This window comes from Streptomyces sp. NBC_00887, assembly GCF_045207585.1.
Genome location: NZ_CP108788.1, coordinates 1147420 through 1262762 on the forward strand (window position 1 = coordinate 1147420; position 115343 = coordinate 1262762).

Consider the following 115343-nt stretch of genomic DNA (forward strand, 5'->3'; position numbering starts at 1 on the left):
ACGAAGCGAAGGGGTCCTCGGGGGCACGCTCCGGTTCGAACACGAGGCTGAGGGTGTGCGGGAATCGGGCCAGGAGGCGTGCCATCGGCTCGACGGGCCGTACCGGGTCGGTGAGGGTGGCTTCGACCCAGGACTCCTCGTGCCGTTCCAGGGCGGCGTCGTCGAGGAGGGTGTCGAGCCGTCCCCGGAGCCGTGCGAGCGGGTGCGGGGCCGGGCATTCGATGCGTTCGGCGGAGATCTCTCCGCCGGCGCCGAGGTCGATCAGCCACATCGTCTTGCGGTGGGTTGCCTCGGAGAAGGAGTACGCGAGCGGGGAACCGGAGTAGCGGACGCGTTCGGTGACGGTCTGGCAGCCGTGCAGGTGCCCGAGGGCCGCGTAGTCGGCACCGGCGAAGACTCCCGCGGGGACGGCGGCGACACCGCCGACCGTGATGTCGCGTTCGCTGTCGCTGGGTTCGCCGCCCGACACGAACGCGTGAGCGAGGACCACGGAGCGGGTGGCGGCGGGCCGGTCGGCGAGATCGGCACGGACCCGGTCCATTGCGGCGGTCAGGACCGCTTCGTGTCCGGCCTTCGTGGCACCCAGGGTGTCCTTGACGAGCGCGGGTTCCAGATAGGGCAGACCGTAGAACGCCACGTCTCCGTGTGCGTCCTGCAGCACTACGGGGGTCGCGCAGTCCGCCGGATCGGTGCGCAGGTGGATGCCGGCCCGCGCGATCAGCCCCGCACCGACGCCGAGCCGGTGGGCGGAGTCGTGATTGCCGGAGATCATGACGGTCGGCACGCCGGCGGCGGCGAGCCGGTGCAGTGCGTCGTCGAACAGCCTGACGGCCGCCAGCGGCGGCACGGCCCTGTCGTAGACATCGCCCGCCACGAGGACCGCGTCGACCTCGTGCTCGCGTACGGTCCGCACGAGGTGGTCGAGGTAGTCGGCCTGGGCTTCGAGCATGGGGACACGGTGGAACGACCGCCCCAGGTGCCAGTCCGAGGTGTGCAGAATCCTCACGACATCACTCCGACGGCTCCGACCTGCATCTTCCGCTTCCTCCGCCCCGGAGCCGCACCGGCTCCGCACCCCCGCCCGCCGCGGATTTCCGCAGTCGGCCCGACACCACGCTAATGCCGCGGGGCCTCTGATCCCTCATCCGGCCCGTACGTCCCCGTACGCCTCGCCACCCAGTTCGAGCGTCGCCGAGCCGGCCGTCGCATCGGCGAGCCAGACCCTGAAGTCCTCGATGTCTGCGTCCGGGATGCCGATCTCGATCGTCACCGCCTCCGCGTACCGCACATCGTGCACGGAGCGGCCGGTGGCGCGCAGATCGTTCTCGAGCTTGCCGGCCCTCTGGTGGTCGACGGTGACCGTGGCCAGTCGGAAGCGCTGCCGGGTGATCGTGCCCAGCGTGTCGAGCGCTTCCCCGACAGCGCCCCCGTACGCCCGGATCAGCCCGCCGGCGCCGAGCTTGACGCCGCCGTAGTAGCGGGTGACGACGGCGACGGCGTACCGCACCTCCCGGCGCATCATCATCTGGAGCATGGGGACGCCCGCGGTGCCGCCCGGCTCCCCGTCGTCACTCGCCTTCTGTACGGAGGCGTCGGCGCCGATCACGTAGGCGAAGCAGTTGTGGCTGGCGGTGGGGTGCTCCTTACGGATGCGTGCGACGAATTCCTGCGCCTCCTGCTCGGTGGCTGCGGGGGCGAGCGCGCAGAGGAAGCGCGATCGGTTGACCTCGGTCTCGTGCACACCCGCGCGAGCGACTGTCCGGTACTGCTCCTGCATCCGGCCACCCTATGCGCCGTCCGGCGACCGCCCCTCCCCCGGCCGTACGGGAATGGTCCGGGGGGACCGTCCGTTGTCCCGGGCATGTACGCAGACGATGAGACGGTCCGCAGGATTCTTCAGGACTCTGGCGACACCTGGGCGGTGGTCGGTCTGTCCGACAACCGCTCCCGGGCGGCCTACGGGGTGGCCGAGGTCCTTCAGCGCTTCGGCAAGCGTGTTGTCCCGGTGCACCCCAAGGCGGCGACGGTCCACGGCGAGCAGGGGTACGCCGCGCTGGCGGACATTCCGTTCCCGGTCGACGTGGTGGACGTCTTCGTCAACAGCGATCTGGCGGGCACGGTCGCCGACGAAGCGGTCGCGGCAGGCGCGAAGGCGGTCTGGTTCCAGCTCGGGGTGATCGACGAGGCGGCGTACGGGCGCACTCGCGCGGCCGGTGTCGACATGGTGATGGACCGCTGCCCCGCCATCGAAATCCCGACACTCGCCCGCCGCTCCTGACAGGACGGTGTCGCACCCGTTCCGCAACGGGAACAATGTCTGCCGTGACAGAGCAGCTGATCAGCAATGACCGGGCGGTGGCCCAGCTGTCCCGGCTCGGGGTGGAGCGGGGCGGTGTCCTGCTGGTCCACACCTCGATGCGTGCGGTGGGGGGTGACGCCGTCGACATGGTCGACGCCCTTCGGCAGGCGCTCGGACCGGAAGGGACGCTGGTCGTCCCCTCGTTCACCTCGGAGAACTCCGACACCTCACCCCCGTACCTGGACCGGGTACGGGGGCTGAGCGAGGCGGCGCGCGCGGCCGTGCGCGCGTCGATGCCCCCGTTCGACAGGGCCGCGTCGCCCGCGACCGGCATGGGCACGCTGGCCGAGACGGTCCGTCTGGCACCGGGCGCCGAGCGCAGCGCCCACCCCCAGACGTCGTTCGCCGCGATCGGCCCGGCGGCCGGGAGCCTGCTCGCCCGGCACCGTCCGACCTGCCATCTGGGCGAGGACTCCCCCCTCGCCCGTCTGTACGAATCCGACGCCCGGATTCTGCTCCTGGGCACGGGCTTCGACACGTGCACGGCCTTTCATCTGGCCGAGTACCTGCTCCCCGACCCGCCGCGCCGCCTCTACCGCTGCGTGGTGGCGCCCGAGGGCCGCCGTCAGTGGTGGGAGTACGAGGACGTCGCGCTGGACGACAGCGACTTCGCCGCGCTGGGGCGCGACTTCGAGCGGGCGGACACCGGCGGGGCCGTACGGCGGGGGCGCGTGGGCTCGGCACAGAGCCGGCTGATCCGGCTGACCTCGGCGGTGGACTTCGCCGTCGGCTGGTTCAAGGACAACCGCGCCCGAAGCTGAGGCGGGCAGGTCCGCGCCCTCCCGCTACTGGCTTCAGATCCCCAGGCCCTCGACCAGCACCGCACCCGGCAGTGCCGCCAGTGCCTTGCCCGGGACGATCAGCTTGCCGCGGCGCCGGCCGCTGCCGATGAGCACCCACTCCTCGTCGACCACCGCGGGGTCGAGCAGCAGCGGCCAGGTGGCGGGCAGGCCGATCGGGGTGATCCCGCCGTACTCCATGCCGGACTCGCCGACCGCCACGTCCATCGGGGCGAAGGACGCCTTGCGTGCGCCGAGGTGCTTGCGTACGGCGCCGTTCACATCGACGCGTGTGCGCGAGAGGACCAGGCATGCGGCCAGGGTGACCTCGCCGCCACGCTTGCCCGCGACGACGACGCAGTTGGCCGACCGGTCGAGCAGCTCCGGGCCGTAGTGCTCGACGAAGACGTCGGTGTCGGCGATCGCCGGATCCGTGTCGACGTGGACGATGCGGTCGGCGGGGACGCCGCCCCAGCCCCTGGCCACCGCATCGGCGACGGGCGGGGGAAGCAGACCGAGACGGTCTGTGGCGGGAGAAGCGTCCTCGAGGTTGCCCAGTGGTGCGCGCATGCGCGTCACGCCAACAGCCCTCCGGCCGAGGTCAGTTGCCGTCACGGCGTACCGGCGGGATCGAGACGGCCATGGTCAGTTCGGCCGGCTCGGTGCCGTCGTTGCGGTAGCTGTGCGGCACGTGTGCCTCGAAGGTCGCGGAGGTGCCGGCCGGCACGGAGTGCTCGCCGCCGTCGACGATCAGGGTCAGTTCGCCCGAGGTGACGTGGAGAAGTTCCACCGTGCCCTCGGGATGCGGGTCGGAGGCACTGCCGTCGCCGGGCATCAGGTGCCAGGCCCAGAGCTCCATCGGCCCCCTGGCTTCCGTGCCGACGAGCAGCGTGGTCCAGCTGCCCGCCTCCGTGGACCACATCCGCACGGCCTGGCTCTCGGGAACCAGGCGCACCTGGGACCCCTGCTCGTAGTCGAGGAGGGTCGTGATACTCACGCCGAGAGCGTCGGCGAGTTTGACGGTGGTGCCGACGCTCGGGTTCGTACGTGCCTGCTCGATCTGGATGATCATGCCGCGACTGACCCCGGCACGGGCGGCGAGTGCGTCGAGGGTGAAGCCGCGCTCGCCCCGCCAGCGCTTGAGGTTGCGTGCGAGCGACTGGGTGAGCTGATCGAGGTCAGACACGTTCCGTCCAATATTTTGGATGACTGGGTCGAAAATACTGCACTACGGTGTGGTGTACCCACCCGATCACCGCACTGTACTGCGAGGCACGCGATGACAGCACTGTTCGCCCTGGCCACGAGCCTCCTGTGGGGGCTGGCCGACTTCGGCGGCGGGCTGCTGACCCGGCGGACCCCCGCACTCACCGTGGTGGTGGTCTCGCAGTGCATCGCCGCTGCGGTGCTCGGCATCGTCGTGACGGCGACGGGTGCCTGGAGCGAGCTGGACGGACGTCTCTGGTTCGCGGTCGCGGCCGGCGCCGTCGGACCCGTGGCGATGCTGAGCTTCTACAAGGCGCTGGCCCTCGGCCCGATGGGCGTGGTCTCCCCCCTCGGCGCGCTGGGTGTCGCCGTTCCGGTCGGGATCGGACTGATCGTCGGCGAACAGCCGGGACTGCCGCAGTTCGCCGGTGTCGCCGTGGCCGTCGTCGGCGTCGTCCTGGCAGGCGGCCCTCAGTTGCGTGGGGCCCCGGTGCAGCGCCAGGCCGTTGTGCTGACCCTGCTGGCGGCATTCGGTTTCGGAGCGGTGATGGCGCTGATCGCCGAGGCGTCCACCACGGTCACCGGACTGTTCCTGGCGCTCTTCGTCCAGCGCGTCACCAACATCGCCGTCGGCGGCACGGCCCTGTACGTATCGGTGCGCCGCGGGGGCCGTGCCCTGCCCGAGGAGGGCGGTCGGGCCGTCGTCCTCGCCGCGCTGCCCGCGCTGGCGTTCGTCGGCCTCGCCGATGTCGCCGCGAACGGCACCTACTCGATCGCGGCCCGGTACGGCCCGGTCACCGTGGCCGCGGTCCTCGCGTCGCTGTACCCGGTGGTGACGGCGCTGGGCGCACGCGTCGTGCTGGGCGAACGGCTGCGCGCGGTCCAGGCCGCGGGCGCGGGCCTCGCCCTGCTCGGGACCCTCCTGCTGGCCACGGGGTAGGCACTCAGCCGCGGGGCGTGTCCTCGAGATGCGCCACGGCCAGCAACTGCTCGGGCGTGACGCCTTCCGGGATCGGCACAGGTGCGGGTGTCCGCAGCGGCGGCTGCCAGCCGTTCTCGGGGTCCCAGCTCCGTACCACCCGGGCGGGCGCTCCCGCCACCACGGCGTGGTCGGGCACCTCGCCCCGTACGACGGCTCCGGCGGCGACCACCACGTTGCGCCCGAGCCTGGCCCCCGGCAGGACCACCGCTCCGGTTCCGATCCAGCAGCCGGGACCGATCACCACGGGCTCCATGCGGGGCCACTGCTTCCCGACGGGCTCGTGGGGGTCGTCGTAGCTGTGGTTGGTGGAGGTGATGTAGACGTACGGACCGCAGTACGTGTTCGAGCCGATCGTCACCGTCGTGTCGGCGATGACATGGCTGCCGCGGCCCAGCACCACACCGTCGCCCAGGGTCAGGATCGGCTCGGACCCCAGGTCCAGGTCGGGCATCATCCCGGCCGTGAGCGTCACCTGCTCGCCGATGATGCAGTGGTCTCCGAGCTCGATCCACGGCTCGCCGAACACGGTGCCCTGTGGAAAGGCGAGACGGGTCCCGGCGCCCATGCGGCCGAACCGCAGGCGCCCCGGGTGCTGCGCGGTGACCGCGCCGGACTCCTGCACCCAGGCCCAGCCCCGGTGGACGGCACGGGACAGGACGCGGCGCCGCCAGAGGGCCACGGACGAGAACGTGTTTCTGTTCTTCGGCACCCGCTCACGGTAGTCGGCCGTGACGGGACCGGCCCTCGCGCCAGGCTGTGATGTTCGCCCCACCCCGGCCCGGCGGGACGAAGAGGACGTCGCTTACGGTTTCACAGGTGGGAGGACGCGTCCTCACCGCACCCGCAACCGAGGAGCACACGATGACAGAGCAGGCGTTGGTCACCGGCATCGGCGGCAAGGAGCCGGACATCGACCCGGACGCCTTCGTGGCGCCGACCTCCGTCGTCATCGGCGAGGTCTCCTTGGCCCCGGGCTCCAGCGTCTGGTACCAGGCCGTGCTGCGTGCCGACTGCGGCCCGATCTCTCTCGGGCCCGACAGCAACATCCAGGACAACTGCAGCGTCCACACCGATCCCGGCTTCCCGCTCACGGTCGGCGCCCGGGTCTCCGTCGGCCACAACGCGGTCCTGCACGGCTGCGTGATCGAGGACGACGTCCTGATCGGCATGGGCGCCACGGTGCTCAACGGGGCGCACATCGGCGCCGGGTCACTGATCGCCGCGCAGGCCCTCGTACCGCAGGGGATGCGGGTGCCGCCGGGTTCGCTCGTCGCCGGTGTGCCCGCCAAGGTCAAGCGGGAACTGACCGCCGAGGAGCTCGCGAACATCCGCTTCAACGCCGTCGGCTACGTGGAACTGGCGAAGGCGCACCGTAAGGCCCACCAGGCCTGATGCAGGCAGCCGGGCTCGCGGCCGAAGCCCCGCGGGGGGTCCGGGCCGCGGGCGCCGGGGTCAGTCGACGGCAGGTACCGGGTCCGGCTCCGCCGCCGCCGGGGAGCCGGCCGCCGACTGCTGTCCGGCCTTCTTCGCCCGGTTCTTCAGCACCAGCATCGACGTCAGGCCGATCAGTACGGCAGCCACCAGGCCGAGCCACGAGAAGCGCTTGAGCCAAGCCTCGGCGACGACACCCACCGAGTAGATGACGGCCGTGGTGCCACCGGCCCAGACGATGCCGCCGAGCACGTTGGCGATCAGGAACTTCCAGTACGGCATGTGCAGAACGCCGGCGAGCGGTCCGGCGAAGATCCGCAGCAGTGCGACGAAGCGGCCGAAGAAAACCGCCCACACACCCCACTTCTCGAACGACCGCTCCGCCAGTGCGATCTGGGGCTCACCGAAGTGCTTGGGGAATCTGCCGCCGAGCCAAGCGAGCAGAGGACGGCCTCCCCTGCGGCCGATGGCATAGCCGATCGAGTCACCGATGATCGCTCCGGCCGACGCGCAGGCGCCGAGCACCACGGGGTCGATGTCACCGTGCTGGGAGGCGAGGAGCGCCGAACTGACGAGGATGATCTCGCCCGGCAGCGGAATTCCCAGGCTCTCGAGCCCGATGACGACCCCCACCAGGAGGTAAATACTGACCGCGGGTACGGTCTCGAGCCACTCCTGGACGTGCAACGCCGGTCCCTCCGTAAGAAATCCTGCCGCTGTGCACTCCTCCGGCGCACGGCGGGCAGCCTACCTGGCCCGGACGGCGCGAAGGGCCGCCGCTCCCCTGAGCGGGGTGCGGCGGCCCGGTGCGGACGGATCGGTCAGCGGTTCGGACGCAGGGTCCAGACCACGGTCATCTCGCTCGTCACGGCGCCGTCGGCCCGCCGAATCTCGACGGTGATGGGGAATTCAGGCCGCTTGCCCTCGTCGAGTTCGGCGATGACGTCCGCCACCGGGCGGCCGAGCGTCGCGGTCGCCGTGACGGCTCCCATGGCCACCTTCTTGAAGGACATCTCCGAGGTGACGGGGAGCGGCACGGCCCGGCCCATCTGGTCGCCGAAGGCGGCCACGACGATCGCGCCGCTCGCGGACTCGGCCAGGGTGAACATCGCTCCGGCGTGCGGTCCGCCGAGGTGGTTGTGGTACTCGGCCTGGTCCGGCAGCGAGAGGACAGCCCGCTCCGCGCTCGTTTCGAGGTACTGCAGGTTGAGGGTCCTGACCATCGGAACGGTCGCGGACAGCATCTCGCCGACTGTCATCTCTTCAGTGCTCATGAACGGGATGTTACTCGCGGGTACAAGGCTTTGGCCATCTCCTCACAGGGGCGGCCGTAGCAGTGGGCGCCGCACCCCTCTATGGTTACTGGCCATGTGGCCAGGACAGCAGCCGCCCGGGGGCGAGCAAAACCCGCAGGACCAGAATCAGAACCCGTACCAGCAGCCGGGGTACCAGCAGCCGAATCCCTACCAGCAGCCGGGATACCAGCAGCAGGGTTATCCGCAGCAGGGCCAGCCCGGGCAGCAGCCGGGCTACCCGCAGCCGAACCCGTACCAGCAGCCGACGATGCCGCAGTACGCGGTGCCGGGGCCGCCCGGAGGTCCGCAGCCGGACGACAAGAAGAAGACGGCGATCGTCGCGATCGTCGCCGCCACCGCGGTCGTCGTGGCGGCTGTCGTCACCGGCGTCGTCGTCATGGGCAAGGACGACGACAAGGGCGGCAAGACCGTCGCCGACGACAAGAAGTCGTCGCCGTCGGCGAAGCCGTCCGACGCCACCTCCTCGCCCGCGGCCAACCCGCGGGGCGGTGAGGACGCCGCGCCGACGATCCCCGGCTGGAAGGTCGTCACGAACCCCAAGTGGGGCACGCAGTTCGACGTACCCGGCGACTGGGAGGTCTCGGGCGCCGGCGTGTTCTCCGGCTTCGAGAACGTCAAGAAGCCCGAGGGCCCGCCCGCCGTCGGCTTCTCCGCGCCGGCCCACTACAAGAGCAAGTGGTGCGTCGACGACGCCGACAAGGACGGCACCAAGGAGGACACCGGTCTGGCCGGCGTCGGCACCAAGGGAGGTCAGGGCGCCAAGAGCACCGACGAGGCCGCCACCAACGAGGCCGCCAACTGGGTGTGGGCCGCCTACGCCCAGGAGGACCCCAAGGAGAAGGTCAAGATCGGCAAGCCCAAGCCGTACACGACCAAGTCCGGCCTCTCCGGCAGCGTGGTGACCGCCACCGCGACGGGGCTGGCCAACAAGGACAAGTGCGACACCGACGGCAAGTCGATCGCCTTCACCTTCAAGAACGCCAAGGCCGAGTACTCGTCCTGGATCCTCTACGCCAACGCGGGCGTGGACGACGAACTCCCGGACGCCACCATCCAGAAGATCCTCAGCACGGTCCGGCTCGCGGAGAGCACGTCCTGACGCTCCGCACCCTCGGAACGGCCGGCCCATTTGGCAGCGAGGGGCTGCGGCGGGGATAGTCCCCTGGTGACTTCCGCCGCCGCATCTCCGCCCCCCTCGCTCCGCTCCGAGCGGACGGGCCGCAACTTCGGTCTGCTGACAGCCGCCGCGATCATCACGGGCCTGGGTACCCACGGCGCGCTGATCGCGGCGGCGTTCGCGGTTCTGGAGTCGGGCGGCGACGCCGGCGACGTCGGCCTGGTCGCCGCCGCGCGTACCGCGCCGCTGGTGCTCTTCCTGCTGATCGGCGGTGCGATCGCCGACCGGCTGCCGCGCCACCGGGTGATGGTCGCTGCGAACTCGCTCAACTGCGTCTCCCAGGCGGTGTTCGCCTGGCTGGTCCTGACCGGCGACGCCCAGCTGTGGCACATGATGCTCCTGACCGCGCTGTGCGGCACCGGGCAGGCCTTCTTCAGTCCCGCTGCCGAGGGCATGCTGATGTCCGGCGTCAGCGGCGAGCAGGCGAGCCGCGCCTTCGCCCTCTTCCGGATGTCCATGCACGGTGCGGCCATCGGCGGCGCGGCGCTCGGCGGCGCGATGATCGCCGCCATGGACCCCGGCTGGGTGCTGGCCGCCGACGCGGCGGCGTTCGCCGTGGCCGGTGCGCTGCGGGCCTTCCTCGACGTGAGCCACATTCCGAAGCGCGCTCCGGGCGGTGGACTGCTCGCCGATCTGCGTGACGGCTGGCGGGAGGTCGCGAGCCGCCCCTGGCTCTGGGCCATCGTGCTGCAGTTCTCCGTGGTCGTGGCCGTCATCGGCGCCGCCGAGGCGGTGTACGGACCCCTGGTGGCCCGGGACGAGCTCGGCGGTGCGCGCCCATGGGGGTTCGCGCTCGCCGCGTTCGGAGTCGGCACGCTGGGCGGGGCGCTGCTGATGATGCGCTGGAAGCCCCGACGTCTGCTGCTCGCCGGGACGCTCTGCGTGTTCCCGCTGGCGTTGCCCTCGGCGAGCCTCGCCGTGCCGCTGCCGGTGGCCGGTCTCTGCGGGGTGATGTTCGTGACCGGGGTCGCCATCGAGGTGTTCGGCGTCTCCTGGATGACGGCGCTCCATCAGGAGATCCCGGAGGAGAAGCTGTCCCGGGTCTCGGCGTACGACTGGTTCGGCTCCGTCGCGATGGTGCCGCTGGCCACGGCGGCGGCCGGTCCGGTGGAGACACTGGTGGGCCGCAGCGAGGCCCTGTGGGGCTGCGCCGCGCTGATCGTGGTGGTGACGGCGGCGGTGCTGCTCGTCCCGGACGTACGGAACCTGACCCGGCGCAGCACGGTGAAGGCGGCCGGAGGCCCGGCGCCGGTGCCGCCCGCGCAGGAGCGCCGGGTGTCAGCCGATACCGAAGGCTCCGTCGGGGGGCTCGGGTGAGGCGACCGCGTCGGCGTCCCGTACGGGCTCGGCGCCACCTACGAGCCGTGTGAGCGCCGTCCCGTGGGCGACCCGGGCGGGGAACGCGTCCGCGGCGCACACCCTCGTCAGCGGTGCGATGTCGAGGGGGCTTCGCGAGGCGACGAGCACGACGTTGCCGAAGCGACGGCCGCGCAGTACGGCCGGCTCCGCGATCAGCGCGAGCTCGTCGAAGACCTCGGCGAAGTTGGCGAGCTGCGGGCGCAGGAAGCCGAAGGGCGCGCTGTCCGCCAGGTTGGCCGCGTAGATCCCTCCGGCCCGCAGGACCCGCCCGGCGGCCCGTGCGTACTCGACGGACGTGAGGTGCGCCGGTACCCGTGCGCCGCCGAAGACGTCGGCGATCAGCAGGTCGGCGGAATCCTCCGGTGCCTCTTCCAGCCAGCCCCGGGCGTCGGTGCCGTGCACGGTGATCCCGGCCGCTTCGGGCAGCGGCAGATGCTCATGGACCAGCTCGATCAGTCCCCGGTCGGCCTCGGCCACGTCCTGCCGGGAGCCGGGGCGGGTCGCCGCGACGTAGCGGGGCAGCGTGAGCGCGCCGCCGCCGAGGTGCACCGCGTCCAAGGGCGCGCCGGGCTCTGCCGCGAGGTCCACGACATGGGCGAGCCGCTGCACGTACTCGAATTCGAGGTACTCCGGATCGTCGAGGTCGACGTACGACTGCGGGGCTCCGTCGACCGTGAGCAGCCACGCCCGGTCCCGGTCCACGTCGGGCAGCAGCCGGGCGGTGCCGAAGTCGGCGGCGCGGATGACGGGTATCGGCTCGTTCACGCCCTCATTGTTCCCTGTTTCCCGGGCGGGCCGGACTGCCCGGGAATACCGGATGTTCCCGGGTGTACCGGACTGCCCGGGTGTACCGGACTGCCCGGGTGTACCGGACTGCCCGGGTGCGCCTGACTGCCCGGGTCCGCAGGACATGCGGAACCCGCCCCCCGTGGAATGCGGGAGGCGGGTTCCCCGGCCTCAGAGCAGGCCGGTGACCGTACCGGCGCCGACGGTCCTGCCGCCCTCGCGGATCGCGAAGCCGAGACCGGACTCCAGCGGGATGTCACGGCCGAGCTCGATGGTCATGGTGACCGTGTCGCCGGGCCGGGCCACGGCCGTTTCGCCGAGGTCGACGTCGCCGACCACGTCCGCCGTACGGATGTAGAACTGCGGCCGGTAGCCGGTGGTGACCGCGGTGGTGCGGCCGCCTTCCCGGGCCGACAGGACGTACACCTGCGCGGTGAAGCGCCGGCTCGGACTGACACTTCCGGGAGCCGCCACCACATGGCCGCGGCGGACCCGGTCGCGCTCCACTCCGCGCAGCAGCAACGCGACGTTGTCCCCGGCCTCCGCGGACTCCATCGGCTTGCCGAAGGTCTCCAGGCCGGTCACGACCGTCTCGATGTCCGCACCGAGCACCGCCACCCGGTCCCCCACGCGCACCGTGCCGCGCTCCACGGCACCGGTGACGACGGTGCCGCGGCCCGTGATGGTGAGCACGTTCTCCACGGACAGCAGGAACGGCGCGTCGATGTAGCGCACGGGCATCGGCACGTACGTGTCGATCGCGTCGAGCAGCCCTTCGATGGACGCCGTCCACCGCGGGTCCCCCTCCAGGGCCTTGAGCCCCGACACCCGTACGACGGGCACCGTGTCGCCGCCGTAGCCGTGCGCGGAGAGCAGCTCACGGACCTCCAGCTCGACGAGGTCGGTCAGCTCGGGGTCACCCACGTCGGCCTTGTTGAGGGCGACGACGATGTGGTCGACGCCGACCTGACGGGCCAGCAGGACGTGCTCCGCGGTCTGGGGCATGATCCCGTCGAGCGCGGAGACGACGAGGATCGCCCCGTCGAGCTGCGCCGCTCCGGTGACCATGTTCTTGATGTAGTCGGCGTGGCCGGGCATGTCGACGTGCGCGTAGTGCCGGGTGTCGGTCTCGTACTCGACGTGCGAGATGTTGATGGTGATGCCGCGCTGCGCCTCCTCGGGCGCCCGGTCGATCCGGTCGAACGGCACGAAGGTGCCGGTCCCCCGGTCGCTCAGCACCTTGGTGATGGCGGCGGTCAGTGTGGTCTTGCCGTGGTCGACGTGGCCCATGGTGCCGATGTTCAGGTGCGGCTTGGTGCGCACGTATGCCGTCTTGGGCATGGCTCATTCCTTGGAATTCGAGGCTGAGAAGAGAAGACCCCAGGGCCCCGCCGACCCTCCCCTTACGGGGTCCGCCGGACTGTCGGGGGAGGGTCAGCTTCGGGCGCCGCCGATGGGCGCTGCGGCAGCGAGGAACGCTGCTTCGACTGCTGCTGCGGTTGCGACCGCGGTGCTCACGGCAGCCTTCGGCGAGTCCGCGACTGCGGACTGCGCTGCGAGGAAGGCGTACCGGAACATGTCCCTGATCATGGCGGAGCGGCGCGGGGGCGTCGAATGGTTTTCGGGCGGGCGGACGGGCCTGCCGCACACACGAGTTCAGCCGGCCGTGGTCGTCACACGTTCCGGAGCGCCTCGCGGACGGACAGCGGCGACAACCTGTCCCGGGCACCCTCGACGAAGTCGCGCACGGCATCCGGGTCGGTCTTCGCGTACTCGCGCAGACACCAGCCGATCGCCTTGCGGATGAAGAAGTCCGGGTGGTCGGCCCGCGCCAGGCAGTAGCCGAACAGCCTTCCTGTGTCGGTCAGTTCCTTGTACCGCAGTTGGTGCAGCAGGGCCGTGCGGGCGACCCACATGTCGTCGCCCTCGATCCACCGGTCCATCGCCGTCGCGAGCACCGGATCGGCGGTCACGAGCGGGCCTGCGACATGGGCGGCGAGCAGGTCGACGGTGTCCCACCAGGCCCTGGTGGAGACGAGGTGGCGCAGGACCGGGAGGAACCCGGAGGAGCAGCGCGCCACATGGCGGCGCAGGTAGTCGACGGCGAAGTACTGGTACTCACGCTCCGGCAACTCCCAGCAGCGCAGGGCGATCGCCGTACAGTCCGCCTCGTCCGGCCGCCTCGTACCGGCCAGCAGGGTCCGCGAAAGGGCCCGCCGCTGCGGGGTGGCGATGCCGAGGAACGGGGCGATGTCCTTCATGTACGCGGCTGCCGAGACCGCTCGTTCCGGGTCGGCGGCCCGGGGGTAGACAGCCGTGAGCCGCTCGAACAGGGTGTCGGCGAGCTCGCTGTCCGGCACGGTGGGAGCGGCGTGCGCTGCGGGCCTCATGGGCTGCACATTACGGCGATCACGCGTCTGTTCCGGTTCATCCCCCCGAACCACCAGGAACACTCCGGACGATGATCCAGTACTCGTCGTCCGCCTCCGAGACCGCGAACGGACGACTTCCGTCCGCCGACAGACCCAGGAACTCGGGCGAGCCCGTCTCCGCCGCGATGCGGTACGGAAGGGCTACGCGCCGGCACGGGTACCGACCCCTCGACAACCGTCAATCCGCACGCCAGCAAGATGTTTCGCCCATCCCGAGCCTCACCGCTGTGCATCGACCATCGTCGGCCACGCCCGCTCCCTCCCGGCAACCCCACGGGCACGGGCACCTGGGCAAACCGGGCGGAGGCTGAGGACACCTGCCGCCTGAACAGATGCCCCGCACAGTCAGCCGGTGTATCGCGTCCGGACACATTACGGCGATCACACACCCGTCTCGGTTAGTCTCCCCAAATGTTCGACCCCGTCCCCGCCGCCCGGCCCGCCGGCGGTCTCGCAGTGCGTTGTACGAGGGTGCTGCTCTCACCCTGGTCCCGGTTCTCCCTGCTCGTGGCCGTACTGCTGGCTGCCGCCACCTCGATGCTGCTGTTCGAACCACAGCGGCTGCTCGCCTCCGGCTGGCCACCCCAGCTGACCGGTTCGGCCGCGGCCATGCTGTTCGGCGCCGCGTACGGCGTGTGCACCGTGGCGTTCGTACCGCGTCCGCTTCTCAACCTCGCCGCCGGTGCGCTCTTCGGCGCACAGACAGGCCTGGCGGCGGCTCTGGCGGGTACCGTGCTCGGCGCGGGTGTCTCCTTCATGCTCGGTCGGGTACTGGGACAGGACGCCCTCCGGACGCTCCTGCGCGGACGGTGGATGAAGGCCGCGGACGGACTGCTGAGCCGGCACGGTTTCCGCTCCATGCTGGCGCTGCGGCTCTTCCCCGGAGTGCCGTTCGCCGCCGCCAACTACTGTGCGGCGACCTCCCGGATGGGGTACCCGCCGTTCCTGCTGGCCACCGGGATCGGTTCGATCCCCAATACGGCGGCGTACGTCATCGCGGGCAGCGAGGCATCCTCGCCGACCTCGCCCGCCTTCCTGGCGGCCATGGGCTTCATCGTGCTGTCGGGGGCGGGTGCGGCCCTGCTCGCCTGGCGCAAGCGTCACCGGCTGGGCGGTTCCTGAGCGGTGCACGGGCGGCGTAGCGGGGGCAGCCGGGAGTCCGTTCACGTACAGGCGATACGCTGCGCGCGACCGAAAGACGATCTCCGGGGCGCAACACCATGCCCTCTTTTTCCCTTTTGACCGCTTCCGCACGCTGTCGACGGCTTGAGTCTCCGTCGGACGTTGCATGATCACCTCCGGGATGGCCAAAGCCCCATGAGCTGGTTCGAATCATTCGTCCTGGGCCTCGTTCAGGGACTGACCGAGTTCCTGCCGATCTCCTCCAGCGCACACCTGCGGCTGACCGCCGCGTTCGCCGGCTGGCACGACCCGGGTGCGGCGTTCACCGCCATCACGCAGATCGGCACCGAGGCTGCGGTCCTCATCTACTTCCGCAAGGACATCGCCCGGATCGTCTCGGCCTGGTTCCGGTCACTGACCAACTCCTCGATGCGAGGCGACCACGACGCCCAGATGGGCTGGCTGGTGATCATCGGTTCGATTCCCATCGGCGTGCTGGGCGTGACCTTCAAGGACCAGATCGAGGGCCCCTTCCGCGACCTCCGTCTGATCGCGACGACGCTGATCGTCATGGGCATCGTCCTCGGCATCGCGGACCGCCTCGCGGCCCGTGACGAGACCGGCGGCAAGCACCGGGCGATCAAGGAGCGCAAGTCGCTGAAGGAACTGGGCGTCAGGGACGGCCTGATCTTCGGTTTCTGCCAGGCAATGGCCCTGATCCCGGGCGTCTCCCGCTCGGGTGCCACGATCAGCGGTGGGCTGCTCATGGGCTACACCCGTGAGGCAGCGGCCCGCTACTCCTTCCTTCTCGCCATTCCTGCGGTGCTGGCCTCGGGCGCGTTCGAGCTCAAGGACGCGGGCGAGGGACATGTCTCCTGGGGGCCGACGATCTTCGCGACGATCATCGCGTTCGTGGTCGGCTACGCGGTCATCGCATGGTTCATGAAGTTCATCACGACCAAGAGCTTCATGCCGTTCGTCATCTACCGCGTGCTTCTGGGCATCCTCCTGTTCATCCTGATCGGCGCGGGTGTCCTGAGCCCCCACGCCGGTGAATCCGCGGGCTGAGACCGGCCCTGCGGAAGAAGTCGGCAAGACCCGTCAGGGCTGCTCCTGGCGGGGGAAGTCCCTGCCTTTGATCTTCACCATGCGCCCGTCGGGGTGGTGCCAGACGATGCCCTCGTAGGGGCGGGCGTGCAGCCAGGTGCGTAGGCCGTCGTAGTCACGGGGTGCAGTAGCGAAGTCCTGCCGGATGGACAGAACGGACCATCCGTGGGGTACGAGGACGTGGTCGGCGTAGTTCTCCGGGTTCCCGTTGACCTTCGGGCCCAGGAGCTCGTAGGTGCCCGGCTTCTCGATCTCGCGGCTCCCGACGGCTTCGGCGTGGATCTTCGCGAAGCTGGACTGCGCGACAGGTTCCCAACCGACGGTCCTGCCCGTCTCATCGTCGGTTGAAATCAGGACGTAGCCCGGTGGCGGCGTCCTCCCACGCTTCACCTCGCGGCGCGCCCACCACTCTCCGGACTGATCGAGCATGACGCACGTGCCGTCGTACTTCCGGGTCGCCTCCCCCTCACCGGCTATCACCCATGCGCAGCCCGGAGTCACCTCGGGCAGCACAAGAGCGGGGCGGGCGTCGAAGTCGCGGACGAACAGGGTCGGGATCTTCCTCATGCGCTCCTCCTGTGTCGATGACCACGACAGTCTCCGGCGCGCTCCCCGGAGGCCGCCAGTCGTTTTGGCACTCCCACCGCGCCCCGCACCGGCCGCGCAGGACCCCATCTCCGACGGCTCGGTCAGGCTCACACAGAAGTGCTCCGGCTCTTCGTGTCCTTCCATCGAGCCGAAGGAAGCCCCGGACCATCGGGCCTGGGGCTTCACTGTGCGGTGCGGCATCAGGCCGGGCACTTGCCGCCTGCGGCCTGGTACTCGGTGGTACCGGCCGGGAGTCCTGCTTCTGCCGATCCGGCTGCCCCGACGACGTAGCGCCCGTTGGCGAGGCGCCGGTCGTACTCGTCCCCGCCGGTCGTGCATTCGATGCCGACGACGTACACGGCCTCTTCGGTGAGTTCGGCCTTCACGGCGTCGAAGACGGCAGGGAGCCGGTCGTCGCTGTCGACTTGGACGAGGACGTTCCTGACGGCGCCCACCTCTTCCCGTTCGGTGATCTTGTAGGCGACCGCGGCGGCGTTGCTCCCGCCTCGGACCCCGTCGCCGCCCGTGTTGCTTCCACCGTTCTCGCTGCTGACGTCGTCGGCGCAACCGCTCAGAGCGACGGTGGCGGCGAGGGTGATGAGGACGGTACCGACTGTGGCTCTCATCCGATTCATCATCCGTACCCTCTGCCGATACGTCTCCCTATTTCAGATTGTTGACAGCTTTTCGTATGCATAGGTCACTATCTGCCCTGACAGGCCGCCTTCTTGTTCATCACGCCGAGGCAGTGCCGATCACGGTGGCCGCTCACGGCCCGCCGAGTGATGACCAGTTGCAGCCCGTGCCAGGGGTTCGGCGCGCTTCGGCCGGTGTCGTCCCGTCGGCCACGGCAGGAGTCGGCGACACCACGACGCCCAGGTCAGCGGAGACCGGTAACCCGTCGCCGCCGTAGAACCTCGACCGCCCGTACAATCTGCACATGCCCACCCCGCCCTCCGAGCCGACGCCTGTCCGCTCACTCACCGAGCTGAACGCGGAGATCCGCGCGCTCGTCGACGGCGGCCTGGTGTCCCCGGAGTCCCGCCGGGAGTACGAACGGCTGCTGGTCGAGTGGGGGGCCTCGGTGCAGGGCGGCGTCGAGGCGGCCTGACCGTCGGTGCGGGCGTCAGGAGCTTCGCTCCGGCGGCTGGTGCAGCCCGAAGGGGGCACCCTGGTCGTCGTGGCAGAGCTGGAAGCGGCCGAACCGGGCGACCGACCCTTCGTCGCTTCCCAGGTCGATGTCGTCGACCTGCCCGCCGAGTTCGCGGACGCGTGCCACCGCGGACGCCATGTCGTCGACGGCGAAGAACAGGTACGGGCTCGCGCCCGCGTCCCCGCCGTGCAGCCCGCCGGGGACATTGGGCGTACCGATCGCGAACCCGCCGCCGTCGGCGGGGCCGGGCTCGAAGGTCCAGCCGAACAGCCCGCCGTAGAACGTCCGCGCCTGCCCGGGGTCGCCCGCACCCAGTTCGAAGAAGGAGACCTCACCGGCCATTACGGGTACCTGCCGTCCGCTCGGAGACTTTCCGTCCACGCTACGGCCGGCCGCGGCCCGTGGCATTCCGCCGTGCCGCCCCGCCGCCGGGAAACCGCGTTGCCATCTGTTCTCCCCCTCCATACGGTGCGGCGCGTGCTGCCTGAAGTGAATACGGACGAGGAGTGGGACGCGGTCGTACCGGACGAGGCCGTGATGCGTCCCGGCGCGGAGGATCTCTGTGCACGGCTCGGGCTCGCCGGAGCCCCCCTCACCCGCTTCCCGGAAGGCTCCCAGCCGGTGTACGCGGTCGGGGACGAACAAGTGCTCAAACTGTTCCCGGGGGCGGCTGCCGAGGACGGCATCGCCGAAGGACGGGTGCTGACCCATGTGCAACGGCGGCTCCCCGTCCCCACGCCCGAGGTGCGCAGCTTCGGAGCGTACGAGAACGGCCGGCAGTAGCAGTACGTCCTGATGTCCCGGCTGCCCGGTGAAGGCCTCGCCGGCGCCTGGGACCGCATGCCGCGGGCGGACCACGAGCGGATCGTGAGCGAGGCCGGCGAGACGCTCGCCGGCCTGCACGCACTCGACACCGAGCCGCTCGCGGACGTGCTCGGCCCCGGCGACTGGAGTGCGTTCGTGGCCGGGCAGCGTGCGGACGCGGTCGTGCGGCAGCAGAAGCGAGGGCTGGGGGAAGCCTGGTCGGAACAGATCCCCGGCTTCCTGGACCGGATGCGACCTCCGCCCGCCCCTCGACCCGCCCTTCTGCACACGGAGTTCATGCGCGAGCACCTGCTCGTGGACGCGGGCGGCCGCAGGCTCACCGGGCTGTTCGATTTCGAGCCTGCCATGATCGGCGACCCTGCCTACGACTTCGTGGCCGTCGGACTCTTCGTGACGCGCGGGGACCCGCAGTTGATGGGACGGGTGCTGAAGGCGTACGGCCGGACCTTCGAACCGTCGGAACTCCTGGCGTACACGCTGCTGCACGTGCACAGCGACCTCCCCTGGTACCTCCGGGAACTGCCGGCTCCCGCAGACGGCACGCTGGACTCGCTCGCGGACATGTGGTTCGGCGCGCTGTGAAGTGAGCCGCGTCCGTCAGCCGCCCGGTACACCTCCGCACCCGACCCGCACGTGGAGCTCCGGGATCGTCGCCCGCCTGGCACGGTCCGGCCACGTCTGGGGCCGGACCCTTGGCCTGCCGCTCCCACAGGCGGAGACTTGCGCGATGACACAGCGCGTGGCTCTCGCGACGGTGATGGACCGGCTCTCCATCGATGCATTGATCACTGACTACGCGGTCGCGGTGGACGACGGCACCTGGGACGACTACATCGCGTTGTTCACCGAGGACGGGCGCGCCGACTACCGCGGTGCCGGAGGGATCGAGGGCACGGCAGCCGAGGTCGCACAATGGCTCGCCCGGACCCTGCGTGCCTCCCCCGTCCGCCAGCACCTGATCGTCAACCGGCGGCTCGATCTCCAGGATCTTGGCGGCTACTCCGGTGACCGGGCACGGGTGCGGGCGGACTATCTGAACCCGATGGGCCCGGAAGCCGAACCCGGGAAACACGGGACGGCACCCGCCTTCGTCTCCGGCGGCAGGTTCGCCTTCGATCTGCTGCGTACGGAGCCGGGCTGGCGCATCCGTACCGTCGAGGCGCATGAGATGTGGCGGTGCGCGCCCGGCTCCCCCACCGGCTGACCCCCCGTCCGGCACCGGCGTCACCGGCTGGTCCCAGGGCCCGGCGGCGCCGTGTCGGACGGCACGCCCACTGTGCGCTGCCGATCTTCTGCCCCACACTGGGATCACGTGGGCGGACCGGCAGGGAGGACACGGTATGCCGTTGCGGGGCGGGCGGGTTCCGGCTGGCCGGGTTGCGGACGGCCCGGCCACCGGGTTCCTGCCTGGCGTGCACCTGCTGCGCTCACCCGGGTGGCGCGCCGCCGCCGCCCTGCTCGCGGGCGCACTGCCCGCCCTGGCGTTTCCCGAACCTTCGGCCTGGTGGTTCGCCTACGTCGCACTGGTGCCGTGGCTGCTCCTGATCCGGTCGGCGGACACCGGGCGGCGGGCGGCCTTCGACGGATGGCTCGGCGGCATGGGTTTCATGCTCGCCGTCCATCACTGGCTGGTTCCGAGCCTGCACGTGTTCATCGTGGTGCTCGCGGCGCTGCTCGGCCTGTTGTGGGCCCCCTGGGGCCTGCTGGTGGCCGGACTGCTCCGCGGATCACCATCCGTACCGCGCTCGGTCGCGGCTGTCGCCGTGGTGCCCTCCGGCTGGCTGATGATCGAACTCGTCCGCTCCTGGGAGGGGCTCGGCGGCCCCTGGGGGCTGCTGGGCGCCAGCCAGTGGGAGTTCGCGCCCGCCCTGCGGACCGCGTCGGTGGGCGGTGTGTGGCTGGTCAGCCTGCTCGTCCTGGCGGTGAACACGGCGGTCGCTCTGCTGATCGCCGTACCTGGGGCCCGCACTGCCGCGGCCGCGTCCCTGGTGGCGTGGACGTTGTTCGTCGGCGCGCTGTGGGTATGGGCACCTCGGCCGGAGAGCACGGGAACGGCCCGGATCGCCGTCGTGCAGCCGGGTGTTGTCGACGGCCCCGGCAGCATCGAGCGCCGGTTCGCGCGCAGTGAGGCGCTGACCCGTGGTCTCGCCGGCCGGGATGTCGACCTGGTGGTGTGGGGCGAGAGCAGTGTGGGTGTCGATCTTTCGCGCAGCCCCGGGACGGCGGCTCGGATCGCGGCGCTCTCGCGGCTGGTCGGGGCCGACGTGCTGGTGAACATGGATGCCAGGCGGACGGACGACACGGACCGCGCCGGGATCTTCAAGTCGGCGGTGCTGGTGGGTCCGGACGGGCCGACCGGGGACCGCTACGACAAGATGCGGCTGGTGCCGTTCGGTGAGTACGTCCCGGCCCGTGCGGTGCTGGGCTGGGCGACCTCGGTGGGCAAGGCCGCGGGTGAGGACCGCATGCGCGGCAGCCGCCCGGTGGTGATGCGCCTGCCGGGCGAGGACGGGCTGCGGCTCGGGCCGCTGGTGTGCTTCGAGTCCGCGTTTCCCGACATGAGCAGACGGCTCGCCAAGGACGGCGCCCAGGTGTTGATCGCCCAGTCGTCCACTTCGACGTTCCAGCACAGCTGGGCCCCGGAGCAGCATGCGTCGCTCGGGGCGCTGCGGGCGGCCGAGAGCGGGCGCCCGATGGTGCACGCCACCCTCACGGGCGTCAGCGCCGTGTACGGGCCGCAGGGCGAACGGGTGGGAACGTGGATCGGTACGGACGCGAGTGAGGCCGCCGTGTTCGACGTACCGCGCGCCCGGGGCACGACGCTCTATGCGCGCCTCGGTGCGTGGCCGGTGTACGGGGCACTGGCCGTGCTGACCGCCTTCTTCGCCGTGGCGGGGGTGCGATCCCTCAGGACGCCTGCTCCAGCGCGTCCCGGACCACGCGCTCGCACAGACGGTGGGTCTCCAGGGCGTCCTGGGCGCTGAGCACCTTTCCGGCCCTGATTCCGTCCAGGAAGGACAGCACGCTCTGCTCGATGCCGCGCTGGCGTGCGACGGGTACCCAGTCACCGCGCCGCCGGACGGTGGGCTGGCCCTTGTGGTCGACGACGTCGGCGAGGTTGAGGACCTGGCGCTTGGTGTCCTGGCCGGAGACCTCGAGGATCTCCTCGGTCGATCCGTTGAGCCGGTTCATCATGCCGATGGCGGTGAAGCCGTCTCCCGACAGCTGAAGAACCACATGGTGCATGAGGCCGTCGATGATGCGCGCCCGCACGACGGTACCGGTGACCGGACCGGGCACCAGGAAGCGCAGCGTGTCGACGACGTGGATGAAGTCGTCGAGCACCATGCTGCGCGGGTCCTCGGGCAACCCGACCCGGTTCTTCTGCAGCAGGATCAGCTCGCGCGGGTGCTCGACGCACTGCGCGTAGGACGGGGCGAGGCGGCGGTTGAACCCGACGGCGAGGCTCACGCCCCGCTCCTCGGCCAGGGCCACCAGCCGCTCGGAGTCGGCGAGTTCATGGGCGAGTGGCTTGTCGACGTAGGTGGGCACACCCGCTTCGAGCAGCCTGCCGGTGATCTCCGGGTGCACGGGGGTCGGTGCGTGCACGAAGGCGGCGTCCAGTCCCTGGGCCAGGAGCGAGTCGAGGTCTGCGTGGAGCTGCCGGGCGGGGATCCGATGGGTCTCCCCGACGGCCGCCAGGGTGGCCGGTGTACGGGTCTGCAGATGCAGCTCGACCCCGGGCAGGGCAGTCAGAACCGGCAGATACGCCTTCTGCGCGATGTCGCCGAGCCCGATGCAGCCGACCTTCACCAGTGTCTCCCTGTCGTCCGCGCACGCCCGTGTCACGGCCGCGTCATATGTCCGTCCTTGGTTCCGGCAGCATACGTGCGCCGGGGCGGCCGCCAGTCGGCGATCCCGTCGAAGGTCCGCAGGACGAGTCCCGGGCCGAGGCGGGAGGCGGTGGACATCAGCCCGTTCCGGAGTGCGGCGGCCGGCCCGCTGGACAGCTGCATCAGCCGGGAGACCTGTGCGGACTTGCGGACGATCGCCGTCGTACGGGGCAGTCTGACCGCGCTGTAGGCGGCTGTCCCCTCCGCCAGGTCGGCGTCCGGGGTGAGGTGGTGGGCGAGCACGATGGCGTCCTCGATGGCCTGGTTGCCGCCCTGGCCCAGCGTGGGTGCCATGGCGTGCGCGGCGTCACCCACGAGCACCGTTCGCCCCCGGTGGAAGGAGGGCAGCGGGTCGGTCAGGTGGTACACGTCGTGCCGCAGAACCCCCTCGGGCGTGACGGCGTCGATGATCCCGGGAACCGGGGCGTGCCAGTCGCCGAACCTGCGCAGGAGTTCCGCCTTCTCGTCGTCGGGTGCGACCGCCCCGGCCGGGGCACTGGCCGCCGCGTAGGCGTAGATCCGGCCGTCCTTCAGCGGATGGCTGCCCCACAGGGCGCCCCGGCCCCAGGTCTCCTGCGAGCCGATCGGGCTGCCGGGCGCGGGGGCGATGACACGCCAGGTGGTGAACCCGCTGTAGGTGGGACCCGGGTGATGCGGGAAGAGCGTGGAGCGTACGGACGAGCCGATGCCGTCGGCCCCGACCACGAGGTCGGCCTCGATGTCCCCGGAGGGTGTCCTCACGACGGCCCGGCGGCCGCCCGCGCTGCCGGCGCCGACGAGCTGGGCCGGTGTGCCGGTGTGCAGGGCGGTGTCGGGGATCCCGGCGCGGAGCAGGTCGATCAGGACGGAGCGGTGCAGCAGGACCAGAGGGCCGCCGAACCTCTCCGCCGCGGCCGCGCTGTTCATTCGGGCGAGCCAGCGGCCGGACGGATTGCGCATCCCGCCGTCGCCCTGCCAGGCGGCGAGGGACCTGATCGTGTCGCCGAGGCCGATGACGTCCAGGGCGCGCTGCGCGTTGGGAGAGAGGCTGATGCCGGCGCCGACCGGCTCCACCGAGGGCGCACGCTCCAGGACGGTGACGTGCCAGCCGCACCGGTGCAGCGCCGTGGCGGCGGTGAGTCCGCCGATTCCGCTGCCGATGATCACCGCATGGGGTGTCGTCATGACTGAGCCCTCCTCGGAACTACACCTGTAGTGCGAGATCCACCGTACTACAGCCGTAGTGGCGACGGTAGATTGACCCCATGCCCACAAGCACCACGGGGACACCCGGCACCTCCCGCGCGCGCGTGATCGCCGACACCGCGCTCACCCTTCTCGCGGAGCGCGGAATGCGGGGTCTCACCCATCGCGCGGTGGACGAGCGGGCCGGACTCCCCCAGGGGTCGACGTCGAACCACGCACGCACCCGACAGGCGCTGCTGGAAGCCGCCGTTCGCCGGCTCGCGGAACGCGAGGCACAGGTGCTCGCTCCCGGAGAACTTCCGGCGGACGGCGCCCCAGGCTCCGCTGCCGCCGCACTGGCCCGCGCGCTGCACCGCTGTCTGACCGGCCATCCGGAACTTCTGGTCTGCCGTTACGAACTCGCCCTGGAGGCCACCAGGCGCCCCGAACTGCGGGCGTTCTACGATGCCGCGGGCCGGCAGTTCCGCGAGCCCCTGGTCGCCCTGATGACCGCAGCCGGATCCGCCGAACCGGAGCGCCACGCGCTGTCCCTCGTGGCCTGGGCGGAAGGGATGATGTTCGCCTGCGCCGCGGGCTCGTACCACCGATCCGTTCCGACCGAGGACGAACTGCGTACCGGGTGCGCCGAACTGTTGCGCGGGATGCTCGGCGTCCAGGCCGCCCAGAACCTCTAACCGCTGGCCATGCTCATGATCATTGAGTGAGGATGATCGGCATGACGACAGACGAACGTTCCGAACCCGCCTTCGACGCCGCCGAGCGCCAGATGCTCGAGGGATGGCTGGACTACCACCGCCAGACGCTGGTCATGAAGTGCGCGGGCCTCACCGACGCCCAGTTGCGGGAGGCGTCCGTGCCCCCCTCGGAGTTCACACTGCTCGGACTCGTGCGACATCTGGCCGAGGTCGAGCGCGGCTGGTTCCGCGAGGTGCTGGTCGGTGAGGACGTACCGCCCCTCTACGGCAGCGACGAGGACCCGGACGGGGAGTTCCACCTCACCGAGGCGGACACCTGGGACGAGGCGCATGCGACCTGGCTGGCGGAGATCGAGGCGGCACGGCTGAATTCGGCGAAGTTCGAACTCGACGGACTCTCGGTCGGCCTGAGCAGCCAGGGCAAGCCCTTCAGCCTCCGCTGGATCTACACGCACATGATCGAGGAGTACGCCCGGCACAACGGTCACGCGGACCTCGTACGGGAACGGATCGACGGCACGACCGGGGAGTGATCCTGCGGGCCCTCACCCCACGCCCCTCCTGACGCTCCGCACCCGGTTCGGGGGCACGCCGCTGACCGGGTCACTCGTGCGGACCAATCCTCGCTCACCGGCTGTCACCGGGCGAAACGACCGAGCAGAGTTACCCAGGTGCATCGAATCAGAATCACAGCAACGCTGCTGGTGGGGATTACTGTCACAGCTGTCTCCGGCTGCGTGTCGGTGGAACCCTCCAAGAGAACCGTCGCGCCACGTTCCGGAGCCGGCAGACCCGTCCAGGACGTGGCCCCGCAGATCGTGCAGCCGCCGGTCCGGGACTCCCTCGAGGCCCTGCCGGACCCCGTGACGTCCGTACGGGCCGTGGCCCCGGGAGCACCCTCCCCGGCCCGGAGGACCACGCCACGGGCCCCACGGCAGTACGAACCGGCCGACACCCCGAGGGGGCGGACACCTCACCGGCTGTCCGCCGTGCCGCCCGCGGCGCTCCCCGCCGTGCCGGGCTCCGCCGTCACCGGGAACGACGTCTGCAGGCTCGGGCGCGGGTACGGGCGCTGGCCCGCAGGCAGCCCTCAGTCCCTGATCTGCGACGAGACATACGGCCGCTGAGCCGCGAAAGCCCGTACGGGGTGGGCCCGCCAGGTCACGGGCGGGCCCACCTCACTGCCCGGCGGCGCTGCCCCGCATCCTCTGCTCCAGCCGTCCGATGGCGGCGCGGACGCCCCCGCCGTACCCGTCGTCGCCGAGCACACCGGCGGCGTCCCACGCCCGGTCCAGATGGATCCGGGCGGACTCGGGGCGCTGCAGCTTCAGGTAGTCCGCCGCGAGATTGAGGTGCAGGGAGGGGAAGAAGGCCCGGACCGCGGTCGCGTCCCGGTGTTCCGCGACCGGCCCGCCGCTCAGCCCTTCCGCGGCCGTCAGCGCCCGCAGGTCCCATGCGAGCTCATCGCCGGGATCGTCCTGGGTGTCGGCCATGTAGTGCGCGAGGGTGCAGCGGTGGAGGGCGTCGCCCTCCTCGCCGATCTCCGACCAGATGGCCCCGAAGCGATTGCGGGCCTCTTCCCTGTCCCCTCCGTGCAGCAGCATGATCGCCTGGCCGATCCTGGTCATGACGGCGTCCTTCGACGCCTCCTGCTGCTCCGCCACCGCGGTCTCCCTGGGTACGCCGTCCAGCCCGTTCCGGTCGGTCGAACGCTAGCCGCAGCCGCCGGGAAACCCGCTCAGGCGCGGACCGGAACCGCCGGTCGGGTCGCCCCTCGTCCCAGGTCCGGGATGCGCCAGTCGATGGCCTCGTGGCCCTGGGCGGCGATCGCCTCGTTGATCTGGGTGAAGGGGCGGGAGCCGAACCACTTCTTCGCGGACAGCGGCGAGGGGTGCGCGCCCTTCACCACCACGTGGCGCTCCTGGTCGATCAGCGGGAGCTTCTTCTGCGCGTAGTTGCCCCAGAGGACGAACACCGCCGGGTCGGGCCGCTCGGCGACGGCGCGGATCACCGCGTCCGTGACCTTCTCCCAGCCCTTGGCCTTGTGCGAATTCGCCTCGCCGCCGCGCACCGTCAGCACCGCGTTGAGCAGGAGGACGCCCTGCTCGGCCCACGGCATCAGGTATCCGTTGTCCGGGACCGGCAGGCCGAGCTCGTCGTTCATCTCCTTGTAGATGTTGCGGAGCGAAGGGGGCGTCCTGACGCCGGGCAGCACCGAGAAGCAGAGCCCGTGCCCCTGCCCCTCACCGTGGTACGGGTCCTGGCCGAGGATGAGCACCTTGACCCGGTCGTACGGGGTGGCGTCCAGGGCGGCGAAGACCTGTTCGCGCGGCGGATACACCGGCCCCCTGGCCCGCTCCTCCTCGACGAATTCCGTGAGCTCCTTGAAGTACGGCTTCTGCAGCTCTTCGTCGAGGACGCCGCGCCAGGATTCGGGCAGCAGGTCGGTGTCGGTCACGTCCACAACCTCCGGTACACAATCGGTTCTTGACCACAGAACCTACCGGGGGCCACTGACAACGACCGCCCCGAGCCCTACCAGCTGGCCTTGCGGTAGAGCTCCCACATCTGCATGACCGTCTGCGGGTCCAGGGCTCGTTCGCCGCCGCCGATGTCCTCACCGGCCGCCACGTACAGCTTGCCCTGCCACAGCGGCAGCAGCCGGACGTCCTCGACGAGGACTTCCTGGGCCTTCTTGAACTGCGTGGAAACGGCTCCGCGATCGCTCTCCTGGCGGGACGACGCCAGCTGCTCATCGATCTCCGCGGTCAGGTAGGGCGTCCCGGTGACGCTGTCCTTGCCGACGAAGGGGGCGATGAAGTTGTCCGGGTCCGGGAAGTCGGGGAACCAGCCACGGCCGAAGACCGGGTACTCGCCCTTGGTGAAGCCTTCCTGGAAGGTCTTCCACGGCGCGCTCTTCAGGGTGATCTTGAACAGCCCCGAGTCCTCGAGCTGGCGCTTGATCTCGGCGAACTCGGGGGCGGTGGAGGAGCCGTAGCGGTCCGTGGTGAACCAGAACGTCATCTTGACCGGCTCGTTGATCCCCGCCTCGGCGAGGATGGCCTGGGCCTTGGTCTTGTTCGCGTCGCCGAAGGCGTCGAAGAAGCTCGTGGTATGGCCGGCGATGCCCTTGGGGACCATGGAGTACAGCGGCTCCGCGGTGCCCTGGTAGACCTTGGCGACCAGGGCGTCACGGTTCACCAGCTGCGCGATGGCCCGCCGGACCGCGGGCTTGCCTGCGGCCGGGTCCTTGGGGTTGAAGACCAGGAAGCGGATGTCGGCGCCGACGGTCTCGACGATCTGCAGACCGGCGTTGTCCTTCTTGTTGTCCTCGAGGCCGACGACCTCCTCGGCGGTCAGACCGCGGTAGGTGGCATCGATCTCCTTCTTCTTCAGGGCATCCACCATGGGGGCGGAGTCCTTGAAGTAGCGGATGGTGACGGCGGTGTTCTTGCGGTTGGCGAAGCCCTTGTAGTTGGGGTTCTTGGTCAGCTCGGCCTTGTTCCCGGGCTCGTACGACTCCAGGACGTACGGACCGGAGCCGGTGACCTTGCCGTCGTCACGGATCTTGTCCGCGGGGTACTCACTGGGTGCGACGAGCGACATCGCCGGGGTCGCGAGGATGAACGGGAAGGTCGCGTCCGCCTTGCTGAGGTGGAAGATGACCGTGTCGTCACCCTTGGTCTCCACACGGTCGAGGGAGCCGAGCAGACCGGCCGGGCCGCCCTTGACCTTGATCTTCACGATCCGGTCGATGGAGTACTTGACGGCCTCGGCGTTGATCGCCTCGCCGTTGGAGAACTTCAGGCCCTGACGGAGCTTGCACCGGTAGGCCATGCTCGTGGAATCGGTGAACTGGCAGTCCTCCGCCGCGTCGGGCTCGGGGCTCATCGTGCCGGTGGGGAAGCTCACCAGGGTCTGGAAGACGTTCCTCATCAGCTCCCAGGAGCCGTCCCAGGCCGCTGCCGGATCGAGCGTCGAGGGCGAACTCGTCGTCCCGACGGCTATCTGCTGGTCGGTTTCCGAACTGCTGTCGGACAGCAAACCGCAGCCGGCCAGCAGAGAAAGAGATGCAAGGGCTGCAGCAGCCTGCAGACTGGCCCGGTAGAACACGTGAACGCTCCTCGATCAGCCATGGGTCGGCAGACCATACCGCAGCGCCCCGCCAGGTCAATCCGCTGGCCCGGCGGGGCGCTTGACTCATTCAGGGCCAAACCGGCTCAGGCCGTACTCAGGCCACGCCGGCATTCAGGAAAATACCTCCGTCGACCACGAGAGTCTGCCCCGTGATCCAGTCGGACTGCGCGGAGGTGAGGAAGGCCGCGGCACCTCCGATGTCCTCCGGAACTCCGAGCCTGCCGAGCGGGTAGGCGGCTGCCGCCTCCGCCTCCCGGCCCTCGTAGAGCGCCTCGGCGAACTTGGTCTTGATCACGGCCGGAGCGATCGCGTTGACCCGGACGACCGGCGCGAACTCGTGCGCCAGCTGGAGGGTCAGGTTGACCATGGCGGCCTTGCTCATCCCGTAGGCACCGATGAAGGGCGACGCCGAGACACCGGCGACGGAGGCGATGTTCACGATCGCCCCGCCGTTGTCCTTCTGCCAGGCCTTCCAGGTCTGCTGGGCGAAGCCGAGCGCCGAGATCACATTGGTCTCGTACACCTTGCGGGCGACGTTGAGGTCGAGCTCGGCCATCGGGCCGAAGACCGGGTTCGTACCCGCGTTGTTGATCAGGTAGTCGACCCGGCCGAACGCCTCCATGGCGCGCTCGACCGCTGCCGCCTGATGTGCCTCGTCGTGCGCCTTGCCCGCGATCCCGATCGCCCGGTCGGCGCCGAGCTTCTCGACGGCCTCCTTGAGTGCGTCCTCGCCACGGCCCGTGATGACGACGCGGTCGCCCCGGGCGACGAGCGCCTCGGCGACGCCGTAGCCGATACCGCGGCTCGCACCCGTGATGAGTGCGACCTTGCCACTGTCCTGCACAGTCATGATGTCCGTTACCTTTCCGGGGTCAGTTGAGCGGTCCGCCGGCGACGTACATGACCTGGCCGGAGACGAAGCCCGCGTCGTCGCCGGTGAAGAAGGCGATGGCGTTGGCGATGTCCTCGGGCCACCCCACGCGCTGCACGGGGATCTGGGTGGCTGCCGCGGCCTGGAACTCCTCGAAGCCCATGCCGACGCGGGCCGCCGTCTGGGCGGTCATCTCCGTGACGATGAAGCCGGGGGCGACGGCGTTGGCGGTGACGCCGAACTTGCCGAGCTCCTTGGCGAGGGTCTTCGTGAAGCCCTGGAGACCGGCCTTCACGGCGGAGTAGTTGGCCTGACCCCGGTTTCCGAGGGCCGAGGAGGAGGACAGCGAGACGATGCGGCCGAACTTGGCCTCCACCATGTGCGACTGGACGGCCTTCGCCATCAGGAACGCACCCTTGAGATGTACGTTCATGACGAGGTCCCAGTCGGCCTCGCTCATCTTGAAGAGCAGGTTGTCGCGGAGTACGCCCGCGTTGTTGACGAGGATCGTCGGGGCGCCGAGCTCGGCGGCGACGCGCGCGACGGCGGCTTCCACCTGGGCGCTGTCCGACACATCGCAGCCGACGGCGAGGGCGGTGCCCCCCGCGGCGGTGATCTTCTCGACCGTGTCCTTGCAGGCCGCCTCGTCGAGGTCGAGTACGGCGACGGCGCGGCCCTCGGCCGCCAGGCGTACGGCGGTGGCGGCGCCAATGCCCCGCGCCGCTCCCGTCACGATGGCGACGCGCTGCTCGGTGGTGGACATGCTTGGTTCTCCTCGCCCTTGGATCGCGGCTCAGCGGACGTCAGGAAGTTCCCGATAACTGAGCAACCGCTTAGTACCTTCAGCAGACGAGACGCTAGAAGCCCTGGCACCCGGTGTCAACGGCCCACGGGGGCAGGGGCGCATGTCACACCGGAAGGCGCCGCTGCCGGACCTGCCGCAGGCGGCGCCGCCAACCGCCGGCTCAGCGCACCAGCAGGTCGAGCAGCCGCTCGACCTCGGCCTCCGGGTCCGTGGTGAGACCGCTGTGGACGGCCCCCGGCTGGACCACCGTGGAGCGTGGTGCGATCAGCCACCGAAAGCGCCGCCCCGCGTCGTCACCGGCAGCCTGACCTGCGGCGTCACCACCGCAGCAGACCCCCTCGACCGCGCGCAGAGCGGCCTGGACGCCCACCACGTCGGCGTGCGGATCGAGGGCCTTCAGCTTGCGCTCGTCCAGATGCGTGCGCGCCGCGACGAAGGACTTCGCCCGGCAGTACACCAGCACGCCCGCGTTGAAGCACTCGCCGCGCTCGACCCGCGGGACGACGCGCAGCAGCGCGTACTCGAAAACAGTGCGCTCGCTCATCGGCCGCCGTCCTTGCTGCTCTGTCCGGCGTCCGCCTGCTCCGCACGGTCCTCACGGGTGGGGCGCGGCCGCGGCGCGAGGCGCTCGGTGAGCCAGCCCGGGGCCTGGGATGCCCGTGTCTTCGTGGGCGCCTCCATCGTGATCCGTTCGTGGACACTGCCGGCGCGTGCCAGCAGCGGCGCCACATACGCCCGGCGCAGCTGGTCCGTCGAGTCGAATCCGGGTTCGCCCGCCAGCCACTCCTCGGGCACATCGGCGACCACCCCGGTCAGCAACTCCTCGGTGACGAGCGGGGCGAGCTCCGCGGCCGCGGCCGCGACGTCCGGCCCGAACGGGGCGAGGACGTGGTCGGAGGCGTTGTACGGCTTCGCCGCCGACGCCTGCGCTCCCGGCCAGTTGTGGTGCCAGATCATCGTGGCCCCGTGGTCGATGAGCCAGAGATCGCCGTGCCAGACCAGCAAGTTGGGGTTCCGCCACGACCGGTCCACATTGTTGATCAGCGCGTCGAACCAGACGACCCGGCCGGCCTCCGCAGGGTCCACCTCGTAGGCGAGGGGATCGAAACCGAGCGAGCCGGGCAGATAGTCCATCCCCAGGTTCAGCCCGCCGCTCGCCTTGAGGAGCTCCTGCACTTCCTGGTCCGGTTCGGCGAGCCCGATGACGGGATCGAGCTGGATCGTCACCAGCTCGGGGACCCGCAGTCCCAGCCGCCTGCCGAGCTCCCCGCAGATGATCTCCGCGACAAGGGTCTTGCGCCCCTGCCCTGCGCCGGTGAACTTCATGACGTACGTGCCGAGGTCGTCGGCTTCGACGATCCCGGGCAGCGATCCGCCCTCCCGCAGGGGCGTGACGTAGCGGGTCGCCGTGACTTCTGTGAGCATTTCGCCAGGCTATACGGCTCGGGCACCTTGCGATCCATGGATGATCACACCGCCTCCGCGGACAGGACGCACAGGACGCCCTGCGGCATCCGCTGCCGCGTCCCGTTCGGCCGGTCCGGGCCCTCCATGCCTTCGAGGGAAGCCGGGGAGCTCGTCCGGGTATACCGCTTACGGCTTCGTGACGTGCCGGTCCGTCGGCGGACGATTCCGCGCCGGGCGTCCTAACGTGGGCGTATGCGTGTACTGGTCACCGGCGGCGCCGGGTTCATCGGTTCGGAGATCGTGCGGACGCTCGTGTCTGCCGGGCACGAGGCGGTGGTGCTCGACGCCCTGCTCCCCTCGGCGCACGGCGGCACCGCGGCACCGCCCGGCGGCGACGGCCGTGACGGCGGACTGATCGTGGCGGACGTACGGGACCGCGAGGCCGTGGGCCGCGCATTGCGGGGAGTCGACGTGGTGTGCCACCAGGCGGCGATGGTCGGCCTGGGGAAGGACTTCGCCGACGCCCCGGAGTACGTCGGTTGCAACGACCTGGGAACAGCCGTGCTGCTGGCCGCGATGGCCGCGGCGGGGGTCCGGAGTCTGGTGCTCGCCGGGTCGATGGTGGTCTACGGGGAGGGCCGCTACACCTGTCCCCGTCATGGCGGTGTCCGGCCGGGCCCACGGGCGGAGGCCGATCTGGTGGCGGGCCGGTTCGAACCGCACTGCCCCGACTGCGGTGCCGAGTTGGAGTCCGGGCTGGTCGCGGAGGACGCTCCCGCCGACCCACGCAACGTGTACGCGGCGACCAAGCTCGCCCAGGAGCATCTCGCCGCAGCCTGGGCTCGCGCGACGGGCGGACGCGCGGTGTCGTTGCGCTACCACAACGTGTACGGACCGGGGATGCCGCGCGACACCCCGTACGCGGGTGTCGCCTCCTTCTTCCGTTCGGCCCTCGCCCGGGGGGAGGCTCCCCGCGTCTTCGAGGACGGCGGTCAGCGACGGGACTTCATCCATGTGCGGGACGTGGCCGCCGCCAACGCGGTGGCGCTGGAGGCGGTCGCGGGACGCGGACCGGGCAGTTTCGCCGCGTACAACACCGGGAGCGGTGAGCCGCACACCATCGGTGAGATGGCTGCCGTGCTGGCCTCGGCCCACGGAGGCCCCGCGCCGGTGACCACCGGTGAGTACCGGCTCGGGGACGTACGCCATGTCACGGCGGACTCGCGACGGCTGCGGGACGAACTGGGCTGGAAGCCGGAGGTCGGGTTCGCCGAGGGCATGGCGCAGTTCGCCGGGGCGCCGCTGCGGGATGCGGCCGCGGGTCTGTCCGCCTGAGGCTCACGCCACGGGCAGGGTCACCTCGAAGCAGCAGCCGCCGGTCACGTTGCGGACCTCCGCCCGGCCGGCGTGTGCCTCGACGATCCCCCGCACGATGGCGAGACCTAGTCCCGCGCCGGCCGGTGGCGTACGGGCGTGGCTGCCGCGCCAGCCGGTGTCGAAGACCCTGGGCAGGTCCTCCTCCGGGATGCCGCCGCAGCCGTCGGTCACCGAGAGGACCACCCCGCCGCCCGTGCGCTGCGCGGCCACGGCGACGGTGCCGTCGGCGGGGGTGCGGCGGATGGCGTTGATCAGGAGGTTGCCCAGGACCCGGTTCATCTCCTTGCCGTCGACCTCGACGGGCACCGCCTCGATCCGGTCGCCGACCAGCCGCACGCCGTGCTCGCGGGCCAGCGGGTCCGCGCCGGCGAGCGCGTCGCCCACCAGGTCGTGGACGGAGATCCGCGTGGGGCTCAGGGTGAGCGAGCCGGCATGGATGCGGGAGAGTTCGAAGAGGTCGCCGACCATGTCGTTCATCCGCTCCACCTCGGTGCGTATCTGCCGCAGATAGCGTCCCGAATCGACGGCCATGCCGTCCTCCAACGCCTCGGACATGGCGCGCAGCCCGGCGAGCGGGGTGCGCAGGTCGTGCGAGATCCAGGCAACGAGCTCACGCCGCGAGGTCTCCAGGGCGCGCTCCCGCTCGCGTGAACTGTCGAGCTTGGCACTGGTGGCGGCCAGTTCCCTCGTGAGAGCCGCGAGTTCGGCAGTGGCCGGGGCCTCGGGGGCCGCGAAGGTGCCGCCGTCGCCGAATGAGCGGGCGGCGAGGGTCAGTTCGCGGCTCCTCGCCGCCACCCAGCGGCCCAGCAGCATCGCGGTGACGAGCGAGACGACGGCGGCCATGGCGAGGACGGTCGTGACCACCGTCAGGTCGTGCGGCGACAGGAACATGGCCCAGGCGACGGCCAGTGTTCCGGCGAGCATCGCGGTGACGGCCACGGCGGCCACGACGGTCAGCGAGACGACCAGCGAACGGCGCCGGGACAGCCGCAGCACGAGTGCGCCGAGCAGTCCGGCCGCGGCGGCGCCCAGGAAGGCGAGGAGCGCGATGAGGAGGATGTCGGTCATGACGGTGTTCCGGAGGCGGAATCGGCGGAGGCGTGGATGGCAGCCCTGCCCGGGAGGTCCAGGCGGTAGCCGACACCCCAGACCGTGCGGATCAGCTCCGGGCGGGCCGGATCGGCCTCGACCTTCCCGCGCAGGCGGCGGACGTGGACGGTCACTGTCGACAGGTCCCCGAAGTCCCAGCCCCAGACCCCGCGCATCAGCTCCTCCCGGGTGAACACCTGCCCCGGGTGGCGCAGGAGGAAGGCGAGCAGGTCGAACTCCCGCAGCGTGAGGGCCAGCGCACGGCCCTCCCAGGTCGCACTTCTGGCCGCGGGGTCGAGGACGAGCCCCGCGCCTTCGAGCAGCGCGGAGCGGCCGCCGGAAGTCGCGGCGGCCCTGACGCGGCGGAGCACGGAGTCGACGCGCAGGACGAGTTCGCGGGGGCTGAAGGGCTTGGTCACGTAGTCGTCCGCGCCCGTCTCCAGACCGAGGATGCGGTCGTCCTCGTCGCCGCGTGCGGTCAGCATGATGACGGGCACCGGTCCGTGCGCCCGCATGCGGCGGCAGACCTCGAAGCCGTCCATCCCGGGCAGCATCAGGTCCAGGACGGCCAGGTCCGGGCGACGGGCGGCGTACTGCTCGAGCGCGGCGGGGCCGTTCGCCGCGCGGGCCACCTCGTATCCGGCGCCACTCAGGTATCCGGCGACCACTTCCGCGACGGTGGGGTCGTCGTCCACGACGAGTACGCGGCCGCGCCCTCCCGGTTTCGTGCCGGTCGCCGGCATGGGCTTCTCCTCCGCCGGACGCACCCCGTCGGCGGGGACGGACTGTGGAGTGTCCGGAGTCGTCTGCATGCCCCCACCTTGGCATCCGGGGCGCGGAGCCGGGGACGCCCGTGTGCCGCTGCCCGGCGACGTCCACATTTCGTAAGAATCTGGAACCCGAAATGCCCGCTTCCTCTCCGTAGGGTGATCCGGGTGACCCTTCCTTCCGATACTTCCGCCCTCCGTGCCGACATCGTCCTGCCATGTCTGGACGAGGCTGCCGCACTGCCCGCGGTGCTGGCCTCGGTCCCTCGTGGCTGGCGGGCGATCGTCGTGGACAACGGCTCCACCGACGGCTCGGCGGAGCTGGCCCGGTCCCTCGGTGCGACCGTGGTGCACGAACCCCGGCGCGGGTTCGGCGCGGCCTGTCAGGCAGGGCTCCTCGCCTCCGACGCGGAGTTCGTCTGCTTCTGCGACTGCGACGGTTCGCTGGATCCCGGGCTGCTGCCCGGCTTCGTCCGCCGGGTCGCCGACGGTGAGAGCGATCTCCTGCTCGGCCGCCGCCGTCCCGAGGAGCGCGGCGCCTGGCCGCTGCACGCGCGGGCCGGCAATGCGGCGCTGGCCCGCATGCTCCGCCGCCGCACGGGACTGCGGCTGCACGACCTGGGGCCGATGCGGGCCGCACGCCGGACCGATCTGCTGGCGCTCGATCTCACCGACCGGCGCAGCGGCTACCCGCTGCAGATGGTCGTGCGCGCGGCCGACGCGGGACTGCGGGTCACCGAGACGGACGTCCCGTACGTCGCGCGGACGGGAAAGTCGAAGGTCACCGGCACCTGGCTGGGCACCTGGCACGCGGTGCGCGACATGCGCGCCGTGCTGAGTGAGCCGCCGGTCCGGGCGGGGGCCTCTCGATGAGGGCATCCGATCCCGGCGCCGCCCGTTCGGGGCCGGCCGGGTCGACTACCCTGCTGGTCATCGCCAAGGAGCCGCTGCCCGGCCGGGTCAAGACCCGGCTCACCCCTCCCTTCTCGCCCGTCGAGGCCGCACGGCTCGCCGAGGCCGCCCTGGGTGACACCCTGCGTACCGTCGGCGCCCTGCCGGCCGCGCGGCGGGCGGTCGTCCTGGACGGGGCGCCCGGACCGTGGCTGCCGCCCGGCATCGAGGTGGTGGCACAGAGCACGGGAGGTCTCGACGAGCGGCTCGCCGCCGCGTTCGGCGCGTGCGCGGGGCCGACACTCCTGATCGGCATGGACACCCCGCAGGTCTCTGCGGCCGATCTGGCCCCCGTACTGAGCCCCGGCGCCTGGGACGGCTGCGACGCCTGGTTCGGCCCTGCCGAGGACGGCGGCTTCTGGGCGCTGGGCCTGGTTGAACCGGATCCCGAACTCCTGCGCGGTGTGCCGATGTCCGTACCCGAGACCGGTGCCGTGCAGCGGCGCAGGCTGGTCGATGCCGGGCTGGCCGTTCGCGATCTTCCCTTGCTGCGGGACGTGGACACGGCGGCAGATGCCCTGGCGGTCGCGGCCCTCGCGCCGCACGGGCGGTTCGCCGCCGAGCTCGCCCGGCTGACCGGGACGGCGGTCCGATGAGCCGCTCGGGACCGGACCGCGGTGTGGTGATCCCGTCGCGCCCGGACGTCACCTCATGGAGCACCGACCCGTACTCCAACGCCCTGCGCAACGGACACGGGCCGCTCTTCCTCCGCCGTACGGACGGCTGGCTGCTGCCCCTCGACGTCGAACGCTGGTGCGCCGACGCGGACGCCGCGGACCTGTCGGCGCTGCGGCGGTGCGAGGGCCCCGTACTGGACATCGGGTGCGGGCCCGGGCGGCTGGTCGCCGCGCTGGCGGCCCGCGGCCACCGCGCCCTCGGCATCGACGTCAGCGAGGCCGCCGTAGACCGCACCCTGCGGCTCGGAGCGTCCGCCCTGCACCGGTCCGTCTTCGAGCCGCTGCCCGGCGAGGGGCGTTGGGGCACGGTTCTCCTCGTCGACGGCAACATCGGCATCGGAGGCGATCCGCGGCACCTTCTGCACCGCACGGCGGACCTGCTCGCCCCCGGTGGACTCCTCATCGCCGAGACCGCGCCGCAGGACATCGACGAACGGGTCCGGGTTCAGTTGGACGACGGACGCTCCTCCGGCCCCGGACCGGCACGGACCGCCCCCTTCCCGTGGGCCCGGCTCGGCACACCCGCCCTGATGAGGTACGCCCTCCCCCATGGGCTGCACTCCGTCGATCAGTGGGACGCGGGCGGCCGCTCCTTCGTCTCCCTGCGGCGCGGCCGGACCGTCCGGACCACCAGGCACAGCCCCGACACGAGGAACAGCGCTGCCGTGATCAGCAGCCAGTTCCCCAGGAACACATCGGGGGACAGCCCGCTCGCCGGCTCGTAGCGCTCCGCCTGCCGGGTGATCAGCGGGAACCACACGAGCAACAGCAGTCCGGAGATGAACGCCGGCACGCGGACGAAGTTCACCGAGACGGAACGCGGGCGGAAGGACCTGCGCAGCAGCAGGTCCGCCCCTGCGTACACCGGAACCAGCACCAGGTCGTGCACGAGGGCCGCGCCGACGAACCACACGATGACGCCGAGCGTGTCCCCCGCCAGCAGCCGTACACCGGCGTATCCGGCCAGGGCGAAGGAAGCGGCCATCATGACGAGGTGCAGGGGCCCCTCCCCGTACCGACGCCGCAGGAGCGCGCGGGGATCCGTTCTGTTCACAGCTCTCCGAAGGTCAGCCGGGCCACCCATTTGGTGTTGAGTACGCCGGGGGCGGCCGGGACGATGATCCGCGCCGGGTATCCGTGATCGGGTGACAGTTCCTCGCCGTTGACCCGCATCGCCAGCAGCGAACGCGGGTCCCGTACCTGGTTGTCGCGGAGCGCCGCCCGGCGGAACGGCCCGCTGCGCTGGACCGATTCGACCAGCACGCCCGGTGGCTGGTCCGGGTACCCGGCGAGCGCCGCCAGATCCCGCAGCCGTACGCCGCGCCACCACTGGTCGGAGGTGGACCAGCCCTCCACGCACGCGATCGGAAGCGCCGCGCTGTGCTGGTCCATGGCCAGCAACTGCTCCCGGGTGAACCGGAGGTCCCCGGCCGGCCCACTGACGGTGAGCCACCAGCCCTCCCCCGTATCGGCCGTGGTGACGCCGACGGCGGCGGCCGTCTTGTTGATCTGGAAGCCGTTGGGTCCGGAGCCCGGCTCGGCGGCACCGTGCGGGGTGAGCACCGCGAGACGCCTCAACGGCCCGTCGAAGCTCCGCCCGGCCGACGTGACCAGGAGGACCGATGAGCCGGCACCCACCATGGCCAGCGCGCCGCGCCGGGACAGGGTCGGCGCGGCGGGAAGGGGGGCCTCCAGCCGGTCACCCCGAACCGTCCCGCTCAGTCCCCCCGACCGCAGCACCCGAACGGCCTGCGGCGCCCGCAGGCCCGCATGGGCGAGGAACGCGGCGAAGAACACCCACGCCCCGTAGAAGTGCAACGGGTAGAAGGAGCCCGGAAACAGGTACTCCAGCTGGATGTTGAGCAACCCGGTGAGGAACTGGAACAGCGCACCACCCACGAGCAGCAGCAGCGAGATCCGTTCCAGCGCGTGCCCGAGGGAGCGGACCGGCGGCAGTGCGAAGAGTCTGGGAACCACCGACCACAGCTTTGCCAGCAGGACCGGGACGAGCACGATCCCCACGGTGACGTGGAGGCCCTGCGTCAGCCGGTACAGCCAGTGCGGCCCGGTCGGCCAGGCGAAGAGGTAGAAGCCGAGCAGCCCCTTGCCTGGGGTCTTGTCGTTGACCGGATTCAGGTCCGGGTTGTAGGCGGCGTACGACAACAGGCCCGTGACGAAGAGCAACGTGATCCCGACGAGCAGGACGAGGCCGAGCACCGCGGTGAACCGCACTCCCCGTACGGGACTGCGCCAGAACCCGGGCGCCGAGGGAAGGCGTTCGGGGAGCGTCGCGGCGCGTCCGGAAAGGAGCCGGGAAAGGGAAGCGGGAGGTGTCGGACTGTTCCGACGGCTGTCGCCCATGTCCCGACGCTATGCCCGCGGAACCTGGGAGGGGCGGGTGCGACTCCTGACGAAACGATGACGTCACCCCTCGGAGCGTACGGGCCCGGCACCCCGCCCACTCCTGCCCGGAGGCCCACCGACGCAGTCCGGAATCTGACGGTTCGGTGACGCGCCCCGCCGGCACCCGCCACCGCGGCACCGCCGTGCGTACGGTGCCTGCGTGAAGACCGAGGACCGCACCGAGCACATCACCGAGCCGACCGCACAGCGCTCCGGGCACCGCCGTGACCTCGTGGCCGCCGGCGCGGGCATCATGCTGGTCACGGCCGCCGTGCTCGTCGGCCACGCCATCGAGAACGCCGACCACACCCTCTACGTCCGCTGGGCGCCCCTGCTGGCGACGTGGTACCCGCACGTCGGCCCCGGCACGGTGGCCGCCCCGGCCGTCGCCGTGGCCGTCGTCGCGTACGGCCCCGTCCTCGCCGGCCGGCTCCGTCGGCGGGCACTGCTTCTCAGTTGCTACGCCGCCTCTCTCGCCTGGGTCTTCTCGCTCGCGCTGATCGACGGCTGGGAGCGTGGCATCGCCGTACGTCTCACCACGAAGCACGAGTACCTGAGAGTCATCGGCCGCTTCGACGACATCGGTGCCGCTCTGCAGGGCTTCAACGACCACATCCTGATCGGACCTCCGGGCAACTGGCCCGCCCATGTCGCGGGACACCCGCCGGGCGCCACCCTCACCTTCGTCCTGCTGGACCGCGTCGGGCTCGGCGGCGGCGCCTGGGCCGGGATCTGGTGCATCGTGACCGGCGCCTCCGCGTCGGTGGCGGCCCTGATCGCCGTTCGTGCCCTGACGGACGAGCACACCGCCCGCCGCGCCGCGCCCTTCACCGTCCTCGCACCCGTCGCGGTCTGGGCCGGTACCTCGGCCGACGGCTACTTCACCGCGGTGGCCGCCTGGTCCATCACCCTGCTCGCCCTGGCCGCGACCCGCACGGTCCGCAGCCCCGCAGCCGCCGCGCTGGGGGCGGGCCTGCTGTACGGCCTGGTCTGCTACCTCAGTTACGGGCTGACGCTGATCGCACTCCTGCTCCTCGCCGTACTCGTGCTGACTCGCACCGCACGGCCGCTCGTCCCTTTCGTGCTGGGAGCGCTGGTCGTACCGGCCGCCTTCACGCTCGCGGGCTTCAACTGGTGGGAGGCGTACCACCTGCTCGTCGATCGCTACTACCAGGGGGCGGGGGGACTCCGGCCGTACTCCTACTGGGTCTGGGCGAACTTCGCCTGCACCGCGATCGCCGTCGGACCTGCGACGCTCGCGGGCCTGCGCCGGACGGCGGTGGGTGTCCCCGGAGCCGTGCGCGCCCTGCGAACCGGGACGACGGCTTCGCCGCACCGCCTGGTCCTGTTCGTCTCGGCGGCGTTCCTCGCGCTGCTGGCCGCCGACCTGTCAGGGATGAGCAAGGCGGAGACGGAACGGATCTGGCAGCCCTTCATCCTCTGGCTGCTCCCCGCCACCGCGCTCCTGCCCGTACCGCGCCGACGCGGCTGGCTGGCCGCACAGGCAGTCGTGGCCCTGACGGTCAACCACGTGTTCTGGACCGGATGGTAGGCACGGGGCCGGACCGCGTACGGGCGCGTCCGCGCGTCTGCATGTGGTGGCAGGGCGTCCGTCCCTCCCCGTGAGGCTTGCCATCGCCCTCATGTTTACGCAAACATGTATCCGGCAGGGATTCCGGCCGCCGTGCGCCGGATCGCTCGCGCACCCCCTTGAGCACAGGAGCAGCAGCACATGTCCGTTCTTCAGATCGACGACGGCGGATTCCGACTCGACGGTGAACCCTTCCGGGTCCTGTCCGGTGGGCTGCACTACTTCCGGGTCCATCCGGCGCAGTGGGCAGACCGACTCCGCAAGGCCCGCCTCATGGGTCTCAACACGGTCGAGACGTATGTCCCCTGGAACCTCCACCAGCCGCGTCCGGACCGGTTCCACATGGACGGCGGACTCGACCTGCCCGCCTTCCTCGGCCTCGCCGCCGCGGAAGGCCTCCACGTCCTGCTCCGTCCCGGGCCCTACATCTGCGCCGAGTGGGAGGGCGGCGGCCTGCCCTCCTGGCTCCTGGAGCAGCCCGACATCCGCCTGCGCACCCGCGACCCCCGCTATCTCGCCGCGGTCGACGACTACTTCACCCGGCTCCTCACCCCGCTCCAGCCCTACTTCGCCACCCGCGGCGGACCGGTACTCGCCGTGCAGGTGGAGAACGAGTACGGGGCGTACGGCGACGACTCCGCCTACCTGGAGCACCTCGCCGACTCGCTGCGGCGCTGCGGTGTCGACGTGCCGCTGTTCACCTGCGACCAGCCCGCGGACCTGGAGCGTGGCGGGTTGCCGGGGGTCCTCGCCACGGCCAACTTCGGTAGCCGCTCCACCCAGAACCTCGCGGCTCTGCGCGCACACCGGCCGACCGGACCGCTGGTGTCCACGGAGTTCTGGATCGGCTGGTTCGACCGCTGGGGCGGCCACCACGTGGTCCGTGACCCGGACCAGGCGGCACAGGAGCTGGACGAGGCCCTGGCGGCCGGGGCCTCGGTGAACCTCTACATGTTCCACGGCGGCACGAACTTCGGCTTCACCAACGGCGCCAACGACAAGCACACCTACCGGCCGACCGTCACCTCCTACGACTACGACGCACCCCTCGACGAAGCCGGGGACCCCACCGAGAAGTTCACCGCATTCCGCGAGGTCATCGCCAAGTACGCACCGGTCCCCGCTGAGCCTGTTCCCGCGCGCGCGGACAAACTCGCCCTGGCGGCAGTGGCGTTGAACGAGAGTGCCGGCCTGTTCGACTGGGCTCCGAGCCTCGGTGACGCCGTCGGGTCCCTGAATCCGCTGACGATGGAGCAACTGCGCCAGGACTTCGGATTCGTCCTCTACGAGACGGTCCTGGCGGCCGCCGGACCCGCCCTGCTCGAACTGGAGCACGTCCGCGACCGCGCCCAGGTCTTCCTCGACGGCCGGAGCGTCGGGGTCCTGGAGCGGGAGAACCACGAGCACGCCCTCTCCTTCACCGTGCCCCGCGCGGGCTGCGTCCTCAGCCTGCTCGTCGAGAACCAGGGCCGCGTCAACTACGGGCCGGGCATCCACGACCGCAAGGGGCTGCCCGGCAGGCTCCTGCTGGACGGCACGGAGCTCGTCGGCTGGACCAACCGGCCGCTGCCTCTGACCTCTCTCGACGGACTGGGCTTCGCCGCCACGACCACGACGCCGACCGGTCCGACCTTCCACCGCGGGACCTTCGAACTCGCCGGTACGGCGGACACCTTCCTCCACCTCGACGGCTGGACCAAGGGCAGTGCGTGGATCAACGGTTTCGCACTGGGCCGCTACTGGTCCCGCGGGCCCCAGCGGTCCTTGTACGTCCCCGCGCCGGTGCTCCAGGAGGGCACCAACGAGATCGTCGTTCTCGAACTGCACGCGGCCCATCGCGCCCGTACCGTCGACTTCCGGGAGACCCACGACCTCGGCCCCACCGACGAGTAGGTGCAGGTCCGTCACCGGGCGTAAACACATGCCGCTGTCGGTGAGGGGTTGCTCGGGCGGGGGCGGGACGGGCCCCACTGCCGCAGCCGACGGTCCGGCGGCGCCTCCGACCCCCACCGGGTCCGGTGAGGGCACAAGTTGCGGTCTCAGGCGTCGGGGGGAGTACCGCGGCGGGACCCGTCGTTCTGGTGCGCGACCGCGTCGGAGAGCTGCGCGCACAGGCGCTCGATCTCGCCGTGGGTGCGGTTCCGTTCGGTGACGACCGCGGTGAGGAGCAGGGCGGTGAGGGAGACCGTGCCGTTGAACGCCTGGAGGGTGACCATGTTCGTGAGGAGGTCCTGGTGGGCGAAGGGGCCGGTCATCCGCCCGGAGGCGAGGATCGCGAGCGTGGAGACGCCCAGGGCGCACGGTGCGGCTCCCGCACGTTCGAAGCGGAACGAGGCCCAGATCAGGAAGGGGAACACGAGAAAGAGCAGAGATGAGCTGCCGGCGTTGGTCGCCAGGAGCGTCACGGTCAGGGTGCACGCCGCCAGTGCCGCCGCCTCGACCCAGATCATGGCGCTGACACCGCGTGGCCACCGGGCCCATCGGACCACGAGCAGGAAGGGGGTGACAACGAGCACGCCCATGGCATCGCCGGTCCACCACACGGACCAGGTCGGCCAGAAGCCGCTGGCCGGGAGTACCCCTGACAGCAGGAGGGTGCTGCTGCCGATGGTCGCGCTGATCAGCATGGGAGCCAGGGCGCCGAGGAAGACCAGGGCCAGCGCATCCTGCAGACGGTCGAGGCCGTTGTGGAAACCGGCGCGGTTCAGCAGCAGGTAGGAGCAGATCGGGGCGAAGGTGTTGCCGACGACGATCGCCAGTACCGAGGGGACCGTGGGGCCGATGGAGATGTTGACCGCGAGGGCGCCGACAGCGATTCCGGGCCAGACCCGCGCTCCGAACAGGAGCAGGGCGGCGACCGCGATACCGGTCGGCGGCCATAGGGGCGTGACCTGGCCACGCACCAGTTGCTGGAGCAGTCCCAGGCGGGCGGTCGCGTAGTAGAGGGCGGCGACCGCCAAAATCGTCAGAGCAGTGGCCTTGTGCCGCCCGATTTGTGAGAAGTCCACCACATCAGCATCAGACACCATCCCGAGCGGTCAGGGCCTGACGGACGCGCCGACGCCACGGCCATGCAGGCGGGCGGTACGTCTGCGTCTGTACTACCGGGTGCCCGGCGGCCCCTCGTAGCGGACGACGAGAACGGCGGCATCGTCATCGTGTCCGGTGCGGTCCGCGACCCGGATCACCCGCGAGGCCAGGACGTCGGGCGCGACACCATGTGCGGAGGCCACCAGCCCCGCCACCTCCGCCAGCCCCTCCTCGATCGGGTAGGCCGGTCCTTCCACGACGCCGTCGGTCAGCAGGACGAGGTAGCCGGGCTGCGTCACGCGTCGGTGGACTACCGGGTAGCTCTGGCCGGGCAGAATCCCCAGAGGGACCCCGCCGGCGTCCAGGGACACACCCGAATCACCCGCGTCGGTGCCCCACACCATCGGGACGTGGCCGGCCCGGGCTATACGGAGATCGCCGCTCTGCGGTACGAAGCTCAGCAGGCAACAGGTGGTGAAGAGGTCGCCGCCGAGCGAGATCAGCAAGTCATTGGCGCTGGTCAGCACCTCCCCGGGGTCGGCCGTGACACTGGCGAGGGCCCGCAGGCTGGCCCGCGCCTCCCCCATGAAGGCGGCGGCCTCCACTCCGTGGCCCTGCACATCGCCGATGACCACCCCCGCCACCCCGTCCCTCATCGGGAAGGCGTCGTAGAAGTCACCGCCGACAGCAAGACCGTCCTGCGAGGGCGCGTACCGGGCCGCCAGTCGGACGCCCGGAAAATCGGGCAGTTCGGCAGGGAGCATGTGCCGCTGCAGCGCCATGCCGAGCTCCGCCCGGGCACGCTGGAGCCTGACGTTCTCCAGTGCCTGATCGACAAGGCGCCCAAGGGTGAGGAGAAGTTCCTGGGTGCTGTCCGGCGCTCTGCGGTGTCGGTACATGACATTCCTGAGGATTCCGTTCCCCCTGATCAAACCCTAGCCCGGTCGCCGCCACCTGGCGCGGACGGCCGGCACCCGCCCGGCCGCGGCGGGGGTGCGATCCCCTCCGCCGGCATGCGGCGGCGCCATCCCCATGCCGGGTGAGGCGGGCCCGTGGATCAGCCCGTCCGCCCGCGAGATGTCCGACGAAGCCGTGAGGCCGCAGCCGGTGGTCCGAAGGAGATCAGACCTCCGTATACGGAGCCGTGCTCGCGCGCACGACCAGCCGGGTCGGCACCAGCGTCGTGCCGCCCTCCACGGCCTTGCCACCCAGCTCCGCCAGGATGGCGTCGACGCACAACTCCCCCACCCGGGCGAAGTCCTGGTGGACGGTGGTCAGAGGCGGGATGAAGGAGGCGCTCTCGGTGATGTCGTCGAAGCCCACGACGCTCATGTCCTCGGGTACGCGCTTTCCGCGCTCATGGAGTGCCCTCAGCACGCCGAGTGCCATCTGGTCGTTCGCCACGAACACCGCGGTGCAGTCGGGCTCGTCGGCCAGCCGCAGGCCCGCCTCGTAGCCGGATGCGGGGGCCCAGTCGCCCCGCAGCAGGGGCGGCACCTCCCGCCCCTCCTCACGCAGCGCCGACTCCCAGGCGACCGCGCGGCGACCCGCCGCGAACGACTCCTCCGGGCCCGCCAGGTGCCAGACCGTACGGTGCCCGAGTTCGAGGAGGTGGCGCACGGCCGTACGGGCACCCTGGTGCTGGTCGGTGTCCACCACGTGGAAGCGGTCGCCGGCGTCCGAGTCCACCACGACGACGGTCACATGCGGCGGCAGGGTCAGCAACGCCGTGTCGAGCAGGTGCACTTCCATGATCAGGACGACCGCGTCGACCGCGAGTTCGTCGAGCCGCGTGAAGGCTCCTCTGACGTTGTCCTGGGTCGGGGCGTCGATCGGGATCAGCGTGACCGCGTACCCCGCGTGCGAGGCGAACTTCGCGATGGCTTCCAGGGTCCGCACGTTGCCGGTGCTGGACAGGCTCATGGTGATGACGCCGATGGTCCGGAAGTCGCCTCGCTTGAGAGCGCGGGCGGCGCTGTTGGGCCGGTAGCCGAGCTCCTTCATGGCGTCCAGCACCTTCTGCCGGGTCCGGTCGATGACGGCCGGGTCCCCGTTGGACACCCGGGAGACCGTCTGCGACGAGACGCCGGCGACCCGGGCGACGTCAGCCATCGACACCCGTGGCTGCCTGCCTTTCGCGGCGCGGCGGCCGCCCTTGTCCACCGTCTCCGCACGAGCGGCCGCGTCTTTCTCCGTCACCGGTCTTCCTTCCATCGACTCCCACCCCATGCTTGACGACCCCCACCGGGAGTGTCACCATCACGCTACCGATGATTACGTAAACATTTCTCATCGGGCACAGCCTGATCCGGCCGCTTCCGGCCCGAAGGCCCTCGTCCCTCCTCACAACGGACCGGTCGGTCACCGACACAAGGAACCAGCCATGACGCTCCTGCCGACTCCGGCGAAGGCACTACCACCACCCCGCGTGCGAGCGCGCTCCCGCCTCCGCAGGCAGGCCCTCGTCGGGTGGGGGTTCGCAGGTCCGTTCGTCGCGGTCTTCGGCCTCGTCTTCCTTGCGCCGATCGGATACGCGCTGTATCTCAGCCTCTTCCGCGACCGGCTCATCGGCGGGAACTCCTTCGTCGGCATGGACAACTACCAGCAGGCGCTGACGGACCCGCAGTTCTGGGAGGGACTGGCCAGGGTCGGGCTGTTCCTGGCCGTACAGGTGCCCATCATGCTGGGCATCGCGCTGCTGGTCGCGCTGGCCATCGACAGCGGGCGTCTGTACGGCAAGGCCTTCTTCCGCATATCGATCTTCCTGCCCTACGCCGTACCCGCGGTCGTCGCGAGCCTGATGTGGGGCTTCATCTACGGCACCCGGTTCGGTCTGGTCGGCAACATCAACGACGCCTTCGGCGTCGCCCTTCCCGACCCGCTCTCCCCCGCACTGGTGCTCACCTCCATCGGCAACATCGTGACCTGGGAATTCGTCGGGTACAACATGCTGATCTTCTACTCGGCGCTCAAGGTCGTGCCCCGCTCGCTCCACGAAGCCGCCGCGATCGACGGCGCCGGCGAGTGGCGGGTCATCACCGCGGTCAAGCTGCCGGCGATCCGCGGCGCCCTGGTCATCGCGACGATCTTCTCGGTCATCGGCAGCTTCCAGCTCTTCAACGAGCCGAGCATCCTGCAGAAGCTCGCCCCGAACGCGATCACGAGCGACTTCACCCCCAACCTCTACACCTACTCGCTGTCCTTCTCCGGCCGGCAGCACAACTACGCGGCCACGGTGGCGATCGTGATGGGCGTCATCACCGCGATCATCGCGTACAGCGTCCAGCTGCGCGGAATGCGGAAGGGCTGAGCCATGACCACGAACCTCGCCGGAGTCGACGCGAACGCCGCGGACCCCGCCGGCCCCGCCGGGACCGCGCGCACCTCCCGGGGATCCGGCCGGCCGGCCCTGCGGCCCCGCCGTCGCCCCCACACCCCGCTCAACCCCCGCCCCAGCATCCCGCTGACCCTCCTGACCGGACTGGTCCTCCTCTACTCACTGCTTCCGCTGGCCTGGCTGGTCATCAACGCGACCAAGGACCAGAAGGGCCTGCTCGGGTCCTCGGGCCTGTGGTTCGGCGAGGACTTCAACCTCTGGGACAACATCTCCCGGACGCTGGCCTACGACGACGGTGTCTTCGTCCGCTGGCTGCTCAACACCCTTCTGTACGTCGCCGCGGGAGCCGGCGGCGCCACGATCCTCGCCGTCCTGGGCGGATACGCCCTGGCCAAGTACCGATTCCCCGGCCGGCGCGCCGTGTTCGCGGTCGTCATCGGTGCGGTGGCCGTGCCGGGCACGGCTCTCGCGGTACCCACGTTCCTGATGTTCAGCAGCATGGGCCTGACGAACACCCCGTGGGCCGTCATCATCCCCTCCCTGATCTCCCCGTTCGGGCTCTACCTGATGTGGGTGTTCGCCGCCGAGGCGGTACCCGCGGAACTCCTCGAAGCGGCCCGCGTCGACGGCTCAGGCGAACTGCGCACCTTCTTCCGCATCGCCCTGCCGCTGTTGATGCCGGGAACGGTCACCGTGCTGCTCTTCTCCATGGTCGCGACCTGGAACAACTACTTCCTGCCGCTGATCATGATCAAGGACCCGGACTGGTACCCGCTCACCCTCGGTCTCAACGCCTGGAACGCCCAGGCCCAGACGGCAGGCGGCGAGGCCGTCTTCGACCTCATCATCACCGGCTCCCTGCTCACGATCGTGCCGATCGTCGTGATCTTCCTCCTGCTCCAGCGGTACTGGCAGTCCGGCCTGGCCGCAGGCAGCGTCAAGGAGTGAATCCGCCCCCACACGCGCCCTCCCCTCCCCTTCCCCGAGCACCGAACCAGGAGCACCACGCATGAGGACACACAGCACTCGCCGGCTTCTCGCCGCGGTCGCCGCGGTCTGCGCCATCACCCTCGCCGCGACCGCCTGCGGCTCCTCCGATCCGGCCGAGGACGGCGACACGAAGGACGTCGCGTCCGCGCTGGCGAAGGGAGGCAAGATAACGGTGTGGGCCTGGGAACCCACGCTCAAGACGGTGGTTGCCGACTTCGAGAAGAAGTACCCGAAGGTCGACGTCGAACTCGTCAACGCGGGCACCGGCGACAAGCAGTACAGCGCTCTGCAGAACGCCATCGCCGCCGGCTCCGGCGCCCCCGACGTGGCGCAGATCGAGTACTACGCCCTCGGCCAGTTCGCGATCGGCAAGTCCGTGGAGGACCTCGCCGGCTACGGCGCCGCCGGACACGACAAGAAGTTCACCAACGGCCCCTGGAACGCCGTGACGTACGACAAGGCCGTCTACGCCCTGCCCATGGACTCCGGCCCGATGGCGCTGTTCTACAACAAGAAGGTCTTCGACAAGCACCACATCGAGGTCCCCACCACGTGGGACGAGTACGTCGAGGCAGCGCGCACCCTGCACAAGGCCGACCCCAAGGTCTTCATCACCAACGACACCGGCGACGCGGGCGCCACCACCAGCCTCATCTGGCAGGCGGGTGGCCGTCCGTACAAGGCCGAAGGCGCCGACGTCACGGTCGACTTCAAGGACGCGGGCACCAGGACGTACACCAGCACCTGGCAGAAGCTGCTGGACGAGGACCTGATCGCACCGATCAGCTCCTGGAGCGACGAGTGGTACAAGGGCCTGGCCGACGGCAGCATCGCCACCCTGTCCATCGGCGCCTGGATGCCCGCCAACTTCACCTCGGGCGTCGCCTCCGCGTCCGGTGACTGGCGCGTGGCCCCGCTCCCCCAGTGGACCAAGGGCAGGACGGACAGCGCCGAGAACGGGGGCAGTTCCCTCGCCGTCCCGAAGGCCGCCAAGAACAGGGAACTGGCTTACGCCTTCGCCGAGTTCGCGACCACGGGCGCCGGCGCCACGGCCCGCGTCGGCGAAGGCGCCTTCCCCGCCACCCGGGCGGACCTGGAATCGAAGACCTTCCTGGAGACCGCGTTCCCCTACTTCGGCGGCCAGCAGGCCAACAAGGTCTTCGCCGACTCGGCCCGCAACGTGGGCAGCGACTGGTCGTACCTGCCGTACCAGGTGTACGCGAACTCCGTCTTCAACGACACCGTGGGCAAGTCGTACGTCTCCTCGACCCCCCTGTCGCAGGGGCTGGAAGCCTGGGAGCAGTCCAGCATCAAGTACGGCAACGACCAGGGGTTCAACGTCAACAAGTAGTCCGGGGAACGAGGCGGCGGCTGTGCGGGACCTCTTCGGCACAGCCGCCTTCCCTGATCCGCAAACGGGTCTCCAGGGCTGTCCGAGCGGGGACTTGGGTTCGCGGAAGCGCCGATGAGCTGTGTGATGATGCACCGATGTCAACCGTCTCAGGGGAGAGACCGGGCGGGTGAGAAGGGCGGGAACACAGCGTGCGCAAGGGTGGGGCATCCATACCGGACGAGGAGTGGGAGCGCTTTCTGCGGGAGGCCGAGGCGGGGATTCCGGGCGCGCCCGAGGAACCTTCGGCGCGTGCCCGGATGGTGGCGCGGCGGCTGCGTGAGGCGCCCGGTCGGCCGGAGGGGTGGCGAACCCACCAACCGCGGCGGCCGCGAACGGGAAAAGGCTGGTACGCGGTCGGTCTGCTGGTGGTGGTCGTCCTGCTGGTCGTGGTGATGATTCCGGGGCGGGTGGCCGGGTGGTTCGGAGTCGGAGTCGGTGGGAGTGCGCCGCTCGCCGCCGAGTCGGAACGTCCGGACCAGCCGCCGGCGAATGAGCTGGCGGCCCTACCACCCACGTTGGAGGAGCCGTTCAGGGGGTCGCCGGCGGAGCGGTGGGGCGACGGGACGGCATCACTCGTCCTGCCTGCGGCACGGGTGACCGGCTGGATGAGCAAGGAGCAGGTCGCACAGGCGCTCGACCGGACCCGAGACTTCCTCGCGGAGTCCAGCCTGGATCCTGGTGTGCTGCGCGGGGAGCGGCCGGGGAAGGCGATCGCGTTGATCAATCCGTACCAGCAGGACGTCAACGACTACCTGGCGACCGCGTTCCGCGCCCCGAGCCGGGAGAACAATCCTCTGAAGCTGTTCAGCCGTTTCGCGGAAACGAAGACGCGGCTTGTCGGGAACGTGGTCAGGACACGCGGACGGATCACGTACCAGGAGGGTGAGCGCGGCGCGGTCGAGGTAGCCACTGATGTCACGTACGTCTATCCGGTCGTACGCGCTGCGGCAGGAAGTGACGAAGTCACCCGCACCATTGTGCGCCGCGAGGTCGTCATGAGCTGGGACGACCCGTCGAAGGTGAAGATCAGGCCCGGGACGTTCTCCCTCGTCTCCTACAAGTCGGACACCACCAACGGCGGCTGTGACACCTACACCGGCTACTTCACCCCCGAGTTCAGGGCCGAACGCGCGGCCAACGGCTCGGGGGACGGCCCCGAGGTCGACCCGTACGACCGGAGCACGTCGTTGGAGGCGCGCATCCGTGAGAGCGGCGAAGCAGGGTGCGGGAGAGCCACACGGCTGTGATCAGGTGGGGGCGGGTGCGCGGCGCACGGGATCCGGCGTCCGAGGGGATGTATGAGGTGGGGGCGGGAACTTCGCCGGCGTCTGAACACGGGAGCTCTTCGGTCCGTACCACTGACGACGTCATGTATTCCGATGAAGGGAAAGCCGGCATGAGCGCATCGCAGGAGCGCCAGGTCCACTTCGGGCGCCGCACCGTCGTCGCGGCGGTCGGCGCAGCCGGAGTGGCCGCCGCACTCACCGCGTGCGGCGGCTCGAAGGACTCGGGCGGTTCGGACACGGTTCAGCCCGCCGGGGAGGGGGACGGTGCGAACGGGGGCGGCACGGTCCTCGCAAGCACCGCCGATATTCCTGAGGGAGGCGGAATGGTGTTCGCCGACCGGGGGGTCGTGGTGACGCAGCCCACGGCCGGTGAGTTCAAGGCCTTCTCCTCGAAGTGCACCCACCAGGGCTGCGCGGTGAAGGAAATCTCGAACGGAACCATCAACTGCCCTTGTCACGGCAGCACTTTCGACGCGGCGACCGGCAGCGTGACGAACGGTCCGGCGACCCAGGCGTTGCCGGCCAAGGAGATCAAGGTCGAGGGCGACTCGATCACGCTCGTGTAGCCGGGCGAGCGTGTACGGATCATCGCGGGGGCAGTCGGCAGGCACCCCCGCGATGGCCTCGGCCTGCTCCACCCGAGTGGACTTCCGGAGGTAGAGCCTCCATGATTCCGGACACCCGGTCGGACAGCAGGAGAGGCACCCCCATGACCGTCACCCAGCGTCGCGGCCGTCGGATCATGATGACGGACCCGGAACGGGACACCTATCTCGGCGAGCAGCGCACCTGCCGGGTGGCCACGGTCTCCGCCGAGGGGATGCCCCACGTCGGGGCGCTCTGGTTCGTGTGGGACGGCACGTCCCTCTGGCTGTACTCGCTCACCCGGAGCCGGCGCTGGGCACAGCTGCGGCAGAACCCGAAGGTAGCGGTGGTGGTGGACGACGGGGTGGAGTACGGAGACCTGCGCGGAGTGGAGCTGTCCGGCGAGGCGGAGGTCGTCGGCGAAGCACCCCGTACGGGCGAGGTGTGTGCCGAACTCGAGCTGCCGGAGCAGCTCTTCGCTTCGAAGTACTTCGGCCTGGACACGCTGCCGCACGACGGACGGCACGCCTGGCTGCGGCTCACGCCCGAGGCCGTCACCTCCTGGGACTTCCGTAAGCTGGCCGGCCTCTCCTGAAACCCGGCCCGCCGCTACGGGACCGGTACCGGATCACAGTGCCCGTCCTGCGTCACGCAGGGCCGCGACGGCTGCCCGGATCGACGGACGCCGGTCCGCGTCCGTCCGCCACACCGCGTGGATGTGGCGTCGCATCCTCTGCCGTACGGGCACCATGCACACCCCCTCCGGGACCGGTCCGCGGCCGAGCCGGGGCGTCACACAGACGCCGAATCCGGCCGCGATCAGGGCGAGTTGGGTGTGGTGCTCGCCCGCGAGGTGCGAGATGCGGGGCTCGACGCCCACGGACCGCAGGGTGAACATCAGCCAGTCGTAGCAGAATTCGCCCTCCGGCCAGGAGACCCACTCGTCGTCGGCGAAGTCCTCGAGGTCCACCTCCGTCCGGTCCGCGAGCGGATGCCCGGCCGGCATGGCGATGTCCGGTACGTCTTCGAGGAGTTCGGCCTTGGCCAGACCACCCGGCACCGGCAGGCGCTTGTTGCTCCAGTCGAGCACCACGGCCAGGTCCATGTCGCCCCGGAGCACGGCGCGAATGGCTCGCTCCGGCTCCAGCTCCACCGTGCGTACCTTCAGTTCGGGATGATCCCGGCGCAGTGCGGTGAGGGCGGCGGGGAACAGCCCTCGCGCGGCGGTCGGAAAGGCCGCCAGCCGCACTTCACCCACCACCTCGCCGCGCTGGGCCTCGATGTCGGACTGGGCCAGCTCCACCTGCGACAGGATGCGTGCGGCATGGTCGGCGAGCAGCTGACCGGCATCGGTCAGCCGGACGCCCCGGCCGTTCTTGGCGAGGAGCTGCTGGCCCACCTCGCGTTCCAGCTTGGCCATCTGCTGCGACACCGCCGACGTGGTGACGTGAAGACCCTCGGCAGCGCCGCTCACCGAGCCGTGCCGGGCGAGGGCATCCAGGGTGCGCAGGCGCTCCAGATTCAACATGTAAGCAATGCTACGCGAATGAAGCCACTAAATCTCACTTGTCCTACGCGGTTCTTGTTGTCATCGTTGACCCCATGAGCGCTCCCTCCGCACCGGCGACGGTGCCGTCCGCCGGTATCCCCCGGCCCATCACACCCTCCCCCGGCCGGCGTCGGGCCGTGGACTGGCGCATCCGGTTCGTGGTGCTCTCCCTCATCTGGGGCTTCAGCTTCCTGCTCATCAAGGTCGGCACCCACGGGTACGCCCCCTTCCAGGTCACCTTCGGCCGACTGCTGTTCGGTACGGCGGTGCTCGCCGTCGCCATCGCGGTGCGCCGCGAACGGCTGCCGCGTTCCGGCCGGACCTGGGGCCATCTCTTCGTCGCCGCGTTCCTCCTCAACGCGCTGCCCTTCTCGCTCTTCGCCTACGCCGAGCTGACCATCCCGTCCACGCTCGCCGGGATCTGCAACGCCACCTCGCCCCTGTGGGGCATGGCCCTCTCGCTCGTCGCGCTCTCCGAGGACCGGCCGACCCGCCGCCGCGTCGCGGGACTCGGCCTCGGCTTCATCGGCGTGCTGACCGTCCTGGGCGCCTGGCAGGGCTTCTCCGGACTGGACTTCGGCGGTACGGCCATGGCCCTGCTCGCCTCGCTCAGCTATCCGATCGGCTGGATCTACGTACGCCGCACGCTGGCGGGCACCGGCTCCTCGGCGCTGGCGATGACCGGTAGCCAGCTCTTCCTCGGGACGCTGCAACTGGCCGTCGTCACACCGATGTTCACCTCGCTCCCCGAGCGCTTCCCGCTGCTCCCGACGCTCTCCGTCATCGCTCTGGGAGCGCTCGGAACAGGGCTCGCGCTGCTCATGCAGTACGGGCTCGTCCAGGAGGTCGGCCCGACGACGGCCCAGATGGTCACCTACTTCATCCCGGTCATCGCCACCGCGGCCGGCGTGGCCGTGCTAGGCGAACAGCTGAGCTGGAACACCCCGGTCGGCGCCCTGGTGGTCCTCGCGGGTGCCGCACTCACCCAGAGCAGACCCCGTCCGTCCATCAAGCCCGCACGGGTGCCGGGGCGCCGCCCGTTCAGCCGTAGGTGATGGGCGCGGCCGGCTGCGCCGCGGCCGCCACCGCGTCCGCCAGGGGTTCGATGTCCGCCCCGGTCAGCGATGACACGGTCAGTCGCACCCCCTGCGGTGCGACGTTCCGGAAGCGCGCACCCGGGGCCACCGCCCAGCCCGCGTGCAGCAGTCTGGTCACGGCGCCGGTCTCGTCGCCGACGGGGACCCAGACGTTCATCCCGCTCCGCCCGCGCGCCGGCACGCCACGGTCCTCCAGCGCCAGGACGAGCGCGTCACGGCGCTCACCGTAGGCCCTCGCGACCGCGACGACGTCGACGGCTCCGGAGGTCCACAGGTGCACCACCGCCCGCTGGAGCAGGGTGCTGACCCAGCCCGGCCCCAGCCTCTGCCTGCCGGTCACACGGTCGACAGTAACCGCGTCCCCGGTCAGCACGGCGACCCGCAGATCCGGTCCGTACGCCTTCGCGACGGACCGTACGAAGGCCCAGCGGTCCGTGGATCCCACCAGCGGGTGCAGCGGCAGGTCGACGATGGCGTGACCATGATCGTCCTCGATCAGGAGCACCCCGGGGTACCGCGCGAGAACGGACCGCAGCTCCTTCGCCCGGTCTGCCCCCACCGCCGCCCCGGTCGGGTTCTGCGCCCGGCCGGTCACGATCAGCGCCTTGGCCCCCGCCCTCAGCGCGCGCTCCACGTCGCCGGGCAGCGGCCCCTCGTCGTCCACGGCGACGGGCGCGGCACGCAGGCCGAGGGCCGGGACCAGATCCAGCAGGCTCCCCCACCCGGGGTCTTCGACGGCGACCGCGTCACCGGGTCTGAGATGGGCCGACAGCACGCGTTCGATCGCGTCGAGGGATCCCGAGGTGACCGCCACGGGCCCCGCGGGCACACCGTCGGCATCCAGTTCCGCCCGGACGAACGCCGCGAGTTCGGGGATCACGGGAGCATCCCCGTACAGCCGGGGCTTCAGCGCGTTCGCCCGCGCGGCCACGGCCAGCGCTTCGCCGAGGTCGGGCAGCAGGGCCGGATCGGGGTTGCCGGACCCCAGGTCCCGCACACCCGGCGGCGCGTCGATCCGGAGCGAGCCGCGGGAGGTGCTCGCAGGGCGTTGCCTCACCCTGCTGCCCCTGCGCCCCGCGGTCTCGATCACTCCGCGCTCACGGAGCGTCCGGTAGGCGGCGGCCACCGTATTCGGATTGACCCCCAGCACCGACGCCAACTCCCGCATAGGCGGCAGCACATGGCCGGGGGCGAGGTCGCCCGAACCCACCCCGCGCTCCACGCTCGCGGCAATGTCCGATGCGCGCCGCCCGCCGATCCGATACTCTCCTAGCACAAACATGATTATGCACTAGTGCAATGGAGAGCGCAATGCCGGACACCGCAACGCCCGACAGCACCGGCCAGGCAGTCGCAGCCCCGTACGAGCCGACCGAGCGCACGGTCCCGAGCCGTGCCAGGCAACGCGCTTCGTACGACCGGGAGGTCGTCCACTCGATACTCGACGAGGGCTACCTCTGCCATCTCGGATTCGTCCGCGACGGGGCACCGGTCGTGCTCCCGACCCTCTTCGGCAGGGTCGGCGAGCGGCTGTACGTGCACGGCTCGACCGGATCCCGGCCGCTGCGCACGGCGGGCGCGTCGGATCCGGGCCTGGCGGTCTGCCTGACGGTCACGCTCGTCGACGGCCTGGTGCTGGCCCGGTCCGCGTTCCACCACTCCATGAACTACCGCTCCGTGGTGGTGCACGGAGTCGCCCGCACGGTGACCGACCCCGAGGAACGGCGCGTGGCCCTCGACGCCATCGTCGATCAGGTCGTTCCCGGCAGGTCGCTGGACTCCCGGCCGGCCGACGCGAAGGAACTCGCCGCCACGGCGGTCATCCGGCTGGACCTCGACGAGGTCTCCGCCAAGGTACGCACCGGAGGGCCGAACGACGACGAGGCAGACCTCACGCTGCCGTACTGGGCGGGTGTGGTGCCGCTGGCCCACGGCTACGCCGCACCGGTTCCGTCCGACGACCTCGACCCCGCCGTGCCCGTACCGGACTACCTGGCCGCTCTCTGACACGCCTCTTCGTGTGCCGGGCCCGTCACGTGGACGGGCCCGGCACACGGGATCAGATGGGCAGGGCCTCCCGGCGCCTGCGGACGGCGGCAGCCGCGCCGCGCGCCTCGTCGAGGGCCGGCCCGGCCACCGCACCGAGCAGGAGCAGCGTGCCGACGACCGTCGCTGCGGTGAGCTGCTCCCGCAGGACGGTGACCGCGATGAAGGCCGCGCTCACCGGCTCCAGGAGCATGATCACGGACACGGTCGCCGACCGGACCGCAGCGGCGCCGGCGAAGTAGAGCGCATAGGCGAGCGCGGTCGGCACAGCCGCCACATAGACCATCAGCCACAGCACTTGCCCCGTGGCGGCGGTGTGCGGCACGAGCCCCTCGGCCAGCGCCGCAGGCAGCAGACCGACCGCGCCGATGCCGAACGCCCACGCACTGGTGGAGAGTGAGTCGCCGGACGCGCCCTGGCGTCCCAGCCACCGGGTCAGCAGCGTGATCGCCGCATAACCGGCGGCGGACAGCAGGGCCAGCAGCACCCCGACGGGCCGCACTTCGGCGGCCTCGCCGCCGAGCACGAGCACGGCGAGACCGGCGAGGGCACCGGCGACGGCGACGAATCCGCCCCGGCCCAGCCGCTCCCCCATCAACAGCCGTGCGCCGACCGCGATGAGGACAGGCCCGGCCCCCAGAGTGACGACGGTCCCGACCGCGAGACCGGTCGCTTCGACCGCCGCGAAGTAGGCACTCTGGAACACCGTGAGACCGATGCCGGTCCCCAGGATGCGCAGCAGCCGCAGACGGCGGGACTCATGCGCGGCGCCCGGCCGACGGGGTCGCAGCGCCAGCACGCCCGCCAGGAGTACGAGACCCCCGGCGCACCGCCAGAACGACAGGGCGAGCGGGCCGAGATCGCTGACCCGGAAGAGCAGGGACGCGGCCGCGCCCGCGGTGCCCCAGGCGATACCGGCGACAACGAGATAGAGGAGGCTCCGCCCGACGGGCAGGCCGGAAACAGGGTGGGACACGTGACTTCTCCGGAGGAAGAGGGGGGTGGTGGTCGCTCGGCTCCGCACGCGGGCAGCGACGAACCGCTCGGGGACTGCCCGAGCCCGGTCTTCGTCAGGAGTGGCCGCGCGCGCTAGGCGACAGGCGGCGGAAGTACGGTCAGGTGCATGATCGCCACCCTACGGTGCGGTCCGGTGCCCGGACAACTCACCCTCCGCGACGGCGGAGCCGCCGCCGTCCTCACCGTCCGATACCTGCACTCCGGCGCCGGACGCCACCGGACCGGACGGCGGTCTGGGCGCGGCGGACTGCGCGATGAAGGCCCCGATCAGCACCACACCGCCGCCGACGAGCTGGGGCGCGGAGAGGTGTTCACCGAGGAGCACCCAGGCCAGCACGGTCGCGATGACCGCCTCCAGGCAGGCGACAACACCGGCGACCTGCGGTGAGAGCAGCCGTACCGACACCACACCGGTGACGTAGGCGAGCACGGTCGCGAGCAGCACGATCCAGCCCAGCAGCACCCACGCGGGAACGGCGTTCCCGTTCATCTCGGCGCTCCCGCCCAGAGCCGCCCAGTTCATGCCCCACGGCCGGGCCACCACGGTGAGTACCGCAGCCCCGACCAGCAGTCCGTACGCGATCACGCCGAACGGATGCGGCGGCCCGGCTTCGGTGTCGCCGTGGCTCCCTCGGTCACGACTGCCCTGATCGGACAGGACGAAGTAGCCCACCTGACAGCACGCCGCTCCGAGCGCGAGCAGCAGGCCGACGGCGTCGAAGCTCAGTCCGGCCCACACCTCGACGACACAGGCGAGTCCGCCGACCGCGAGGACCACCCCGGCCGCGGCGGCCCGGGTGACGGGCCTGCGCTGCACGAAACGCACCCAGCCGAGTACCAGCGCGGGCGCCAGGTACTCGACGAGCAGGGCGACACCGACGGGGATACGGGAGATCGCGGCGAAGTAGAAGGCCTGCACGCCCGCGACGGCGAAGAGCCCGAAACCGGCCAGCAGGGCCGGTCGTTCACGCACCAGATGCCGGTGCCGCCAGGCGACGGGCAGCATGACGAGCGCTGCGCCCGCCACACGTAGCCACACCACGTGCAACGGGTCGAGCCCCGCCTCGATCAGCGGCTTGGCCGCCACCCCTGAACCACCGAATGCGAGCGCCGAGACCAAGGCCAGGCCCAGACCGGCGCTTCTCCCCTGAGACGCGTGCATCGGCACATCATGACAGCCCGCGTCAGCAGCGTCACCCTCGTCACGCCTGTCGGAAGGGTGTCCATGATCACCCCTGCCGGGAAACCTCGGCCAGCCGGTCCGCCGTACGCCCGGCAAGCCACGCCGCCTCCACGCCCGCCCGCTCCAGCACCTCGACGGCGCGGCACTCCGGGTCCCCCACCAGTGCGCCGAGAATGTCGAGCCCACCGGCGCGGGACTCCCCGCGCAGAACCGCGCCCCGCTCCGCCCGGCCCATTGCCGCGACGGCCGAGGGTGACCACCCGTCGGCCCCCGGCCCGGCCACCGCCGTCAGGTCACCCGAGTGCTCCAGGGTCCCCTGCCAGCGGAGCCCGTAGCCGATGCTGCGCTGCACGAGATAGCCGAGGACCCGTGCCAGCTTGGGTCCACCGTCGAAAACGGCACGGACCTCAGGATCTGATTCGATGAGCGAGTGCAGCAGATGAGCTGTGTCGATGTGGCGGTCGCCGTCACGCAGGGCCCGTCTGCGCGCACCTGTGACCACCGAGGCCAGTTCAGCGGTGAATCCGGCGTCGTTCGGTGCGGGCTGTTCGGGTATCCAGGGTGTCCGGTTGTGCACACAACCCACCCCATCAGTCCCGGAACACGGCGGCATCCCCGGCACGGCCCATCTGCGTATCCCACCGAGGGCGGGCACCTGCGGAGTTCCTCATCCTTGCGGATGAGATCGGGCTCGCACGGGGCACCGGTCCGCGGAAAGAGCGCGCGCCGCCTTGCGCCGCACTCCCGGCGCAACCGGTGACGCGCCGGACACGTCCCTCAGGCCACACCGATCCGACGACACCGGCGGGAGGAGGGTCCTTTCGTGTCCTGGTCGGTCGCTCTGCCGGCCCTGGACGGACGGCAGTACGTCTACCGCGTCCACGCCCCCGCCGACGCACTGCCCGCCGACCTCTTCTGGGCTGCGTTCCACTGCCACGACGACGGTCCGCACCCCCGCGCTTCGGACCGGTTCGACGCGGCGGCGATCTGGCGGACGGGGCCGGCGGACCTCATCGCCCGCCCGTGAAGCGGGCACCCGCACACGACGTACGCCGCAAGGGCCCCGCGGAACAGGGCCCTTGCGGCGTACGGTCGCACACCCCACGGGTCAGTGGTCGTCGTCGGCAAGGATCAGATAGAGCTTCTTACGGGCATCGTTGATCACCGTGAGCGCCTTCTGGCGCTGATCGGCGGAGCCGGTCTTCCAGACCTGCCCGAACGCCTCCATCAGGCCGAACCCGGCCTGGCGGATCTCGTTCACACCCTCCCAGTCGACTCCACGCCCGACTTCCTCCCACGGCGCCTCGGGACCGGTCTCGGCCTCGGTGCTGCCCGCCTCGGTGAGGGTGAACAGCTTCTTGCCGCCCTCGCTCGCGCTGACGATCAGGCCCTCGTCCTCCAGCAGTTGAAGGGTGGGGTAGACCGATCCGGGGCTGGGCCGCCAGGCCCCTCCGCTGCGCTCGCCGATCTCCTGGATCATCTCGTAACCGTGCATCGAACGATCCTTGAGCAGCGCCAGGATCGACGCTCGCACGTCGCCGCGCCGCGCCCTTCCCCTGCCGCCGCCCCGGCCGCGTCCGCCGCCGAAGGGCCCGCCACCGAACGGTCCGCCACCGAAGGGCGGGCCGAACGAGCCAAAGGCTGCCCGCCTCCCCTCGTAGTCGCCCCGACCTTGATGACCGGGCCCGCAGTGCCCATGTCCGTGCTCATGCTCGTGTCCATGTGAACGCATCGCTACGCTCCTTCCATCGTTGATCTGTCACGATGCTTCAACGATATATCGGAACCGATCGCCTGACAAGGAACACTTCGCCAGGTGATCGGGATGCGCAGCCGTCCTGGGGATGAACACCCCCGATGGCTTCGCCCTCCGGCCCGTCCTCCGGACCGAACGGTTCAGCTTCCTGACGCTCAGCAGCGAGCTCTCACCCGCCGAGATCGGTACGGCTGACATGCGCATCGCCGCATGCAATGACGTCGACCCTGCGGATTCCGCCGATCTGCCGCCTCGGCCGGCACACCCTCTGAGCGGCTTCCTGCACGGACTGCTTACTCTCGACACCCCCTATGCCGCGGGCGGCCTGCGGGTCACGGACACCTCCACAGCCGTCGCCTTCTCGCCCAGCTGCTGTGACGGACCGGAAGACTGGCACGACTGGTACCGGGTCGCCGACGGCAGCAGCAGAATCGGGTACGGCCACGATCCTCACCCGTCGACGGCCGAGCGCCTCGGCGACACCATCCGTCTGACCGTCGGCACCGATCGGACCGGCAGTTCAGTGATCGAACTGTCAGTCCCGGAGCTGCGCCATCTGCTCGCCGGCGCCGAGCATGACCTGACTGGGTTCCCAGCGGTGGCGACCGACCGGGTTTCCGAGCACCTGCCCGACCACTCTGCTCCTCTGGTCGCCGCCCTTGCCCGCGTTCTCGACCTTCCTCCGCCGGGCATACCGCCGGCGCCGTTCAACACGGAACGGACGTGACGACGGGCATGCGCATGACCTGGAGGTTGGACGGACACGGCTGGGCCGACTGCACCGGTGAAGACCAACAGGCCAAAGCCGAACTCACAGCCTCCTGCATCACCAGCGCTCCGAAGGAGTTCCTGACTGCCGTGGCCCGGCCCGGCTCGTCTCAGGCGAGACGGACACCCGCGCGCAGTTCGAAGCCGAGACCACAGCCTTCCGGTGGATCTTCTACCGCCAAGGTGGCGACGCCTGGATCCGCATCCTGGAACTTCGCCGCGGCAGCGACAACAAGGGCACCGAGATCTGGTCGAGCCGACTTCACATCGACACGCCGGCCCGAGCCGTGATCCGCTGTTTCGACGAGGTGGCTCGGACCTACGACGAGAGCGGCTACTTGGCCAAATGGGGTGAGCACTTCCCTCGAACCGAACTCGAAGCCCCCAGACGCCTCTGGAACGCTCATCCACACAGCGATGACACGTGAGCGACGTGCTCGCGGAGCCGTTGCCCCCACGGCATGCACCAGCCGGTCACACGTCGCCGAGGAACCCAGGATCGGACGGCCCCATCTGCCGGGCGAAGTCCGCAGCGACTCCGATGACCTCGCGCATCGGCACAGGCCGCCGACGTGTCGCCGCGAGATCGGCATGGGCCTCCTCGGACCACAGGAACGGGTACACAGAAATGCCCTGCGAGAAGGCCAGGGCCGCAGCTTCCTCACGCCAGCCCGGCCATCGCAGCCCGTCATAGAACGTCTCCAACCGACCCGAGAGCAGCCAGGAGACCCATCCGGAGTGGCCCATTTCCATCGCTTCCCACTGAAGGGTGTCGGGAGCGAAGTACGTCATCTGCCCAGGTGCCCCTGGCCTGCCCACAGCCGCAGGATCGCCACCGTTCAGCGCGAAGACCCCACCGACGACGTCGTGGCCGACGATCAGACCTGTCGCGGGATGCCAGACCGGATCGAAGTCTGCGGGAAAACGGTTGACCCGCGCCAGACTCGGGAGCCCTCCGCCCGTGACCGCACCCCCGCCGAACACACGCACCCACCCGTTGTCCACGAGCAGCCCGCCGGTGTTCAGCGCCAGAGCACCCAGCACCGATCGCGCCGTGACCTGCATCTGCAGAAGACATCGGCGACCCTCGTCGACGTCGGCAGACAGCACCTGAACGGGTGCGGAGCTCGCCGACAGCGTCTCCCGAAGCTCTGGCCACGCCGGATCATCCACATGGGTCAACTCGTCGATCGCTCGCATCCGAGGATGGTCGCACCCCTCCCCACCGCCCCGTCGCACGGGCCGAACCACACCCGGCCCGGAGTCCGGGGCGTTGGATGGGCCATGCGACGTCTTGGGCGAACTTCGCTGACAACGGTCAAGGTTCACCGTCACAGGACAGCAGGGCCGCCAACCGGGAATTGGCCTTGGACCGCGCCCACCGGTCCGCCTACGGTCACCGTCATGAGGATCCGCATCGTCGACGCGTTCACCGACCGCCCCTTCGCCGGCAACCCCGCCGGGGTCCTGATCCTGGAATCCGGCCCCTTCCCCGATCCCGGACGGCTTCAGCAGATCGCCGCCGAGGTCAACCTCTCCGAGACGGCGTTCGCCCACCCGCTGCCGCCCGGCGCCGACGCCGACTGGGCGCTGCGCTGGTTCACCCCGGCCACCGAGGTCGACATCTGCGGGCACGCCACACTCGCCACCGCGCACGTCCTGCACACCACGGGAACGGCGAGCGGCACGGTCCGTTTCTCGACCCGCTGCGGAATCCTGCGCACCACCACCCACCCGGACGGCACCCTCACGCTGGACTTCCCGACAGCTCCGCTGACACCCGTCACCGCCCCGCCCGGCCTGGCGAAGGCGTTGGGCGCCGATCCCGTCTCCGTCCACGACACGGGATCGCACATCGGCGACCTGCTGATCGAACTCGCCGACGAGGCTGCCGTACGCGCGCTCTCGCCGGACTTCGCCGGACTGGTCGCCCTCTCCCGGCGTGGCGTCATCGCCACGGCCGCGGCCGCGGACCCTTCGGGCGGCTACGACTTCGTGTCGCGCGGCTTCTTCCCCGGAGTCGGCATCGACGAGGATCCGGTGACCGGCAGCGCCCACACCGCCCTGGCCCCGTTCTGGTCGGCACGCCTCGGGCGCGAGGACCTCACCGGCCTGCAGGCCTCCGCCCGTTCCGGCCTCGTCCGCACCTCACTGCGCGGCGACCGCACCCTGCTGACCGGCAGCGCCGTCACCGTCATCGACGGGGAACTGCTGGCCGCACTCTGACGCGGGCCGGGGTGCGCGGGTCCGCGCACCCCGGCCCCTTCGTTCACGGCGTCGGCAGCCAGCTCACCTTCCCCGCGAGCAGCGCGTATCCCACGAACGCCCCGATGTCGAGCAGGGCATGCGCGACCACCAGCGGACCGACGCGTCCCCAGCGCCGGTACAGCAGCACGAAGACGACGCCCATGACCATGTTCCCGATGAAGCCGCCGATGCCCTGGTACAGGTGGTAGGAGCCGCGCAGCACGGAACTCGCCATCAGGGCGGCCATGGGCGTCCAGCCCAACTGCTGCAGCCGGCGCAGCAGATAGCCGACGACGATGACTTCCTCCACAACGGAGTTCTGCACCGCGGAGAGAATCAGGACGGGGAACTTCCACCACACCTCGGGCAGCGATTCGGGGACCACCGTCAGGTTGAATCCGCCCGCCCGCGCCACCAGATAGAACACCAGCCCGGCGCTGCCGATCCCCGCCGCGACCAGGGTGCCGCGCCCGAGGTCCGACGAGGGCCTGGTCCGGTCGAATCCGAGGACGCGCAGACCGGCGCCCTCACGGGTCAGCAGATGAGCCACCAGCACGACGGGCACCAGGGCCGTTGCGATCCCGAACAATTGCCAGGCCAGATCCAACCACGGCCGGCCTGGCGCGTACGAGCCGTTCAGCGTCGCGGCCTGATCCTTCAAGCCTCCTGGTTTCGTCAACGACCCGACAAAGCTGATCAGGGCAGACACCCCGCTGGCCCCCAGCGAGAGGGCCAGCACCAGCACCGTCTCCTGCCGCAGGATCCGCCGCGAAACGGCCTCATGAGGAGTGAATTCAGCCACGCGCCCCGCCTCCACCAGTACACCTGCCTTCAGTTCTGCAATCGCAACTCATGCCGCCCGCCGTCCCGCTAAGGTCTCGAATGCAGGTACGAAGATCATGCGTGACAGGCCGGGGGACAATCGCCATTGCCGATGGTGCGGTCCCCCTTTTTCCTTGTTCATCCTCAAGGAGGCACCATCGACATGGGACGTCATAGCTTGCCCGACGGCTGCCGGGCGGAGGGTCACCGGGACACCCCTCCCCCGCGTCACCGTCGCTCCGTCGCCATCGCCACGGTGCTCGTGCTTGCCGCGGCAGCGGGAACAGCGGTCGCGGCGGAGGGCGGCCTGCTGTCGTTATCGGACTCCTGCGAGGACGCGGCGGTACGCCTGACCGTTGTCGCCTCCCCGGACATCGCCCCTGCCGTCAGGACCGTCGCGGCCAGGGCGCGCGAGGAGTCGGCGCGATCCGACGACCGCTGCCTCCATGTCACCGTTCTGGCCCGCGATTCCTACAAGGTCGCGAACGCGCTCGCCACGGGTTCGGGGGATCCCGGCTACCAGGTCTGGCTGCCGGACTCCGACCTCTGGCTGGACCGCGCGAAGGGCACGGGCAGCGGCATCCCGGTCGCCCCGGGCGACTTCGTGGCCACCTCCCCGGTGACCGTCGGCATGGTGCCGTCCGCGTCCAAGGCACTGGGCTGGCCCGAGAAGACCTACTCCTGGGCCGAGTTGGCTGCTTCGGCCATGGGATCGGACGAGGTACGTCTGGGAGTTGCCGATCCGGCACGCAGCGCCACCGGCCTGCTGGCTCTCAGCAGCATGGGAGCGTCGGCCGGCGGGCCGGGCGGCGACCACGACACCGAGGTCGCCGCCACGGCCAAGGCCCTGGCGCAGCGGATGTCCGACAGCGACAGACAGTTGCTCGAGTCGCTGGCGCAGGACGCCTCAGGAGTCGAAGGCGGGAATCCGGAGCACAATCAGGCGGTTCTGGTCTCCGAGCAGGCGGCGTTCACCCACAACGCGAGCTCGCCGAGTGCGGGCAGGCTCCAGCTCTTCTACCCCGCGGACGGCACCCCGCTCCTCAACTATCCGTACGCGCTGGTCAACAGCGCCGAGCTGACCAGCGACGAGAGCAGAGCCGCTCTCCGGTTCATGAGACTGCTGGACGACGACAAAGCCCACGCCGTCCTGGAGAAGAACGGCTTCCGCACCACCGACGGCACCACCGAGGCCGCGCTGGTCGAGTCCGCGGGCGGCAGAACTCCTCAGCCGTTCGCCACCCCTGCCGCCGTACCGCCCTCCGCCGATGTGCTCCAGGAGACCCTCGGCATGTGGACGGTCACGGTGCAGAGCGCCCGGCTGACCGCGGTCGTCGACGCCTCCGGTTCCATGGCCGTCACGGTGCCGGGGCGTGACCGGTCGCGGATGGACGTCACCAAGGCCTCGCTGATCCAGGCACTGGGCCAGTTCACGCCCGACGACGAGATCGGCCTGTGGGTGTTCGCGACGACTCTCGACGGGGACAAGGACTACCGCCGGGTGGTGCCCACCCGGAGGCTCGGCGAACCGGCGAAGGGCGGCGGAACGCACCGGGAGAGGCTCTCGGCGGCCTTCAACGCGCTGGAGCCCGTGCCGAACGGCGCGACCGGCCTGTACGACACCACTCTGGCCTCCTACAAGGAGGCGCAGTCGTCGTACGTGAAGGGCAAGTTCAATGCCCTGGTCCTCCTCACCGACGGTTCGAACCAGGACGACCACAGCATCTCCAGGAGCGCCCTGATCGACCGGCTGAAGGAGGTCTCGGACCCGGAGAGGCCGGTTCCGATCATCGCGATCGCGGTGGGCCCGGACGCCGACCGCGCGGAGGTGACGGAGATGGCTGAGGTCACCGGCGGAGGCTGCTACGGGGTCAGCGACCCCGCCGAGATCCAGGCTGTCATCCTGCAGGCAGTCATGACGGCCGGGCAGAGTGGTCGCTGAGACCGGGAGTAGCCTCCGCCGAGCGGCCAAGACCCGAGACCGACGCCCTGGACCAGAGCGCCCGGCGCCCGGGAGCAGCCTCCCCCGGCGCCCAGGAGCAGCCTCCCCCCGGCCGGGGCTCCGCCGTCTCCCGCCCTCAGGGAGCCGGGAAGCCGACGGGCCAGGTGTGCACCGGTTCGCCCGCCTGCATCAGCTCCCCGTAGCGCCGGGTGGTGGCAGCCAGCGCGGCCTCACGTTCGAGACCTGCCTCCAGCGCCCGGTGGTACGTGTCGACCTGCCAGGAGGCCCCGTTCACCCGGAGCCTGCAGCGTTCCTCGATGACGCCGAGGTAGCGGTCGCGGTCCACGGGCTCGATGTTCCAGGCATCGAGCCCGGCGGCGGCGAGGGGCAGCAGCTCGTCCCGCACCAGCTGGACAGCGGGCACCTTCGCGACCCCGCCCGAGCGGCCCGGACGGGGCCAGAGCAGCTCCGCGTCGATTCCGTGGCGGCAGGCGGCGTCGAAGTTCTCGGCGGCCGCCTCGAAGGGCAGCCGGGTCCACACCGGCCGGGACTCGTCTGCCAGCGCGCGCACCAGGCCGTAGTAGAAGGCGGCGTTGGCGATCACGTCGGTGACCGTCGGGCCGGCGGGAAGGACCCTGTTCTCCACCCTGAGGTGGGGAATGCCGTCGACGAGGCCGTACACCGGCCGGTTCCACCGGTAGACCGTGCCGTTGTGCAGTACGAGCTCGGCAAGCGTGGGAACGCCGCCCTCGTCGAGCACGCGCAAGGGTTCCTCGTCGTCGCAGATCGGCAGCAGCGGCGGGAAGTAGCGCAGATTCTCCTCGAAGAGCTCGTGGGCGGAGCTGATCCAGCGCTCCCCGAACCAGGTCCTCGGGCGGACCCCCTGATTCGTCAGCTCAGGCGGCCGCACGTCTGTGGCCTGCAGGAACAGGGGCGGCCTGGACTCCCTCCACAGCTCCTTGCCGAACAGGAAGGGGGCATTGGCCCCCAGTGCGATCTGGACGGACGCGATGGCCTGGGCGGCGTTCCACACGTCCGCGAAGCGTGTCGGCGTCACCTGCAGATGGAGCTGGACGGAGGTGCACGCCGACTCGGGCGCAATGGAGGCGGAAGTGGCCACCAGGCGTTCGACGCCCTCGATATCGAGGGCGAAATCCTCACCGCGTGCCGCGGCCATTTGATCGTTGAGAAGCGTGTATCGGTCCACGTCCGACAGATTGGCCGAGACCACGTCGTGGCGGCCCAGAGTGGGCAGGATTCCGATCATCATGATCCCGGCATCGACCTCGACGGCCTTCCTGTGGGCATATGCAAGTCCGGTACGGAGCTCCTCGGCGAGCTGATCGAAAACCCGTCCGCTCAGCCGGTGCGGAAGGATATTTACTTCCAGGTTGAACATCCCGAGTTCGGTCTGGAAATCCCGGCTGGCGATCCGCTGGAGCACCTCCGCATTCCGCATCCTCGGCATACCGTCGGAGCCCGCCAGATTGAGCTCGATCTCCAGACCCATGAGATTTCTGGGACGATCGAACCTCCCCTCCGACAGGAGCCTCCCCAGTCCCTCCAGGCACTGGGAGAGCTTTTTCCGGTACGCCTGCCGATCGGACAGGTCAAAGGCGCCCGCCACGACCTTCTCGCCCATCGAAGGGTCCCTCCTCGAGTGGGCGGCCCGCGGCCCAGGCCGCTCGCATCACGATCGATAATGCCCAGACGGCGTGATCTATAACGCCCCGATGTCCACGCGTACCCGCTAGTCTGGCGACAGAAGCCGGAGGCACATTCCTTCGGCATGCGGCCAATGCACAGTCGCCGCCGGATACGTGGTAGAAACACCGACGGGTTTCAGCCTACCGCTGTGTCGGAAGAAAACCTGGCAGGGGGCATCCAGGGCCTGCCGAACCAACACCATCTCCACATTTCAAAGGCTCGATCCCGCCTTGCGTGCAATATGCGGGACAGCTAGACGAAACACCGTGTGAACACTTGTCGTATAAACTCTGCGAACGAGGCAGAGAGTTGACGCACCGGCCCGTCCGCCCGTCACCGGCCTTCCTCTGGCCCCGCACGCCGACAGCGCCGTCTGCACCCGCCCACGCATCACCGTGTCTCCAAGTGAGAGGCGACCCACTATGCCGCTGCATGTTTCTCCGGCCCCAGCGCCCGCACTGCGCAGCGTTCTCGCGGCACTCGGTTCTCCCACCGCAGTCCGCGAGGCCCACACGCCCGCTCTCCGGTCCGTCCAGGGATCGCTGAGCCCCGAACTGCCCCTCCCGGTCCACGTACTGGACCGGATCGTCCCCGACGATTCCACGCCCCGCACCCGCCTGGCCGGCTGGCGCTTCCTGATCCGCAGCGGCGAGCGCGCCGTGGCCGCCGCGGACACCATGCTCACCGCCGACGGCTGGACCTTCTCCCACTTCTTCGAGGGGCCGTACATCGTCTCGACCGAACTCGCCGTACGACAGGCGGATTCGGCGGCAGCGCACTACCAGCCGCGCCTGCTGTCCGTACCGGAGCTCTACATGCTCACGCTGTGGCTGCACGCGGACACCGAAGCCGATGCCGGGGGAGGCACCCTCGCCCCGACGGATGTGCTGGTGCCCCTCGCGCCCGCTCCTCCCGGCATCACGGCCCATCGACCGCATCGCGTCTCCGATCTGCTTCCGGTCATGACCATGCGTGTCTCCCCGGCTCCGCTGCCCGGTCTGCCCGGCCTCCTCGGGTCGCCTGCCTGATCCTCGAACGCCATGCGCCCCCGCCGTGCACCACGGCGGGGGCGCATCCGTACCCGTCCGGACTAGCCCCTTCAGGCCACCCCGAACCACCCGAAGGGACAGTGCAGTTGCATTGAACCGTCCGGCCGGGTGATGCGTCATGAGAGGAGAAGAGCAGCTGCTGCGAAATCCCTGCGGAACGACGCCCGTAGGGCAACACTGGGACCGGACCGACTGATACGGGGGCGGCCATGAACACATCGTCAAGCCGCAGGACACTCGACTCAACGCAGCGAAAGAACCCATCCATGTGCCAGCACCAGCCACCCTGCCCGACCGCGGACTCCAACGACCGGGAAGCCGCGCGCCTGACGGCTCATCACCCGGAACAGGGCTGGAGCCTGCTGTGCAACGGCGTCCTGCTCTTCGAGGACACCGGTGAGCTGCTCCCGGACGGGCAGATCATCGCCCCGCACCGGACGCTGAAGACCGGCCAGGTGATGAAGGCCGCCTGACCGCGGCCGGAGAAAGACGGGGGCCGGCCCGGAGAAGTCTCCGCACCGGCCCCGACGGGTGTCCGCGTTCCTACTGGTCGTACTCGTCCAGCGGCGGGCAGGAGCAGACCAGGTTGCGGTCGCCGAAGGCGCCGTCGATCCGGCGCACCGGCGGCCAGTACTTGTCCGAAGGCGTGACGCCGGCCGGGAAGACAGCCTCTTCACGGCTGTAGGCGTGCGTCCACTCGCCACCGAGCGCGGCCGCCGTGTGCGGGGCGTTGCTCAGCGGGTTGTCCTCCGCGCTCCACGCGCCGGATGCGACCTTCTCGATCTCACCGCGAATGGCGATCATCGTGTCGCAGAACCGGTCGAGCTCCGCGAGGTCCTCGCTCTCGGTGGGCTCGATCATCAGCGTCCCGGCCACCGGGAACGACATCGTCGGCGAGTGGAAGCCGTAGTCGATCAGCCGCTTCGCGACGTCGTCGATGCTGACGCCGGTCGACTTGGAGATCGGGCGCAGGTCCACGATGCACTCGTGTGCGACCAGACCGGCCGGGCCGTTGTACAGGATCGGGAAGTGCGGTTCCAGACGCTTGGCGATGTAGTTGGCCGCGAGTACGGCGACCTGCGTCGCACGCTTCAGTCCCTCGCCGCCCATCAGCCGTACGTACGCCCAGGAGATGGGCAGAATTCCGGCCGAGCCCCACGGTGCCGCCGAGATCGGGCCGACGCCGGTCTCGGGGCCGGCGGCGGGCTGCAGCGGGTGGTTGGGAAGGTACGGCGCCAGGTGCGCGCGGACACCGACCGGGCCGACGCCCGGGCCACCGCCGCCGTGCGGGATGCAGAAGGTCTTGTGCAGGTTCAGGTGCGAGACGTCGCCGCCGAACTTGCCCGGCTTGGCGAGGCCCACCAGCGCGTTGAGGTTGGCGCCGTCGACGTACACCTGGCCGCCCGCGTCGTGCACCTCGCCGCAGATCGCGGCGACGTGCTCCTCGAAGACACCGTGCGTGGACGGGTAGGTGATCATGAGGACCGCGAGTTCGTCACGGTGCTTCTCGATCTTGGCGCGGAGGTCGTCGATGTCGACCTCGCCGTCGTCGGCGGTCTTCACGACGACGACCTTCATGCCCGCCATCACGGCGCTCGCGGCGTTGGTGCCGTGCGCGGAGGACGGGATGAGGCAGACGGTACGCCCCTCGTCGCCGTTCGCCCGGTGGAAGGCACGCACGGCCAGAAGACCGGCGAACTCACCCTGGGAGCCGGCGTTGGGCTGGAGGGAGACGGCGTCGTAGCCGGTGACCTCGGCCAGGCGCTCCTCCAGCTCACGGATGAGGGTGAGGAAGCCCTGTGCCTGCTCGGCCGGCGCGAACGGGTGCAGCGCACCGAATTCGGGCCAGGTGATCGACTCCATCTCGGCGGTGGCGTTGAGCTTCATGGTGCAGGAGCCGAGCGGGATCATGCCGCGGTCCAGCGCGTAGTCGCGGTCGGCGAGCTTGCGCAGGTAGCGCAGCATCGCGGTCTCGGAACGGTGCTGGTGGAAGACCGGGTGGGCGAGGACGGTGTCGGTGCGCAGCAGGTTCCCGGGCAGCGCGTCCTCGGCGTCGGCATCGAGGGCCTCGATGTCGCCGCCGGCTCCGAAGGCGGCCCAGACGGCCGCGATCTGCGCACGGGTGGTGGTCTCGTCGCAGGCGATGGAGACGTGGTCGGCGTCGACGAGCCGCAGGTTCACCCCGCGCTCGCGGGCACCGGCGACCACACCGGTAGCTGCACCGGGAACTCTCACGGTGAGGGTGTCGAAGTAGGCGCCGTGCACCACGTCGATACCGGCGGCCCGCAGACCGTCGGCCAGGATCGTGGCGTACCTGTGGGTGCGCCGCGCGATCGTGCGCAGACCGTCGGGGCCGTGGTAGACGGCGTACATCCCCGCCATCACGGCGAGCAGCACCTGCGCGGTGCAGATGTTGCTGGTGGCCTTCTCCCGGCGGATGTGCTGCTCGCGGGTCTGGAGGGCGAGACGGTAGGCCCTGTTGCCGTCGGCGTCGACGGAGACGCCCACGAGACGGCCGGGCAGGCTGCGCGCGAACTTCTCGCGGACGGCCATGAAGCCGGCGTGCGGTCCGCCGAAGCCCATCGGGACACCGAAGCGCTGCGTGGTCCCGACGGCCACGTCCGCGCCCAGCTCGCCGGGCGAGGTGAGCAGGGTCAGGGCCAGCAGATCGGCCGCGACGGTGACGATCGCGCCGAGCTCGTGTGCGCGGTCGATGACGGGCTTGATGTCACGGACCGCTCCGGAGGCGCCCGGATACTGCAGCAGGACGCCGAAGACGCCGCGCTCGGCGACATCGGCCGGAATTCCGTCGGTGAGGTCGGCGACGACCACCTCGACGCCGGTCGGTTCGGCGCGGGTCCGGATCACGGCGACGGTCTGCGGCAGGGTGTCGGCGTCGACCAGGAAGACGCCGTTCCTGACCTTGCCGACGCGCCGTGCGAGCGCCATCGCCTCGGCAGCCGCCGTGCCCTCGTCGAGGAGGGAGGCACCGGAGGTGGGCAGACCGGTCAGGTCGGCCACCATCGTCTGGAAGTTCAGCAGGGCCTCGAGCCGCCCCTGGGAGATCTCCGGCTGGTAGGGCGTGTACGCCGTGTACCAGGCAGGGTTCTCCATGACGTTGCGCAGGATCACCGGCGGGGTGAACGTGCCGTAGTAGCCGAGCCCGATCATCGGCGCGAGCACCTGATTGCGGTCGGCGAGGCGTCGCAGTTCGGCCAGGACCTCGGCCTCGGTACGGGCAGCCGGAAGATCCAGCGCCTCGGCGCTCTTGATCACGTCCGGCACGGCAGCGGCGGTGAGCTCGTCGAGGGAGCCGTATCCGACCTGGGCGAGCATCTTGGCCTGGGCCTCGGCATCGGGCCCGATGTGGCGCTGCTCGAAGGGAATGCCCTGCTCCAGCTGGGAGAGCGGAGTGCGACGGGGGGTCATGATGGAGGCCTCCTGGTCTCACGACCTGCGAGGGGCACCACGGCGTGGCTGCCCGAACGGCCTCCCCATCTGTCATCTCGACCTGAGAGCTTCACCGGCACGCCCTGAGGCATACCGGCTTTCACCGTCGGTGAGGACGGGGCCCGCCACGGCACGTGCCGTACGGATCCCGTCCTGCTTTCCAGAGTGACCTCGTCCGTGCGGTACGGGGGCCTGAGAGATTCCGGGGAGGAGTTGCTCCTTCGGCGCCTCCGGAATGCTCCGGAGGACTCTCCCGCACAGGGTCAGCAGCCGTGTTCCAGACTACCAGCGGGGCGGCGCCGGCCGTCTCGAGTGGCCGAAGCCCCGGATCTGGCCTTTCGTAGTGCCTGTGGAGCTATTGCGACCACCCTGACCGCAGTGCGACCAGTGGGAGGCACCGTGCAGACCGACATCGATCCGCGCAGCCTGATCGGCCGCAAGGCCTACGACCGCCAAGGCTCCAAGATCGGAACGGTGGACGAGGTCTATCTCGACGACGCCACCGGTGTACCCGAGTGGGCGGCCGTGCGCACCGGACTGTTCACCCGGGACGCCTTCGTACCGCTGGAACCGAGCGAATTCGTCGACGGCACCCTGGTGATCCCCTTCGACCGCGCCCTGATCAAGGACGCCCCCGATTTCGGAGTCGGCCGTCATCTCTCCCCTGAGCAGGAACTGCAGCTCTACCGCCATTACGGGCTGGACTCCGCCGCGCCGGGCGGTACGGGGCCCGACAGGGACTTCGGCAGGCTGGCCGGCCACGAGGAGTAGTCCACGGGGTCCCGCACCAGGGGTAGCGGGTCGGCCGGCCGGAGCTGCGGATCGTCGACACGGAACGTGCGTACCCGGCCCGGCCGCTCCTCCGGCTCCTCGAACCGGACCGTGACACGGCCGACACCGCTGCCCTGCACCCATCCGTGGCCGTGGTCCTCGTGGCGTACGTCGTGGCCTGCGGGCCACCGTCGGCCCGCGAGGCGGTCCGCCCTCTCCTCGGCCGTTTCCTCCGCCGTGACCGGCTCGTCGGGGGCACCGTCGGCCCCGTCCTCCGACTCGTCCGCCACCGCCTGCCGGGCGTCGGCGGCCTGCGCGAAGAGGTCCTCCTGGGTGAAGTCCGCGAGCCCTGTGACACCCACTCCGAGGAGCCGTACGCCACCGGTGGTGTCAACGGCCTCCAGCAACCGCGCCGCGGCTTCTCTGACGACCGTGGGGTCGTCGGTGGGGCCGCGCAGGGTCTCGGAACGCGTGAGCGTGGAGAAGTCGTAGCGGCGCACCTTGAGCACGACGGTCCGCCCCGACCTCCCCGCGCCTCGCAGGCGCTCCACACACCGTCCGGCCAGCCTCTCCACCTCCGTCCTGACCCGGACCCGGTCGTGCAGGTCCACGTCGAAGGTGTCCTCGACCGATACGGACTTCGCGTCCCGTTCCGCGACGACGGGCCGGTCGTCGTGCCCGAGGGCCATGCGGTACAGCGCGACGCCGTGCGCCTTGCCCAGCAGGCGGACGAGCTCTGCCTCCCCGGCCTCGGCCAGGTCCTGGACCACCGTCATCCCCGCGCGCCGCAGATGGTCCCCGGTGGCGGGCCCGACGCCCGGCAGGATCCGCACGGACATGGGAGCGAGCAGTTCGCGCTCCGTACCCGGCTCGATGAGCAGGAGACCGTCCGGTTTCGCCTCCTCCGAGGCGATCTTGGCCAGCATCTTGGAACCGGCCAGACCGACCGAACCGCTGAGTCCGGTGACGCCTCTGATGACCGTGCGCAGCTGCTCACCGATCGCACGGGCCGATGCCGCGTCATCGGCGACCCCGCCGGCCTCCAGGTCGACGAAGGCCTCGTCCAGGCTGAGCGGCTCGACGAGCGGCGAAAGCCGCCCGAGGAGCTCCATCACCTGGTCGCTCACCGTCCGGTAGAGCGCGAACCGCGGCACCAGATAGGCGGCGTTGGGTGCAAGCCGTCTCGCCTGTGCCATGGGCATCGCCGAATGCACTCCGAAGCGCCGGGCCTCGTACGACGCGGTGGCCACCACCCCACGCATTCCCAGTCCGCCCACCACCACCGGTTTGCCGCGCAGGCTCGGTTTCGCCGCCTGCTCGGCAGAGGCGTAGAAGGCATCCATGTCCAGATGCAGGATGGTGGGAGCGGATCTCACATCAACCGATGCTGCCCTATGCCACTGACAACGGGCCTGCTCCGCGCCCGTGCGGCGCGGAGCAGGCCCGGTGGCTCAGCCCGCACGGTTGCGCCGCCGGGCCAGCTCGTCCGCGGGGTTGTTGCCGATCAGCGTCTCCCCCGTGTCGACCCGCTCGCCGTGGAGCTGCGACAGGGTCGCGTCCACATCGCGCCAGACGACGCCCACGGCGATACCGAAGACTCCCTGCCCCCCCTGGAGCAGATCCACGACCTCGTCGGGCGAGGAGCACTCGTAGACCGTCGCCCCGTCGCTCATCAGGGTCATCCGTTCCAGATCCGTGAATCCGCGGGCCCTCAGGTGCTGGACCGTGGTGCGGATGTTCTGCAGCGCGACACCCGTGTCGAGGAACCGCTTCACGATCTTGAGGAGGACCACGTCCCGGAAACTGTAGAGACGCTGTGTCCCCGATCCGTACGCCGGACGCACACTCGGCTCCACCAGACCCGTACGGGCCCAGTAGTCGAGCTGCCGGTAGGTGATCCCGGCCGCCGCGCACGCCGTCGGCCCCCGGTAGCCGATGTCACCTGCCACTACCGCACCGTCCGCTGCCACCGCCTCCGGCTGAACCGGCTGTCTGATGGTGTGGTCGGCCGCACTGCTGTGCTGCCGGTACGGCCCACCCGCAGCCGTACCGTCGCCGCTGCTTCTCACGCCGACCTCCGTCCTTGACCTGCCATCTCGAAGGTAGGCAGTCACCAGGGGTGCGTCAACGATCGCCACACTCGGCACGCCGAGTGATAATCACCCTGAGGGTGGTTTCCCGTGTCTCATTTCCGGGAACGGCTTGTCGGATGCGCTGACGGCACCCCCGCGGGACGGTCACTGACTGTTCGTACCGAAGTCCTCCGGTGAGATCTGGTCGAGGAACTCACGGAACTTCTCGACCTCGTCCTCCTGCTCGTCCGGGATGGCGATCCCGGCGTCGTCCAGCACACCGTCACTGCCGTAGATCGGCGTTCCGGTGCGCAGGGCGAGCGCTATGGCGTCGGACGGCCGCGCGCTCACCTCGACTCCGCTGGCGAAGACCAGCTCCGCGTAGAAAACCCCTTCTCTGAGGTCCGTGATCCGGACCTCGGTGAGCTCTTGGCCGACGGCCTCGAGCACATCCTTGAAGAGATCATGGGTCAGCGGCCTGGCCGGAGCCATGCCCTGCTGGGCGAAGGCGATCGCGGTCGCTTCCCCAGGGCCGATCCAAATGGGGAGGTACCGGTCGCCTCCTACTTCACGCAGGAGCACGATCGGTTGGTTGGAGGGCATTTCCACCCGGACACCCACAACGTCGAGCTCGTTCACACAGCAACCCTAGGACGTGCCCGCCATGTTTGGATAGTCGGGCTCCGCCGCGGTCAGTGGAACCGGACCTTGAGGGCGGTCTGCACGAAGGCCGCGTGGAGCCGGACGGACAGCTCCGCGAGCTCTCTCGCGGTGGCCTCCGCATGGGCCCTGGTCTGCGGATTCCGGTGCCGGCGCAGGGGCGCGACCACCTGTTCGACCAGTCCCGCCTCACGATCCGCGGCGGCCTTGACGGCCCGCAGATGCCGAGGTTCCAGACCGAATCGCCCCAGATCCGCCACAAGTCTCGCGACCGTCACCGCCTCGGCTTCGTAGCTTCCCTCGGGCGAGGGAGCGATCAGCCCGTAGGACTCCCACTCGACGAGCTGGTCCTCACTGACGTCAGCGGCCGCGAGAAGCTCGGAGCGCCCGATCCGGGCGGCTGTGGCCCGGCCGGGGTCCGGTTCCCAGCGACCGTCCACGAGCTCGCCCTGACCGCCGCCGGACGGCAGCGCGGCCTGCTCGCCACGGGCGAGGGCATCCAGGTGCTCACGGATGACCTTGAGCGGCAGGTAGTGGTCCCGCTGCATGCGCAGCACCTGAGCCAGCCGCTCCATGTCGGCCGGGCTGAACTTGCGATAGCCGGAGGGCGTCCGCTGCGGCTCGACGAGCCCCTCCGCCTCAAGGAAGCGGATCTTGGAGATCGTTACTTCGGGAAACTCGTCGCGCAGCTCCAGAAGCACCGTGCCGATGCTCATGGCGCGCTCGTCCGCGGCGGCGGTGCCGTGTCCGGCACCGCCTGTCGGTGTTCGCAGCATGAACCTTCCTCGGGGTCCTTCCGGACGCGGTCCGGGGGAGGGTCAGACGCCCCGCTGGCTCGCGTAGAAGACCAGCCGGTACTTGCCGATCTGAACTTCGTCGCCGTTGGACAGCAGGACGGAATCGATGCGCTCACGGTTGACGTAGGTGCCGTTGAGGCTGCCGACGTCGCCCACGGTGAAACTACCGTCCGGGCTCCTGCGGAACTCCACATGGCGCCGCGACACGGTCACGTCGTCGAGGAAGATGTCGCTCTGCGGGTGACGGCCCGCGGTGGTCAGCTCGCCGTCCAGCAGGAAGCGGCTGCCGGAGTTCGGGCCGCGGCGCACCACCAGGAGCGCGGATCCCGCGGGCAGCGCGTCGACGGCTGCCTGTGCTTCCGGCGAGAGGGACGGAATGGCCGTCTGTCCCGTCACCTCGGCCTCGTACGCCTCGATGCCGGAGATCGAGATCGTCGACGTCGTCTCGGAGGCGCGCTCGGGAACTCCGCCCCGCAGCGGCGCACCGCAGTTGGAACAGAAACGGCCGGCCTCGCCATTGCGATGCCCGCACCTCGTACAGACCGGCATGGAGGAGCCCTCCGGGGCGGGGGTGAACCCTCCACCCGTACTTGAGGTTGATGGTTCCCCGAAACCTATGCGTCCGGCACCGGCAGGGTCAACAGACGACGCGCCGGAGGCGCCCCTCTGATCGCCCGGCGAACCCGGCACCTCATCGCGGAAGAGCGGGCGCTCCGAACCCTGCTCCTCGGCGCCCTGACCCTGGCGCGGAGCACGGTGGCGAGCAGCGCCGCTGTCTTCGCGTGCACTCTTTCCGAACAACTTCGCAAACAACTTCACGGGCGATTCCCCTTGACCGAAATAGACCCGCCCGTGGGGCAGGACGAACCCTGAATGAACACACCTGCCGACCCGGACATCTTCACAACGTCCGTATCCACCCGACAGTTTCCACCACGCGCCACCGATCCGATGCGCCGACCCCCCGCAACCTCGTGACTGTGTCCTGCGGGCCACGTGCGCCAAGGCCTCACCGGGACGACGACCGAGCGTAGTCAGGCAGCTTCGCCGGTCGCAAGGCGTCGACGACGATCTCCTCGGCCCGTGCCACCTCCGCCGTGGCCTGCTCCTTCTCGAGCGTCTGCACCACTCCACCGGGGATGTTGAGCGCCGGCTCGAGGTCCTGCGGTTTGCCGATCACCTTGAACTCGTACGGAGACCGGATCCTCCGGTTGTCCACCCTCAGGTCTCCCCCGTCGCCGGAGAAATACGTATTGGCCACCACCCGCACGCCGTTGATCTCGATCGCTTCGGCACCGGCCGCCCGCAGTTCCTGGATGGCATCGAGGAGCATGTCCGGTTCGACCGCACCGCTCGGGTCGTTGATGGTGAGGGTGATGCCGGGTCCCTCGGCCGCGACCGTACCCGCGAGGATGCCGAGCTGCCGCTCCTTCTCGAGCGTCTGCTTGCGGGCCTCCTCCGCCTGGTCGGAGCTGTTCTCCAGCTCCGTGCGCTGGTCGTCGAGGCTCTGCTTCTCGTCCTCGAGCCGCTGGGTCCGGTTGTCGAGCTCGTCGAGGATGCGGACCAGGTCCTCCTGGCGGGCACCGCGCAACGCGCTGTTGTCGCTGTTCGACCTGACCTGGATGGCCAGCCCCAGCCCCAGTACGAACAGCAGGAGCGCCACGATGAGTTGGGCCCTGCTCACCCTGGGCGGCCAGAGGCCCGCCAGCAGCCGCTGGCGCCCGGAGGACTCCTTGGGCTGGTCGGCGCCGGTCTCGGGGGCCGGCGCGGGGACCTCTGCCGGCAGCTCGCCCGCAGGTCCCTCGTTGCGCGGATTCTCGTCGTTGCTCATCGGCCTCAAGCCCGGAAGACGTGCCGACGGATCGCCGCGGCATTGGAGAAGATGCGGATACCGAGCACGACCACCACACCGGTGGAGAGCTGGGCGCCTACACCCAGCTTGTCGCCGAGGAACACGATCAGTGCGGCCACCACGACGTTCGAGAGGAACGACACGACGAAGACCTTGTCCACGAAGATCCCGTCGAGCATGGCACGCAGACCTCCGAAGACGGCGTCGAGTGCGGCCACAACGGCGATCGGCAGGTAGGGCTCGACCACCGCCGGCACTTCGGGCCGGACCAACAGTCCGACCACGACTCCCACGACGAGGCCCAGTACGGCGATCACGATGTGCCCTTCCCTGTTTCTGCCGCACCACTGCGCGTGTCTGCGGCCTGAGGCTCTGCTGTGCGTACGATCAGGCTCGGCGCGGCCGGAAGGCGCACCCGCTCCTGCTCGGAGATGCTGGTGCGGATGTCGAAGCTCTCGTGCAGCGCCTGCAGATACAGACCGTCCGCGCTGTCCTGGAAGGCGTCGGAGAGTTTCTTGCCGTCCCCCACCGCCAGCACCGTGTAGGGCGGCACCAGCGGCCTGTTGTCGACCAGTATGGCGTCGCCCGCCGCGCGGATCGCGGAGAGGGCGGTCAGCCGCTGTCCGTTGATGGCGATCGCTTCCGCCCCGGACTGCCAGAGGCCGTTGACCACGCGCTGCATATCGCGGTCGCGCACCCGCCCGGTGTCGGCGAAGCCGGTCGACTCACGCGGTCCGCCGCCGCCCTGGTCGGTGTCCTTGGCGTCATCGACGACGAGCTTGATTCCGGGCCCTTCGACCGCGGTCGCTCCGGAGAGGAGCGCCACCAGCCCGCCCTTGGCCCCGCCATGCCGTTCGAGCGCCTTGCGCTGCCGTTCGTCGACGTCCTTGCGCAGTTCGTCGACGTCCTCCTGGAGCGCGTCCGCCGCATCGGTCTCGGCGTTGACACGGTCGATGAGCTCTTCGCGCTCCTTCGCCACGACCGGTGCCGCGACCTGGGCCTCGGCGGCACCGAGCGTCACGACGAGAGCCGCGACGACGAGGCCTGCCGCGAGGCCGAGCTTCGACTTGAGCGTACGGGGCATGCCCGCACTTCCGTCGGCCTTGCGGCGCGCAGCAGCCTCGGCGTATCCCTCGTCGAGGCTGTGGTCCATCACATTGGTCAACAGCGACATGGACGCGTCGGGGCGGGGACGCTGCGGGGTGCTACTCCGATCGGGGGGCGGCTGCGACATGCCGCACATCGTCGCACGTCATGCCTGCTGCCGCCGAATGGCCCCACCGGTGGCCCGGAAGCCGCAGCACCACGGCGTCCGGGCCACCCGGCTCGGCTCAGTCGCCGGCGCTGTCCACGATCGCCGACCACTCGTCCAGCAGGGCCTGGGCGGAGGCGTCATCGGGGCCTTCGGCCCACAGATGGGTGACGGCCTCCGCCCTGTCGGGCAGCACCATCACCCAGCGGCCGTCGGTCTCCACCACCCGGACACCGTCGGTGGTGTCCACACTGCGCTCCCCTGCCGCCTCCACGACCCGCCGCATGACGAGCCCCTTGACGGCCCAGGGCGTCGCAAGGTCACGGCGCAGCACGTGGGCACGCGGAATGCGGGCATCGATCTGGCTGAGCGTGAGCTGGGTCCGGGCCACCAGCCCGATGAGCCTGACGAAGGCAGCCGAGCCGTCGAAGACGCTGCTGAACTCGGGAATGATGAATCCGCCGCGTCCGTCACCACCGAAAATGGTGGCGTCCTCGCGTCCCACCCTGGTCAGGTCGTCCGGGGACGTGGTCGTCCACTCCACCTGCGTGCCGTGGTACGCGGCCACCTGTTCGGCGACACGGGTGGTGGTCACCGGCAGGGCCACGCGCCCGCTCCGCCGCTCGGCCGCCACGAGGTCGAGCATGACCAGCAGGGCCCTGTCGTCCTCGATGATCCGGCCCCGCTCGTCGACGAGGGAGAGCCGCTCACCGACGGGGTCGAACCGCACCCCGAAGGCCGCCCGTGCGGACGACACGATCTCCCCGAGGCGCACCAGTCCGGCCCGCCTGGACTCGGCGGACTCTGTGGGACGCGACTCGTCGAGCCCGGGGTTGATCGTCAGCGCGTCCACACCGAGGCGTCCGAGCAGGCTGGGCAGGACGAGCCCCGCGCTGCCGTTCGACGCGTCGACCACGACCTTGAGGCTCGCGTCGGCGATACCGTCCGTGTCGACGTTGCGGAGCAGGGATCCCGTGTAGGAGTCGAAGACGCTCGACGGGAAGTGGAGGTCTCCGATCTCACCGGGGAAGGCCCTGCGGTACTCCTGGCGGGCGTAGACGCGGTCAAGCTTGCGCTGGCGCGCCTGGGAGAGATCGGCACCGCTTTCGTCGATGAACATGATGTCGACGGAGTCCGGCACACCGGGCGACGTCCGGATCATGATGCCGCCGGCACTGCCCCGCGCGGTCTGCTGGCGGGCCACCGGCAGCGGCACGTTCTCCAGGTCCCGTACGTCGATGGCGCTCGCCTGCAGGGCGGAGATGACCGCTCTCTTCAGCGCGCGCGCACCACGGGAGTGGTCACGTGCCGTGGTGACGGTCGACCCCTTCTTCAGGGTCGTCGCGTACGCACCGGCGAGTCGCACGGCGAGCTCCGGGGTGATCTCGACGTTCAGGATCCCGGAGACACCGCGCGCTCCGAAGAGGTGCGCCTGCCCCCGCGACTCCCAGATCACCGAGGTGTTGACGAAGGCTCCGGCCTCGATGGTCTTGAACGGGTACACCCGCACATTGCCCTGGATGATCGATTCCTCGCCGACCAGGCATTCGTCGCCGATGACGGCGCCGTCCTCGATGCGGGCCGCCCGCATGATGTCGGTGTTCTTACCGATCACGCAGCCACGAAGATTGCTGTGCTGGCCGATGTACACGTTGTCGTGCACCACGGCCCTGTGCAGGAAGGCACCGGTTTTCACCACGACGTTCGACCCGATGACGGTGTGTTCCCGGAGTTCGACACCGGCTTCGATCTTGGCGTAGTCGCCGATGTACAGCGGCCCTCGGAGTACCGCGTCGGGATGGACCTCCGCGCCCTCCGCGACCCACACACCGGGCGAGATCTCGAAGCCGTCGAGCTCGACGTCGACCTTGCGCTCCAACACGTCGGCCTGGGCCTTCACGTAGCTCTCGTGGGTGCCCACGTCCTCCCAGTAGCCCTCGGCGACATAGCCGTAGATCGGCTTGCCCTCCTTCATGAGCTGCGGAAACACGTCGCCGGACCAGTCCACCGAGGTATCTGCCTGGACGTAGTCGAAGACCTCGGGCTCCATGACGTAGATGCCCGTGTTGACGGTGTCCGAGAAGACCTGGCCCCAGGTCGGCTTCTCCAGGAAGCGCTCGACCTGACCCTGCTCGTCGACAATCGTGATGCCGAACTCCAGCGGATTCGGGACCCTGGTCAGGCATACCGTGACCAGTCCGCCCTTCTCCTTGTGGAAGGCAATGAGGTCCGTCAGGTCGAAGTCGGTGAGTGCGTCACCGGAAATAACCAGGAAGGTGTCGTCCTTGAGGGCTTCCTCTGCGTTCTTGACGCTTCCCGCGGTACCGAGTGGCTTCTCCTCGTTGGCGTAGGTGAGCTCCATTCCGAGTTCTTCGCCGTCGCCGAAGTAGTTCTTCACGAGCGAAGCAAGGAACTGAACGGTTACGACGGTCTCATTGAGCCCATGCCGCTTGAGCAGCCGCAGCACATGCTCCATGATCGGCCGATTGGCTACGGGCAGGAGCGGCTTGGGCATGCTTGAGGTCATGGGGCGAAGACGAGTGCCTTCGCCGCCGGCCATTACGACGGCCTTCATGTCGGAAACGTCCTCCTTGAAGAGACGACGGTCTAGCCGACATCACCCGTCGGGGCAACAACCACAGCATCCGTTGCGGACCGGCGACACTGCGCGGCACCGCATCAACGAGCTATTCGGCTACTTCATCCGCCTTGACGAGTCGGCGGACCTGGACCACGTAGAGGATCCCTGCCCACCAATAGAGCGTTGTACCCCAACCAGCGAACGCCCATCCGAAAACGGCGCCCAGCGAAGCCAGCCAACCACTTCCGTCACTGAGCAGCAACAAGGGGAAGGCGTACATCAGGTTGAAGGTTGCAGCTTTCCCGAGGAAGTTCACCTGCGGCGGCGGATAGCCGTGCCGGCGCAGGATTCCCACCATGACAAGGAGCATGAGCTCACGTGCGAGAAGAGCTGCGGTGAGCCAGAGCGGCAGGATCTCGCGCCAGGTGAGCCCGACGAGGGTCGACAGGATGTAGAGGCGGTCGGCAGCTGGGTCCAGGAGTCGCCCGAGGCTGCTGATCTGGTTCCACCGGCGTGCGAGCTTGCCGTCGAGATAGTCGCTGACGCCGCTCAGCATCAGCACCAGCAACGCCCAGCCGTCGCTGTTGGGCCCGCCGAAGACGGGACGAAGGATCAACCACAGGAAGAGCGGCACGCCGACGAGGCGAGCCATGCTGAGGATGTTGGGGATGGTGAGTACTCGGTTCGTCTGAACTCGAGTCTCCTGGACCTCCACCCGGGGGCCTCCTGTGAAGAACGTGCCAATGATGCACCCTGACCCTACCCTCAGCCGCCGAGTGCCGATGCACGGGGGTACAAGGACGTGATTGAACGCAGAAAAGCCCCGTGCCACAAGGGCACGGGGCTTTCCCGGAATAATTGTTCGGCGGCGTCCTACTCTCCCACAGGGTCCCCCCTGCAGTACCATCGGCGCTGAAAGGCTTAGCTTCCGGGTTCGGAATGTAACCGGGCGTTTCCCTAACGCAATGACCACCGAAACACTATGAAATTAACCAACACCGGAAGAAAACACGGCCGTTCGTTATTTCAGAACTAACACAGTGGACGCGAGCAACTGAGGACAAGCCCTCGGCCTATTAGTACCAGTCAGCTCCACCCGTTACCGGGCTTCCACATCTGGCCTATCAACCCAGTCGTCTACTGGGAGCCTTAACCACTCAAGGTGGTGGGAATACTCATCTCGAAGCAGGCTTCCCGCTTAGATGCTTTCAGCGGTTATCCTTTCCGAACGTAGCCAACCAGCCATGCCCTTGGCAGGACAACTGGCACACCAGAGGTTCGTCCGTCCCGGTCCTCTCGTACTAGGGACAGCCCTTCTCAATATTCCTACGCGCACAGCGGATAGGGACCGAACTGTCTCACGACGTTCTAAACCCAGCTCGCGTACCGCTTTAATGGGCGAACAGCCCAACCCTTGGGACCGACTCCAGCCCCAGGATGCGACGAGCCGACATCGAGGTGCCAAACCATCCCGTCGATATGGACTCTTGGGGAAGATCAGCCTGTTATCCCCGGGGTACCTTTTATCCGTTGAGCGACAGCGCTTCCACAAGCCACTGCCGGATCACTAGTCCCGACTTTCGTCCCTGCTCGACCCGTCGGTCTCACAGTCAAGCTCCCTTGTGCACTTACACTCAACACCTGATTGCCAACCAGGCTGAGGGAACCTTTGGGCGCCTCCGTTACTCTTTAGGAGGCAACCGCCCCAGTTAAACTACCCATCAGACACTGTCCCTGATCCGGATCACGGACCTAGGTTAGACATCCAGCACGACCAGAGTGGTATTTCAACGACGACTCCACAACCACTGGCGTGGCCGCTTCAAAGTCTCCCACCTATCCTACACAAGCCGAACCGAACACCAATATCAAACTATAGTAAAGGTCCCGGGGTCTTTCCGTCCTGCTGCGCGAAACGAGCATCTTTACTCGTAGTGCAATTTCACCGGGCCTATGGTTGAGACAGTCGAGAAGTCGTTACGCCATTCGTGCAGGTCGGAACTTACCCGACAAGGAATTTCGCTACCTTAGGATGGTTATAGTTACCACCGCCGTTTACTGGCGCTTAAGTTCTCAGCTTCGCACACCCGAAAGTGCACTAACCGGTCCCCTTAACGTTCCAGCACCGGGCAGGCGTCAGTCCGTATACATCGCCTTACGGCTTCGCACGGACCTGTGTTTTTAGTAAACAGTCGCTTCTCGCTGGTCTCTGCGGCCACCCCCAGCTCAGGAAGCAAGTTCCCTCACCAGTGATGGCCCCCCTTCTCCCGAAGTTACGGGGGCATTTTGCCGAGTTCCTTAACCATAGTTCACCCGAACGCCTCGGTATTCTCTACCTGACTACCTGAGTCGGTTTAGGGTACGGGCCGCCATGAAACTCGCTAGAGGCTTTTCTCGACAGCATAGGATCATCCACTTCACCACAATCGGCTCGGCATCAGGTCTCAGCCTTAATGTGTGACGGATTTACCTGCCACACGGCCTACACCCTTACCCCGGGACTACCACCGCCCGGGCTGGACTACCTTCCTGCGTCACCCCATCGCTTACCTAATACAAGTCTGGTTCATCGGCTCCACCACTACCCTCAACTCCGAAGAGATCGGGCCGGCTTCACGGACTTAGCATCGCCTGATTCAGTATTGGGCGTTTCAAAGCGGGTACCGGAATATCAACCGGTTGTCCATCGACTACGCCTGTCGGCCTCGCCTTAGGTCCCGACTTACCCTGGGCAGATCAGCTTGACCCAGGAACCCTTAGTCAATCGGCGCACACGTTTCTCACGTGTGTATCGCTACTCATGCCTGCATTCTCACTCGTGAACCGTCCACAACTCGCTTCCGCGGCTGCTTCACCCGGCACACGACGCTCCCCTACCCATCCCAGCCCCCGTTGGGGGTACGTGCTGGAATGACACGACTTCGGCGGTACGCTTGAGCCCCGCTACATTGTCGGCGCGGAATCACTTGACCAGTGAGCTATTACGCACTCTTTCAAGGGTGGCTGCTTCTAAGCCAACCTCCTGGTTGTCTCTGCGACTCCACATCCTTTCCCACTTAGCGTACGCTTAGGGGCCTTAGTCGATGCTCTGGGCTGTTTCCCTCTCGACCATGGAGCTTATCCCCCACAGTCTCACTGCCGTGCTCTCACTTACCGGCATTCGGAGTTTGGCTAAGGTCAGTAACCCGGTAGGGCCCATCGCCTATCCAGTGCTCTACCTCCGGCAAGAAACACACGACGCTGCACCTAAATGCATTTCGGGGAGAACCAGCTATCACGGAGTTTGATTGGCCTTTCACCCCTAACCACAGGTCATCCCCCAGGTTTTCAACCCTGGTGGGTTCGGTCCTCCACGAAGTCTTACCTCCGCTTCAACCTGCCCATGGCTAGATCACTCCGCTTCGGGTCTTGAGCGCGCTACTAAATCGCCCTATTCGGACTCGCTTTCGCTACGGCTTCCCCACACGGGTTAACCTCGCAACACACCGCAAACTCGCAGGCTCATTCTTCAAAAGGCACGCAGTCACGACTGCATGTGCAAGCACATACAGCGACGCTCCCACGGCTTGTAGGCACACGGTTTCAGGTACTATTTCACTCCGCTCCCGCGGTACTTTTCACCATTCCCTCACGGTACTATCCGCTATCGGTCACCAGGGAATATTTAGGCTTAGCGGGTGGTCCCGCCAGATTCACACGGGATTTCTCGGGCCCCGTGCTACTTGGGTGTCTCTTAAACGAGCCGTTGATGTTTCAGCTACGGGGGTCTTACCCTCTACGCCGGACCTTTCGCATGTCCTTCGCCTACACCAACGGTTTCTGACTCGTCTCACAGTCGGCAGACCATGAAAAAGAGATCCCACAACCCCGCATGCGCAACCCCTGCCGGGTATCACACGCATACGGTTTGGCCTCATCCAGTTTCGCTCGCCACTACTCCCGGAATCACGGTTGTTTTCTCTTCCTGCGGGTACTGAGATGTTTCACTTCCCCGCGTTCCCTCCACACTGCCTATGTGTTCAGCAGTGGGTGACAGCCCATGACGACTGCCGGGTTTCCCCATTCGGAAACCCCCGGATCAAAGCTTGGTTGACAGCTCCCCGGGGACTATCGTGGCCTCCCACGTCCTTCATCGGTTCCTGGTGCCAAGGCATCCACCGTGCGCCCTTAAAAACTTGGCCACAGATGCTCGCGTCCACTGTGCAGTTCTCAAACAACGACCAGCCACCCATCACCCCGCCCTCACAGGCGAGTTCACTGGGGCCGGCAACCGAAGATCCAGACTCAACGAGCCCGTACCTTCAGATACCCAACAGCGTGCCCGACCCGACCGATCCCTCTCACTTTCCACGCCGAAGCAGTACTCGCAAAAACAACCTGTCGTGCCGAATAGTCAACGTTCCACCCATGAGCAACCACCGTCGAACATTTGCCGACGAAATGGTCTCTGGATTCCCCGAAGAGAACCTAGATGCTCCTTAGAAAGGAGGTGATCCAGCCGCACCTTCCGGTACGGCTACCTTGTTACGACTTCGTCCCAATCGCCAGTCCCACCTTCGACAGCTCCCTCCCACAAGGGGTTGGGCCACCGGCTTCGGGTGTTACCGACTTTCGTGACGTGACGGGCGGTGTGTACAAGGCCCGGGAACGTATTCACCGCAGCAATGCTGATCTGCGATTACTAGCAACTCCGACTTCATGGGGTCGAGTTGCAGACCCCAATCCGAACTGAGACCGGCTTTTTGAGATTCGCTCCGCCTCGCGGCATCGCAGCTCATTGTACCGGCCATTGTAGCACGTGTGCAGCCCAAGACATAAGGGGCATGATGACTTGACGTCGTCCCCACCTTCCTCCGAGTTGACCCCGGCAGTCTCCTGTGAGTCCCCATCACCCCGAAGGGCATGCTGGCAACACAGAACAAGGGTTGCGCTCGTTGCGGGACTTAACCCAACATCTCACGACACGAGCTGACGACAGCCATGCACCACCTGTATACCGACCACAAGGGGGGCACCATCTCTGATGCTTTCCGGTATATGTCAAGCCTTGGTAAGGTTCTTCGCGTTGCGTCGAATTAAGCCACATGCTCCGCTGCTTGTGCGGGCCCCCGTCAATTCCTTTGAGTTTTAGCCTTGCGGCCGTACTCCCCAGGCGGGGAACTTAATGCGTTAGCTGCGGCACCGACGACGTGGAATGTCGCCAACACCTAGTTCCCAACGTTTACGGCGTGGACTACCAGGGTATCTAATCCTGTTCGCTCCCCACGCTTTCGCTCCTCAGCGTCAGTAATGGCCCAGAGATCCGCCTTCGCCACCGGTGTTCCTCCTGATATCTGCGCATTTCACCGCTACACCAGGAATTCCGATCTCCCCTACCACACTCTAGCTAGCCCGTATCGAATGCAGACTCGGGGTTAAGCCCCGAGCTTTCACATCCGACGTGACAAGCCGCCTACGAGCTCTTTACGCCCAATAATTCCGGACAACGCTCGCACCCTACGTATTACCGCGGCTGCTGGCACGTAGTTAGCCGGTGCTTCTTCTGCAGGTACCGTCACTTGCGCTTCTTCCCTGCTGAAAGAGGTTTACAACCCGAAGGCCGTCATCCCTCACGCGGCGTCGCTGCATCAGGCTTTCGCCCATTGTGCAATATTCCCCACTGCTGCCTCCCGTAGGAGTCTGGGCCGTGTCTCAGTCCCAGTGTGGCCGGTCGCCCTCTCAGGCCGGCTACCCGTCGTCGCCTTGGTAGGCCATTACCCCACCAACAAGCTGATAGGCCGCGGGCTCATCCTTCACCGCCGGAGCTTTTAACCCCGTCCCATGCAGGACAGAGTGTTATCCGGTATTAGACCCCGTTTCCAGGGCTTGTCCCAGAGTGAAGGGCAGATTGCCCACGTGTTACTCACCCGTTCGCCACTAATCCACCCCGAAGGGCTTCATCGTTCGACTTGCATGTGTTAAGCACGCCGCCAGCGTTCGTCCTGAGCCAGGATCAAACTCTCCATGAATGTTTTCCCGTAATCGGGAGAGCACCATAAAAGAGCGGGACAACCAACCGGAATAGGGCTGGTCATCCACAGCGTCCTCGCTGATGTTGCCTACCCGCCACATGGGCCAGTAGGACTTCAAAGGAACCACCAACCCACCGAAGTGGGCCGGGGTATCAACAAATTTGGCGTTGACTTTTGGCACGCTGTTGAGTTCTCAAGGAACGGACGCTTCCTTCGGTCCCGTTTCACCGGGGCCCTCCGGGCGCTTCCCTTCGTTCTTGCGTTTCCGACTCTATCAGACTCTTTCGTGTCCGATTCCCGGCCGAAGCGGGCCCCCTGCGAAGCAGGAGAATTGTTACTGCGCTTTCCAGTTCTTCGCTTTCGCGCTTTCCCTTTCCGGCGAGTCCGACTCTATCAGCCGTTTTCCATTTCCTTGACCAGCTCCTGCAGACACGCAGAATGAGGCTCAGATCGGAAGTTCGGTGTTTGAGAGTCGCCGCCGACCCCCGACTCGAGGTCGTGTTGGGGCCAGGCAGAATGACGACAATACAGGCCGCTGTGGGGCGAGGCAAATCGTTCGCGGTGCACCCCTAGGTCTGCCAACCGGTAGCTCTCGGGCGGAACCGTGACTTCATATGACTTACGCTGCTGATCAGTACGCCGTCCCCATCAGTCGGTACGGCGACAACAGACCAAGCTCCACCCCTGGGAGGCTCCCCATGACCACAGTGACGTCCCCGCTTGTCGGCCGCGCGATCGGACTCACCGCGGTTCCCGATCCGGTCTTCTCCGGCGCCATGGTTGGTCCCGGTACCGCCATCGACCCCGTGCGCGAGCCCTCCGAGGCCGTCTCTCCGGTCGACGGCATCGTCGTCTCCCTGCACCCCCACGCCTTTGTCGTGGTGGACGACGAGGGACACGGGGTGCTGACCCACCTCGGCATCGACACCGTACAGCTCAATGGCGAGGGCTTCGAGCTCCTCGTGAACAAGGGGGACACCGTGACCCGTGGTCAGGGCATCGTGCGGTGGGACCCGGCCGCCGTCGAGGCAGCCGGCAAGTCGGCGATCTGCCCGATCGTGGCGCTCGAAGCCACCGCCGAATCCCTTTCCGAGGTGCGCGAGGACGGCGACGTGAAGGTCGGAGACGCACTGTTCGGCTGGCAGTAACACCTTTGGTTCAGCAACTGCCAGTGGGCATTCACCGCGGTGGCACAGCCACCGCACAACCGGAGACGGGTGAAATGGAGACAACGCTGCGAGGCGTCGGCGTGAGCCACGGTGTGGCGATCGGCGAAGTTCGGCACATGGGTACGGCGGTGCTTGAGCCGCCCGCCAAACAGATTCCTACGGAGGAGGCCGAGCGCGAGCAGGGGCGCGCCCGCCAGGCGGTGGAAGCTGTCGCGGCCGACCTGATCGCGCGAGGCAATCTTGCCGGCGGCGAGGCCCAGCACGTGCTCGAGGCCCAGGCCATGATGGCGCAGGACCCGGAGCTCATGGCCGATGTGGATCGCCGCATCGCAGTCGGCAGCACCGCGGAGCGGGGGGTCTACGACGCATTCGCCTCGTACCGGGCTCTGCTGGCCAATGCCGGGGAGTATCTGGCCGGCCGCGTCGCGGACCTCGACGATGTGCGGAACCGGATCGTTGCGCGGCTGCTCGGCGTTCCGATGCCGGGTGTTCCGGACAGTGACGAGCCCTACGTACTGATTGCTCGCGACCTGGCCCCGGCCGACACGGCCCTGCTGGACCCGGCTCTGGTGCTCGGGTTCGTCACCGAGGAGGGCGGTCCGACGAGTCACAGCGCAATTCTGGCGCGCGCACTGGGAGTTCCGGCCGTCGTTGCTCTCCCGGGAGCCGGGGAGATCGCCGAAGGCACCGTCGTCGCGGTGGACGGCAGTACCGGTGAGGTCTTCGTCGAGCCGAGCGACGAGAAGCGTACGGCGATGGAGAGCGCCGCGGCGGCCCGCAAGGCCGCGTTGTCCGCCACGACGGGACCGGGTGCCACGTCCGACGGCCACAAGGTCCCGTTGCTCGCCAATGTCGGCGGTCCCGCCGATGTGCCGGCGGCGGTGGAGGCCGGTGCCGAAGGCGTCGGGCTGTTCCGTACCGAGTTCCTGTTCCTGGACGACAGCAAGCAGGCGCCCACCGAGGCGAAGCAGATCGCGGCCTACCGTGCCGTGCTGGAGGCGTTCCCCGAGGGGCGCGTCGTCGTGCGGGTGCTCGACGCCGGTGCGGACAAGCCGCTGGACTTCCTGACCCCGGCGGACGAGCCGAACCCGGCGCTCGGTGTCCGTGGGCTGCGCAGTCTGCTGGACCACCCCGATGTGCTGCGCACGCAGCTGACCGCCCTTTCCAAGGCGGTCGAGGGTCTGCCCGTCTACCTCGAGGTCATGGCCCCGATGGTGGCCGACCGTGCCGACGCGAAGGCGTTCGCGGACGCGTGCCGTGAGGCCGGACTGCAGGCGAAGTTCGGTGCGATGGTGGAGATTCCCTCCGCCGCGCTGCGGGCTCGCTCGATCCTGCAGGAGGTGGAGTTCCTGTCGCTGGGTACCAACGACCTGGCGCAGTACACCTTCGCGGCCGACCGGCAGGTGGGCGCCGTCTCCCGACTGCAGGACCCGTGGCAGCCGGCGCTGCTGGATCTGGTCGCTCTGTCGGCCGACGCGGCCCGCGCGGAGGGCAAGAGCTGTGGTGTCTGCGGAGAGGCTGCCGCGGATCCGCTGCTTGCCTGCGTGCTGACCGGTCTGGGTGTCACCTCGCTGTCCATGGGCGCCGCTTCCATTCCCTATGTGCGCGCCACGCTGGCGAAGTACACGCTCGCGCAGTGCGAGCGTGCCGCTTCCGCCGCTCGTGCGACGGACTCCGCCGAAGAGGCACGGATCGCGGCCCAGGCGGTGCTGTCGGGCGAGTGACGCCGCCGGACTCGCGCAGTCGGTTGTGAAGGGGTTCCCGCCCTGCAGGCGGGAGCCCCTTCGTTCTTTCCGTCAGTGGTGCTCCTCCGGCTCGTCGGCGCCGAGGTCGAAGCCTGCGCAGTACTCCACGTTCGACTCCGGGGAGACCGGTTCGCCCGTGTCCGCGTCGGTGCAGTAGGCGCTGAAGACCTCGCCCGCGGTCAGCGGGACGAGTCCGCCGCGGATCAGACGCCAGCCGTACACCCGGTCGGGGGCGTCCGCGGTGCTGGTGCGCATCACCACGCCTCCCCGTGTCTCGAGTGCGATGCCGACGGCGAGGACGGTGGCGAACTCCGCTCCTTCCGACGATTCGAGATGCACCGGACCGTCGGGGTGCCTCGTCGTGTGGAGCACGGCGAGGAGCTGTTCGTTTTCCGTGGGTGTGCTGCAGACCGTGTGGTGGGTACCCGGTCCTGCTGTCTCCAGCAGACGCGTCAGCAGGTGGGAGGCCCGGTCGAAGGCGGCCCTGCCGATGTCCTGTCCGCAGTCCGCGCAGTCTCCGAGGTCCGCCAGGAGCATGGTGGCGTACTCCCAGGTAGCCCGGCGGACGGCGCGCGAGACGAGTTGCGGGATCAGGGCGTCGATGGGCTGGCCGGTATAGGCCACGGTGGCACCGGCTGCGGCGATTTCGGCGGTGAAGCGGCTGCGGTTCGTGCGGTCGTCCGGATCGAGGTCGGCGTCGGTGCAGAACTCCGCGTAGTCCTCCGGGTCGAAGAGGGCGACCGTGGTGTGCATTCCCTGCGCTGCGAGGGTTTTGAGCAGGCCTTCGACCTGCTGCAGATAGACGGAGTGATCGTCGAAGGTGAAGGTCCGGTAGTGACGCATCGCCGCGAAGTCCTCGGCGTCGACCAGGAGGCCGACGGTATTGGGTGCTTCGCGGCGCAGCGCGCGTCGCATGGATGTGGCGGAGCGGTGGTGGGTGCGTTTCGTCTGCTTGATGTGCGCCATGAGTCCCCCTGTGCGCTGTCGATCGATGCTCACTCAGCGTAATCAGGGGGACTGACAACGGTGCCCTCGGTGACCGGGTCAGCGGCGTTCGCGGGCGAGGTTCTCGTAGAAGTGGAGGAGTTCGAGGTTGTCGATGGAGCCGGGGTTGACCGCCTTGGACAGGGCCGTGCCCTGTAGGAGGCGCTTGACCGGAACCTCGATGCGTTTGCCGGTGAGGGTGTGCGGGATACCGGGGACCTCGATGACCTCGTCCGGTACGTGGCGTGGGGAGAGGTTCTCGCGGATCGTCCGCTTGATGCTGTCGCGGAGGTCGTCGTCGAGCGCGGCACCTTCGGCGAGGTGGACGAAGAGCGGCATCCAGTAGCCCCCGTCCGGCTCCTCGATGCCGATGACGAGGGACTCGCGGATCTCGGGGAGCCGTTCGACGGCTTCGTAGATGTCTGCGGATCCCATCCGCACCCCCTGCCTGTTGAGGGTGGAGTCGGAGCGTCCGTGGATGATGACCGAGCCGTGGCCGGTGAGGGTGATCCAGTCGCCGTGACGCCAGACGCCGGGGTACATGTCGAAGTAACTGTCGTGGTAGCGGCTGCCGTCGGGGTCGTTCCAGAAGTGGATCGGCATGGAGGGCATGGGGCTGGTGACGACGAGCTCGCCGACCTCGCCGGTCAGCGGCTTGCCTGCGGGGTCCCAGGCCTGGAGGTCCGTGCCGAGGCAGGGGGCCTGCAGTTCGCCGATGTGGACCGGCAGGGTGGGGACCGCGCCCGCGAAGCAGCTGCAGACGTCGGTGCCGCCGCTGACGGAGGCGATCCACAGGTCCTCGGCCACCTCGTCGTGGAGCCAGCGGAAACCGTCGGGCGGAAGCGGGGAGCCGGTGGTGGCGACGCATTGGACACGGCTGAGGTCGTGGTCGCGGCCCGGATGGATTCCGGCCTTGCGGCAGGCCATGACGTAGGCCGCGGAGGTACCGAAGAGGGTCGCTCCGGTCTGTTCGGCGACCCGCCACTGGGCGCTGACGTCCGGGTATCCGGGGCTTCCGTCGTACAGCACGACCGTGGTGCCGGTCAGCAGGCCGGAGACGAGGAAGTTCCACATCATCCAGCCGGTGGAGGTGTACCAGAAGAAGCGGTCGTCGGGGCCGAGGTCGCAGTGCAGCCCGATCTGCTTGAGGTGTTCGACGAGGATGCCGCCCTGGGACTGGACGATCGCCTTGGGAAGTCCGGTGGTCCCGGAGGAGTACAGCACCCAGAGCGGGTGCTCGAAGGGGACCTGTTCGAAGACGGGTTCGACATCGGCGGAGGTGAGCGCGGACCACTCGAGGGCTCCGTCGGGCGCGTCCGTGCCGAGGAGCGGGATGTGGACGACGGCGCGCAGGGTGGGGAGCTCGCGTCGGAGCTCCGCCACGGTCTCGGTGCGGTCGTGCTCCTTGCCGCCGTAGCGGTAGCCGTCGACGGTGAACAGGACGACGGGTTCGACCTGCTGGAAGCGGTCGAGGACGCTGCGGGCACCGAAGTCGGGGGCGCACGACGTCCAGACTCCGCCGACGGCAGCCGTGGCGAGGAAGGCGACGACCGCCTGCGGAATGTTGGGGAGGTACCCGCTGACGCGGTCGCCGGGTGTGACGCCGAGGGCGCGCAGCTCGGCGGCGAGGGAGCCGACCTGGCTGCGGAGCGACGACCAGCTGATGGGGATCTGCGTGTGGGTCTCGTCGACGTGGAGCAGTGCCGGGGCATCGGCGCGCAGGGGGTCGTCGGCGGTCCGCAGTGCGTGTTCGGCGTAGTTGAGGGTGGATCCGGGGAACCACTGGGCACCGGGCATGGCGCGGTCGCCGATGACGGTCTCGTACGGGGTGGAGAAGCGCACGTCGAACCAGTCGGTGACGGCCTGCCAGAAGGTGTCGAGCTCGTCGACCGACCAGCGGTGCAGTGCCTCGTAGCCGCCTTCGGCGGGCGCTCCGTACCGCCCTGCCGCCCAGCGCTGGAAGCGGGTGACGGCCGCGGCCTCGATGCGTTCGGGGTCGGGCTGCCAGAGGGGGGCTTCGCCGGCTTCTGAGGTCATGGGGTGGCTCCCTGGCCTTTCTCGGGTACGCGGGGTGTGCGTGCGTCGCGCGCACGGGCTGGGGTGTGCGCGTGAGCGGCATTCACGGACGATGCCATGTGATCGTCTTTCGCACCAGGGTCCCCCGGCCATGGTTGCCGGCGCGGCAGTGTGGTCCGGCCACAGGTGAACGGAAGCTGAACGGACCCCGTTCGCCGTCGGCCGGGTGGCAGGGTGGCCTGCATGGATGGTCGTGACCTGGTGCGCTCGGTGAAGATGGTCGGTTCCGTGCAGGGGATGCGCGCGGTGCGCTCCGCCTGGCGACGACGGCGGACGGACGCGCGGGCGTTGCCGCCGCGGGGGCCGGAGCGGGCTCGGGTCCCCGGTCTTCTGGTGGGGGCCGAGCCCGGACCGGGCGGGGGTGTCGTGAGATTCGCCCGTTCGGAGTTGCGCATCCGTGTGGCCGTCGGTGGTGCGGTGTTCTGGTCCTGGGACGGTGCGGAGTCGATGCCGTCCTACGCGCTGCCGGGAGAGGCGCCGGAACCGGATCCGCGGGCCGGGCTGGAGCCGGACAAGGACGGCGGCTGGCAGGTGGTGTCGGAGCGGCTGACGGTGGCGGTGTCGCGGCACGGGGCGGTGGAGCTGCGTACACCGGGCGGTGTGGTGCTGCGCCGGGAGCTGCCGCCGCGGTGGTGGGAACCGGTGGGCGGGGGTGCGGCGCGTTGGGTCCAGCGCTCCGAGGTGCCTGCCGACGCGCGCTTCTTCGGACTCGGTGGGCGGGCGGGCGGTCCGCGGCTGCGCGGGGGGACGTACAGGCTGTGGAACACCGATCCGGGTGGCCGCTTCGGTCCCGGGGACGATCCGCTGTATCTGACTATGCCGGTGCAGTTGGTGGTGTCGGACGCGGGGACGCATCTGGCCTTCCATGACAACACCTGGTCGGGCCGGGTGACCCTCCGGGAGGGTGAGGAGGGTGCGGGGTCCGGGCATGACCGGCCGGGTACCTGTGAGGTGCGGATGGAGGGCGGTCCGCTGCGCTGCTGGGTGGTGACGGGTACGCCGTCCAGGGTGCTGCAGGGCTGGACGGCGCTGACCGGTGCGCCCGCGCTGCCGCCCTCGTGGGCGTTGGGTCCGCAGCACTCCAGGTGGGGGTTCGGCAGCGAGGACGAGGTGCGGCGGATAGTGGCGGGGTACCGGGAGCGGGGCCTGGCACTGTCGGCGGTGCACCTGGACATCGATCACTACGACGCGCATCAGGTCTTCACGGTCGACCGTGAGCGGTTCCCCGATCTGCCCGGGCTGGCCAAGGAGTTGCGCGCGGACGGGGTGCGTCTGGTGTCGATCGTCGACCCGGCGGTGAAGGCGTCACCGGGCAACGGGGTTTTCGACAGCGGCCGGGAGGTCGGCACGGCGGGTGCGTTCGTCCGGGATCCGCAGGGGCGCCGGGTGCTCGGTGAGGTGTGGCCGGGTGAGTGCGTCTACCCGGACTTCACCGATCCGCAGGTGAGGCAGTGGTGGGGGACGCTGTACGAGGAGCGGCTCGCCCAGGGGTTCTCCGGGGTGTGGCACGACATGAACGAGCCGGTGGCGTTCACGGCCTTCGGGGACCCTTCGCTGCCGCATTCGTCCCGGCACGCGCTTGAGGGCCGTGGCGGTGACCATCGTGAGGCGCACAACGTCTACGGCCTCACGATGGCGCAGGCCGGGTACGAAGGGCTGCGCAGGCTGCGGCCCGATGAGCGGCCGTTCCTGTTCTCCCGTTCCGGCTGGGCGGGGATGCAGCGGTACGGAGGCACCTGGTCCGGTGACGTGGCGACGGGGTGGCCCGGGCTGCGTGCGTCGCTGGCCCTGGTGCTGGGTCTCGGACTCTGCGGGGTGCCGTATTCGGGGCCGGATGTGGGCGGGTTCGACGGGTCGCCGTCGCCGGAGCTGTATCTGCGCTGGTTCCAGCTGGGCGCGTACCTGCCGTTGTTCCGTACCCATGCGGCCATCGACGCGGGGCGGCGGGAGCCGTGGGAGTTCGGGACCGAGGTGCTCAGTGGCGCGAGGGCCGCACTGGAGGAACGGGAGCGGCTGCGCCCCTACTTCGTGACGCTGGCGGAACTGGCCAGGCTGACGGGTGCGCCGTATGTGCGGCCGTTGTGGTGGGGGGCCTCCGGGGACCGGGCGCTGCGGGAGTGCGAGGACGCGTTCCTGCTGGGCGATGCACTGCTCGTGGCACCGGTGCTGGAGTGCGGGTCGGATCGCCGGGCGGTTCGGCTGCCGCGCGGCCGCTGGTACGACACGGCGACCGAGGAGGCGTACGAGGGGCCGGGACAGGTTCTGCTGGACGCGCCGTTGTCACGGATTCCGGTGCTGGCGCGGGCCGGGGCGGTGCTTCCGGTGCGGCGTGCGGACGGAAGCACGGAGCTGGAGGTGTGGGCTCCTGCGGCGGGGCGCACGGGTGGCGGGCTGGTGGCGCGCGATGTGGGCGACGGGTGGACCCGGTCCGAGGTGGAGCGGTTCACGTCCCGGCTCTCGGGCGGGCGTGTCGTGGTCGAGCGGGACGGTGAGGAGGACCTGGTGACGTATCCGGTACGGGTGCGGGGGCTGCGGGCCCCCGCGGGCCCGGTTCAGTCGCTGTAGCTGCCGGCGAACCAGGAGCGTACGGCCCGGGTGTGCAGCGGGAAGGCGAGCTCCGCGGGGGTCTGCAGGACCTCGAACCCCGAGGTCTCGTCCGTGGGCACGGACGGCGGCAGGTCCGCGGCGGGGCGGGGCGGGAGCAGACCGAAGAGGAGGAGATGGCCGTCCGGCGAGCTCAGGGCGTCGGCGAGCCGTACGTCCGTCCCGTCGGCCTTGATCCCGGTTTCCTCGCGCAGTTCCCGTACGACCGCCTCGCGCCAGTCCTCGGTGTGGTCGATGTACCCGCCGGGCAGGGCGATGCCGCCCAGTTGCGGTGGGATGGTGCGGGTGATGACGACGAGTCCGGTGCCGTGCGGGCCGGTGACGGGCAGGAGGGCGACGGCGACGGGCAGCGGGTTGCGGTAGGTGGTGGCGCCGCAGGCGGGGCAGGTGCGTGGCCAGGCGGTGGGCACCGACGGGTCTGCGGAGTACGGGGCTCCGCAGGAGCTGCAGTGGGAGTCCTTCACGGGCGGACTGTATCCGATCGCCCTTCTCCTCCGCCCCCGAGCTGATGGACGATGTGCCCATGACAGGAATCGTTCACGCCCTCCGCGCTTCGGCCGCCGCTGCCGCCGCCCTGCTCGCCCTGACCGCTGCCGCTCCGGTGGCCCGGGCCGAGCCCGAACCCAAGGCTCCCCCGGAGTTCGTCGACCTGCGCTCCGTCGATCCCACGATCATCACCGAGATGCGGTACACCACCGCGCACACCTTCCTGGGCGAGCGGGTGGAGGGGTACCGGCAGCCCGTCTGCATCCTGACCCGGCCCGCGGCACGGGCGCTGCGCACGGCTCAGCGGAGCCTCCTGCGCCAGGGTTACTCGCTCAAGGTGTACGACTGCTACCGGCCGCAGCGGGCGGTGGACCACTTCGTGCGCTGGGCGAAGGATCTCGACGACCAGACCATGAAAAACGAGTTCTATCCGCTCGTCGACAAGACCCGTCTGTTCGAGGACGGTTACATCGCGGAGAAGTCCGGTCACAGCCGGGGCAGCACGGTCGACCTGACGCTGGTGAAGCTTCCCGCCCTGCCGACCAGGCCCTACGTGCCGGGCGAGCGGCTGGCGCCGTGCTACGCGCCGGCGGACGAGCGATTCCCCGACAACTCGGTCGACATGGGGACGGGTTACGACTGTTTCGACACCTTGTCGCACACGGACGACCCGAGGGTGCAGGGGATACAGCGCACGAACCGGCAGTTCCTGAAGACGACGCTCACCGGCCTCGGTTTCGTGAACCTGGCCGAGGAGTGGTGGCACTACACCTACAAGCCCGAGGTGTTCCCGGACACCTACTTCGACTTCCCGGTGAGCAGGCGGTCCGTCGCGGGCCACTGAGAGCGGCTCCGGCGCGAAGAACGGGCGACCGGGACCACCCCCGTGGGCTCCGGCCGCCCGTTCTCCTTGTCGGACGCGGAACTGCCGTATCCGGTTGCCATCTGAGCCATTACGGTGCCTCTATGTCACAACAGACGTTCGATTCGTACGAAGAGTTCTGGCCCTACTACGTCGCGATGCATTCCAGGGCGGCGACGAGGTGGGTCCATCTGACGGGAACACTGACCGGTCTCGCCGTCACCGCCTACGGACTGGCGCGCGGCCGGAAGCGCTACGCCGCTGCGTTGCCCCTGATCGGGTACGGCACCGCCTGGCCGGCGCACTTCCTCATCGAGAAGAACAATCCCGCCACGTTCGGGCACCCCGCATGGTCGCTGCGCGGCGATGTGCAGATGATCCGCATGATGCTCGCCGGACGGGACGGGGAGCTGGCCGAGACGGCCGCCAAGTGGCTCGCCGAGAACCCCTGACCGGAGGGTGTGCACGGGGGTTGACGGTCCGTCACGACAGGTGAAGACTCCTTCCACGACCACTGCCGGTCCGCACCGTACGCGCGGCCCGTACCCCGGTCGGCGGGGGTACGGGCCGCGTTCGGTGCTGTCGCCGGACTGTCAGGTCGTGGCAGGTTCCCGGAGCCGGTCGGCCCGCGCCATCGCGTGTTCGACGACGGCCACCAGCACATCCCGTACGGACGCCCGGTCGCGCGCGTCGCACAGGAGAACCGGTACCTCGGGGTCGAGGTCGAGTGCCGTTCGCACCGCTTCGTCGGGGAACTGTTCGGCCCCCTCGAAGAGGTTGACCGCGACGGTGAACGGGATCCCGCGGCGCTCGAAGTAGTCGACCGCCGCGAAGCAGTCCTCCAGCCGGCGGGTGTCCGCGAGGACGACCGCCCCCAGCGCGCCCTGGGCCAGTTCGTCCCACAGGAACCAGAACCGGTCCTGTCCGGGCGTCCCGAACAGATAGAGGACCAGGTCCTCGCGCAGGGTGATCCGCCCGAAGTCCATGGCCACCGTGGTGGTGTTCTTGCCCTCGACACCGGCAAGGTCGTCGACGGGGCGGCCCGCCTCGCTCAGCCTCTCCTCCGTACGCAGCGGTCTGATCTCGCTGACCGCCCCCACCAGGGTCGTCTTGCCTACGCCGAATCCGCCCGCCACCAGGATTTTCAGGGTAACGGGCTCAACGGGCCGCTTTCTGCGGCTAGAGCGCCCGAAGGCCATTGATCACCTCGCGAAGAATGTTCACGTCCGGCAGCTCGGCCGGCGGAACGGGACGGGTGACATGAACCAGTTCGTCCTCGACGAGATCGCCGACCAGGACCCGGACCACCCCGACAGGGAGGTCCAGTCCGGAGGCGAGCTCGGCGATGGACTGGGGCATGTCGCTGCACAGTTCAACGATCTCCACGTGTTCCGGGGAGAGCGTCTGATCACGGCCCGGATCGTCGGCCGCGGGTTCGGGGACGACGATCGCGATCAGGTCGAGACGATGACGGGACGCGCTGCTGGTACGGCCCCGGGTCATCGCGTAGGGACGGACGACCGGGCCTGCTTCGGCGTCGTACCAGCGTGAGGAGCCCACATCGGTGGGTGCTGATCCGGGGGCGGTGCCCCGGTCGGAGTCGGCGCTCATGCCGTCCGCTCACCCGCCGGCGGGGAAACCGGTCGTCCGGGGGGCGTTGGCCAGGTGAACCCCCACGCGCTTGACCATGAGTGTCATCTCGTACGCCACCTGCCCGACGTCCGAGTCCGAGTCGGAGAGGACGGCGAGACAGCTGCCGTCACCGGCCGCGGTGACGAAGAGGAAGGCGTCGTCGAGTTCCACTACGGTCTGCCGGACCCGGCCCGCGTCGAAGTGCCGGCCCACGCCCTTGGCGAGGCTGTGGAATCCGGACGCCACGGCTGCCAGGTGTTCGCTGTCCTCGCGGGTCAGATCCTTGGACGTGCCGGTGGCCAGGCCGTCGCTGGAGAGCACCAGCGCCTTACGGATGCTCGCGACGCGCTCGACCAGTTCGTCGAGGAGCCAGTTGAGTTCGCCGGAGCCCTGGCGTGAGGCGTTGTGTGCTGCGGCGTTCGGTGCGGTCATCGACCGTCCCCTCCCGGAGTGGTTCCTGGTGCTGTCTCGCCGTGGCCGGTCACGTCCTCGGCGTTCTGCCGACGGCCGCGCTGCCAGCCGCGTTGAAGCGAAGCCATGCGATTGCGTACTTCGTCCGCGTCACGTTCGAGGTCGTCGACGGTGTCTGCGGGGGCGTTGCCGGGAGTCCGGCCCGCGGAGTCCTCCCGGAGCTGAGGGGCGAGGCTTGCCTGCCGGACCCTGCGCGGCAGGCCGCCCACGGTGTCCGGTGCGGACGGCCGCGCACTGGAGCTGCGCTGTGACGGGAAGGGGGCCCGCCGGCCGGCCGCCGAGACGGTGCCTGTCTCGGGAGCGGCCGGGAAGACCGCGGCGTCCGGCGCGACCGGGAAGTCGTCCGGTGCCGTGGAGGGGGACCGGTCCCGTTCGCCGACCCGGCGGCCGTGGTCGGTGACCAGGGTCGGCGGCTTGCGGCGCGGCAGCGGTACGGGCCCCGCGGGGCGCATCGGGCGGACGTCTCCGGAGCGCCCGTCGGACGGGTCGAACGCCTGCTGGTGCTGTTCACGGCCGGTGTCCCGGCGCAGATCGCGGGCGCGGAAGATGCCGCCGCGCTCGCTCTCCGTGTCCTCGAGGTCGGAGACGCCGTCGAGGACGGGCGCGAGCGCCGGGTCGAGTACCTGGTCGTCGGTGAACTCCAGGGCCCCTACCGGGCTTTCGAGTTCCACGGGGCCGTCGAGCACGGACGGGTCGCTGAGTCCGGTGGGGACCGGCGAGAGCCCGGCGGGCCTGGCCGTGGTGGTCACGTCCGCCAGTCCGTCCCTGCGGGCCTTGTCGCTGCCGGGCACGGTGCTGCCCGGCCGGCCGCTGCCGATGGCCTTCTCGGCCCGGCGGTCGAGGCGGAAGCCCGTGCCATGGGTGTCGGGTGCGTCGGTGAGCAGTTGGGCCGGGATGAAGACGATCGCGGTCGTCCCCCCGTACGGCGATGTCTGCAGCGACACCCTGACGTTCTGCCGCTGGGCGAGCCGGCTGACCACGAAGAGGCCGAGCCGGTCGGTGTCGGAGAGCTCGAAGTCGGGGGTCTCGGCGAGCCGTAGGTTGGCGTCCAGGAGGACCTCGGGCGACATGCCGAGGCCGCGGTCGTGGATCTCGAGCGTGAAGCCGTTGGCCACGCGTTCGCCGTGCACCTGGACGGCGGCGTGCGGGGGCGAGAACACGGTGGCGTTCTCAAGGAGTTCGGCGATCAGGTGGGTGAGGTCGGCCACGGCGGGGCCGCCCACGCCGATACGGGCGAGGCGCCGTACCTCGATCCGTTCGTAGTCCTCGACCTCGGCGACCGCCGCCCGTACCACGTCCATCAGCTGGATGGGCTTGCGCCACTGCCGGGAAGGGGCTGCCCCGGAGAGGATCACGAGCCCTTCCGCGTGGCGCCGCATGCGGGTGGTGAGGTGGTCGAGGCGGAAGAGATCGGAGAGTTCGTCGCTGTTCTCGGTGCGGCGCTCCATGGTGTCCAGGAGCGTCAGCTGGCGGTGCAGGAGCACCTGGTTGCGCCGTGCGAGATTGACGAAGACCTCGGAGACGCCGCGGCGCATGTCCGCCTGCTTGACCGCGGCCTCGACGGCGGCCCGCTGGAGCGTGTTGAGCGCCTGGCCGACCTGGCCGATCTCGTCCCGTTCGTACTGGAGGTGCGGGGCCTCGGTCTCGACGTCGACCTGTTCGCCCGCGGCCAGCCGCCGCATCACGCTCGGCAGCCGTACGCCGGACACCTCGTGGGCGTCCTTGCGCAGCCGGGAGAGGTCGCGGACGAGCTCGCGTCCGATGCGTACCGAGACGAAGACGGAGACGAGCAGCGCGACGAATCCGAGGACACCGGCGACGCCTGCCTGGATGAGGACGCGGTATCCGGCCGGTTCGGCACGGTCCTGGAAGCGGTTCGCCATCTCCGTGCTGTCGTTGGCCAGGTGTTCGAGAACCGGCGGGGCCACTTCCTGCCAGCGCGCCGCGTCGATGGGGCCGGGCTTCTTGAACGGGCCTGCGGCAATGAGCCGTTGCTCGGCCGTACGCAACGATTCGGTGTCGGGGCTTCCCCAGTACTGCTCCATGCGCCGGCTCTCGGCCTCGGGCAGCAGTTCGAGGTTGACCTCGTACAGAAGGTTGCGGCTGGCGGCGAGGTCGGAGATGGCGCGCAGCTCGGGGGCGCCCAGGCGTCCCGCGATGAGGCCCGAGGTGATCAGCGCGTCCTCGCGGGAGAGCATCTCGCGCGCCCGGGAGATGCCGACCAGCGCCCGGACCTGCTTGTCCATCGATACGTTCTCCATGGTGTGGAGTCCGTTGAGGAAGCGGTAGCAGGGGTCGACGAGACCGTTGTAGAAGTCGAGGGCACGGGTACGGTCGATGGTGCGCTTCTCGACGGACGCACGCAGCGAGTCCAGGCCGTCGACCTCGCTGAGGATCGAGTCGAGCTGCGTCTCCGCGTCCTGACTCAGCGCGTCGCGGACGCCCTCCTGTTGTGCGCTCCTCCTGACGTCCGCCACGACCCGGTCGGTCGCGGCACGTTGACGGCGCAGGATCGGCAGGGCGTCGGAAGCCCGGGGGTCGGCGAGGAAGACCAGCGTCTGACGGCGTTCGCCCTGGACGGCACGGACGGTGTCCTCCAGAGGATGGCCGACCTTCTCCACGATGGCGCTCGCACCCATCAGTTCGTCGGCTTCGCGCCCGGTGACGTAAGTGGCGAAGACCCAGAGTCCCGTGAGAGAGACGAGCGGCACCAGGAGCAACGCCACGATCTTCCTGCGGATGGACTTCCCGCGAAAGCGCATGGCCTCCCCCAGCTCGACCCCGCGCTGCGGGGGTGGTCGTGTCGGTGTCGTTCCGGTGTTCCGGCGGTGGTCCGCCGGAGGTACGTCGGTGTGCCGTCAACAAACGGCGCGAGCCTACTACTGACAAGCAGACAACTCGAAGGCGTGTCCGGACGATTTTCGGCCGCCCTCCCCATCGTTGATCACGAGTTGTCCGGGTATTCCCTGAGATGAAATTCGCGAAAGCGACAGAGAAAGTCTCCCGACAGGCCACGGAGTCACTTCAGGCAGTTGGCTGGAATTCTTCGTTCCGCGACCGTACGGGGCCGATTGAGGATGTTCTGCGGGAATCTTCCCGGCTCGGCATTCGTCCACATGTACGGGGCAGGAGAACATTATGGGGCAGGCGTGGCAGAGCTGCAGGGCCCGCCCGCGTAGAACGGGCGCAACCCGGGCAGCCACCCTGAAGTCGGACAGCGGTGGGGAGTTGAAGGTCCTTGGACACGGAAGAGCGTCGGATCGCGGCGTCGGCTGCGGAGGCGACCGGGCCGGCGAGGGTTCCGCGGCAGCAGCTGTGGGTGGAGGAACCCGCGCTGCGGCGGCGGATGCCTGATCCGGTGCGGACTGCCGCGGTGCGTGCCGTCCTCATAGCGTCGCTGACGATCATTCAGGCCATGGTGGCCTTCCTGTGCACCCTCGCCGGATCGTGGCTCGCCTTCCCGATGGTGCTCAGCGGTGTGGGCAGCACGGTCGTCGCGACATGGTCGGTGCTGGATGTGTGGGTGACCCGGCAGGTGTGGAACCAGCGCAACGGCGTGGTGTCCGTGCCGTCCAGCACCGCGCGTCGCATGCGGCGTGAGCGGCGCCGCGCCCGGCGCACGGCCAGGGCGCAGACGCGCAAGGCCACCCGGATACGGCGCCGGGGCACAGGCGGGCTCTCCAGGGCCTGACGGCCTGTGCTCCGGCGCGGTGGCCGGCGATCCGGTGACGCTCGGACGGTTGGAAAGGCCCTCACCGTTGGAGAGGCCCTCATGGTTCGAGAGGGCCTCACGGTTCGAGAGGGCCTCCGGGACAGCCTCAGCGAAGAGTCGTCTCCGACCGCATCTCCGGAACCGATGCCCCCGCCGGGGCGTTCGGCGTCTGCTCGCTGCGCTTGAACATGCGGGTCGCCGTGATCTCTCCGTGGACGGTCTCCCCCGCCGGGTCCTGCTGCGGCAGTCCCGGCCTCAGGTGCTCCTCCACGCTGATGTACTTCAGTCCCGCGCGCAGGTCCGCGTCGTTGCGGAGCCGGATGACCAGCGGGAATTCGGCGAGCGCCGTGGTGTCGAACAAACCGGTCGTGTAGAGGAGCTGAACCCCCAGGGCGTCCGAGACGGCACGCTGGAGTTCCAGCAGATAGGTGGCGTTGGCCCGGCCGATGGGATTGTCGAGGAAGAGGGTGCCCGCGTGGCGATGGCGGTCGCGGCCCCGGTCGTTGCTGCGCAGGGCCGCCATCGTGCAGTACAGGGCGATCGCCGCGGTCAGCAGCTGACCGCCCGAGAAGACATCGCCCATCTGCCCGACCGGGACCCGCTCGGCGCGCAGCACCGCGTCCGGCTTGAGGATCTCCACGGCGATGCCCTTGGGCAGCAGCGCCGCCTGGACTCCCCGCAGCAGCAGGGACATACCGTCCCGGCGCAGGTCGGAGTTCTTCTTGAGCGCGGCGTGTGTGGCGTCGTCGATGACCTCTCCGAGCCGTTCGCTGAGAGTGGCCTGGTCGGGTTCCTCGAAGCGGATCCGGAGGAACTCCTGGCCGGACCACTCCCCGAGCCCCTCGGGAAGCCGGGAGAGCCGCTGGGCGGAGCGAAGGGTCGTGAGGGCGGAGTCCACGAGACCGCGGAGCCGGTCGACGATGGAGTCGCGGTTGCGCTCCAGCTGGGCGAGCTCGTCGGTGAGCACCCGCAGCCGGGGGGCGAAGGCGGCGGCCCACTTCTCCGCGTGGTCGGGAAGGGCGACGGCCGGTAGCTCACGGATCTGCTGCCGGGCGGGTGTGCGGACCTGCTCGTAGCGGGTGGAGTTGGCATGCCGTACGAGCACGTCGCTCGCTTCCCGTACGGAACTCTCGGCCGCCGACAGGTCGGTGACGCAGCCGCGCAGTGAGCGCCGGGCCTCCGCGGCGGACTGCCTGGCCTCCTCGAGGGTGCCGGGGTACGGGCTGGGGGCGTCGCCTTCGTCGTCCGCGCCGTGGTCCCTGAGCAGATCGCGCAGGAGCGCCGCCGTCTCGTCGAAGCCGCTCGCCGAGTCCTCCGCGCCGCGGTGGGCGCGCAGCAGTTCGGCGTGGGTGGCACGGGCGGTGTCCAGGGCCGCGGTGGCGGTGGCCAGTTCGGCCGTTGCCGTGCGGAACAGGATCTGGGCCTGTTCCGCGTCGGCCGGGGAGAGGTCCTCGGAGAGCTCGGTGTGGCGTGCCTCGTCGTCGGCCGGGGCGAGCCGTTCCGCCTCGCCCCGCAGCCTGCCGAGCTGCTCGCTGGCCGTGGACGCCCTGGTCTCCAGGAGCTGCACGAGGGACTCGGCGCGGGCGGCCGCGGCCTGCCGCGAGGGGCCGTCGGCGCCGTCGGTGCCTTCGAGGAGCTGGGCGGCACGGGTACGGACCTTGTTGGAGAGGCGGTCGAGCTCCGCGACGGCGGCACTCTCGTCGCTCTCGGCGCGGGCCTGCTCGGCGCGCAGGTCGGCGCCGACGCCCACCTTCTCGTACAGCTGGGATGCGGCCCGGTACGCCTCGCGCAGGGCGGGGAGGGAGGTGCGGGCTGTGCCGGCGGCCTGCTCGGGCAGGGTTTCGGGGGCACCCGCGATCTCGGCGCGTTCGGCGCGCAGGGCACGGGCGGTGCGTCGGGCGTCGTCCGCGGCGCGCTGGGCGGCCCTGCGGTCCTCGTCCGCGGCACGCGCCCGATCCAGGCAGACCGTGGCCCGTGCTTCGGATTCGGCTGCTTCGTCCGTCAGTTCACGGAGCCGTGCCTGCCAGGCCGACCGCTCGCGCAGACGGTGCGCCAGGCCGGCGAGGGCGTCGGCAGCACGGCGGGCGCGCTGCGCGGTCTCCTGCCGCTCCTCGCGGACGCGTGCGGCGTCGGCGGCGGCTTCGTCGGCCTCGGCGCGGACGGTGCGCGCCTCGGCGAGTACGGCCTCGGCCGTCTCGGCGGCGGTGCGCGCGGTACGGGCAGCATCGCCGAGCTCGCCGAGCATGCCGGGCGGGCAGTCGGAGCGCCACGAGCCGATACGGGCGGCGAGGGAGCGGTCGGCGGTGAGCCGCGCCGCCAGGATCCTGATGTCCTCGTCACGGGCTGCGGCCCGGGTCCTGAGCGCCTGCCGTTCCTCGTCCGCCGCGTGCTCGTCGTGCATGGCCGGGTTCGGCGGGACGAGGAAGACCTCGTCCGCTCCGCCCGTGCCTGCGCCGGGCGCGGGGACGGGTGCGAGGAGTGCCGCGGTGGTGCCGACCGCGACGGCCGAGCGGGGCAGCAGGGCCGCGGTGCCGAGCACCTCCCGGGCGCGGGCGTGGGCGTCCGGGTCGGTGATGACGACGCCGTCGACGAGCTCGGGGCGTGCGGAGAGCATCGCTGCGTGGTCGGCGGGGTCGACGGCCTGGGCGAGGTAGCGCCAGCCGGGCAGGGCCGGGATGCCGTGCTCACCGAGGTACTCGACGGTGGCGAGGACGTCGGGGCCGGGCGGCAGCAGTCCTCCGTCGCCGAGCGCGCCCAGGATGCGTGCGTCGTCGGCGGCGGCGGTGCGCAGGTCGAAGAGCCTGCGCTCGGCGGAGGCGACGCCCTGGTCGAGGAGCTCACGCAGTTCGTCGGCGCTGCTGTCGAACTCCTCGGCGCTGAGGGACTGCGCGTCCCGGGAAGCCGGTCCGCCGGCCCCCGGGGTGCTCTCCCCCTCCTGTTCTGCGGCGCCCCGGCGGGGGCGGGGCACGCCGGTGCCGCTCGTGGTCTGCAGTCCCAGCAGGTCGGCGAGGCGGTGGTCGGCCGCGATCGACTCGGCGGCCCTGCGCTCGGCCTCGTACGACTGTTCGGCGGCCTGCGCGCCGTCCGCGGCCCTTGCCGCGGCGAGCTCGGCGCGGCTCTCGGCCGCCGCCGCCTCCCTGGCGTGGTCGGCCGTGGCCCGGGCGGCCTCCCTGGCGGTGTCCCAGGCGGCGACGGCGGTCTGTTCGGCATCGCTCGCGGCGAGCGCGGCGCGGGCCGGGTCGGCGTCCGGCGCGGTGTTGTCGAGCCAGCCCGCCCGGACGGCTTCGGCTGTCTCCTGTTCGACCTCGGCGAGGCGCTGGCGCAGGTGTCCGGCCTCGCTGCGGGCGCGCTGGGCCTCCGTGGCCGCGGTGGTGGCGTCGCGGTGAGCCGTCTCGCCGGTGGCCTGGAGGGTGGCGGAGCGCTCCTCCTCCTCGTTGGCGACGCTCTCGCCCGCCTCGGCCGCTGTGTGCAGGGCGCGCACCAGGTCCGCGGCGGCTGTGGCGCGTGCGGCGAGAGCCGGGGCGGCGTCCCGTTCCGCCTCCCGGATGGCCACGGCGACGCGGGCGGAGCGGTCGGCTGCCGCGCGATGGCGCAGGACCGCCTCGGCTGCCTGCCAGGCGGCGTGCAGGGTACGGGCGTCGCCCAGCTCGCGGCGCTGGGCCGCCGCGCCCTTCTCCGCGGCTGCCAGGGCCAGTGAGGCGTGCCGGTAGGCCAGCTCCGCCGCGATCAGGTCCCGGTGGCCGCGGGCGGCCTCCGCCGCCGTGACGGTGTGGGCGGCTGCTGTGACCTGCTCGGCCAGCTCCGCGGTGCGGCCCCGCTCCTCGGCGGCGCGGGTGGCCAGCCTGCGGGCGATGGTGCGGGTGCGGCGCTCGGCACCGGCGTGGATGTCGCGGCTGCGGGCCCTGGTCGCGGTGGCCTCGACGATCCGGCCCAGCAGGTCGACGGATCCCGCGGTGAAGTCGCGCTCTGCTGTGAGCTCGGCGCGCCGGCCCAGCTTGTTGCCGAAGCCGCTGACGAGGTCGGCGAGGCCGTCCGTGTCGCGGGTGTCGGTGACGGCCCGCAGCAGCAGGTCGGTGAAGTCGGAGTCCTTCTTGACGGCGAACAGACCGGCTGCCTCGCCCTCGTCCGAGTTCATCTCGCGCTGGTAGCGGAAGAGTTCGGGGTCGAGGCCCAGCTCACCGAGGTGCTCGTTCCATCGGTCGTGGATCTCTTCCCAGTGCACATCGAGGTGCTGGTAGAACTTGCCCGCGTCCGTGAGGGCGTCCCGGAAGCCCTTCATGGTGCGGCGCCTGCCCCGGGCGCCGGAGACGCCTTCGGCCGGGCGGCCCACGGAGGTGGCCTCGGCGACGGGGAGGCTGTCGAGGCTGAGTCCCGGCCCGGGGCGGAAGGAGTACCAGGCTTCGGCGAACTTGCGCGGGTCGTTGGACACCTGACGCCCGCGCCACTCGCTGACCTTGCCGACGACCACGCATTCACCGGTGAGCGTGTGCTGCCACTCCAGGGCGACATGCCCGCAGTCGTCGGCGAGCAGGAACTTGCGCAGCACTCCCGAGCTCGCGCCGCCCAGGGTGTTGCGGTGCCCCGGCAGCATGACGGAGAAGATCAGCTTGAGCAGGACGGACTTTCCGCCGCCGTTCTCCAGGAAGAGCACACCTGCGGGTGCGGGACGGCGCGGCGGGCCCACCGGCTCGTCCTCGAAGAACTCCGCCTGGGCCGGTGCGGGGTGGGGCACGGGCTGACCGACACCGCGCAGGTCGAGCACGGTGTCGGCGTAGCGCGCACCGGCGGGTCCGATGGAGTAGAGGCGGACCCGGGACAACTCGTACATGGCGGCGGACTCTCGTCGTTCAGGCAGCGGAGGGGCAACGGAAGAGGCTGGGCCCGACAGGTGCCGGGCACGGCGGTTGGGGCGTGGACGGGGCCGGGTCAGGAGTGGAAGGGCAGACCCGCGTCGGCGACCAGTTCCGGATTGTCGGCGTCGGGCGGGGGCAGGAGGGTCGCCGAGCCGTCCGTGACCGGGACGACGCCGAGCTCCAGCAGCTCGGTCATGGCCGCGTTGCCCGCCATGTCACGTACCTGCAGCTGGTAACGGGCGGTGGTGCGGTACGTGCCGCCCGCGTCGTCCCCGGTGCGCTGGAGGAAGCCCGAGTCGGTGAGGAAGGCGACGGCCTTGCCGATGATGCCCGTGGTGGATCCTGCGAGCCGCCGTGCGTCCTTCGTCGCTCCGGTGGCGCTGCGGCGGGCGTAGACCCGCCAGCCGGATTCCAGCCCCGGGGCGTCGGAGGCCGGGTCGGTGTTGTCGCCCCGTTCCTCGGCAAGCTCCTCCAGGCGGTGGCAGGCCTGGCGGACGAAGGCGTCGACCCCGTTGACCGTGATGCGGCCGATGTAGGCGTCGTCCGCGAGGTCCTCGGGCCGGGGAAAGGCCATGGCGGCGACGGCGAGGTGGGCGAGGCCGTGGAGGAAGCGGTCGGCGGAATCGGAGGACGCGCGCCGGGCGTAGTCCCCCATGCGCACGGCGAACACCGAGTCCTCGTCGGCGGTCACGGCCATGCCCGCCCGGGTGGAGACCTCCAGGACGACGAGTCCGAGCCCGGTGGCGACCGCGTCGGCGAGCCGGGCGAAGGCCGGCTCTTCCCGGTAGCGGCGCAGCAGTTCCGCGTACTCGGCGTCACGGGCAGGCATGAGCTTGGGCTGCAGTCCGAAGGAGACGAGCCGCGCGGCGTCGGCCGCGTCGGCCGGGGTGACGGCGGCGGGAGCGGCGGGCGGTGCGGTGTCGGCCGTGTGCGTGGCGGACGGGTCGCCCCACCCTTCGGTGTACTCGGCGTGCTGCTCGCTCACTGCTGTGGCTCCTCGGTGCGGGTACTGCGCTCACGTTCCGGCAGGGTGGTGCGGGTCCTCGCCCGCCGACCCGGTCCGGGGGCCTTCGTTCCTGGTGTCCTCGCCCCGGGGGCCTTCGTTCCGGGGGCCCTCATGAGGCTTCCTTCCGGTCGGCGGCCATGCCTGCGGCGTCCAGGAGCGCCATGCCCACTATCAGGTCCGCGCCGCCGAATTCCGGGTCGTCGAGCTGGGTGCCGTCGTCGACGGCGAACAGCAGTCGCCGCTCGCCCTGGCGGTAGGCGGTCCCGACCGGCGGGCTCGCCGCATGGACCGACAGCAGGGCGACCAGGTAGGGCAGGTCCGGATCACGGAGGCGGGCCTCGGCGAGGAGTCCGGAGAGCCGGCGGGGGGCGTCGTGCTCGAGGTCGAGCAGCTCCATGGCGCTCGCGAGCTGCTCCTCGCTGAACCGGCTGTCGTCAGGGGTGGCGATGAGATCGGGTTCGGGCATTTCCACGCCCAGGTGCTCACGCTCCACCGGCGGTGTGAACAGCATGTCGACGAGATCGCCGATGCGGACCGAGGTGGGGGTACGCAGTCCGGTCCCGTGGGCGAAGAACGCGTCGGTGGCCCTGGTGGCCTGTTCGACGGGGAGCGGCAGCAGGGGGACGACGAGCTGTCCGTACAGATCGAGTCCCACCCGGGCCGTGGGGGCGGCGAAGGCCTGGCGGTCCTGCTCGGCGCGGAAGAGCGGTCCGGCCTCCAGGAGCCTGGACTGCAGCTGGGTGTGGCGGCGGATGCAGTCCTTCACGATGTCGACGAGCTCCGCGGCGCGCCGCTTGTGTTCGGGGTCCTCCGCCTCGTCCCTGGCCTTGCGGATGTTGGTGAGAATCGCGTTCTCGTGGCGGTAGCGGTCGGCTACGTGGTCCAGCGCTTCGGTGATCATGTCCGGAACGGCGTTGAGCCAGTCGACGGCGCGGACGTTGCGCCGGGTCGCCTCGAGTGTCCTGCGGAGGGTCTGCGCGTACTGCACGGTGCGGTAGCGGGCCTGCTCCGCGGCGAGCTGCGCGTCGGCCAGGCGGCCCCGGCTGATGAGGACCTCCAACTTGACCTCGGCGGCGATCTGGGCGCTGGTCACGTCCGTGTCGAGTGCACCGACCAGGACGTTGACCGCTTCGTCGGTGGCGCGGAGGTAGAGGCTGCCGCCGTGCCCGGGGACCTCTTCGATGAGCTTGAAGTCATAGTCCCTGCGGACGTACACGCCATCGGGGCCGAAGGTGCCGTACACCGCGCGGAAGCCGCGGTCGACGCTGCCGACGTTGATCAGGTTCTCCAGCACCCAGCGGGCAACCCGCTCGTACTCGGCGACGGGGCGGCCCGGTGCCTGGGCACCGACCCGCGGGAGGAGTCTGGCCACTATCTGGTCGTGGTCGGCGCCCGTGTCGAAGTCCATGTTCAGGGTGACCAGGTCGATCGCGGCGAGGGCGACCTCGGCCATCGCGTAGACCGTGTACTCGCCGGCGAGATTCGCCTTGCGCACATCGAGGTCGTGCAGCGGAGCGGTGCAGGCCAGCGCGCGCAGCCGACGCGAGAGCCCCTCGTCGGCGGCGGGGCCCGCGGCGGGCCGCGGTCCGGCGCTGAGCTGGGACGCAGCGGTGTCGGTGTAGGCAGGCGAAGTCACGCTGAACAGATTAGGTCCTCACACCGACAACGGTCGAAACGGCGCAGAAGCGACCGGTTGCCCGGACCCGTAGCCGCCTCCGCCCGGTGTGCGCAGGACCAGCACGTCCCCGGTGTCCAGCTCGGCGGTGTCGCAGCCGTCCAGCGGTGTGACGGTCCTACCGTCGGCCCGTTCCACGTGCTGGGTGCCCAGTGCCCCCGGCCCGCCTCCGGACATTCCGTACGGTGCCACTCGGCGGTGTCCGGACAGCAGTGCCACGGTCACGGGCTCGAGGAAGCGGATTCTGCGTTCCACCCCGGAGCCGCCGTGCCACCGGCCCTCGCCGCCGCTGCCTTCCCGTACGCCGAAGCTCTCCAGCAGCACGGGGTAGCGCCACTCGAGGATCTCGGGGTCGGTGAGCCGGGAGTTGGTCATGTGGGTCTGTACGGCGTCGGTGCCGTCGAAGCCGTCACCGGCGCCCGACCCGCTGGCGACCGTCTCGTAGTACTGGACGCGGTCGTTGCCGAAGGTGAGGTTGTTCATGGTGCCCGATCCCTCGGCCTGGACGCCCAGTGCCGCGTAGAGGGCACCGGTCACGGCCTGGGAGGTCTCCACATTGCCCGCGACGGTCGCCGCCGGGTGGACGGGCGCCAGCATGGATCCCGCCGGGACGCGTACTTCCAGGGGTTCGAGGCAGCCGCTGTTGAGCGGGATGTCGTCCTCGATCAGTGTCCTGAAGACGTACAGGACGGCTGCCATGACCACGGACTTCGGGGCGTTGAAGTTGCCGGGCTGCTGGGGGGAGGTGCCGGCGAAGTCGATGACGGCGGTGCGTGCCTCGCGGTCCACCGTCACGGCCACCTCGATGACGGCGCCGTTGTCGGTCTCGTAGCGGCAGGAGCCGTCGTGCAGCCCGGCGACGATCCGGCGCACGGACTCCTCCGCGTTGTCCTGGACGTGACCCATGTACGCCGAGACGACGTCGTGCCCGAACTGACGGGTCATGCGGCGCAGCTCCGCGATGCCCTTCTCGTTGGCCGCGATCTGGGCGCGCAGGTCGGCGAGGTTGGTGTCCGGGTCCCGTGAGGGGTACGCGGCGGTCGTGAGCAGCTCCCGGGTCTCCTCCTCGCGGAGCCTTCCGTCGCGCACGAGCAGCCAGTTGTCGAACAGGACCCCCTCTTCGTGGATCGTGCGGCTGAAGGCGGGCATGGACCCGGGGGTGATGCCGCCGATCTCGGCGTGGTGTCCGCGCGAGGCCACCAGGAAGCGCAGCCGGGGCTCCGAGCCGTCCTCGTCGTCGAACACGGGCGACACGACGGTGACGTCGGGCAGGTGCGTGCCGCCGTGGTACGGATCGTTGATGGCATACACATCGCCGGGGCGCAAGGAGTTCCGGTTGCGTCGCAGCACCTCCTTGATGGACTCCCCCATCGAGCCCAGGTGCACCGGGATGTGCGGTGCATTGGCCACGAGGTTGCCGTCCTGGTCGAACAGCGCGCACGAGAAGTCCAGACGCTCCTTGATGTTGACGGAGTGGGCGGTGTTCTCCAGCCTCACGCCCATCTGTTCGGCGATCGACATGAAGAGGTTGTTGAACACCTCCAGCATCACCGGGTCCACCCGGGTGCCGACGGCGGTCCTCTCGGGCCTGGGGCGTACCCGTGTCAGTACGAGGTGCCCGGCCGCGTCCGCCGTGGCCTGCCAGCCCGGGTCGACGACGGTGGTGGAGTCGTCCTCGGCGACGACGGCCGGGCCGGTCACGGTGTCCGACAGGCGCAGGTCGGCCCTGCGGTACAGAGCGGTGTCCTGCCATCGGCCCTCGGTGAACATCCGCACGTTCTCGAGCGGTTGCAGCGCGTGCTCGCGCGCGGCCGAGGAGACGCGGTGGGGGACGTGCGGTCCGGCTGCCGCGGTCGCCTCCACCGAGACGGCCTCGACCACCAGGGGCTTGTCCATGGTGAATCCGTAGCGGGCCCGGTGGGCGGCTGTGAACTCCTCCGTCATGGCGGTCACCGTGCCGAGGGCTACGGGCAGGCTCGCGTCCGTGCCGGAGTAGCGCAGGAGGACCCGCGCCCGGGTACCGACGGCCCGGTCGGGGACGGATTCCGCTCGGAGCTCGGCGCGGGTGCGCTCGGCCAGCTCCTCGCAGGTGCCGTCCACCCCGGCCCCGGTCTCCTCGTCCAGTTCGGCCTCGACCGATTGTTCGCGCATCGCGGTGGCATCGGCCAGACCGATGCCGTACGCGGAGAGGACCCCGGCGAGCGGCGGTACGAGGACGGTGTCGATGCCCAGGGCGTCGGCGACGGCGCAGGCGTGCTGACCGCCGGCCCCGCCGAACGTCGTGAGCGCGTACCGGGTGATGTCGTGGCCTCGCTGGACGGAGATCTTCTTGACGGCGTTCGCCATGTTCAGTACGGCGATCTCCAGGAAGCCCGAGGCGGCCTCCGCCGCGGTCCGGGGCCTCCCCGTGACGGATGCGGCCCTCTCGGCGAGCGCGTCGAAGTGTTCTCGCACGACGGTCTCGTCGAGCGGCTGGTCGCCGGCCGGTCCGAAGACGGCGGGGAAGTACGCGGCCTGGACCCGGCCGAGCATCACGTTGGCGTCGGTGACGGTGAGCGGCCCGCCCCTGCGGTAGCAGGCGGGGCCGGGGTCGGCGCCCGCGGAGTCGGGGCCGACCCGGTAACGGCGCCCGTCGAAGTGCAGCACCGAGCCGCCGCCCGCGGCGACGGTGTTGATGCTCATCATGGGTGCGCGCATCCGCACCCCTGCCACCTGGGTGCCGAACTCCCGCTCGAACTCGCCCGCGTAGTGGGAGACGTCGGTGGAGGTGCCACCCATGTCGAACCCGATGACCCGGTCGTATCCCGCCTGTTCGGACGTGCGGACCATGCCGACGACGCCGCCGGCGGGGCCGGAGAGCACCGCGTCCTTGCCCCGGAAGTGCGCGGCCTCACGCAGTCCGCCGTTGGACTGCATGAACATGAGGCGGATCCCCCTCAGTTCACCGGCCACCTCGTCGACGTACCGGCGCAGGATCGGCGACAGGTAGGCGTCGACGACCGTGGTGTCGCCCCGTGGCACCAGCTTGATCAGCGGACTGACTTCGTGCGAGCAGCTGATCTGGGTGAAGCCCGCTTCCCGGGCTGCCGCCGCGACGGCGATCTCGTGGTCGGGGTGGCGGTAGCCGTGCATGAGTACGACCGCCGCGCTCTGGATTCCGTCGTCCCGGGCCGCCTTCAGCTGCTCGGCCACCGCGGTGCGGTCGAGGGGTCTCACGATCCGGCCCCCGGCGTCGATCCGCTCCGGGACCTCGATCACCCGGTCGTACACGGCCTCGGGGAGCACGATGTGCCGGTCGAAGAGGCGCGGCCGGTTCTGGTACGCGATCCGCAGGGCGTCCCGGAAGCCTTCCGTGATGACCAGGACGGTCGGCTCGCCCCGGCGCTCCAGGAGCGCGTTCGTGGCGACGGTGGTGCCCATCTTGACGCCCGCGACCCGGTCGGCGGGAACCGGGTCGTGGGGGCCGAGACCGAGCAGCTGCCTGATTCCGGCCACGGCCGCGTCGCGGTAGCGGTCCGGATCGTGCGAGAGGAGTTTGCGGGAGACGAGCCGCCCGTCGGGGTCACGTCCCACCACGTCGGTGAAGGTGCCTCCACGGTCGATCCAGAACTCCCAGCGCCCGGTCATCCCTCCATTCTGGCGCGGGGGACGACCACACGCAGGGACGGCGCGTGCGTGATGTCGGCGAGTGCCTCCAGCAGCGTCTGCTCGGCCCTGACGTCCAGCTGTCCGCTCGTTCCGCCCACCCGGTGGCGGATCTCGGCCGCCGCGAGTCCCAGCAGCTGGGGCAGCAGGTCCGTGCTTCTGCGGGCCAGCCAGCCCGTGCCCTCCGTGACCAGCCAGCGGGCCGCGGCCGCGCGCGTGGGGGGCGGCTGCTGCGGTTCGGGACCGGGCGGGGCGCCCAGGGCGAGGCCGCGGTCGGCGAGCAGCCGGTGGAATCCGCCTGCGAGTCTCCTGTGTCCCCGCTCGGCCGGATGGAGCCGGTCCACGCTCCACAGGGAGCGATCCTGGACCCAGGTCCGGTCCGCGGCGTGGAGATGTACCGCGTCGTAGCGGGCGGACAGGGCGTGCACCACGGCGTTCACCGCCCGTTGCCGCCGGGCCAGGGGGTGGCGCAGCGGGGCGGGGAGCCCCAGGGCCGTGCCGGGGTCGGGCAGACACGCTGTCAGGATCACGGCTCCGCCCGCGGCCAGCTGTGCGCAGATCTCGTCGAGCCGCCCGGCGAGCAGCCGGATGTCGAAGGAGCGGCGAAGGGTGTCGTTGACGCCGACGACGACCGAGGCGATGTCGGGCCGGAACGCCGCGGCCGCCGCTGCCTGGTGGTCGCGGACATCGCCGGACAGCGAGC

102 protein-coding genes, 3 rRNA genes, 1 pseudogene and 1 riboswitch (2 of these 107 only partly in view) are annotated in these 115343 nt (G+C 69.8%); of the genes and pseudogenes, 42 read left to right on the forward strand and 64 right to left on the reverse strand.

What is annotated here, in order from left to right:
• Positions 1–1006, reverse strand: the 5' portion of a protein-coding gene (locus tag OG844_RS05170) for an exonuclease SbcCD subunit D (protein ID WP_406388398.1). The gene continues 161 nt to the left of window position 1, outside the view; the window shows 1006 of its 1167 coding nt (coding positions 1–1006); its start codon is at positions 1004–1006; the stop codon falls past the left edge of the window.
• A gap of 135 nt (positions 1007–1141) precedes the next feature.
• Complete coding sequence (locus OG844_RS05175; RefSeq protein ID WP_406388400.1) at positions 1142–1777, reverse strand: YigZ family protein; 636 nt, start codon at positions 1775–1777, stop codon at positions 1142–1144.
• Between the two features lie 84 nt (positions 1778–1861).
• Between OG844_RS05175 and OG844_RS05180 the strand changes: the two genes are divergently transcribed.
• Together OG844_RS05180 and OG844_RS05185 are read left to right on the forward strand one after the other, a co-directional pair.
• Complete coding sequence (locus OG844_RS05180) at positions 1862–2278, forward strand: CoA-binding protein (RefSeq protein WP_406388401.1); 417 nt, start codon at positions 1862–1864, stop codon at positions 2276–2278.
• Positions 2279–2313: 35 nt separating this feature from the next.
• Entirely contained in the window at positions 2314–3120 is an 807-nt protein-coding gene (locus OG844_RS05185) for an aminoglycoside N(3)-acetyltransferase (RefSeq protein WP_406388402.1), read from the forward strand.
• 33 nt (positions 3121–3153) lie between these two features.
• Here OG844_RS05185 and OG844_RS05190 read toward each other — a convergent pair whose 3' ends face one another.
• Together OG844_RS05190 and OG844_RS05195 are read right to left on the reverse strand one after the other, a co-directional pair.
• A complete protein-coding gene (locus OG844_RS05190) occupies positions 3154–3708 on the reverse strand; it encodes a YbaK/EbsC family protein (RefSeq protein WP_406388404.1) in 555 nt (184 codons plus the stop codon).
• 31 nt (positions 3709–3739) lie between these two features.
• Positions 3740–4324, reverse strand: a complete 585-nt coding sequence (locus OG844_RS05195) for a helix-turn-helix domain-containing protein (protein WP_406388406.1) — start codon at positions 4322–4324, stop codon at positions 3740–3742.
• Positions 4325–4417: 93 nt separating this feature from the next.
• Between OG844_RS05195 and OG844_RS05200 the strand changes: the two genes are divergently transcribed.
• A complete protein-coding gene (locus OG844_RS05200) occupies positions 4418–5284 on the forward strand; it encodes an EamA family transporter (RefSeq protein WP_406388408.1) in 867 nt (288 codons plus the stop codon).
• 4 nt (positions 5285–5288) lie between these two features.
• Here OG844_RS05200 and OG844_RS05205 read toward each other — a convergent pair whose 3' ends face one another.
• A complete protein-coding gene (locus OG844_RS05205) occupies positions 5289–6035 on the reverse strand; it encodes an acyltransferase (RefSeq protein WP_406388409.1) in 747 nt (248 codons plus the stop codon).
• 152 nt (positions 6036–6187) lie between these two features.
• On the opposite strand from OG844_RS05205, the gene OG844_RS05210 reads away from it, so the two are divergent.
• Positions 6188–6718, forward strand: coding sequence for a gamma carbonic anhydrase family protein (locus OG844_RS05210; protein ID WP_406388410.1), 531 nt, complete (start codon positions 6188–6190; stop codon positions 6716–6718).
• Positions 6719–6778: 60 nt separating this feature from the next.
• Here OG844_RS05210 and OG844_RS05215 read toward each other — a convergent pair whose 3' ends face one another.
• Positions 6779–7444, reverse strand: coding sequence for a DedA family protein (locus OG844_RS05215; RefSeq protein ID WP_406388411.1), 666 nt, complete (start codon positions 7442–7444; stop codon positions 6779–6781).
• A gap of 134 nt (positions 7445–7578) precedes the next feature.
• Positions 7579–8016, reverse strand: a complete 438-nt coding sequence (locus tag OG844_RS05220; RefSeq protein WP_406396010.1) for a DUF4442 domain-containing protein — start codon at positions 8014–8016, stop codon at positions 7579–7581.
• A gap of 109 nt (positions 8017–8125) precedes the next feature.
• On the opposite strand from OG844_RS05220, the gene OG844_RS05225 reads away from it, so the two are divergent.
• Both OG844_RS05225 and OG844_RS05230 read left to right on the forward strand, forming a co-directional pair.
• A complete protein-coding gene (locus tag OG844_RS05225; RefSeq protein WP_406388412.1) occupies positions 8126–9172 on the forward strand; it encodes a hypothetical protein in 1047 nt (348 codons plus the stop codon).
• Between the two features lie 66 nt (positions 9173–9238).
• A complete protein-coding gene (locus OG844_RS05230) occupies positions 9239–10567 on the forward strand; it encodes an MFS transporter (RefSeq protein WP_406388414.1) in 1329 nt (442 codons plus the stop codon).
• On the opposite strand, the gene OG844_RS05235 is transcribed toward OG844_RS05230, so the two are convergent.
• The 4 genes from OG844_RS05235 to OG844_RS05250 form a co-directional block, all read right to left on the reverse strand.
• Entirely contained in the window at positions 10529–11374 is an 846-nt protein-coding gene (locus OG844_RS05235) for a spermidine synthase (RefSeq protein ID WP_406388416.1), read from the reverse strand. The genes OG844_RS05230 and OG844_RS05235 overlap by 39 nt on opposite strands.
• Before the next feature lie 192 nt (positions 11375–11566).
• Positions 11567–12736: an elongation factor Tu gene (gene tuf, locus OG844_RS05240; protein ID WP_406388418.1), complete on the reverse strand. Its 1170-nt coding sequence runs from the start codon at positions 12734–12736 to the stop codon at positions 11567–11569.
• 93 nt (positions 12737–12829) lie between these two features.
• On the reverse strand, positions 12830–12973 hold the full coding sequence (locus OG844_RS05245; protein ID WP_406388419.1) for a hypothetical protein: 144 nt from the start codon (positions 12971–12973) through the stop codon (positions 12830–12832).
• Between the two features lie 95 nt (positions 12974–13068).
• On the reverse strand, positions 13069–13785 hold the full coding sequence (locus tag OG844_RS05250) for a DNA alkylation repair protein (RefSeq protein ID WP_406388421.1): 717 nt from the start codon (positions 13783–13785) through the stop codon (positions 13069–13071).
• A gap of 453 nt (positions 13786–14238) precedes the next feature.
• On the opposite strand from OG844_RS05250, the gene OG844_RS05255 reads away from it, so the two are divergent.
• Together OG844_RS05255 and OG844_RS05260 are read left to right on the forward strand one after the other, a co-directional pair.
• A complete protein-coding gene (locus OG844_RS05255) occupies positions 14239–14949 on the forward strand; it encodes a TVP38/TMEM64 family protein (RefSeq protein ID WP_406388423.1) in 711 nt (236 codons plus the stop codon).
• Between the two features lie 195 nt (positions 14950–15144).
• Positions 15145–16017: an undecaprenyl-diphosphate phosphatase gene (locus tag OG844_RS05260; protein WP_406388424.1), complete on the forward strand. Its 873-nt coding sequence runs from the start codon at positions 15145–15147 to the stop codon at positions 16015–16017.
• Positions 16018–16050: 33 nt separating this feature from the next.
• Here OG844_RS05260 and OG844_RS05265 read toward each other — a convergent pair whose 3' ends face one another.
• Both OG844_RS05265 and OG844_RS05270 read right to left on the reverse strand, forming a co-directional pair.
• The gene (locus OG844_RS05265; RefSeq protein WP_406388425.1) at positions 16051–16623 is read right to left on the reverse strand and encodes a DUF5565 family protein; all 573 of its coding nucleotides are present in this window, start codon (positions 16621–16623) and stop codon (positions 16051–16053) included.
• A gap of 221 nt (positions 16624–16844) precedes the next feature.
• The gene (locus tag OG844_RS05270) at positions 16845–17270 is read right to left on the reverse strand and encodes a hypothetical protein (protein WP_406388427.1); all 426 of its coding nucleotides are present in this window, start codon (positions 17268–17270) and stop codon (positions 16845–16847) included.
• A gap of 314 nt (positions 17271–17584) precedes the next feature.
• Between OG844_RS05270 and OG844_RS05275 the strand changes: the two genes are divergently transcribed.
• Positions 17585–17755 carry a hypothetical protein gene (locus OG844_RS05275; RefSeq protein WP_351168434.1) on the forward strand — a complete coding sequence of 57 codons (171 nt, stop codon included), beginning with the start codon at positions 17585–17587 and terminating at the stop codon, positions 17753–17755.
• 15 nt (positions 17756–17770) lie between these two features.
• Here OG844_RS05275 and OG844_RS05280 read toward each other — a convergent pair whose 3' ends face one another.
• A complete protein-coding gene (locus OG844_RS05280; protein WP_406388428.1) occupies positions 17771–18139 on the reverse strand; it encodes a VOC family protein in 369 nt (122 codons plus the stop codon).
• 195 nt (positions 18140–18334) lie between these two features.
• Here OG844_RS05280 and OG844_RS05285 point away from each other — a divergent pair.
• The 3 genes and pseudogenes from OG844_RS05285 to lnt all read left to right on the forward strand — a co-directional run bounded on the left by OG844_RS05285 (position 18335) and on the right by lnt (position 21606).
• Positions 18335–19204, forward strand: a pseudogene (locus tag OG844_RS05285) (aminoglycoside phosphotransferase family protein).
• A 145-nt stretch (positions 19205–19349) separates the two neighbouring features.
• Complete coding sequence (locus OG844_RS05290) at positions 19350–19826, forward strand: nuclear transport factor 2 family protein (protein WP_406388430.1); 477 nt, start codon at positions 19350–19352, stop codon at positions 19824–19826.
• Positions 19827–19962: 136 nt separating this feature from the next.
• A complete protein-coding gene (gene lnt / locus OG844_RS05295; RefSeq protein WP_406388431.1) occupies positions 19963–21606 on the forward strand; it encodes an apolipoprotein N-acyltransferase in 1644 nt (547 codons plus the stop codon).
• On the opposite strand, the gene OG844_RS05300 is transcribed toward lnt, so the two are convergent.
• Both OG844_RS05300 and OG844_RS05305 read right to left on the reverse strand, forming a co-directional pair.
• Positions 21530–22435 carry a Gfo/Idh/MocA family protein gene (locus tag OG844_RS05300; RefSeq protein WP_406396012.1) on the reverse strand — a complete coding sequence of 302 codons (906 nt, stop codon included), beginning with the start codon at positions 22433–22435 and terminating at the stop codon, positions 21530–21532. The genes lnt and OG844_RS05300 overlap by 77 nt on opposite strands.
• A 32-nt stretch (positions 22436–22467) precedes the next feature.
• The gene (locus OG844_RS05305) at positions 22468–23679 is read right to left on the reverse strand and encodes an FAD-dependent monooxygenase (RefSeq protein ID WP_406388432.1); all 1212 of its coding nucleotides are present in this window, start codon (positions 23677–23679) and stop codon (positions 22468–22470) included.
• An 80-nt stretch (positions 23680–23759) separates the two neighbouring features.
• On the opposite strand from OG844_RS05305, the gene OG844_RS05310 reads away from it, so the two are divergent.
• The 3 genes from OG844_RS05310 to OG844_RS05320 all read left to right on the forward strand — a co-directional run bounded on the left by OG844_RS05310 (position 23760) and on the right by OG844_RS05320 (position 25522).
• The gene (locus OG844_RS05310; protein WP_406388433.1) at positions 23760–24374 is read left to right on the forward strand and encodes a TetR/AcrR family transcriptional regulator; all 615 of its coding nucleotides are present in this window, start codon (positions 23760–23762) and stop codon (positions 24372–24374) included.
• A 41-nt stretch (positions 24375–24415) separates the two neighbouring features.
• On the forward strand, positions 24416–24928 hold the full coding sequence (locus OG844_RS05315; RefSeq protein ID WP_406388435.1) for a DinB family protein: 513 nt from the start codon (positions 24416–24418) through the stop codon (positions 24926–24928).
• A gap of 138 nt (positions 24929–25066) precedes the next feature.
• Entirely contained in the window at positions 25067–25522 is a 456-nt protein-coding gene (locus OG844_RS05320; RefSeq protein WP_406388436.1) for a hypothetical protein, read from the forward strand.
• A 51-nt stretch (positions 25523–25573) separates the two neighbouring features.
• Here the strand turns inward: OG844_RS05320 and OG844_RS05325 are convergent, their stop codons facing one another.
• The 7 genes from OG844_RS05325 to OG844_RS05355 all read right to left on the reverse strand — a co-directional run bounded on the left by OG844_RS05325 (position 25574) and on the right by OG844_RS05355 (position 31633).
• Positions 25574–26059, reverse strand: coding sequence for a hypothetical protein (locus OG844_RS05325; protein ID WP_406388438.1), 486 nt, complete (start codon positions 26057–26059; stop codon positions 25574–25576).
• A 74-nt stretch (positions 26060–26133) separates the two neighbouring features.
• Positions 26134–26853, reverse strand: a complete 720-nt coding sequence (locus OG844_RS05330; protein WP_406388440.1) for a uracil-DNA glycosylase — start codon at positions 26851–26853, stop codon at positions 26134–26136.
• Between the two features lie 77 nt (positions 26854–26930).
• On the reverse strand, positions 26931–28508 hold the full coding sequence (locus OG844_RS05335) for an ABC transporter substrate-binding protein (RefSeq protein WP_406388442.1): 1578 nt from the start codon (positions 28506–28508) through the stop codon (positions 26931–26933).
• A gap of 118 nt (positions 28509–28626) precedes the next feature.
• Positions 28627–29382: an SDR family oxidoreductase gene (locus tag OG844_RS05340; protein WP_406388443.1), complete on the reverse strand. Its 756-nt coding sequence runs from the start codon at positions 29380–29382 to the stop codon at positions 28627–28629.
• A gap of 22 nt (positions 29383–29404) precedes the next feature.
• On the reverse strand, positions 29405–30166 hold the full coding sequence (fabG, locus tag OG844_RS05345; protein WP_351168460.1) for a 3-oxoacyl-ACP reductase FabG: 762 nt from the start codon (positions 30164–30166) through the stop codon (positions 29405–29407).
• A gap of 202 nt (positions 30167–30368) precedes the next feature.
• Entirely contained in the window at positions 30369–30752 is a 384-nt protein-coding gene (locus OG844_RS05350; RefSeq protein WP_356425990.1) for a DUF3037 domain-containing protein, read from the reverse strand.
• Positions 30749–31633: a HipA family kinase gene (locus OG844_RS05355; protein WP_406388445.1), complete on the reverse strand. Its 885-nt coding sequence runs from the start codon at positions 31631–31633 to the stop codon at positions 30749–30751. Before OG844_RS05355 ends, OG844_RS05350 begins: the two co-directional genes overlap by 4 nt.
• Positions 31634–31867: 234 nt before the next feature.
• Between OG844_RS05355 and OG844_RS05360 the strand changes: the two genes are divergently transcribed.
• Positions 31868–32950 (forward strand): NAD-dependent epimerase/dehydratase family protein, encoded by a 1083-nt coding sequence (locus tag OG844_RS05360; protein WP_406388447.1) that lies wholly within the window; start codon positions 31868–31870, stop codon positions 32948–32950.
• Between the two features lie 3 nt (positions 32951–32953).
• Here OG844_RS05360 and OG844_RS05365 read toward each other — a convergent pair whose 3' ends face one another.
• Complete coding sequence (locus tag OG844_RS05365; RefSeq protein WP_406388448.1) at positions 32954–34060, reverse strand: sensor histidine kinase; 1107 nt, start codon at positions 34058–34060, stop codon at positions 32954–32956.
• Positions 34057–34893 (reverse strand): response regulator transcription factor, encoded by an 837-nt coding sequence (locus OG844_RS05370; RefSeq protein WP_406388449.1) that lies wholly within the window; start codon positions 34891–34893, stop codon positions 34057–34059. The genes OG844_RS05365 and OG844_RS05370 overlap by 4 nt, the downstream gene beginning before the upstream one ends.
• A 123-nt stretch (positions 34894–35016) precedes the next feature.
• On the opposite strand from OG844_RS05370, the gene OG844_RS05375 reads away from it, so the two are divergent.
• From OG844_RS05375 to OG844_RS05385, 3 genes are read left to right on the forward strand one after another with little or no spacing between them, the layout of a single operon-like run.
• Positions 35017–35721: a glycosyltransferase family 2 protein gene (locus OG844_RS05375; RefSeq protein ID WP_406388451.1), complete on the forward strand. Its 705-nt coding sequence runs from the start codon at positions 35017–35019 to the stop codon at positions 35719–35721.
• The gene (locus OG844_RS05380) at positions 35718–36395 is read left to right on the forward strand and encodes a DUF2064 domain-containing protein (protein WP_406388452.1); all 678 of its coding nucleotides are present in this window, start codon (positions 35718–35720) and stop codon (positions 36393–36395) included. The genes OG844_RS05375 and OG844_RS05380 overlap by 4 nt, the downstream gene beginning before the upstream one ends.
• Positions 36392–37201, forward strand: a complete 810-nt coding sequence (locus OG844_RS05385) for a class I SAM-dependent methyltransferase (protein WP_406388454.1) — start codon at positions 36392–36394, stop codon at positions 37199–37201. Before OG844_RS05380 ends, OG844_RS05385 begins: the two co-directional genes overlap by 4 nt.
• Positions 37202–37526: 325 nt before the next feature.
• Here the strand turns inward: OG844_RS05385 and OG844_RS05390 are convergent, their stop codons facing one another.
• Positions 37527–38837, reverse strand: a complete 1311-nt coding sequence (locus tag OG844_RS05390; RefSeq protein WP_406388456.1) for a molybdopterin-dependent oxidoreductase — start codon at positions 38835–38837, stop codon at positions 37527–37529.
• Positions 38838–39039: 202 nt separating this feature from the next.
• Between OG844_RS05390 and OG844_RS05395 the strand changes: the two genes are divergently transcribed.
• On the forward strand, positions 39040–40431 hold the full coding sequence (locus OG844_RS05395) for a hypothetical protein (protein WP_406388457.1): 1392 nt from the start codon (positions 39040–39042) through the stop codon (positions 40429–40431).
• A gap of 180 nt (positions 40432–40611) precedes the next feature.
• Positions 40612–42363 carry a glycoside hydrolase family 35 protein gene (locus OG844_RS05400; RefSeq protein WP_406388458.1) on the forward strand — a complete coding sequence of 584 codons (1752 nt, stop codon included), beginning with the start codon at positions 40612–40614 and terminating at the stop codon, positions 42361–42363.
• Positions 42364–42509: 146 nt separating this feature from the next.
• Here OG844_RS05400 and OG844_RS05405 read toward each other — a convergent pair whose 3' ends face one another.
• From OG844_RS05405 to OG844_RS05415, 3 genes are all read right to left on the reverse strand, one after another.
• On the reverse strand, positions 42510–43499 hold the full coding sequence (locus OG844_RS05405; RefSeq protein WP_406388460.1) for an MASE1 domain-containing protein: 990 nt from the start codon (positions 43497–43499) through the stop codon (positions 42510–42512).
• A gap of 72 nt (positions 43500–43571) precedes the next feature.
• The gene (locus OG844_RS05410; RefSeq protein ID WP_406388461.1) at positions 43572–44399 is read right to left on the reverse strand and encodes a PP2C family protein-serine/threonine phosphatase; all 828 of its coding nucleotides are present in this window, start codon (positions 44397–44399) and stop codon (positions 43572–43574) included.
• 223 nt (positions 44400–44622) lie between these two features.
• The gene (locus OG844_RS05415; RefSeq protein ID WP_406388463.1) at positions 44623–45699 is read right to left on the reverse strand and encodes a LacI family DNA-binding transcriptional regulator; all 1077 of its coding nucleotides are present in this window, start codon (positions 45697–45699) and stop codon (positions 44623–44625) included.
• 184 nt (positions 45700–45883) lie between these two features.
• Between OG844_RS05415 and OG844_RS05420 the strand changes: the two genes are divergently transcribed.
• The 6 genes from OG844_RS05420 (at position 45884) to OG844_RS05445 (ending at position 51686) form a co-directional block, all read left to right on the forward strand.
• Positions 45884–46810 (forward strand): carbohydrate ABC transporter permease, encoded by a 927-nt coding sequence (locus OG844_RS05420; RefSeq protein ID WP_406388465.1) that lies wholly within the window; start codon positions 45884–45886, stop codon positions 46808–46810.
• 3 nt (positions 46811–46813) lie between these two features.
• A complete protein-coding gene (locus tag OG844_RS05425; RefSeq protein WP_406388467.1) occupies positions 46814–47785 on the forward strand; it encodes a carbohydrate ABC transporter permease in 972 nt (323 codons plus the stop codon).
• A gap of 61 nt (positions 47786–47846) precedes the next feature.
• Entirely contained in the window at positions 47847–49178 is a 1332-nt protein-coding gene (locus OG844_RS05430; RefSeq protein WP_406388468.1) for an ABC transporter substrate-binding protein, read from the forward strand.
• A 191-nt stretch (positions 49179–49369) separates the two neighbouring features.
• The gene (locus OG844_RS05435) at positions 49370–50467 is read left to right on the forward strand and encodes a hypothetical protein (protein WP_406388470.1); all 1098 of its coding nucleotides are present in this window, start codon (positions 49370–49372) and stop codon (positions 50465–50467) included.
• Positions 50468–50616: 149 nt separating this feature from the next.
• Positions 50617–51072 carry a Rieske (2Fe-2S) protein gene (locus OG844_RS05440; protein ID WP_406388472.1) on the forward strand — a complete coding sequence of 152 codons (456 nt, stop codon included), beginning with the start codon at positions 50617–50619 and terminating at the stop codon, positions 51070–51072.
• Positions 51073–51215: 143 nt separating this feature from the next.
• Positions 51216–51686 carry a pyridoxamine 5'-phosphate oxidase family protein gene (locus OG844_RS05445; RefSeq protein ID WP_406388473.1) on the forward strand — a complete coding sequence of 157 codons (471 nt, stop codon included), beginning with the start codon at positions 51216–51218 and terminating at the stop codon, positions 51684–51686.
• 33 nt (positions 51687–51719) lie between these two features.
• Here the strand turns inward: OG844_RS05445 and OG844_RS05450 are convergent, their stop codons facing one another.
• Entirely contained in the window at positions 51720–52619 is a 900-nt protein-coding gene (locus OG844_RS05450; protein ID WP_406388475.1) for a LysR family transcriptional regulator, read from the reverse strand.
• 74 nt (positions 52620–52693) lie between these two features.
• Here OG844_RS05450 and OG844_RS05455 point away from each other — a divergent pair, with 74 nt between their 5' ends.
• Positions 52694–53695, forward strand: a complete 1002-nt coding sequence (locus tag OG844_RS05455; RefSeq protein ID WP_406388476.1) for a DMT family transporter — start codon at positions 52694–52696, stop codon at positions 53693–53695.
• Here the strand turns inward: OG844_RS05455 and OG844_RS05460 are convergent.
• Complete coding sequence (locus tag OG844_RS05460) at positions 53682–55013, reverse strand: aminotransferase class I/II-fold pyridoxal phosphate-dependent enzyme (RefSeq protein WP_406388478.1); 1332 nt, start codon at positions 55011–55013, stop codon at positions 53682–53684. The genes OG844_RS05455 and OG844_RS05460 overlap by 14 nt on opposite strands.
• 35 nt (positions 55014–55048) lie before the next feature.
• Here OG844_RS05460 and OG844_RS05465 point away from each other — a divergent pair, with 35 nt between their 5' ends.
• On the forward strand, positions 55049–55744 hold the full coding sequence (locus OG844_RS05465; protein ID WP_406388480.1) for a pyridoxamine 5'-phosphate oxidase family protein: 696 nt from the start codon (positions 55049–55051) through the stop codon (positions 55742–55744).
• Between the two features lie 52 nt (positions 55745–55796).
• Here the strand turns inward: OG844_RS05465 and OG844_RS05470 are convergent, their stop codons facing one another.
• The 3 genes from OG844_RS05470 to OG844_RS05480 form a co-directional block, all read right to left on the reverse strand.
• A complete protein-coding gene (locus OG844_RS05470) occupies positions 55797–56759 on the reverse strand; it encodes a DMT family transporter (protein WP_406388482.1) in 963 nt (320 codons plus the stop codon).
• A gap of 159 nt (positions 56760–56918) precedes the next feature.
• Positions 56919–57962 (reverse strand): EamA family transporter, encoded by a 1044-nt coding sequence (locus OG844_RS05475; RefSeq protein WP_406388483.1) that lies wholly within the window; start codon positions 57960–57962, stop codon positions 56919–56921.
• Positions 57963–58029: 67 nt separating this feature from the next.
• Positions 58030–58560, reverse strand: a complete 531-nt coding sequence (locus OG844_RS05480; protein WP_406388484.1) for a Clp protease N-terminal domain-containing protein — start codon at positions 58558–58560, stop codon at positions 58030–58032.
• Positions 58561–58806: 246 nt separating this feature from the next.
• Here OG844_RS05480 and OG844_RS05485 point away from each other — a divergent pair, with 246 nt between their 5' ends.
• Positions 58807–59010 carry a hypothetical protein gene (locus OG844_RS05485; protein ID WP_406388486.1) on the forward strand — a complete coding sequence of 68 codons (204 nt, stop codon included), beginning with the start codon at positions 58807–58809 and terminating at the stop codon, positions 59008–59010.
• Positions 59011–59091: 81 nt separating this feature from the next.
• On the opposite strand, the gene OG844_RS05490 is transcribed toward OG844_RS05485, so the two are convergent.
• A complete protein-coding gene (locus tag OG844_RS05490) occupies positions 59092–59715 on the reverse strand; it encodes a PadR family transcriptional regulator (protein WP_406388488.1) in 624 nt (207 codons plus the stop codon).
• Positions 59716–59827: 112 nt separating this feature from the next.
• Between OG844_RS05490 and OG844_RS05495 the strand changes: the two genes are divergently transcribed.
• The gene (locus tag OG844_RS05495) at positions 59828–60466 is read left to right on the forward strand and encodes a hypothetical protein (protein WP_406388489.1); all 639 of its coding nucleotides are present in this window, start codon (positions 59828–59830) and stop codon (positions 60464–60466) included.
• Positions 60467–60981: 515 nt separating this feature from the next.
• On the opposite strand, the gene OG844_RS05500 is transcribed toward OG844_RS05495, so the two are convergent.
• Positions 60982–61707: a DUF2625 domain-containing protein gene (locus OG844_RS05500; protein WP_406388490.1), complete on the reverse strand. Its 726-nt coding sequence runs from the start codon at positions 61705–61707 to the stop codon at positions 60982–60984.
• 204 nt (positions 61708–61911) lie between these two features.
• Between OG844_RS05500 and OG844_RS05505 the strand changes: the two genes are divergently transcribed.
• A complete protein-coding gene (locus OG844_RS05505; RefSeq protein ID WP_406388491.1) occupies positions 61912–62733 on the forward strand; it encodes a PhzF family phenazine biosynthesis protein in 822 nt (273 codons plus the stop codon).
• A 43-nt stretch (positions 62734–62776) separates the two neighbouring features.
• Here the strand turns inward: OG844_RS05505 and OG844_RS05510 are convergent, their stop codons facing one another.
• Positions 62777–63556 (reverse strand): CPBP family intramembrane glutamic endopeptidase, encoded by a 780-nt coding sequence (locus OG844_RS05510; RefSeq protein ID WP_406388493.1) that lies wholly within the window; start codon positions 63554–63556, stop codon positions 62777–62779.
• A 183-nt stretch (positions 63557–63739) separates the two neighbouring features.
• On the opposite strand from OG844_RS05510, the gene OG844_RS05515 reads away from it, so the two are divergent.
• On the forward strand, positions 63740–65518 hold the full coding sequence (locus tag OG844_RS05515) for a substrate-binding and VWA domain-containing protein (protein ID WP_406388495.1): 1779 nt from the start codon (positions 63740–63742) through the stop codon (positions 65516–65518).
• Between the two features lie 136 nt (positions 65519–65654).
• Here the strand turns inward: OG844_RS05515 and OG844_RS05520 are convergent, their stop codons facing one another.
• Positions 65655–67160 (reverse strand): glutamate--cysteine ligase, encoded by a 1506-nt coding sequence (locus OG844_RS05520; RefSeq protein WP_406388496.1) that lies wholly within the window; start codon positions 67158–67160, stop codon positions 65655–65657.
• A 487-nt stretch (positions 67161–67647) separates the two neighbouring features.
• Between OG844_RS05520 and OG844_RS05525 the strand changes: the two genes are divergently transcribed.
• Positions 67648–68253, forward strand: coding sequence for a hypothetical protein (locus OG844_RS05525; RefSeq protein ID WP_384614811.1), 606 nt, complete (start codon positions 67648–67650; stop codon positions 68251–68253).
• A 287-nt stretch (positions 68254–68540) separates the two neighbouring features.
• Positions 68541–68747 (forward strand): DUF5999 family protein, encoded by a 207-nt coding sequence (locus tag OG844_RS05530; protein ID WP_406388498.1) that lies wholly within the window; start codon positions 68541–68543, stop codon positions 68745–68747.
• A 70-nt stretch (positions 68748–68817) separates the two neighbouring features.
• On the opposite strand, the gene gcvP is transcribed toward OG844_RS05530, so the two are convergent.
• Positions 68818–71703, reverse strand: a complete 2886-nt coding sequence (gene gcvP / locus OG844_RS05535; RefSeq protein WP_406388500.1) for an aminomethyl-transferring glycine dehydrogenase — start codon at positions 71701–71703, stop codon at positions 68818–68820.
• Between the two features lie 191 nt (positions 71704–71894).
• A riboswitch (glycine riboswitch) is annotated at positions 71895–71990 on the reverse strand.
• Between the two features lie 133 nt (positions 71991–72123).
• On the opposite strand from gcvP, the gene OG844_RS05540 reads away from it, so the two are divergent.
• Positions 72124–72495 carry a PRC-barrel domain-containing protein gene (locus tag OG844_RS05540; RefSeq protein ID WP_351169381.1) on the forward strand — a complete coding sequence of 124 codons (372 nt, stop codon included), beginning with the start codon at positions 72124–72126 and terminating at the stop codon, positions 72493–72495.
• On the opposite strand, the gene OG844_RS05545 is transcribed toward OG844_RS05540, so the two are convergent.
• The 13 genes from OG844_RS05545 to OG844_RS05605 all read right to left on the reverse strand — a co-directional run bounded on the left by OG844_RS05545 (position 72417) and on the right by OG844_RS05605 (position 87717).
• The gene (locus OG844_RS05545) at positions 72417–73871 is read right to left on the reverse strand and encodes a DNA polymerase IV (protein WP_406388501.1); all 1455 of its coding nucleotides are present in this window, start codon (positions 73869–73871) and stop codon (positions 72417–72419) included. The genes OG844_RS05540 and OG844_RS05545 overlap by 79 nt on opposite strands.
• A 75-nt stretch (positions 73872–73946) precedes the next feature.
• Complete coding sequence (locus OG844_RS05550; RefSeq protein ID WP_406388502.1) at positions 73947–74564, reverse strand: MerR family transcriptional regulator; 618 nt, start codon at positions 74562–74564, stop codon at positions 73947–73949.
• Between the two features lie 168 nt (positions 74565–74732).
• Positions 74733–75206 (reverse strand): bifunctional nuclease family protein, encoded by a 474-nt coding sequence (locus OG844_RS05555; RefSeq protein ID WP_006123076.1) that lies wholly within the window; start codon positions 75204–75206, stop codon positions 74733–74735.
• 53 nt (positions 75207–75259) lie between these two features.
• Positions 75260–76003 carry a MerR family transcriptional regulator gene (locus OG844_RS05560; RefSeq protein WP_406388504.1) on the reverse strand — a complete coding sequence of 248 codons (744 nt, stop codon included), beginning with the start codon at positions 76001–76003 and terminating at the stop codon, positions 75260–75262.
• 42 nt (positions 76004–76045) lie between these two features.
• Entirely contained in the window at positions 76046–76843 is a 798-nt protein-coding gene (locus tag OG844_RS05565; RefSeq protein WP_406388505.1) for an FHA domain-containing protein, read from the reverse strand.
• A 190-nt stretch (positions 76844–77033) separates the two neighbouring features.
• The gene (locus tag OG844_RS05570; protein ID WP_406388506.1) at positions 77034–77855 is read right to left on the reverse strand and encodes a DUF881 domain-containing protein; all 822 of its coding nucleotides are present in this window, start codon (positions 77853–77855) and stop codon (positions 77034–77036) included.
• A gap of 5 nt (positions 77856–77860) precedes the next feature.
• Positions 77861–78193, reverse strand: a complete 333-nt coding sequence (locus OG844_RS05575) for a small basic family protein (protein WP_003970459.1) — start codon at positions 78191–78193, stop codon at positions 77861–77863.
• Positions 78190–79110, reverse strand: a complete 921-nt coding sequence (locus tag OG844_RS05580) for a DUF881 domain-containing protein (protein ID WP_406388508.1) — start codon at positions 79108–79110, stop codon at positions 78190–78192. The genes OG844_RS05575 and OG844_RS05580 overlap by 4 nt, the downstream gene beginning before the upstream one ends.
• Before the next feature lie 97 nt (positions 79111–79207).
• Positions 79208–81703, reverse strand: a complete 2496-nt coding sequence (locus OG844_RS05585; RefSeq protein ID WP_406388509.1) for a sugar phosphate nucleotidyltransferase — start codon at positions 81701–81703, stop codon at positions 79208–79210.
• Positions 81704–81815: 112 nt separating this feature from the next.
• Entirely contained in the window at positions 81816–82424 is a 609-nt protein-coding gene (locus OG844_RS05590; protein ID WP_329213122.1) for a CDP-alcohol phosphatidyltransferase family protein, read from the reverse strand.
• 145 nt (positions 82425–82569) lie between these two features.
• A 5S ribosomal RNA gene (gene rrf, locus OG844_RS05595) occupies positions 82570–82686 on the reverse strand.
• A 79-nt stretch (positions 82687–82765) separates the two neighbouring features.
• A 23S ribosomal RNA gene (locus OG844_RS05600) occupies positions 82766–85890 on the reverse strand.
• A gap of 301 nt (positions 85891–86191) precedes the next feature.
• A 16S ribosomal RNA gene (locus tag OG844_RS05605) occupies positions 86192–87717 on the reverse strand.
• Together the 16S, 23S and 5S rRNA genes form the textbook arrangement of a ribosomal RNA operon.
• Before the next feature lie 701 nt (positions 87718–88418).
• Here OG844_RS05605 and OG844_RS05610 point away from each other — a divergent pair.
• Both OG844_RS05610 and ptsP read left to right on the forward strand, forming a co-directional pair.
• On the forward strand, positions 88419–88868 hold the full coding sequence (locus tag OG844_RS05610; protein ID WP_383183442.1) for a PTS glucose transporter subunit IIA: 450 nt from the start codon (positions 88419–88421) through the stop codon (positions 88866–88868).
• A 74-nt stretch (positions 88869–88942) separates the two neighbouring features.
• Positions 88943–90613 carry a phosphoenolpyruvate--protein phosphotransferase gene (ptsP, locus tag OG844_RS05615; protein ID WP_406388510.1) on the forward strand — a complete coding sequence of 557 codons (1671 nt, stop codon included), beginning with the start codon at positions 88943–88945 and terminating at the stop codon, positions 90611–90613.
• 72 nt (positions 90614–90685) lie between these two features.
• Here ptsP and OG844_RS05620 read toward each other — a convergent pair whose 3' ends face one another.
• Positions 90686–91600: a hypothetical protein gene (locus OG844_RS05620; protein ID WP_406388511.1), complete on the reverse strand. Its 915-nt coding sequence runs from the start codon at positions 91598–91600 to the stop codon at positions 90686–90688.
• 78 nt (positions 91601–91678) lie between these two features.
• The gene (locus OG844_RS05625) at positions 91679–93655 is read right to left on the reverse strand and encodes an acetoacetate--CoA ligase (protein ID WP_406388513.1); all 1977 of its coding nucleotides are present in this window, start codon (positions 93653–93655) and stop codon (positions 91679–91681) included.
• Positions 93656–93877: 222 nt separating this feature from the next.
• Here OG844_RS05625 and OG844_RS05630 point away from each other — a divergent pair, with 222 nt between their 5' ends.
• Positions 93878–96259 (forward strand): glycoside hydrolase family 31 protein, encoded by a 2382-nt coding sequence (locus tag OG844_RS05630; RefSeq protein ID WP_406388515.1) that lies wholly within the window; start codon positions 93878–93880, stop codon positions 96257–96259.
• On the opposite strand, the gene OG844_RS05635 is transcribed toward OG844_RS05630, so the two are convergent.
• Positions 96247–96762 carry an NUDIX domain-containing protein gene (locus OG844_RS05635; protein WP_406388517.1) on the reverse strand — a complete coding sequence of 172 codons (516 nt, stop codon included), beginning with the start codon at positions 96760–96762 and terminating at the stop codon, positions 96247–96249. The two genes, OG844_RS05630 and OG844_RS05635, sit on opposite strands and share 13 nt — an antisense overlap.
• A 59-nt stretch (positions 96763–96821) precedes the next feature.
• On the opposite strand from OG844_RS05635, the gene OG844_RS05640 reads away from it, so the two are divergent.
• The gene (locus tag OG844_RS05640; RefSeq protein WP_406388518.1) at positions 96822–97628 is read left to right on the forward strand and encodes a M15 family metallopeptidase; all 807 of its coding nucleotides are present in this window, start codon (positions 96822–96824) and stop codon (positions 97626–97628) included.
• A gap of 122 nt (positions 97629–97750) precedes the next feature.
• On the forward strand, positions 97751–98098 hold the full coding sequence (locus OG844_RS05645) for an Mpo1-like protein (RefSeq protein ID WP_406388519.1): 348 nt from the start codon (positions 97751–97753) through the stop codon (positions 98096–98098).
• Positions 98099–98239: 141 nt separating this feature from the next.
• Here OG844_RS05645 and OG844_RS05650 read toward each other — a convergent pair whose 3' ends face one another.
• From OG844_RS05650 to OG844_RS05665, 4 genes are read right to left on the reverse strand one after another with little or no spacing between them, the layout of a single operon-like run.
• Complete coding sequence (locus OG844_RS05650) at positions 98240–98845, reverse strand: GTP-binding protein (protein WP_406388520.1); 606 nt, start codon at positions 98843–98845, stop codon at positions 98240–98242.
• Complete coding sequence (locus OG844_RS05655) at positions 98826–99257, reverse strand: DUF742 domain-containing protein (protein ID WP_406388522.1); 432 nt, start codon at positions 99255–99257, stop codon at positions 98826–98828. Before OG844_RS05655 ends, OG844_RS05650 begins: the two co-directional genes overlap by 20 nt.
• A 9-nt stretch (positions 99258–99266) precedes the next feature.
• Positions 99267–99710, reverse strand: coding sequence for a roadblock/LC7 domain-containing protein (locus tag OG844_RS05660; protein ID WP_406388523.1), 444 nt, complete (start codon positions 99708–99710; stop codon positions 99267–99269).
• Entirely contained in the window at positions 99707–102511 is a 2805-nt protein-coding gene (locus OG844_RS05665) for a nitrate- and nitrite sensing domain-containing protein (protein WP_406388525.1), read from the reverse strand. Before OG844_RS05665 ends, OG844_RS05660 begins: the two co-directional genes overlap by 4 nt.
• Before the next feature lie 476 nt (positions 102512–102987).
• Between OG844_RS05665 and OG844_RS05670 the strand changes: the two genes are divergently transcribed.
• Positions 102988–103440 carry a hypothetical protein gene (locus tag OG844_RS05670; protein WP_406388527.1) on the forward strand — a complete coding sequence of 151 codons (453 nt, stop codon included), beginning with the start codon at positions 102988–102990 and terminating at the stop codon, positions 103438–103440.
• 127 nt (positions 103441–103567) lie between these two features.
• Here OG844_RS05670 and OG844_RS05675 read toward each other — a convergent pair whose 3' ends face one another.
• From OG844_RS05675 to OG844_RS05695, 5 genes are all read right to left on the reverse strand, one after another.
• Positions 103568–108289, reverse strand: coding sequence for a hypothetical protein (locus OG844_RS05675; RefSeq protein WP_406388528.1), 4722 nt, complete (start codon positions 108287–108289; stop codon positions 103568–103570).
• A 98-nt stretch (positions 108290–108387) separates the two neighbouring features.
• Positions 108388–109299 (reverse strand): hypothetical protein, encoded by a 912-nt coding sequence (locus OG844_RS05680; protein ID WP_406388530.1) that lies wholly within the window; start codon positions 109297–109299, stop codon positions 108388–108390.
• A 130-nt stretch (positions 109300–109429) separates the two neighbouring features.
• Positions 109430–110956, reverse strand: a complete 1527-nt coding sequence (locus OG844_RS05685; RefSeq protein WP_406388531.1) for a hypothetical protein — start codon at positions 110954–110956, stop codon at positions 109430–109432.
• Between the two features lie 18 nt (positions 110957–110974).
• Positions 110975–114622 (reverse strand): hydantoinase B/oxoprolinase family protein, encoded by a 3648-nt coding sequence (locus tag OG844_RS05690; RefSeq protein ID WP_406388533.1) that lies wholly within the window; start codon positions 114620–114622, stop codon positions 110975–110977.
• Positions 114619–115343, reverse strand: partial view of an SGNH/GDSL hydrolase family protein gene (locus tag OG844_RS05695; RefSeq protein WP_406388535.1) — the 3' portion only. It continues 223 nt past the right edge of the window; the window shows 725 of its 948 coding nt (coding positions 224–948); its start codon lies beyond the right edge, outside the window — the gene reads right to left on this strand; it ends in the stop codon at positions 114619–114621. The genes OG844_RS05690 and OG844_RS05695 overlap by 4 nt, the downstream gene beginning before the upstream one ends.

Bases quoted from the DNA above. Each gene is read 5' to 3' on its own strand.
- OG844_RS05175 (WP_406388400.1), bottom strand. From the start codon at position 1,777: ATGCAGGAGCAGTACCGGACAGTCGCTCGCGCGGGTGTGCACGAGACC.
- OG844_RS05180 (WP_406388401.1), top strand. From the start codon at position 1,862: ATGTACGCAGACGATGAGACGGTCCGCAGGATTCTTCAGGACTCTGGC.
- OG844_RS05185 (WP_406388402.1), top strand. From the start codon at position 2,314: ATGTCTGCCGTGACAGAGCAGCTGATCAGCAATGACCGGGCGGTGGCC.
- OG844_RS05190 (WP_406388404.1), bottom strand. From the start codon at position 3,708: ATGCGCGCACCACTGGGCAACCTCGAGGACGCTTCTCCCGCCACAGAC.
- OG844_RS05200 (WP_406388408.1), top strand. From the start codon at position 4,418: ATGACAGCACTGTTCGCCCTGGCCACGAGCCTCCTGTGGGGGCTGGCC.
- OG844_RS05210 (WP_406388410.1), top strand. From the start codon at position 6,188: ATGACAGAGCAGGCGTTGGTCACCGGCATCGGCGGCAAGGAGCCGGAC.
- OG844_RS05220 (WP_406396010.1), bottom strand. From the start codon at position 8,016: ATGACAGTCGGCGAGATGCTGTCCGCGACCGTTCCGATGGTCAGGACC.
- OG844_RS05225 (WP_406388412.1), top strand. From the start codon at position 8,126: ATGTGGCCAGGACAGCAGCCGCCCGGGGGCGAGCAAAACCCGCAGGAC.
- tuf (WP_406388418.1), bottom strand. From the start codon at position 12,736: ATGCCCAAGACGGCATACGTGCGCACCAAGCCGCACCTGAACATCGGC.
- OG844_RS05245 (WP_406388419.1), bottom strand. From the start codon at position 12,973: ATGTTCCGGTACGCCTTCCTCGCAGCGCAGTCCGCAGTCGCGGACTCG.
- OG844_RS05250 (WP_406388421.1), bottom strand. From the start codon at position 13,785: ATGAGGCCCGCAGCGCACGCCGCTCCCACCGTGCCGGACAGCGAGCTC.
- OG844_RS05255 (WP_406388423.1), top strand. From the start codon at position 14,239: ATGTTCGACCCCGTCCCCGCCGCCCGGCCCGCCGGCGGTCTCGCAGTG.
- OG844_RS05260 (WP_406388424.1), top strand. From the start codon at position 15,145: ATGAGCTGGTTCGAATCATTCGTCCTGGGCCTCGTTCAGGGACTGACC.
- OG844_RS05265 (WP_406388425.1), bottom strand. From the start codon at position 16,623: ATGAGGAAGATCCCGACCCTGTTCGTCCGCGACTTCGACGCCCGCCCC.
- OG844_RS05270 (WP_406388427.1), bottom strand. From the start codon at position 17,270: ATGAGAGCCACAGTCGGTACCGTCCTCATCACCCTCGCCGCCACCGTC.
- OG844_RS05275 (WP_351168434.1), top strand. From the start codon at position 17,585: ATGCCCACCCCGCCCTCCGAGCCGACGCCTGTCCGCTCACTCACCGAG.
- OG844_RS05280 (WP_406388428.1), bottom strand. From the start codon at position 18,139: ATGGCCGGTGAGGTCTCCTTCTTCGAACTGGGTGCGGGCGACCCCGGG.
- OG844_RS05290 (WP_406388430.1), top strand. From the start codon at position 19,350: ATGACACAGCGCGTGGCTCTCGCGACGGTGATGGACCGGCTCTCCATC.
- lnt (WP_406388431.1), top strand. From the start codon at position 19,963: ATGCCGTTGCGGGGCGGGCGGGTTCCGGCTGGCCGGGTTGCGGACGGC.
- OG844_RS05305 (WP_406388432.1), bottom strand. From the start codon at position 23,679: ATGACGACACCCCATGCGGTGATCATCGGCAGCGGAATCGGCGGACTC.
- OG844_RS05310 (WP_406388433.1), top strand. From the start codon at position 23,760: ATGCCCACAAGCACCACGGGGACACCCGGCACCTCCCGCGCGCGCGTG.
- OG844_RS05315 (WP_406388435.1), top strand. From the start codon at position 24,416: ATGACGACAGACGAACGTTCCGAACCCGCCTTCGACGCCGCCGAGCGC.
- OG844_RS05340 (WP_406388443.1), bottom strand. From the start codon at position 29,382: ATGACTGTGCAGGACAGTGGCAAGGTCGCACTCATCACGGGTGCGAGC.
- fabG (WP_351168460.1), bottom strand. From the start codon at position 30,166: ATGTCCACCACCGAGCAGCGCGTCGCCATCGTGACGGGAGCGGCGCGG.
- OG844_RS05350 (WP_356425990.1), bottom strand. From the start codon at position 30,752: ATGAGCGAGCGCACTGTTTTCGAGTACGCGCTGCTGCGCGTCGTCCCG.
- OG844_RS05355 (WP_406388445.1), bottom strand. From the start codon at position 31,633: ATGCTCACAGAAGTCACGGCGACCCGCTACGTCACGCCCCTGCGGGAG.
- OG844_RS05360 (WP_406388447.1), top strand. From the start codon at position 31,868: ATGCGTGTACTGGTCACCGGCGGCGCCGGGTTCATCGGTTCGGAGATC.
- OG844_RS05365 (WP_406388448.1), bottom strand. From the start codon at position 34,060: ATGACCGACATCCTCCTCATCGCGCTCCTCGCCTTCCTGGGCGCCGCC.
- OG844_RS05370 (WP_406388449.1), bottom strand. From the start codon at position 34,893: ATGCAGACGACTCCGGACACTCCACAGTCCGTCCCCGCCGACGGGGTG.
- OG844_RS05380 (WP_406388452.1), top strand. From the start codon at position 35,718: ATGAGGGCATCCGATCCCGGCGCCGCCCGTTCGGGGCCGGCCGGGTCG.
- OG844_RS05385 (WP_406388454.1), top strand. From the start codon at position 36,392: ATGAGCCGCTCGGGACCGGACCGCGGTGTGGTGATCCCGTCGCGCCCG.
- OG844_RS05390 (WP_406388456.1), bottom strand. From the start codon at position 38,837: ATGGGCGACAGCCGTCGGAACAGTCCGACACCTCCCGCTTCCCTTTCC.
- OG844_RS05400 (WP_406388458.1), top strand. From the start codon at position 40,612: ATGTCCGTTCTTCAGATCGACGACGGCGGATTCCGACTCGACGGTGAA.
- OG844_RS05405 (WP_406388460.1), bottom strand. From the start codon at position 43,499: ATGGTGTCTGATGCTGATGTGGTGGACTTCTCACAAATCGGGCGGCAC.
- OG844_RS05410 (WP_406388461.1), bottom strand. From the start codon at position 44,399: ATGTACCGACACCGCAGAGCGCCGGACAGCACCCAGGAACTTCTCCTC.
- OG844_RS05420 (WP_406388465.1), top strand. From the start codon at position 45,884: ATGACGCTCCTGCCGACTCCGGCGAAGGCACTACCACCACCCCGCGTG.
- OG844_RS05425 (WP_406388467.1), top strand. From the start codon at position 46,814: ATGACCACGAACCTCGCCGGAGTCGACGCGAACGCCGCGGACCCCGCC.
- OG844_RS05430 (WP_406388468.1), top strand. From the start codon at position 47,847: ATGAGGACACACAGCACTCGCCGGCTTCTCGCCGCGGTCGCCGCGGTC.
- OG844_RS05440 (WP_406388472.1), top strand. From the start codon at position 50,617: ATGAGCGCATCGCAGGAGCGCCAGGTCCACTTCGGGCGCCGCACCGTC.
- OG844_RS05445 (WP_406388473.1), top strand. From the start codon at position 51,216: ATGACCGTCACCCAGCGTCGCGGCCGTCGGATCATGATGACGGACCCG.
- OG844_RS05450 (WP_406388475.1), bottom strand. From the start codon at position 52,619: ATGTTGAATCTGGAGCGCCTGCGCACCCTGGATGCCCTCGCCCGGCAC.
- OG844_RS05455 (WP_406388476.1), top strand. From the start codon at position 52,694: ATGAGCGCTCCCTCCGCACCGGCGACGGTGCCGTCCGCCGGTATCCCC.
- OG844_RS05465 (WP_406388480.1), top strand. From the start codon at position 55,049: ATGCCGGACACCGCAACGCCCGACAGCACCGGCCAGGCAGTCGCAGCC.
- OG844_RS05475 (WP_406388483.1), bottom strand. From the start codon at position 57,962: ATGCACGCGTCTCAGGGGAGAAGCGCCGGTCTGGGCCTGGCCTTGGTC.
- OG844_RS05490 (WP_406388488.1), bottom strand. From the start codon at position 59,715: ATGCGTTCACATGGACACGAGCATGAGCACGGACATGGGCACTGCGGG.
- OG844_RS05495 (WP_406388489.1), top strand. From the start codon at position 59,828: ATGAACACCCCCGATGGCTTCGCCCTCCGGCCCGTCCTCCGGACCGAA.
- OG844_RS05500 (WP_406388490.1), bottom strand. From the start codon at position 61,707: ATGCGAGCGATCGACGAGTTGACCCATGTGGATGATCCGGCGTGGCCA.
- OG844_RS05505 (WP_406388491.1), top strand. From the start codon at position 61,912: ATGAGGATCCGCATCGTCGACGCGTTCACCGACCGCCCCTTCGCCGGC.
- OG844_RS05515 (WP_406388495.1), top strand. From the start codon at position 63,740: ATGGGACGTCATAGCTTGCCCGACGGCTGCCGGGCGGAGGGTCACCGG.
- OG844_RS05520 (WP_406388496.1), bottom strand. From the start codon at position 67,160: ATGGGCGAGAAGGTCGTGGCGGGCGCCTTTGACCTGTCCGATCGGCAG.
- OG844_RS05525 (WP_384614811.1), top strand. From the start codon at position 67,648: ATGCCGCTGCATGTTTCTCCGGCCCCAGCGCCCGCACTGCGCAGCGTT.
- OG844_RS05530 (WP_406388498.1), top strand. From the start codon at position 68,541: ATGTGCCAGCACCAGCCACCCTGCCCGACCGCGGACTCCAACGACCGG.
- gcvP (WP_406388500.1), bottom strand. From the start codon at position 71,703: ATGACCCCCCGTCGCACTCCGCTCTCCCAGCTGGAGCAGGGCATTCCC.
- OG844_RS05560 (WP_406388504.1), bottom strand. From the start codon at position 76,003: ATGCTGCGAACACCGACAGGCGGTGCCGGACACGGCACCGCCGCCGCG.
- OG844_RS05570 (WP_406388506.1), bottom strand. From the start codon at position 77,855: ATGAGCAACGACGAGAATCCGCGCAACGAGGGACCTGCGGGCGAGCTG.
- OG844_RS05580 (WP_406388508.1), bottom strand. From the start codon at position 79,110: ATGTCGCAGCCGCCCCCCGATCGGAGTAGCACCCCGCAGCGTCCCCGC.
- OG844_RS05585 (WP_406388509.1), bottom strand. From the start codon at position 81,703: ATGAAGGCCGTCGTAATGGCCGGCGGCGAAGGCACTCGTCTTCGCCCC.
- OG844_RS05610 (WP_383183442.1), top strand. From the start codon at position 88,419: ATGACCACAGTGACGTCCCCGCTTGTCGGCCGCGCGATCGGACTCACC.
- ptsP (WP_406388510.1), top strand. From the start codon at position 88,943: ATGGAGACAACGCTGCGAGGCGTCGGCGTGAGCCACGGTGTGGCGATC.
- OG844_RS05620 (WP_406388511.1), bottom strand. From the start codon at position 91,600: ATGGCGCACATCAAGCAGACGAAACGCACCCACCACCGCTCCGCCACA.
- OG844_RS05625 (WP_406388513.1), bottom strand. From the start codon at position 93,655: ATGACCTCAGAAGCCGGCGAAGCCCCCCTCTGGCAGCCCGACCCCGAA.
- OG844_RS05630 (WP_406388515.1), top strand. From the start codon at position 93,878: ATGGATGGTCGTGACCTGGTGCGCTCGGTGAAGATGGTCGGTTCCGTG.
- OG844_RS05640 (WP_406388518.1), top strand. From the start codon at position 96,822: ATGACAGGAATCGTTCACGCCCTCCGCGCTTCGGCCGCCGCTGCCGCC.
- OG844_RS05645 (WP_406388519.1), top strand. From the start codon at position 97,751: ATGTCACAACAGACGTTCGATTCGTACGAAGAGTTCTGGCCCTACTAC.
- OG844_RS05650 (WP_406388520.1), bottom strand. From the start codon at position 98,845: ATGGCCTTCGGGCGCTCTAGCCGCAGAAAGCGGCCCGTTGAGCCCGTT.
- OG844_RS05655 (WP_406388522.1), bottom strand. From the start codon at position 99,257: ATGAGCGCCGACTCCGACCGGGGCACCGCCCCCGGATCAGCACCCACC.
- OG844_RS05660 (WP_406388523.1), bottom strand. From the start codon at position 99,710: ATGACCGCACCGAACGCCGCAGCACACAACGCCTCACGCCAGGGCTCC.
- OG844_RS05665 (WP_406388525.1), bottom strand. From the start codon at position 102,511: ATGCGCTTTCGCGGGAAGTCCATCCGCAGGAAGATCGTGGCGTTGCTC.
- OG844_RS05675 (WP_406388528.1), bottom strand. From the start codon at position 108,289: ATGTACGAGTTGTCCCGGGTCCGCCTCTACTCCATCGGACCCGCCGGT.
- OG844_RS05690 (WP_406388533.1), bottom strand. From the start codon at position 114,622: ATGACCGGGCGCTGGGAGTTCTGGATCGACCGTGGAGGCACCTTCACC.